Source organism: Mesorhizobium sp. WSM4840 (assembly GCF_055811755.1).
Map to the genome: position 1 here is coordinate 579464 of NZ_JBVVQD010000001.1, position 115343 is coordinate 694806.

The window sequence follows — 115343 nt, forward strand, 5'->3', positions numbered from 1 at the left end:
CGAGCCGGTAATGCGCGTTTCCCGCCTGCACTTCGAACCTCCGCTCGCTTCCTCAAGAAGCGCATCAAATCCCGATCCTCCCCGATCGGCACAAGCGAGAGAACCGACGGCCTGATCTCTCGCCCTAATCTGGCGCAGCCGCCGCCGACCGCAAGGCCATCAAGCAAAAACAGCTTGATGCGCGCTCAGGAAAACAGCAGCGACGACAATTTGCGCCGCGCCGCCAACGTTGCTTCGTCGGTCATGCCCCATGCCTCGAAGAACTGCAGCAATTGCGTCTTGGCGCCGTCGTCGTTCCACGAGCGATCGGCTTTGACGATCGCCAGCAAATTGTCGGCAGCGGCCATGCGCTCGCCGTTGGCGTTCTGGATCATGGCAAGATCGAACCGTGCTTGGTGGTCCCCGGGGTTCTCAGCCAGGCGCCGCTCGAGCTCGGCCGGATTGCCAAGTGCTTGTGCCTGCGCGGCAAGCGCCATCTTGGCGCGCAGCGCGGCGAGCGGCGGCGCATCCTTTTTTGCTTCCGGCGCCCGCGCCAGCACGGCTTCGGCGCCCTCGGCATCGCCGGCCTCGAACAGCAGATCGCCCAGCCCGGCAATGGCCTCGATTGTCTCCGGCGCCTGTTCCAGGATCGCGTCGTAGATGTCCGCCGCGGTCTGCACATCGCCGGCGGCGCGCGCCTCTGCGGCCGCGGCAAGTGCCTCGGCCACCTGCGGCGCACCGTTGTTCTTGCCGCCGACCTTCTGGATGAACGCGGCGATCTGGCTCTCGGGAATGGCGCCCATGAAGCCGTCGACCGGCTGGCCGTCCTTGAAGGCGATGACTGCCGGTATCGACTGGATGCCGAGCTGTCCGGCGATCGAAGGATGGTCGTCGATGTTCATCTTGACCAGCTTGACCTTGCCGCCGGCGGCCGTGACCGCCTTTTCCAGCAGCGGCGTCAGTTGCTTGCAGGGTCCGCACCATGGCGCCCAGAAATCGACCAGCACCGGCTGACGGCGCGATTCCTGGATGACGTCGGCGGCAAATGTGGCGGTCGTTGTATCCTTGATGACGTCGACGGCGACAGGCGGCTCGCCAAGCGCGACTTTCGCGGGGGTGGCGTCAGTGCCGCCATACTGCACCGACGTGGCATACTGTCCGCCACTGCTACCAAATGGATTGTTGTCGCTCATCTCGTCATCCTTTCGGTCGCGCCGCCGGCCACCGACCCGGCGCAACGTCCTTATCCCCAGTCGGAAGTCGGTTTATCGTCATCCATGTGGCGATCATGCTGTGACTTTCAAGGTAACAGCATCATGCCCGGTTGCCTCGACGAATTTGACGAGGTCGGCGGCGGCGATCGATGTCGTTGCCTCATTGGTCAGCGGATGGGCATTGATGACCGAATGGCTCATCAACTCCTGGTCGAGAACGACCTTGACCCGCAACTCCGTATCGTTGATCAAGCCGAACACCGTGACCGCCCCCGGAACGACGCCGAGAAGCTCCATCAGCATCTCCGGCTTGCCGAAGGACACGCGCCCGGCGGCGCCGATGACATTGTGGATCTGCTTGAGATCGACCACCGCCTCCTCGCCGACGCTGACCAGGAAGAAATTGTCTTTCTTGTCCTTGAGGAAAAGATTCTTGGTGTGCCCGCCGGCAATTTCTCCACGCAGCGCCTGCGAATCGGCGACCGTGAACAGCGGCGGATGACGCAAGGTCGAGACCTCGATCCCGAGATCGGCGAGAAAGGCGAAAAGCTCGGCTTCGGTTTTCGGCATATTGTTTCTTGTGGGACTTCTTGTTGTCGCGGTTTGGATCATGCCGTTTACGGCCAATGACGCGGCCGAGACAAGGCCGTTGCGCAGCAAGGCTGCCGATTGCGTTCCTATCCGCGCTAGGGAAGGCTCGTTTACGTCGCCGGTGCGGCCAAAAAACCTGCGATTTCCCTGTTGCAATCGCCGCGCCCTTCAGCCATATAGGCGCGGCTTGCGGCCCAAAGCCGCGCGAGCGGGTGTAGCTCAGGGGTAGAGCACAACCTTGCCAAGGTTGGGGTCGAGCGTTCGAATCGCTTCACCCGCTCCAGTTTCCCAAGGGGGAAACAAGCATCGAAACGCCGCGGTTCGCCGCGGCTTTTTCGTTTTTGGGCGGTTGAAATCGCGGCTACTCCAAGTCTCCGAAAAGGCCGTGGTCACCGCGCGGTTACCAGTTCCCGAACTCGACGCAGCGTGAAGTCGTGGTGTCGCTGAAGTGCTCGGCAGGGTAGCGGAGTCCGCAAGGGGTGGAGTAGACTCAAGACGGACTCTCTCAACTCGCTGCCTAATGTCGGTAAACGCCGTCGCTGCAGCTCATTGACCCCTTAGCTTCCCGCTGCCAACTATGAAACGTGGGTTGATGGAGGGGGCAGTGAAGATCAAAAGCGTTAGTGTCGCGAATTTCCGCGGCATCAAGAAGCTCGAAGCGGCCGTCGAGTTAGGCGACCTAAATTTTCTCATCGGGGATAACGGAACTGGCAAAACTTCGCTTCTGGAGGCGGTGAACTTCTGTCTGTCGTCCGGTTACGTGGCGTCTCGTCTAGACGTTAACGACTTCTATGAGGGTGGGGATGAGCCAATCGAGATTCTCATCGAGTTTCAAAGCCCGCTCACGGCGAAAGTTCCTGACGGCTTCACGTCACAAGATATCGCGTGCGACCAGTTGGCCTTGAAGGCCAAGAAGCGAGACAGGGCTGCTCCTGGCAAAGCATTCTCGGACTTGGTTACCACCTCTCATCACCTCGTGCCCGTTGAACCGCGAGGCGAAAAAGGCTGGTCAAAGGCTCGCAAGAACGGAACTCCTTTCAATTTCGACGAACGCCAGTTGTCACCAGGCAATGTCGAAGTTGATCTTCCGCGGGTATTCTACTTTTCAAGGACCCGAATCCGCCAACTCTCGAAGGGGTTCAATTCCTCGCTGTCGAGCATCATTGACGACCTAAACTGGCGCTTTGACAGAGCGCAGAGGAAGCGGGAAGATACTGAACACTTTAAGCACCACCGCAAGGCCCTTCACGATAAGGTTCTTGCCGAGACCGATGGCGACACGCTCAAGAAGACAGTCGAGGCCGCAAACGCGATCCTAGCTAAGCTCGGAATTCCCTTAGTTGAGGTTAGCCTCCTCAAGACCCTTAATCCATATGATAATGCCGAGGTCGTTTTCCCATACGACGGCTTTGAGCTTCCAGTTGAGCACGGCGGGTCCGGCATTGAGATGCTTGTGTCCCTTGCTTTGCTCGAGGCAATGGCGACGCTCTCAAAGGAAAAGCTGGTGATCCTTATCGATGAGCCCGAGCTCCATCTTCATCCGAAGTTGCAGGCGAAGCTGGTAGCACACCTAACTGAACTTAGCGGCGACGTCCAAATAGTCGCTTCGACGCACTCGCCACTGCTTTTCAAGAATGCGTTCAAAAATCCGGCCGCGAAGCTTCAGGTCACCAAACGGAAGCAAGGTGCGATCGCGGTGGAGGATGCCCATCGTCTCGGCTTTGGTCACCTCGGATGGAGCCCATCTTGGGGAGAGATTTGCTACCTTGCCTACGACTTGCCTACTGTTGAGTTCCATGACGACCTCTACTGCTCGCTAGAAGACAGGTTCAGGTCCAGCCCGGTCAAGAGAACGTCGCAAGCCGATTTCGACCAATGGCTGGTGGATCAGGGACACCCGAAAGAAGTCCGTTGGGTGGATACCAATGGCGCGCAGAGAGAGGAGACATTGATGACGTACATACGAAACCGCATCCATCACCCGGAAAATCTGCACCGACCAGAGCACTCAGAGGCGGAGCTGGCGGAGTCAATTAAGCGCATGTGCGAACTCGTCCGGCCTTAAGCAGCAGATTGGCAGAACCATGAGCGAGGAGAGAACGGATCGGAGCGCGCTCCGAAAAAGTGAGCTGGGCGAGATCGCCTTGTGGCAGGCAGAGGAATTAGCCTTTCCGCCAACAGAATGGGAGGCGAACACCCTTGCTAAAATTCTTGCGCTGCCGCAAGTCACTGTGACGCGGCCGCCTGAAAAGCAACTGTTGGCGGCAGGAATGGTCCGCAACCACTGCCACGTGAATTGTTCGTCACAGGCGGTAGCCTACCCCAATCTCATCAGTCATGTTTCGGGGTGGTTGATCAGCAGCCATATTATTGTTTTGCATTCGGTAGTCGAAGTACGCGGGCAATTGTGTTGCGTAACGCCGCAGGAAGTTCGGTCGCCTCAAAGGTTTACGTTCATCCCTGACCCGTTGATCGAATGGTTGGAAACAGATGACGGAAGACAGATGGTCGCGTTTCGGGGTGGGGTAAAGCTGCCTAATGCCCTTCGGAAATATCCCGAGCATCATGTTCGGATGAGGAATGAGTTCCACATGCTAATAGCGTCCGGGATGACAGCTTTTGAGGCTCAGGGAGTCGTTGATGCTACACTGGGGGCCGAACTCAGGAAGCGAGAGCCCATCTAGTTTTCGCGCCTCGCTGTTCGAATTAAACGCGGGGCCGGGATCTGCTTCTGGCGCTCAACGTATGCCGGTTTCTGCAGCTCGAATGATACGATACGGATCAGCGCCTACCGCTCTGCTGACAACTATAAATTCCGCTGCGTCCAGCCGCCGTTCACCGAGTTCAAACTTCGACACGAATGTTTGACGCTGCCCAATGCGCTTTCCTAGCTCGGCTTGGGTGATGCCCGCGTCCTTACGAGCTTGCACGAGCAGCTCGATCATTCGCTGATAGAGATCTGAACGAAGTGAGGACAATTGTAGCGCCAGTGCATAGACCAGCGCTTCAATAGAACCCTAATTTGGAGTACCCCAAATTGGGGTATTGTGACATGCTCGCCTGAGTGGGATTCGGGGGGCGTGCGTGAAGCATCAGTACGTCGGTGACGTCAGCGACTATCGGAAGTATGGACTGCTGAAGGCCTTATCGCGGAGCGGCGCGAATCGAATCGGCGTGTGCTGGATGCTGACGCCCTCAGACGGAAGCTCCGACGGCGGCAAGCTGGCGTATCTTAAGCAGCCTGATCGGTATCGGCACTTCGACCCGCAACTGTTCGACATCCTCGCACATGCCGCAGACGAGCCTGATCGCCGCCGGCTCCAAACCATCGAGGACAGCGGCGCCATCCCCGGCGCAACTTACTTCAACGAGCTGTTGCCCGATGTGTTGGCGGGCCGCGCTGCCTTCATGGAACGTTGCCTAGCCGCGCTCCAGGACGCAGATCTCGTCTTCTTTGATCCCGACAACGGTCTGGAGACATCGCTACTGAAGGGACGCAGGAATTCGTGCAAATACCTCTACCTGGACGAGGTACGTGCGTTCTACGCATCGGGAAAGTCCTTGCTGATCTACCAGCACTTTCCCAGAGTCGAGCGCCGGGCCTTTATAACTTCATCCATCGAGCGGTTGCGAAGTGTCGCTTCGAACTCCTTGGTCTGGACCTTCACCGCCGCCCATGTGGTCTTCTTTCTTGTGGTCCATCATGAGAGTCCCGCGCGACTGGCCGTTGCCGCGACAGAGGCCTGTGGACGCTGGGACGATGGCTTCATCGTGGGCCATCATCCGCGTCTCGCCGACCTCGGTTGACTATCAGATCGAGTGAGGGGCGGCGTAGCGGGGTAGCGCGTATTAGCTCCAGATCCTTTCGAGGGCCGACGGGTCCCATCGACCCGTCCAATACTGCCTTGCAAAGGGGGGAGGGTCGAGACAACCGCCCCGGAGAGAGCCGCAAATGCGAAAATGCGGCGATCGAGAGACGACCGCCACATCTGGGAGCGCAGCTGTGCGATGGTGGCGGTTTATTCCGGCTCGATGGCGATGTAGCCGACGGACTCGCACTCGCCGAACTCTTCCAGCGCCCATTCGATCTCGGCTGGATCGAGTTCCATGACTTTCGCGGCGACTTCGAGCGGCATCCATTCTTCATTGCCGGTTCGCTTATCCCTGACCAAGATGTGCATCGGTCGCCTCCTACTGTCCAACAGGACAGTAAAACACGGCGAGAACTCCGGCACAATTATCCGAGTGATATCAATGCATTAGGGACGTGCGGGCTGGTGCGCGGCTGCACCGTACGGCGCGGCTAGCGGGGCCTGGCGGGCCAGCTGGCAGGCGGCCGTACCCACAGCGCTGTGCGTATGGTCCGGGTGGCTAGGCGTAGCCCGCGCCGGCCTAGCCGCTGTAGGCCCGGTCCAGCGCGGCTATGGCGGCGCTGCCGTCTCGCACGGCCTGAGTGTAGTGGCCGAGCGTCACAGTCGGATTGGCATGGCCGGCGATCTGCGCCACCAAGCCAATCTCGATGCCCTGGGCCTGTAGCGTCGAAATGAATGAATGCCGGGCTGAATGCGGCGTAACATACGGCAAGCCCAGCGCCTTGAAGGCTGGCTCCCAGTAGCGCTTGCGGAAGTTCTGATAGAGAAGCGGGCCACCGCCACCAATGCGCGGTCTGGGCCATTCCTGCAAGCGGCCGGGACCGGGGAAGACCCGATGCAGCTCCTTGTCCTTGCGCGGGCACCGGACCCGCCACGCCAGCAGGATCTCCCGCAGCACCGCACTCATCGGGACTTCGCGGGTGCCGGCTTCTGTCTTGGTCATTTCCGTTAGCGCACCGGTCCGCTCCTGGATGCGGCGAATGTGGATTGTGTTGCGCTCGAAATCGACCTCGCTCCACAGCAGGCCGAGCTGTTCGGACGGCCGGGTGCCCGCTAGAAATGGGAAGGCATAATATGCCCCCTGTTCGAGGTCTTCCCTGGCCGCGGCGATCAGAACGCGAATGTCGTCCGATGCCAGAATCGTCTTCTTGGGCTTGTGCCGCACCTTAGCGAGGCCCGTCGGCATTGACGGGGCGCGAACACCGTAGTCCTCTTCAGCTAGTGCGAAGATCGACTTCAGGTGCGACTTTGCTCGGTTGGCGGTGTAGGTGCCGCATTGGTCCGCGACAGTCCGGTGCCAAAGGCGGAGTGACGCCGTCGTAACGTCGGTTAGCTTGATGTCGCCCAGCAGCTTGATGAACCGCGCATCCTTCGACTTTTCACCGGTCTCGGTATAGTCGGCGCGCTCTTGCCGAGTTCCAACCAGAAGCGGCCCACGGATGGCTCCGTTCACGACCACCTTGTAGCCTTTCAGCGTCGAGGGTTTGACCTTACCCTCCTTGTCGGCCAGCCAGTGGTTGATGACCTGCCCGACTGTTGGCGCAGTGCGCTCGTCGACGTAGCTACCCTCAGCGAACTTGACGAGAAGCCCGGCACGAAACGCCTCCGCATCTCTCTTGGAGTTGAAAGCGCGGCGGCGGCGCTTCTTGAGCTTCGGGTCCTTGTACTCCGCGTACCACTGCGGATAAGCGGCAATCGCACCGCTCTTCAGTTTGCGACGACGCGTGGCCTTGGTGATGCTGACGTTTTTGATTTTGTTATTCATCTCGTTTGCTCGCTGGAGTCAAAAACACGAGGAAAACACGGCGCCGGTAACCCGCACAATTAATCGCGAATTGTGCTCCACGGCCCCGAAACGGGTCCGAATTGTAACCTGACGTGTAACCTCGGTATGGTGTTGGATGCCCAAGCCGCGCGACGACGCGGCTTGTGAAATTTCGGATTCGGCCCCCATCGAGGTTGAAATCGCAGCGGACGACCTTTCGGGCAAGCGGAGCGTGGCATTCCTGCCGGCACGCCGGACGCGATCGCGCTGCCGGCTGCCCGCAGCACCTCGGAAGTGCTGTTCCACCACGCCGTGGCGCGTGTGGCATGCCACAGCCGCCGGCTGGCCGCCGCCCACACCGCACCTGGCACATGTTCCCACACCGCTGTCGCCGTCCCCAGGACGTGCCACACATGCCACGGTGCCACGGCCTAGAATTCCTGGAGATCAACGTGGCCTTCGGGTTTTGGGCGCTCGTACCCGCGGATGGTGTTGTCGCCGACTCTAAATTTGGTCGGCTCCCAACCGAGCTTTCGCATGACGATGGCTAGTCGCTTCGTGTGGGATTGATTTTGGCGTTCTGGGTCGATTTTGAGCTTACTTAGGAGTTCGTGGGTCCCGACCCTCACTAGGTGTCCGCTCGAGTGACCCCTTACAGTGGCAAGGAGTTCGAGCCAAGGGTCCTCTTCCAGCCGCGCCGCCTGCTCAACCGCGGCAGTCTCCCAAAGGTGCGGCGAAAGGCTGATGCTCTCGCCTTGTAGTTCGCGATGAGCCGCTTCCGCCCACAACTGAGCCCGGTCACGCCTCAGTCCCTCAAGGTCGATGACAGTAGTCTTTATCGGCCAGAACCGGCGATTGCCTGTCTGGTCACGGAGGTAAGTAGTTTCATTGGTGGTACCAATGAATATCGCCTGTCGCGGCCTGGATTCGACAAAACGCCCGTAAGCCATTCGGGATCGGTCCTCCTGGCGAGAGGCAAACGCCTTGATCTTGTTAACTTCGGCGCGGTTAAACCCCTCGACCTCACCCAACTCGTAGATCCAAATCCCTTCCAACAGTTCCATCTGGCTACGCGAATCCTGAGTGAGTATCTCCTGGTCAGAGTGGAAACCCTCGCCCGCTAAAATCCGAAGGGCAGTTGACTTACCTGAGCCTTGAGGGCCTTCCAGAATGGGTATCTGGTCGAATTTTATACCAGGCATCCGAACTCGCCGGGCAGCAGCGATGAGGATGATTGGGCCGATGGCCCGATTCAGATCTGTGTCTTCTGCGCCAAGATAGTCGACTAACCAAGTGTCGATGCGCGACGTTCCGTTCCATTCCAGTGAGTCGAGCATGTCGCAAACAGGGTGGAATGAATTCTCCAAGCAGTGTTGGTTGACAGCATCACGAACGTTTTCGGCTCTGGGGTCGAAACCAAACGCACCAATGATGAGGGCGCGGACCATAGCAACAGCGTCATCGCTCAGCTCTCCCTGGAATTCCTGCAGCGCGGCGCCGTTTAGCATCTTGCGATGGCGGAACCGGTCGTAACCGAAGGTAAGTTCGAGTCGTTCAAGCGCCAACAACGTGTTGCGCATAGTGGCTTTGGGTTTGCCACTCCGCTCAACTTCGACCCAGGCGGTTGAAAGTGCCTCTATTGCCCGACGAGCTTGTCGAATGGCGTAAGTTTTCGGATTTCTCTTTTCCAGGACCGAGGCGGAGATTCCGTTCCTGGGGTTTATTAGAATTCCCGCAATTTCGGCCTCATCACACCCGGCACGAGCCAGGCCGTGTACGCACGCAAAAACCGAATGGCTTCGGCTTGGATGGCGGGGATTATGTTCTCCCCGGGGGCGTTCGGCATCATCGCCAACGCTAATCAACTGTCTAACGGCTTCGGTAACGGCTGTCGGCAGATCATCTATTGACCTGGGTATGATGTTGCTCGGTAAAGAGGATGGGCCCTTTTCGGTGGCAACCAAAGCCGAACCACCCACCGGAAAGTTATCGAGACTATAGGATAATGACCAGTTCATCCTACGACCCTCGCAAGGACAGGAACGCGGCCAGCAGCTCGCTTTTTTGCGGTCGGTAGATTGATCGTCCCGGGGAGCCGGAGCAGACGGTCGATGTTGTGACAATTGTCGCCGCCAAGCTGACGAGCGAGCCATATGTTTATGCGCTCGACGCGGTCAAAATCGGTCGAGGCATTCGACAGCCGCCACAATGCCTGGTAGCCACCGCCGGAAAAGACGATGACACTCGGCGCTGGATTGAACGATTTCAGCGCTTGCAGCGTCGCCTCATCGTTTATGTCCACGTCAACATGGAGGCTTCGAACCGCGACAATGTCGGCCTTCTTCGCCTTGAGGTTGAGTACACCACCCGCGATTTCATTCACGTGATAGTAAAGGCCTTCCTTTCCTTGCCGCGCCTCTATCCAAGGCGCGGCAAGATCATGCTCATGTAGCTGGAATGTTCGAAAAGTTGGCGAACCCCCGTCAGGTGGTATAGCTGCGAGGTCCCATCGTTGGTCGGGTAAGAGGCTCGCGAGGAAATCGGTGGCGGCAGCCGTTTCGGGCATTGGGCCGACGTTAGCCATTAGTGTCCTCCGAGCTTTCGCAGTTGCGCTTACAGCTGCCCTGTTGACGCGCTGCGCTGGAGTCTAGAGAGCGAGGGCCTGCGTGGACAACGACCAGCACTACCAACGTTTGGGACGCGTTCGGCCGATTTGGAGGGCCGGCTTGGTCTGGATGCATGTGCGACATGTAAGTCGGTGGCGTCAAATACTCGACGGGATTATCGAAGTTCGGAACTCCGCGGATAGGCGAAATCATGAATTTCCTCCCTGGCGGGAGGCCTCGATAAAGGCGACCACTTCAGACAGCTTGACGAGCGGTCTGCTATTAAACGGCCTATAGCAGGGGATATCCCCTCGCCTCACAGCGCGTTGGATTTGCCAGTAAAATACGCCAAGTTCGTCGGCAGCTTGCTTGAGATTGAGGAGCTTCTCGGCGGAAGTGCCGGGTGCATGGTGGGGTCCAGGAATTTGATAGATTGCGACCATCGTTTGTCTCCAAGGGAGCCGGTGAAACGATGGTTCGATCTCGACCACGGCCCACGCGTTCGCTCCCAACATGTTGATTGGGGTTGAATGCGTGATCAGCCGTAACGAGTAGCGTTAGGGTCTTGAGTGCAGTCCTAGGAACTGCCCGGTGTGTTGAGCTAAACACCTAGGAACTAAAGTCCTGGTGCAGTGCGCCATTGGAAACTACCTAGAATGCTCCTACGCAAAGACTCCCCGTGATCATCACACCGTGAATTTAGCCGCTTTTGCGCGCGCTGGCTCATACTTTTTTGTTCACGGTTTGTGGTCCGCATAGCGGCCCCGCAGGGGTGGTGCGCCCGTGTAGCTGCGCCGCCGCGGAAAACTGAGGTATGGCGAACGGTATGCGTAGCAGGGCCGGTGTCAGCACTGCGTACTCAATAATTTCACCGAGTAACACTTCGAAAGCGGACAGAGCGGTTGCAACCATTGGGAGGCGGTTGATCACCATTTCCGAAAATATCTGCCGCGGACTCTCTGCGCTGTCAGTTCGGTCGAATGTTGTTTGTTCTCACTGCGTTCCGGACCTTAGCATTCCGCCCACCGCCTCCACTGCAGAGGAAACGATGCGCGCTATCTCGCCGAGGAATACCCTTGCTTCCTGCCCCATGACCGCATCGGGAACCGGGGCTGCGGTCGCGCAGATGTTCGCCAAGGCCGTCGCTCGACGATTAACAGATCCTTTGCCGCGGTCATTGAATGACTCTCGCCAGTTCTCGAGTTGGCCATCGACCAGCCGTCGCCGGACGAGTTGATTCAGACTTGCAGCCACGATCTGCCGTGCACGCGTTGTAGCTCGTTGTTCCTCTTCTTGGTCCAACTCGCTAACGGGCGCATCGAGGTATCTAGAAATAGCTTCCAACACGCTAGTCTGGAGATCAGCCACAGGCCGAAGCGTGTCGTACTCTACATCAAATTCGCCGGAGATTCGCTTGGTGAGCGCCTTGATTCTTGTCCAGTGCTCCTTACGAAGGTGCGCGTGAGATCCCAATCCCAGCTTCGCGCGCCAAGCTCGGTTGAAATTCAAAGCGCCGCTCTGGACTGCGAAAGAGATGCCAATGGGGTCGTAAGCCAAAGCCGCCTTCGGCTGATCCTTCGGTTCGGCTGCATGCACGCAGAAATTGATGAGCGTGCTGAGTTGAATAGACATATACGCCGCGACCTTCGGCTTGAGGGCCGAAAGCTTCTTCTGTGTGCCGCCAAGCATGAAGCATCGGTCATCTAACCCGCGCTCTAAGTTGCGGACAATGCGCGCGCCGACGTTATCTTGGAGGCTGGAGAGCGCACTTATGACGGACGCCATTACGTGGGCACGACGCTCCGCCATGCCGGGAAGATTCTGCCCCTTTATCTGATCGAAATGCGTAAAGGCGATCGCAAGCTTTTCATCATAACCACTGATAGCCAAGGCCTTGAGCACTGAGAGAGGCGCCGCCTGCATGGGCTGCTGAGCATTGTCTACAAGCAACACTACATCCACGTCCGCGAACTTTCGGCTGATGTGTGTTGTCAGGCTCGTAGCGTCGTCAGGTGTGTGCCCGATACCCTGCCCATCGATTAGGACCAATTTGGCACCAGAGGGTTTCATCTCAGGGTACAACGGCCCGCGCACCCGTATGCCGTTGACAATTGGCGTGAGCAGACGACCAAAATGAGGCCAGTAATTGCTGGAGAACCAGCGGATGCTGCGAATGAATTCCGAACGGTCGGTCGCCTCGAAAGTCCAAGATTGGGGCCAACCCGAACCTGTATATCCCAATATACCAGACTGGATGCGATCGAACCTCATGCGGATTAAGTCCAGGACGTCCTGAACTAGATTATGAAACTCTTCCTGGGTGTGAAGCTCTTTTTCGAACTCCTCGCCCAGCAGCTCCAGATAGGCGTCATGGTCTTCTTTGGAGATTTGCCTCCCGTCGACGCCAAGGCTCTCGGAGATTTCTCTCGAAATGGCGTCGGTAAGTTCCTCAATGCGGCGAATAACTGCCTCCAAGGCCTCCCGGCTCGCGCGTTGCTCCGTGTCCGGAATAATCTCTTCATCGACAATGACAGCGGCGGCGTTCTCTTCCTCGTCTGTATCTTCAAACGAGAAATCGTCTATCACTTCTCCACTCGACCAGGGCCCGAGAATGTAACTTAGCCGAAATTTTTGGTCGCGGTGATTGAGAAAGCGTTCGGCCACCTTGGCCGTCTGTAGGCCCGAATGCCGAGCGAGCGCCGCATCCAGGATGCATTCCTCAACGTAGGTCTGCACTTGAAACTCGGTGAAGAAGGTGACGATAGCCTTGTAATGTTGTCCGCCGGCAATCACCTCAATGTCCGCAATGGTTGTCTTTGCAGGTGCAGTCGATGGAAATCGATCAACATCGGGATCCGAGCCAATCAACTGCCGAAGCAGGGTGGTTTTTCCAGCACCGGTCGTCCCTACGAACAGAACTCGCGAGTATCCGTCCTGAGCCGAGGGCAGCCGCAGAAAGGCTTCCCGTAGATCCTCCGGCGCTGCACTTCCGGTTTGCAGGTCGTCGAAGAAGGCCTTGACGATCGATGGCTCGAATTTCCTCTCCGCTTCGGCACGACGGGTGGCGTTCCACCAGCTAGGGTCGTGAAGGAGGCTATTCATCTGCGCGACCAAGCGCTCGGCCTCATCGTCGTCGTTCGTCCCAAGCCCCCGACGAACCTTACGACCGAGGCGGCCTTGGCTGTCCTGGCGAAGTGGATGACGGAACGTGATGGACCAGCCCGGTCGATTGGATCGAGTTTTCGAGGCGGTCAGAATTTTTGACATGTTGTACCAAGTTGTTCCAAAAAAGCTTGACGGGGCGCTGCTGTGCGTGTCTGCTACAACATGGTACCACAATAGTGGTTCGCCAACGATTGCGCAAGGAACGGTCAGCATGTTGAAAGGCGAGAAAAAAATGATGAGCGCCCACCGGCAGCTCAAGCGCGGTTACATCCTGCTCTGGCCGGTCTTCCCCACTGCGACTGCTTCTGCGGCCGAGATCGCGGGTCAGATGGGCGATTGGGCGGACTCATTGGACCTGGGCGAGTGGGGGATAACCATCGTGCTGGGCTTGGCACAAGACTGGGCCTATTTCGACGTGACGCTAGGGAGAGACGAAAATGAGGTTTTCATCGAGCTCCTCTTCGGACCACCTGTAGTCTACTGAAGCCGGTGTGGGCATTCACGGTCGCCGGTCTTTTGCACGATGTGCCTCCGGCCTTTGAGTGCGGCAAGAGAGAAAGCGCAAGTGCGCCTCACGCCTCGGTTCGCTTCAGACAGGTTGCGCACTTTGAATTGACACGCGAGGCGTCGCCTGATGATTTGGTGCATAAATTCGCGGCTCGCTGCTGAATGGTCGGTAGCCGCAGACACCCCTCGGCGGAAGGGTGCAAATGTCCCCCTTCATCCCGAACAGGAAGCAAGTTGTTTTAGCTTTGGTGATGGCCACATCAGCAGTAGTGTCCTCACCAACTATAACGACGCAGAACTTCGCCCAACTTGCCAAAAATACATATCTATCAGCTTCATGGGAGGGTAATCGGCTCCGCGCGCCGCAATCACAGCACCCGCCTCCTCGAATTCGGCAGCATGCTCGTCGCAATAGTTCATCAAGGCCGTGTGGTTAGTTTTATTCAAATAGGAAAAGGGCAGCCGGCACACTTTTAACCCTGCTATGAAGTAGCGGTCATAGGCGGGCAAACACGCTAACATTCCTAACACCACCTTCGTTACTAACGTGTCGGTCGGCTCGGCGCCTTTGCTTACCTCTCGGTATGTTGACCGGATCTCATCGAGCATTTCGAAGATTTCGGCTTGGAATCCCAGAGCTCGTCTTGCGCCAATTCCCCGTAGTTTGGTCCGGTTTTCTCGCCCGAGTACCTCAACTGCCAGCTTATGAACCTTGAAATCGCATTGCAGTAAAAAACTAGAGCCCCGCATCATACCCCAACTTGCCAAATAAAACCCCAGGTGCAGCGCCGATAGATCATTCGCGAGGTTCGAAGGTCCCTCAAATTGCGTGTAGCAGTGCTCCCAGGATTTAAATCGATGGTGCGGATCTTGCCGGGCTTCGTCAAAGTAGGACAACACTGTCGCAACGATGGGCGGATTTGACATCAAAACTCCTACCGTAAATCGTTTTCCTGCACAAGTTAGGCCACAGGAAGAGCAATGCCCACACATAATGAATGGTCTGAAGACGAACTGACTGCAGTAGTGCGTTCTTACCTTGACATGCTCAAAGCAGAAGAGGTTGGTCGCGCGTTCAACAAGTCTGCGTATCGAAGGACCCTCCTGCAAGGCCCGCTGAAGGATAGATCTGACAGTGCAGTGGAGTTCCGGATGCAGAACATTTCGCACGTCTTGGAAAGCCTAAATGAAACCTGGGTAACGGGATATAGGCCGGCCGCGCACGTTGGAGCCAATACGCAAAGGCGAATCGTCGAAGTGCTTGCAAGGCTGCGTAGGGCGGTTCCCGTTTCGGCGACAGAGCCTGTTTCGATCCGGTTAAGTGACGTCGTGCCGGAAGTCAGTAAGATAATGGGTGTAAAGGCAGTGTTCGGGCGCATCTCCTCACACGTTCTATGTTTTGGCGGACGCGGCGATCCATCGAAGGAGGAACAGTATTTTTCTAAAGCCAGGTCTGCTGCGACCAAGGCTGTGGCCGCGCCATTTGTTTTAACGATTGGCGGCGGAGGCAATGTTCGCGAGGACCTTGAGGGGCGCGTTGCAAATCTTGCCCAAGTCTCCACGGTGTATGGGCCAACTGCGATGCTCCTCAGTGATGCAGAAGAGGTGCAGCGGCTCGCACAGTGGCCGGTTTCGGTGGCTCTTCACAATGTTTGGCACTTTAAGGAGGAACCGCATTTGGTTGCCGACCTCGGAATGCCGGATCGAACAATTCTCTCGGGTGCGCAGGACGGCATCGTCCGCCCACAATCAAAGGTTGAGCAGCTATGGCATGTGCTTAGTAGTTGCGAGCTAGAACCGGTCGTTCTGCCTGCACCACCCAATTTCTACGACAGTGAGGTGCCCCTCCTCGTAAGGACGCATTTGCCAGGGCTGCCGGACACGCCACAAGGAGCTGAGGAAGGAAAGCGGATCTGGAAAATACAGTGGAATCTCGAGAGAGATCCAAAGCTGGCACGGGAAGCGAAACGTCTAAACGCTCTGCGATATGGTGCAATCACGTGCGAGGCATGCAAATTCAGTCACAGCGATTCAGCCATGTTTGATGCCCATCATCCAACCCCACTGGCTTCTGGCCAGCGTAGAACCTTTGCACACCATCTCGAAGTCCTCTGCCCAACGTGCCATCGCCGTTCTCACCGGACAAAGGAAAGGCTTAGACCTTTTACTGTGGAGGAACTCGGTCAGTGGGTCTCATCCGGACGCCCATAGTATGACCTATTTCCCCAGGCAATCGATCTTCGCATGAGACCATCCATCCCAACTGGTATAGAAGCAGGTGTGTAACGCGCTGAACCACTCGCCATCTTGTGGATGCGGCTTTGGTGGCTTTCACTACGGCAATCGTTCATCGAACCTCGGCGCTCTTCAACCGGCAATCAGCCCAATTGTTGACTGTATCGTATGGCGAACGAACTGCCCGAAGTGTGGCGCCGACGTCTACTATTATCAGAACGAGCATGGGAGCCGTGTGTTTTTCGATCACTTAGGACATCCCTGGCCGAAACATGACTGCGTGAGCAATGAAGGGGCAGCAGCTGGTGCACCCCAAGAAGGATGGAAGTCCTGCAAGGTTTTTTCTATTCGAGGAGCCATACTGCGCGTCCAAGATCGGGCCGATGGAAGACTTATGACGTTCCAAGTTGACGTCGAAATCCCTAAGCTGGGGTTGGGATTTGTCGATATTAGGAAACGTGCATCCGGCAGTTATGAAATCTCTTCTATGACCCATTCGGCGATCGTACTGTTATCGCCACTTGCTACAGTCGGCCCTAACCGGATGGCCCACAAAGTTGCGATTAACGCCACTTGAGCAACGGCCCGAGCGAGAAATACGCGGAAGAAGACAGTGCTGGCGGATATTCCAGGAATGGTTCGCTCGGAGAAGCTTACTGATGTCACTGCCCGACAATATCTCAGATTTGATAGACTATGATCTAGTTACTCTTCGCGTAAGGAGCCGCGAAGGCCGGAGGCTCGAATTCAAAGAGCAGTTCACCGTTGCTCAGCTTGCTTCATATGAACGGACGCTAGCCGCCTTCGCTAACACTTTGGGGGGTACGATCGTCTTCGGCGTTTCCGACAGGCCTCGTCTGATTGTGGGCACCGATCCGGCGGCGATCACGGACGAAGCCGACATCACAACTAGGCTACGCGCGGACTTTTCACCTGAGATTCCCTTCGAGAGCAAGACCTACCAAGTCGGCGCACTCACGCTGTTCGCGGTCTGCGTCCGGCCGGCAGTGGATCGCCCGGTAATCTGTCAAAAGACTCGGTCAAAGCAGACGCGTGACGCAAAGGGAAATAATCCCCGAGATGAGATCGTTATTAAATGTAGGCGGAACTTGAGTTCTGCATTGTTTTGCCCGAAAACATTGAGAAATATTCCCAGGCGGAACGAACTTTCTGCATCGGTTGGAACATAAGTTTCCCGAGAGGCTTCCGGCAGCCAGCAGGAGGGGCTGTTGGGCTGGAGTATTAGTGTTGGTAGGGCTGAACGAACGGAAACAGAGCCCCGACCACTCGTCGAAGTTCATTCGCCTGACGGACGAGGCCGAATTTGATCGGGCCTTCAGGAGTGATCGCGATCGCGTCCTCAACGTCACTGAGTTCAGCACGCCATTTTGCGATCATCAAATCATACTGATTGACAGCGTCCCTTTCGCTGGATGAGAGGGCTTTAATTTTGTTTGGATCAAGCGAGCAACGAAATTTCGCCAGTGGATCGGCGGTATTCGCAGTCAACGGGATATACGAGTACGACATGGTACACCTTTAATTTAGGATTGTTAGGAAGTTCGCCGACCCCGTCGGGAGACTTGCTGGAAATTGTCTCGTACAACAGGGCAGCTGTCAAATTTTTTCCGACGGTGGCTCACGTTATTGTCGTCGTCGCTTCCGAAGATGAGATGGCGAGCTTTAGGGAGGTTAGGCAACAAGAAGGTTAAAATTTAACAGCGGGGCTGGGGGTGGAATCTTGCCGTTTGTATCGGTCGGCGGGAACGAGCACAGCGCCCAATAAGCAGGCATTCGCTCGGCCACGATGTCCGCCGTCGAAGCGCGAGCCACCCCTCGGGAGCGGGTCAGGTCATTAAGCTTGACCGTAAAAGCACTCCGTGCGGTGACTATTACAAACATGCTCGCATCCGATTGATTTCGCGCCGTACCATGTGTCTGCGGGGAGCCCTGCAGCCTGCCGAATCCGGCTTCCAAGTTCTATGCACGCTTCTTGATCCGTCTAAAAGGATCGTGCCCACTGGCGTGGTGTAGCTGACGGCGTTGGTCGCCGTGCTCTCCGGCATGGGCCGGACTGATCAGCGCGCCACTGCCGGCCCGCGTCTCCCAGTCTCTGTCGCGGTAGCCGTTGCGCTGGACAAGCCGCAGCGGGGTCTTCTCGCCATGGGGCGCGCCGGTGGCGGCGCCCACCTCCAGCTCCATCAGCCGCTCGGCGGCAAAGCCGATCATCTCGCGCAGGATATCGGCGTCGGGGGTCTTCTCTACGAGCGTGCGCAGGTTCATCATGTCGTCGGTCATCGGTGGCTCCCTTCGAATCAGGTTGTGTCAGCAACCCAACCCTACCGAAGGACCGCCGCGAAGCCGCTCGCTCGCTACAGCGCTGTTGAGGGCGCGCTCGCCAGCGGCTTCGCTACCGCCGACCTACACCACGCGGTGGGACACGACCTTTCTAAAAGTAAGCTCGCTGATTGCAAACTAAGCGAATGTATAGTAATATCTCAAATCCGGGGAATATCACCTGTCTTGGGAGGGTTGTGTGTCATCGCGCAAGTCACTCCGTTTTCTTGGCGCGGCTTTATTTTTGGCTGGGTGCCAATCTGATATATCTTTCTCTGAAGATGATTCCGGCTACTATCGCTCTTCCGACAACGAAGACGTTGAATATTATGTCAACGATGGAGGGGACGACTGGACGGAGGGTGGCGACCAGCCGAGGCAGTACCGAGATCCACAGCGGTATAATCCAAACCCACCAAGATCCCGACAATGGCCACCAAGAAACCCACAATGGAACGATGGGTACAACGACTATCCAGGCGCATCCCCACGGTTCAATGGCGGACAATACTCTGGCCTGGAAGGGGGATCGCCCTTGCCGCCCGGCCCAGGAGGTGGTTTTCAGAGACCACCAGACCCCGGCGCTGGCAAAGAAGCAATACTGGGTTCTGGCAGTGGTCGTACCTGCCATGGAGATGTGAAACCGACGAGGGATAAGCTTACGGGCGGGGCGTCAAGTAGAGGATTCTGTCACCAGTGACCAAGCTAATCTTCTTCTGGCTTGCCACGTCGCTTTGCATCTGCGCTGCCAATGCTGCGGAAGAGACGACTGCCGGACCCTACCATCCTGACTGTCCGGCGGCCTATGCCCGTCTCGTCCAAAAAGTACCTGAAATTGACGGACCCCTTGTAGCGAAAGTGAAAGATTTGATCGGCGACCACGTTGAAGCTTTTCTGGAATACGACGAAAAATGCCTTGCATACGTCGGAACTGCTAAGCCCGTTACGATCGATTTTCTAAACAAACACTTGGTTGTACTCTTCAGGATGATGGGGGACGAGTATTCGATTGCGTGTTCCGGCTTTCGCATTGCACAGGATCTGATTGTCACCGCGCAACATTGCCGGGAGACCGCTCCAAAAGAGGTTCGCGTTCGGTTGTTTTCCTCGCCAGGCAAAGACCTCCGAGTGGTTGATTATCCGGATGGGTTCCCTCCTCTTACAGACGCGAACGATTTCATGATCTATCGAATTGAGGATCCGGGAGACGATTACGGTGCGGACCCGGAAGATTTGAGCGAGAGCCACCTGCGGCAGCAGGCTATAATCGTGGTCGCCGCTAGCGCAGTCGACTTTACGTACATCCTGAAGAGCGATCCGGACCGATGGACTGAGGCAGTGCGCTTTTCGCGAGTGAACGGAGCTCGTTTGTTCGAGTCAGAAGAAGACGGTCTCATTGCTAGGCCGGACCATTGTCTGATTCATGGCTCTCCGACATATCCGGGCATGAGCGGCGCCGCAGTCATGGCCATCTGGAAGGATGAAGATGCTGAGTACGGTACGAGGCTATCAATAATAGGAATTCATATACGGAGCGGACGAGGTACGTCTAGAGCCGAAATCAATGATGTGAATTGTGGCAGCGAACCTAGCCTAAACATGGGGATATTTCTTCCAAAGAGTGTTCTTGAATTGGCAAACAATTAGGAAATGGGAAAGCGATGTCCAGGAAACGGTACAGAAGCGTAGCCCTTTTTCTTTGTAGTCTGACATGGCCGGGGCTTGCGACCTCCCATGACTTGGAGGGAATTTTTGTTGAACAGAGTTCTCTAGACGCCGAGACGATAGAGACCTTGGAAGAGATCGCCTCCTATAGAAAGGAGCTCGCCGCCCAGGCGGCAGCCGAAAAAGGCGAAGATGAACTAGAGGGCTTCGTTCAGGAAGCGTTCCTTTGGCCGAATGACACAATTTCAGTCTGTTTCTTCGATGGAGCTCCTGCGGCTCATGAGCAAGTGGTGGTCCTTGCAAACCTCTGGACGGAGGGGACTTCAGCGAGTTTCGCTTTCGGGCCTAAAGGTTCTAGGAACCGCTGTGACGGGAGCAAAAAGACTGACATTCGGGTTAGTTTTCGTGGAAAGGGCTACTGGTCATACGTTGGCGTTTCAGCAAAGTATGTTAAGCCGCAAAAACAGACCTTGAATCTCAGCGGAATGGGAGACGGACGGTCACTCACTGATGGCCAGAAAGGTACAGTGCTGCATGAGTTCGGACATGCACTGGGGTTTGAGCACGAACATCAGAGTCCAGCAGCCAAATGTGAAGAGGAATTTGACTGGAGTTACCTGTATAATTCCTTTGGCTGGAGCAAAGAGCAGGTCGACCGGAACATGCGGAGGCTGCTGGTTAATCAATCCAGGAACGGTCTCATTCTAACCGAGTTCGATCCCGAATCCATTATGCTATATAGTCTTCCGGTTGAGGCGTTTAGGCAGGGTCAGGCATCCAGTTGCTACATCTCTCGAAAAAACAATATGCTTTCCGAGGTTGACGTTTCCACTATTCAGGAAGCGTATCCAGCGGGCGCTATGCGGGCTCCGGCACAAGCACCGAATTTGGAAGCCGAGAGTGGCGTTCGGGCCGCGATGCAAAAACTTATCAACCAAGCCGGGGAAGAGTAGAAACCAGCCAGCAGCAAGGCTGTCGCGCGTCGCAACTCTCGTCTCCACAGGAACGAGGCGGCCTTGCGTCATGTCCGCGATGTCCAGCACATGTCGATGTCGTATTGGTTGTCGAGTTACCCCTTTTCGAAGTGCCCGCCATGGTTGTCCGGCTTCCGCATGGAAGTCCGCGGGCGGTCAACCAGAGAACGGCGTTTCGGTTAGCTGCCTTAAATGACGTGTTTCGGTCCGCCGCCTTCATTTACAGTTCAGGGCCAGGGTTTTCCGTATAACTTCTCTGAACGAAGGGCAGAGATGGGTCAACTTTCGACGTGCCGGCTGTCGGCATCAAAATGTCCGGGAAAGGTCCGAACTCGGTCGTTCAGAGTGATTGGCTTTGATCCTAGATTAAAGATGCGGCCATTTATTACCGTTACTCGGCCCAGACCAGCGCCATCGCATATACGGAACTGCGGGCACTGCTCGACGAGCGCGAAGAGCGCCGACTTCGTATCATTATGGAAACGCTCAAGGCGGTGGAGAGGGTCGGCTACGAGAAGGTGGGCGTAGTAGATGCGACCAGTTTCGGCGACCCCGCGAAGGCAACAAACCTCTACGTCTCCAAGGAGACCGCCAAGTCCTTGAACTTTATCGACCAGGGTCGGTTCACAGAAACCACGGACGAGGGCTCCCCAGCGTACCTAGTTGTAGGGCGAGTGTCGCTAGCCGAGGTCGTACGTGCGCCGTTGGAGGATGCCGACAAAAACCTGCCTGGGGAAGTCGCAACCAGTCTGCGCCCGCTAATCGCCGAACTCTACGGGGACGACAATTCCTTGCCAACTTCCGGCGTCAAGAGGCTACTCGAAGCATTCGATCTAATGGACATGCCCTACCACGAATGGGATACAAAAATTGGCCGGCGCTATATTACACGCGAAGGTCTTGCCGAGTTAACCACGCGCATGCGGGCTGAGCCTCTGAAGGCGCTACAGAGTTTCGCCTCGAAGAAATCAATCAAGACCTATGAAGACCGCCTGACCCAGCTGGCAGCGCCGGCACATATTGCCGTTGAAGCTCCGGCGGCCGCCATGTCCGCCGCTCCGCTAAACACGGGGGCTGCGCGGCGGACACGCCAACGTCACCGCTGAATGCCACGCCATTTTTGCAGAACTTGACGCACACAACTGTTCAAAAAAACCGGGGGTGGGTCAGGGTGACCCCCTGGACGCGCCAATCGCGACGAGATGGACGCCAGTCCGCCCACCAGATGTCGGGGGTGGAGTTACTGCCCAATGCAAGGAATGCGGCGTATCGCGCAACATCGTTCGAACTGTCAGCTGAAGGCGGGCGGTCGCCGGCATTTTCAGGCGAGGGCGAGCGCCTGGGTGATATCGGCGACAAGGTCGTCGGGGTGCTCGACGCCGATCGACAGCCTTATTGTCGACTCAAGAACGCCGATTCGTTCCCGAACGTCTTTGGGCACACCCGAATGGGTCATGGCGGCAGGATGGCTAGCCAGCGATTCCGTGCCGCCCAGGCTGACGGCAAGTTTCAATATCTGAAGGGCATTGAGAAACGCGAACGCCGCGGCCTGACCACCGCGAATGTCGAACGAAAATGTCGATCCGGCACCCGTGCATTGCGTCCTGAATACGCCTGCGGCCGGAGTGTCGTCGCCGAGGAACGGCAGATATGCCACCCTTGCGACCTTCGGGTGGTCGGCCAGGAATTCGGCGACGATGCGGGCATTGGCGTTGGCTTTCTCCATCCGAATGCTCAGCGTTTCCAGTGAGCGGCCGAGCATCCAGCACGAGTGCGGATCGAGCTGCGTGCCGATCGCCCCCCTTAGCGCCTTGATGGATTTGGTGACGGCCCTGCTGCCAAGTGCCGCGCCAGCGATCAGATCGGAATGGCCGCCGACATATTTGGTCAGGGAATAGACGGAAACGTCGACGCCGTGGTCAAGCGGACGCTGAAAAACCGGTCCGAGCAAAGTATTGTCGCACACGACGACCGGCCGCTCGCCCTGTTTGGCGGCGATCTCGTCGGCGATGCGGTCGGCCGCCACAAAATCGACCAACGAGTTGGTCGGGTTGGAGGGCGTTTCGATGAAGATGAGCGATACGCGGCCTTTCCTGCAGCCTTCATCCGCCGCTGTGCGAATGGCTGACTCATCGACGCCATCGGCGAAACCCACAGCGCCGACGCCAAAATTGGCCAAGGTCTTGGCTAACAAAGTTTCGGTGCCGCCATAAAGCGGTTGCGAATGCACGATGACGTCACCCGGACGGGCGAACGCAAGCAGAGTGGTGGCGATGGCCGACATGCCGGACGAGAACAGGATGCAGGCCTCGGCCCCTTCGTAGATTGCCAGGCGATCCTCGACGATTTCGCTGTTGGGATGATTGAAGCGGGAATAGACCAGCCCGGCTCCGGTTCCGCTCGGCGGTTCCTTGCGTCCGGAGACGAAATCGAAGAAATCGCGCCCCTCTTCGGCAGATCGGAACACGAAGGTCGAGGTGAGGAACACCGGCGGCTTCACCGCACCTTCCGACAGCTGAGGGTCAAAGCCGTAGCTCAGCATCAACGTTTCCGGATGCAGCCGATGATTTCCGATATGGGTCTTGGACGGACGTGGGGCAGTCATGGCGATTCCTCCGGTCAGGTTTCTCAGACCAAAATTAGAGGAAGAACCAACACCAGTCTCTTGCTAATCCACGCGGGTCCATGATCATCCAGACAGATCCGCAATGCGATGATTCGCTTGCGCCCGAGGATGCTGGTTTCCGACTCGAAACGGTCCGGTCGGTCCGATCTCTTTCTAATTCTAAGCGCGAACAGCAACCAATGACCGATATTGGCGCAGGAGTAGGAGAATAGGAAACATATCGGACCGACCGGACCGGAAATGGGTGAGCCAAGGGCCTGGGCGCCAAGCCGGAAGACGCAGTGCACGGTCCGCGAGGCGCGCAGTTGCCATGCGACACTGCAAGAGATCAGGAGGGATGAAGGCCAGCCTTCAGCGCGCGCTCTTGCGGCGCGCGGAGGCCGGCCCGGGGCCGCGCATATAGTGGAGCTCCGGCCGGTAGCGCGGTGCAACGAATTCGCGAAAGGCTGATGCCAACTGAGTGATCAAAGTCGAATAATCCATGACACAATCTCTCTCTGGGCGCACTCTTAGCCGATTCCTGTAACCGCGAGACTCCGCCGCAGGAGGCTGTTCGTTTCCGATTTTTGTCTGCGCTACGAAGCCTTTTCCGCCGACCGCGGATGTACCGGCGGGGGCCGCATCTTTCAGGAATGCTATGCGCGACCATATCCACAGTCTCGCGGCCACCGAGGCGCTCCTTATGACCTTGTGACACCCGGCGGACACGGTGAGAATTCCGCGACGCCGACGTCCATACGGTCTCGGGTGATGGACCGCTCGAACAAAAAGACCGAATCTGATTGGGTCGCAGTCAGAAATTCCCACGAGGTGACGGACGACCAGAGGCCTACCCCCAGGGAGACGGCCAAAAACGCTGCTGGAAGGCCGAACAGAAGCTTGCGCGACATCATTGCCCCTACCTCACACGCCGGTATCGATGTGGAACAGGGTCTTCGCGCCCGGCATGTCTGAAGCAGTGGTAGCAAGAACCGTGCCACACGAGATTGCAAGGTTCGCTGGATACCAGACCCCAGCGGCCTATGCCGGGGTCATCACCGCAACCGGCTCCGACGCTGCGCTGATCGAAGGCCACGCGCCTCCGCCGGTTCCCCCGCGCCCCATGGCGTAACAGAAACTGCCAAGGCTCTAATCGACGCTGGATGAGAGTTCGGTGGCGGGTCAGGTCGATTCCAACCTGCCTTTGGCTGACCTCTACTCGCCAAGCGCCAAGCTCGGATTGTGGTTCTAAGACAGCTCGCTTCCGAGGTGTTGGATGGTTGTCTCTAGGAGTCAGTCGCATTCAATTACACGGGCGGCTTGTGAAGCCCGCGGCCCTGCCGGCCAATGTTCCTGCCGACGACCGGGAAAGGAATGGTGTCATGGAACTCTTGGCTCCCATCACGCAACTGGCATCAGCGTTTCGTGAATTCGTCACACCGCGCTACCGGCCGGAGCTCTACTATAGGCGCGGCCCGGGGCCGGCTTGCGCACGCCGCGTGAGCAAGCTTGGCGCAACGGCTACGAAGCCCGCCGTTTGTTGAAAATATCCGTGACGCGGCACCGCGCTTGCTTTGGAACGCGCCGGTCGACCACTATCCCACCTGCCGCAACAATCCGCCCGGCCGCGATTCCTGCACCATGATCATCTGGACGGCCGGCGCGACCCACGGGCGGCGTGTCCCGGCTGTCGGGCGATGCGGCCCGCGCGCTGGCGCTGGCAGGCGGGCTGTCCAAGGTCCGTTCATGATCCCGATCCGGACCGATGGTCGTTCCAAGGAAAGGCATCATCGGGTCGCGAGTTGTCGTTCCGGCTAAGCTCGCTGTTCAATGGACGGTCGGACACGCCGCTGTTACGCACGGATTAATGTCAGCCAGATCTACTCGCCGGGTTCGTGTAGTGACATTCAGTCGACTTACAACTTCAGTAAGAAGCAGTGGAGTCACTTGCCTTGGGCGCCGGGCGAGGTGTTAGAATGATCTGGCGGGAACAGGGATTTACGCCGAGCACCGAGATATGACCCCATGAACATCCCATCAGAAATAATCTTCGGATAAATCAACACGTTCTGACTATTGCTAATCGCTATTTGTAAGGAAGCGCTGTCCTCCCGGATGACAATTCCATTTGGTTGCACAATCTGTGTGCTGAAGCAAAATTGAGCTTGAGTTTGTTTAGCGTCACTGGCCGTATCCGAAAAAGTCGCAATAGCCGCAAGTGCCTGATCCAGCTCCGCCTCAACAGTTATCGGAGAAATGCTGTAGTTACCACATTGCCTCGGTCCGGCATCATACAGCCCTATATCTGCGATATCCGCTAGAAGCCAGATACCTGTGAGCACACCCATTTCGAACTTCTCTTGCAGCGGGGAACCTTCGCCTACAGCTACATACTGGTTACCGAATCCGCTTAGTACTGCGCCATCGCTCGACCAGAATAGGTCAACTGCGACCCCCGTCGTAACTATGTCCGCGCCACATTCCATCCTGATCCAGGCGTCATCTTTGCTGGCACCAGACAAGGGGCATCCGACCTCAGAGAAGTACAATTCGCCGAGTACAGACGGCGGAGTTTTATAGCCGATCCAAGGGGGCCTGTCCGTCAAATCGTCGATCGAGTGCGGCGTGGGCTTGGTCAGGAGGATTGAGAATTGCGCAACCACGTCTTCGAAGTAAACAATCTCTGCCACGAATGCAGCGCGCGTATAGGCGCTGGTTCGGACATCCGCATCAGCAATCCCCTGTTTGACCTTCGCGATCTCCTGATCCGAAAGCTTTAATTTAACACCTTGGTCCATCGCAAAACGGAAGTTTTGAGAAAAATGCAGTGCCTTGGCCAAAGCTTTCGCCGGGGTCTCAATCAGCGGCCTGCCTAGCGCCTCTTCGACTGCGTGTCGCGGTGCCCCTAGATGTACGTTCCTGGTAAAAGTCTGCCATTGGTTGAGTTCGGGGTCTTCGCATCCTGCCTTGGCTAAGACTGAAATTCGCGGCGCGTCGATAATAGGCATGACCATGTACTGACCCGGCACCGCATTGTGCTGGTCATCATTGACCTGTCCTTTTGCAATTGCGACCACGTTCCTCTTGCTGTCGAGAACCGGGCTGCCGCTTTGGCCTTCATTGATTGCGGCATCGACGATCCAGGTTCCATGTGGCCCCTCAGTTGAGACGATGCGACCCGATGTCTGAACAAAGGAAAGCGAGCCCGGAAATCCAGCGGTGAAGATGGCATCGTTTTCCTTAGGTGAATAACCCGTGTCGACACAGGTCGCCTTTCCCTGCAACATCGGGTCGATGCTCAAAAGCAGTATGTCTCGATCAGAATTCTTCTCAACGATATCGGCATCTATTGGGGGTGCCTTTTTGCTGCCAACGTGCACGGTGATCTTGAGCGTGCCAGGGCGTGCTCCCTTGAGCCGCCCTACCAGATGGTAGCTAGTCAGGATATTGCCTGATGTGCCGACAAAGAATCCTGTTCCCTGGTTGGATGGGAGAGGCACACCGTTGGCATCCTCGGCATCCACTTCCACAAAGACCAGCATCTTGCGATCTAATTGAACGTCCTCAGCCGATGCCACAGCGATGCCGGCGATGGTCACGATCGCTGCTATTGCGCTCTTGACCTTAAGATCACTGCTGGTGCGCGCCATAAACCTTCTGCACCGCAAAAACATCAAGAGGGCTCAACTTACCTTCATTGTTGTAGTCTGGATTACAGTAATTCATCACTGAGGAGGGATCCCAAGGGGTCAAAAACGTATCGCCATTTCCGCCCTGGCGCCGATCGTAGCACCCTTGCGTAGGAGTGTCGGAACGGTTCTGCTCGTGGGCAAAGCCGATCGCATGCCCGAATTCATGCACTGCAATGCTATAGATGCACTCGACACGCATCTTCTCGCTCTGCCTGCAAGCGGGCGACCATTGGTGGAAGGTGAAATTCAGCAGCATGCCGTTTGGTATGCCATTAATTTCAGTGCCCAAGCCCATCGTGTGAGGACCACTGTCTTCGACAGCGATCCTAATACCCCTATTTTGGGAGTCACACTTCTGCCAGCCGACAAATTGTAATGCGGAATTCGCCGCCCAAGACTCCTCTATTGCCTTCTTCACCAAGGCTCGATCGGCCTCAACGCTCTGAGAGGGGTCTTCCCAACAGACCGCGATCGAGTCGGACTTCCATTTCAACTTCAGATTCGGATAGGAGTGGTCGAGAACATTCCAAGTAATAAGATCCTTTATGTCACCGATAGGGACATCGCCAGCCGGACCAACGCCCGTCACTTCGTTGTTATTCTTAAGGTCCGTTCCTAAGCCTTCAGCAAGGGCGGGCGCGGGTCGGCCGATTTGTCCAACAGAACATAGCAGGCCGAAAATCAGAAAAGCACATCCAATTTTCATGTTAGCCCCCTTCGATATGAGACAACATACACGCAGATGCCGAGGGGCGCTATCAGGATTAGGAGCACTCGCGTAGCTGAAAATCCAACTACGCTGGGGCGTGGCATAAGATGGGAGCCGTCGACCAAAAGTGAATGATTGAATATTAACGTAGCACAACGTCAGCGAGCGGAAATGCGCCAAAATCGGTTTAGAGGCGGCTTCGAGAAAGACGATGACTAGGGGAGCGATAGCTACTGCTTGCCAGGTGACTTTCTCCAGACAAAGGTCTTGGCAGTTCCGCAGCGGTTTAGGACGGTGAACGACTAAAATGAATCTGCGCAGCAAGGTGTAAGACTGTTGACACCCTCACTCCTGGACGCGCAGATTGTGATGAAGATCGCATCTCGATTTTGAAATTCTCGTATACTTCACCGTTGGCAATAGGTGACGACCCGTTAGCGGGCCGTAAGGGGGTATTGAGATGAGGAAGGTCGCTGCACTGCTTCAGTGCACCTTGCTGCTGATATCTTGCACGAGCACGTCAAAACCAGAATCTGCGGCAAATCTTAACGATACGATCAGCTCACTGGGATATGACTCGCTGGCGCTGCCCTCTACTGCCTACGGACCAGGCTCCCTGGTCACGTCGGTCAAAGGGAACGGCCTCAAGCCGCCACTGAAACTCACCTATCTGTGCAGGCCGGACTTCGCCCACACGCCGACTGCCATTGTTGATCAAGCGGCCTCGTCAGAGGCCACGGGGGCGCTCAAAGGCGCTTTCCAGCTCGATGCCACAGCACTGGCCCAGCTTGGGCTCGGGGCCAAGCTTAACTACATCCGCTCGGTTACGGTGAAATTGACCAACGTCACGGTTGAGCAATTGGCGCTTGACGACTTGGAATCCATCAGGTCGCAGCTGGGCCCGGTATGCCAGAAGATAGTTCAGGATTACTCGAAAAACTCACTGGCCTACCAGACCCAGCAGGCAATCAGGGCAGATGTGACATACTCCGTCGAACTCAACAAAGGAGCCTCGGCGGAGGTAAAGGGCTTGGTCGTTAGTTCGCTTACGGCCGCGTTCGGTGGCTCAATCCAGAGCGATTCCGGCCTGACCGCCACCGGAAAAGGACTTTTCTACGGCCTTGTGCTGACCAAGGTTTGATCGGCAGACACGAATAGGCGACGAGCGACATGGAGGTCACGATGCAATTCAGTCGGAGTTTAGTATTTGGTGGTTCCGCTATGTTGGCCACTTCGCGGGCGTTCGGGCAGTCAGATGTCCAAACCGATAAGGCATTTTTGACGAGATAAAGAAGTGGACGAACGATCCTCAGAATTCTGAATACTATACTGGCCCCTAGCAATCAGGCGCATAGCGGGGGCAAAACAACTCGCAAGCGCGCATGACCGCCTGATTCATGTGTATGAAAAGCTCGCCGCCTCCGCACAGGCCCGCGAAAACATCTCCGCAGCGGCGAGTTGGTTGGTCCATGCGCGAGCGAGTGCCGAAATTGCCGCGCAGCGGCGCATCAGCAGCTTGGAGGCCGCTCTCGAGCACAACAAAATGGCCAGAAGACATCCCAGTAGATTTCCGGCTTCTGGGCGGTCAGTGACTTCTCGTGGTATCTGACATCGATCGACCCCGACCCGCAAGCAGGTAGCGCAGTCCACCTGTTAGGTGACTACCCGGACCCGCCGATATCCCGCCACAGCCTCTATTCGTGAGAACACCGCTTACATTCGTGCGTGATTTCAACCGCGAACGGCAATAAGGCGCCTGAAGTACAGCAAGATCGTTCACAATGAAATCCACGCTGGAAAACAGGCCGCCTGAGGCCAAACTTGAAACCCTGGACTCTCCCTCAAGCTGGAGGAGAATAGGGTCTCAGGTCAGCGGCAGGCCGATCACGGTGTCAATGCGGCCCTCCTTGAGCAGCTTGGGGCGTATGCGCGCTTCCGCGCTACCGCGGAACAACACGCCATGCGGCAGGATGATGGCCATTTCCCCGTCCTGCTTTAGGTAATGGAAACCGTGCAAGAGAAATGCGAAGTCTGCTGCTGACTTTGGTGCTATCCCGTAGTTCTCAGCTTAAATCGCTACCTCAACTCGCTCGAAAAACTAGACTAGTTGTTTGACAGAAGAATGGCCACTGTTGGATCGTCTAGGATCCCTGTTACTTCAAGACCTTCTTGAAACTGGAAGGTTCTGATACCTTCCTGAAGTTCGTCAGGATTGGCCGCTTCTGCCGGGCTCAGTATCTTGAGTTGCTGCAGCTTCCCTTTTACTTTTGCGATCTCTTCGTCGGTGAATGGGTTGGCTGGTACGGGCTCCACGAGAGCGTATAGCGTAGCGATGTTGTAGTCACCAGAGGCCGCCAGACCACTTTCCATTTGCAGGTTCCGCAGACCTCCACTTACGTCATCGGAGTTTGCCTCTCCCGGACCCTGTTCGGCCAGCAAACCTTTAGACGATAGCACTTCCTCGACAGCTGCCATCTCTTCGCGTGAAGGTTCCTCGGCTGCTTCAAGCGCCTCCGCAGGGCCTGCGCCGACAACGAAGACTCTCTTTGCCCGAGCAAGCCAAACCCGCGACTCAGGGAGCCCATTTGTCCCGCCGTTGACTAGACGCCGGACGGTAACGGTGTCGTTTCTATCGGCAGGTGTGTTTATTTTGCGCGCCAGCCAATAGCCAACCGCTGTATCAAATCCCGTTTCGGGTTGGCGCACTAGATCAGGCTGCTTATCCAATGGCTTGCCGAGCAACTTGCCTCGGGCCTCGAAATTGCTTCGGCCGGTCAGTTGCATGAACCCCGATCCCCTAAAGCGCCAACCATCACCGGGCAATTTATTCCCCAGTCTGCCGCCATAGACGTGATTGGCAATTAATTCAGGACGGTGTTGCAACCGCTGTGCCTGATCCGGGGTGACTCGAGTTGGAAACACTTGCAGTAGCCGCTTGGCCGAATAATTTAAGTTCTCCTCAATCGTCACAAACCCGCCTGTCTCCGTCGCAATCTGAGCCATAAAGTGTTGGACACGTAAAGGCGAAATCAGCTCCCCTGGGGGAGGATCCTTCCACATCTTCACTATCGCCAATGCAAGGTCGCTCCGAGCGCGTGGCGAAAACTTCGCGATCCGATCGAGAGTTACCAGCGAGGATCCAGCCTCAATTGGCTGAGCGCACGAACATGCTGCCTCTGCGGCGTTCGATACTCGCGATATCATAAGCACGGCGACTACTTGAATAACTGCTACAAACACCCACACAGGAATTCTCCCGGTCACGATCTATCCTCCTCAATCGTGTTGCAGTTAGTTCATATCCTCAACTATTTTGGAGATCCTGACTGCTCGGTTCTGGTCCCAGAATGGCCCCTCGGCAACACCGAAATGATGCAGTCCTACAACCCTGCCTGCCGTGGATAGCACGGGGGAACCTGACGACCCGTGCTCAGTGTCACACACGTGGGAGAAGTCACTCTCGCTCGCTAATCCGTCGACCACCGCGTCTTTTGACGAGCAGTTGACCTTAGATATCATTTTGGGCCGCCCTCCGGGATGCTGAATGATCACGATTGGCTCGTTAGAAGCCACATCAGAGGTCGCAAGCGGTAGAATTCCCCATTGGTTTCCTGGCGAGCCCTCTAGCCTCAAAACAGAATAGTCAAACTCACTCTTCGCTTTAATGAACTCCCTGCAACGGTACTGAGTACCAGCGTCGAGGAAACCATTTTCAAGCTGGTAATGGAATATTGCGACAGTAGACCTGCACGTTTCGGTGTCATTGACACAGTGGTCATTAGTCATTAACAAATCTTCGCCAAACATGAAGCCCGTACACGTATACTGTCGTCCATCCCTAATAAACGACAGTTTCGCCACCGCACGCGACCATGAGGTGATCCCGGGGTCGATTGCATAATCACTTATATCTTGCAGCTCAGATGGTCCGATGATTGAAAGGGCGACGCCCTCCGTGGTCGAGAAGGCCACTTGATCAATAGAGGCGCTAAACCCGACGGGAGGAGTACTCGCAACAAGGGCGACCAGTGCATAGCTTCCCGGGATAACCTTACTCCACCCGCCGCTTATGCCGGAGAGAGCATCTCCGGCGTACGTGTCAACGATCCTTCCGCTGCGGTCTGATATGACAATGCGTCCATCAAAATTTTTGGGTACTTTGACAGTCGAGAAATGAAGCCTGAGAAACTTTGAATCCTTCCATTTAGCAAACTCATGCTGCCAATAAATGGTACCGGCCGCCTCAACAGGCTGAAATGTGGGCGTACGGACCTCCTCCACCTTTTCCGTTGCGCCTTCGGGCTGCGGCTTCAACTCGATAGGCTCAGCGTTCACTTCGCCCCCGCGGGCCAGGCTGGCCGCCAGCGCTATGGCGAAACAAGCGCATTTCAAAGCTGATCGACGGGCTGCCATTATTGATCCTCACAGTTTGGAAACAAAATCCAGGACCTGATCCAAGCGAACCTCAAGATCAGGCCCCCCGTTAACCGGAGCGAATTTTATTTTTCGGGACTGGGACATGAGGTGACAGTCAGCTACGCGAGCGATAGGACTTTCGTTTATGCCGGGCGAAGAGTCGCTGAACACGACATAGAGATTCCTCGCCTCGTCGAAATACAAGCGGCGCAGATCGCGCAAGTATATGTCGACTATCTGACTATCAGCGCGCCGGCATCTAACCGGACTATCGGGCCCATCCCCAATACTCTCCAATGATCCGGACGCAGTCCTTATCTCACCAGATTCTTTATAAATCATACTATCGACAACAATATCGAGCGCACGCTTGTAGTTGAGTCGCCCTCCAACCGACTTGGAAAGGAGACCTGGGAATAAATCAGACGTGTAGATCAGCCTATTTTTCACTCGGATGGGACGCAATGGGCCCCCGTCACCGAACAGCTCAGCATAAGCAGAGTAGATGTAAGCTGCGGCCGCTGCCACCTGAGGCGCCGCTTGCGACGTACCGGACATGCTGGCATATCCATTGCCCGCGCTGGTGCTAAGCACGTCTAAAGCGATGGCACCTATATGAAACCTACGACTAGTATTTGAACCTTCATCCCCCTCCACCCAAACACCTGGGCTACTCTTACGATTAAGGCCTATCACCGTAATGACATTGGGCAGCTCTGTAAGGCACGCGGGCAGTACTCCACAATTTCCATCATCAAGGGCTTGTTTATCATTGCCTGCGGCCACAACGAACAGAACCCTCTGTAGCGACTCCTTTATTGCTTCTTCAATAAAGTCGTTTGCTCCGTTCTCATTCCGATAACGCCAGCTTATGTTATAGACAAAAGATCTTGTGTCGTCAGCAAGAAAGTCCTTTATCATGGCAAGTGCCACGTCGTTACGCACCTCAGGTACAGAGAAATTTTCAAGCGGAACTTGCCTGAATACGATCTCTGCAAATGGATTCAGGCCACCGCCCGCCAGCGTGTTTATCTGCGCGGCAATCACCCCAACAACATGTGATGCGTGGTCAAGAATTGTATTGACCTGATCGGAAGAGACTCTATCACCGCAGTTTTGTACAGGAGCACGGGTTATTCCTGGCGCGGAACCAGTATGAACAACGTTGATCTTCCCGAAGTCGCAGTGATCCTTGTCAAACCAGGAATCTAGAACCTCTATCCGAACTGGGTGTCGGTAGGGCTGGCCAACCAGATCGATATCTTTAAGCCCAGCAAAGTCAAAGCCTAGCAGCGTATACAGGTCACTCTGGTCGTTAAATAGGGGCTCTTGTCCGTATGATCCCTGTAAATCTGCGCCGCCACTTGGAACAATCCTTTGCTCGAAGGATGGAAGCGAAAATCCAGAGGTTTGGCCGATTCCCTTTATACTCTCTTGAAGTGGCCCCTTCGGAAGAATCTCTATCGATGTATTTAACTTCGTTTGCACACCCTGCTGGGGAATAATTATGTCTCCTTCAGCAGTGGGTTTGAGTACCTCAGGATTGTTACCGTTTAATATCTCGATCGCCTCCTCACAACTCCTTCCAAAGGGCGAGCAGTTGACATCCTTCTCCATCAGCTGCTCAGGCGTCACTCCAGCTGGCTTTATGCGAGTGCTAAACGTCGTGAATTCATCGAAAATCAGTGTAGGTATGTTCAACTCATCGCCAGCTTCGTTTAACCAGACAGGCATATCGTCGCTTGTCCTTTTACAGACATGACGGTTGAGGCTACACATGACGGAGTTCACTCCGATTGGAAAGAAATCGCCAGCAAAGCGTTTTTGCTGCTTGAGTATCTCTCGTATAGGCAAGCCTTGAGTGTCGACGTACTTTTCTGTCCTGAGTTGACCTGCTGAATACAACCTAATATACAGATCTTCTATCTCCGCCGAGACTACAGTGCCGTTCCCTGTGGAGGACCGCCAAACGGTTTCGCAGTGCCCGGCTGTTGCATAAACCACGAATAAAGCAATAACTATACGTCGGAAGGCGTTCATAGCGACGCGACCCCCCCCTTTGCTCAGGACTTACGTTAAGCTACGCCTGTGGTTGTCCGATTGCAACACGCTTTGTTTCAGCGCTTTTTTCGGCGTGTGCCCTTGTCAGTACGTTCAACGATCATCGGACGGAACGCTGTGACCCGTAAACTTGCGCAGCCTGTTCCAGGGTTCTCAGTACGCTGTACATTCGCGCAGCAAAATGAGCACACCGTGCTACACCCCTGGTTTTCACGGTGCGCGCGGCTACGCGTGCGCGCGACCCTCCCATAGCTCGGCTGGCCCGTAAGGTAGCATCACTGCCGGCACCGCGTCACACGTGACGGCGGTGACGAGGGCGACGGCGGTCAGCTCGCTACTTGAGGTGCCTCTTGGGAGGGAGTAGTCCCTCGGATAACGATCCATGATCTTTCCGGCGCTCTCGCAACGTTTTCAAACTACTTGAAAGAGTTCGTTGATCTTCCCGCGCCAGGTTGCGCGGTGAAAGTGAGGTCCGCCGACGCGGAACGTAGCGCTTGAGAACGGAACATCCGCAGCTACCGCGATAGCATCATTTACGGCCAGCTTGATACGAACTTTGGGCGTTCAGGATGCCCGCAGCGCGGATTCCGAGCGGCGCACAGAGCCGAACTGGGCCAATCTTGCCGTCGAGCTCAAGAAGCCGGGCGTCACGCTCCTCATCTTGTGGGAGGAGTATCGAGGAAGTCATCCCGACGGATATGGCTACAGCCGGTTCTGCGAGCTCTTTCGCAGCTTCGAACAGCGGCTTTCCCCGACGATGCGCCAGGAACACGCCGCCGGCGACAAGGTCTTCGTCGACTATTCCGGCAAGAAGATCCCGATCGTTGATCGAGACACCGGCGAGATCCGTGAGGCGGAGATCTTTGTGGCGGTCTTGGGAGCGTCCAGCTTCACATATGCCGAAGCAACCTGGACCCAGACACTGCCTGATTGGATTGGTTCACACGTCAGGATGTTTCGTTTCTTTGATGGCGTTCCCCGACTGATCGTCCCCCGACAATCTGAAGTCGGGCGTCAGTCGCGCCAGCTTCTACGATCCCGAGATCGATCGCAGCTATGGCATGATGGCATCCCATTATGGCGTCGGCGTTCTTCCGGCACCGCCGCGACGGCCGAAGGACAAATCGAAAGTCGAGAACGACGTGCGTTTCGCCCAGTCGTGCATTCTGTGGCGGCTGCGCAACCAGACCTTCTTCTCGCTGGCCGAGGCCAATGCCGCCATTCGCCAGGCACTCGATCGCATCAATGATCACGTCATGCGTCGGCTGGGCGTCAGTCGCCGGCAACTGATTGAGAGCGTCGAGCGGGCTGCGCTCGCAAGCCTTGCGAGCGAAGCCTACGAATTCGCCGAGTGGCGTTTGGCCCGCGTCTCGACGGACTACCATGTTGAGTTCAAGACCTTCTTTTATTCCGTACCGCACAACTTCATTCGCCAGCAAGTCGATCGGAGAGCAACGGCACGCACATCGAGATCTTTCACCGCGGGAAGCGCATTGCCGTCCATCAGCGCCGCTATGGCGGCCCTCGTCATGGGACTGATCCGGATCATATGCCCAGCTCCCACCGGCGATATGCCGAGTGGACGCCGGATCGTTTCCGTCGCTGGGCCGCATCCGTCGGGCCCGAGACGGAAAGCTTGGTTGTCGCAATCCTCGCCAGCCGCCCACATCCTGAACAAAGCTTTCGAACATGCCTGGGTGTCCTTCGCCTGTTTCGCGATGTCACACGCGATCGCGCCGAAGCCGTGTCGGCCCGCGCTGTCGAGATCGGGGGCTGAACTGACAAGAGCATCGCCTCGCTCATCGCCAATCACAAGGCCGCAAGGCATTCCACCGAACCGACCGCCATCGTCGATCACGCCAATCTGCGTGGCCCTGATTACTTTCATTGAGGAGACACACCAATGCTTATCCATCCGACGATCGACATGCTGCGCGAACTCGGCCTTCATGGCATGGCCACCGCCTTCCAGGAGGCATAGGATGGCAAAGAACGTGACAAGACTCGTGGCACCCCCAACGGCGCGCCGTTCCGGTTCTCTAGTCTTGCAAGCAATGCCTCAAATGAAAGCTCAGAGTTGCGCCACGGCATTGGTTTTGGAGCGCGCATCGTAAGGACCAGCAGGGCGACGCTGCCTAGGCATCCGTTCGCGACCATGTCGAGAGAGATACGGCCGTCATCACCGACGAGCATCCGAGCTATGGCGATCTGGTCAGCCTCAACGAGCACAGGCACGCCAACCACTCGGACTGCCCGCTAGAGTGCATCAAGAAGGTGACCGGCGACCTCCGTGTCGTCCAGATAGCCCTCTATGCCGTGCCGGTTCAAAGTGTGATTGTTGACGTTCCCGAAGTTGGAAATAACAGGCGTCACCGGAAAGTTGTCTTCGTCCAAGGGAAACAGTGCGACCACGTCTCTGGGATCGAAAGCGTTGAACCAAGCACTTACGCTGTTCGGAAAGGCCAGCGGCATGAGCTGATTTCTGATAGCCCTGATTCCCAATGGACTGCCGATGGTCACGAACAGCGGAATTTGACGAGAAGCTGACTGATCGCGGAGAACGTTGTAGGCGACCACCGAGCCGAGCGAATGCCCTATGACGATTGTCGGATCACCGGTCAGGTCGCTTCGAACTACCTCATCCACCGCATCCCTCACAAACTGTCGTGTCGTGTAGAGGAAAACGTCTCGGGTGACGCGTTCGATCGCGGCGCTGGAGAGCCCGCTCGCATGTTTGTCGATCGCCGTGAGGATCGCATGGACCCATTCCCAATTTAGAGGACCGCGGGCTTTCGGGTTGTCCCCGTACTCTTTAATGATCTCCTCGTCGGTGACACCTGCTTGCTCGCGGATCGACTCTGCCACCTCGGCTTGAAAGGCCAGGAATTCGTCGTTCTGGCCTACGCCGCCACGAGCCACTAAGTCGGGCGTCAGCGGCAGGTCGGCTTGAGTGACAAAATTGTCGAGAATTTTGCCGTAAAAGGGAAACGATACGTCGAGGAGATCGGGAAGACTTCCACCGACCGCTTGGGCGCCCTTGGAGAGCGCGTCAAGCCAGTCTGCCTTCAGTTTCTCGGCGTCGAACCCTGCTTGCCCACGACCGTGGACGAGCAGAAGTTTCGGTCTTGTTTGCCCGAAGGACGAGCCCGCTGAACCGATGACCGCACCAGCAAGTAGCAGAGAATGAAACTGGCGACGATTCATTCCGATCAACTCCAGATATCGCTATTCAGCAGCATGTCCATACCTTCAGGATCGTACGTTGTCCAAAGGCTTTGGCGTAGATGCGACCTCGCGTCGAACACGACTCTTGGATAGTCGATATTCATCGCGCGAAGGTAATTCCATCCCTGCGTCAGCATCGGGCAGAAGGGCACTACCAAAGTTCCATCGCGGGTCGTGGAGCGGACGGAACTAATTCGAGAGTTGGTCAGCTGTTCGGTAAGGAGAGCCACGTCGAAAAGTAGTGCATGGAGGTTCGCTTCCATAATCTGTTCAACCGAGTTCAACTTGTCCGGGAGGGCAGCTTGCCAATAGGCATAAGCTGCATAAAGCCCGAGTGTTGGATCAATTCCCTTGCCGACACGGATACGATCGCCAAAACGTTCCGCTTCTTCTTGCGATTGAAGTCGCAACGCGCCGATAGAAGCAGCGGCGGCAACTGTGGCTCTTAGTTCTCGCAATTGTTGACGATCGAAGTCATCGAAGAGGGACGTATAGCTCACGTTGCTGACGCCAGACGATTCGACAAGGATTTCGCCGCTAAATTGCGGTAAAGCAGGAAGGACGGTTCCCGACCCATCAGTGAATTGAATGGCGATTGTTCCCGGTGTACCATATTGAAAATCGACCTGTACTGTCGCGCGCTGAGCGCCTTCCATCCCGCCGAGCACAGAGACTCTCAGATCACGCGTTCCGACGGCCCTCAGCACTCCCGAACCGGCGACGGCAAAGTTGGACCAACCAAAAGCTGGATGTGAAGGCGACGGTGGCTCAACTGCAAGCACCGCTCTTCGCGTCTTGTCGAAGCCCGACTTTCGGCCAAATTCCTGCAGAGATTCGGGCAGGTTGTCGAGCGGCGATGGATCCATCAAGATCGGACCACTCTGGGGATCTACCTTAAGGATCTCCTTTGAAAAGTCGCCCGGTCCAACTGCGGGAGCTTGCTGACTTGGCGCGGCTTGGGTGCGGATGACCGGAGCGATAAACGTCTTAATTCCGCATTGTAGTATGTCGTCCGGAACCTGATCCTTGAAGACCTGTGCCGCTCTGCTCGCCACGGCTCCGCGCAAATATGCGCCTAGTTGACGATTCGTGACAACTTCCTCGCGGTCGATGACTTCGACAATCTCCTGAGGCGGGTCTCGGAAGGTGTCGACGAACACCGAGGTGAACAGCCCTTCGTATTGTTCCGCTGCGGTCTTCGCCTCGAACGCCGGCTGCAAGAGCCCTGTGGCTAGGAACAGATCGACCTCGATATGCATGTTATGGGTTGAGCGGGGATTGGGGAAAATTTCGCTTCCTCGGAGGTTCGCCTCCCCGGGGTTGGACGGCATGGAACGGCACGCGTCGGAGATGAAAATGACATTCGGTATGCGGTTTCTTCTCGCCTGGTACGCGCTTTCGTCGAGATTGATGGCTTGATCCGCATCGCCCGGCGCCTCGGACAACAACCAAAGCTCAGTCCGCCCCGTTGCAAAACCATGGCCAGCAAAATAAACTACGAGCTGTTGGCAAGTACCTTTTTCGACGAATTTCTCGACGGCGTCTTTTATGAGCTGCGCCCGCACAATTTCGGTTTGATCGGTGATGGTTACAACAGAGTAGTCCTGGTCAGCGAGCCAATTCCCGACCTGCTCCGCGCCGCTAACCGCGGCCTTTAAGATAGGAAGCCCTTCTGACTTGTTGACGCCGATCACAACAGCTGCGTGCGTCGTCTTAGTTGGCTTTGCTATAGAATTCCTGCCCCCAAGGAGGAAGGCGGTTCCCACGCCAATGATGAACTCACGTCGCTTCATCGCTTTGATCCCATAGCTTACAGGATGGGCTCGAACGCGTTCAGGCGAGCTCTATCATACAATAAGCCGACTGTCTTAGGAACTAATACTACCGAGTAGAATTTGTTTGATAACTCGGTACCCAGTCCAATCTCGCTAGGTGGGATGTTCGGAAACAGTGCTTGTCATTGCCGCTTGGCAAACTGACCGTATCAAAGGCGAAGGCGGAGTTCTGTAGCGCATTGCACCGCCCGGTGGACGAATAAGGCAGTTGTCAGGGCGGAGCGTCGCCCCGCTGCTAAGGTCTGGACGGGGGTCAACTGCAGCCCACACAATTGCGCCACTGACACCTTCCGGGTCACCACGCGGTCACGTGTGACACATTTCGCAGTGGTTCGACCCAGTTCCGCGGGATACGCCAAGGTGCAAAATCACAAATAGCCGCGAAGCCGGCAGAACGCGCAATCTCGCGGATTTTGGCGTACTGTAAGTCATTCTGGCGAATTCCTTCGACGGCGTAATTTTTCGCTTGCCAAGGTTGGGGTCGAGCGTTCGAATCGCTTCACCCGCTCCAAATCTTCTTGAGATTTGAAAAGCTTAAAGGGCCCGGGTATCCGGGCCTTTTTGCTATCTGGCGCCGGGGAGCGTCAGGGGTAAATGCAGCTCGAATTCGCACCACTGGTTGCACCATCACCGCTTTTCGCTAGTCTTCCCGGAGCGGAGGGAACGGACGTTAAGAAGTCCGTGGTATGGCAACAATCAATCATGCGATCGGCAAACTTTGAGTTCTTGGAAGTTTATCACGAGCAGCTGGTACAGCTCGGGTATTTCGCCGAACGCTTTTTCGCCGAAGACCCAAACACCTCGTTGATCAAATCAAGACAGTTCGCGGAGCTGATCACTAAAGAAACTGCCGCTCGAACGGCAAACTATGCGCTCGGTGAGCGAGAAGCGTTTTCAGAACTGCTACGGCGATTGCGAACTGATCGTGTGATCCCGCAAGAGGTGCTGGATATCATCCACGCCATCAGAAAGCAGGGGAACAGCGCCGTCCATGAATTCATTGGCAGTCACAGCGATGCGCTATCAAACCTAAAGCTGGCACGTGCATTAGCCGTTTGGTTTCACCGGACATTCGGCGGCGATCCACGCTTTATGCCGGGGCCGTTCGTACCACCACAGTCACCTAAGATTGACGAAAAATCAGTGGAAGTCGAGCTGCAGCGATTGCGTGATGCAGTGATCAACGCAGAAGCAGAGTCGCGCCAGCACGCCGAAAACAGCGAAGAGCACAAGAAGGCGCTTCAGGCTGTCTCTGAGATCGCGAAGCAGGCGACGGAAGAGAGTAGGATATGGCAGGAACTGGCGACCGAACAGGAGAGGCAGCAGTCGGTTCTCAATAAACAATTGCGCAAACTGCAGGAGGAAGCGGAAGCTGCTCCAGCTCAAACAACCTTGTCCTTCGTCACCGCCGCCCACGATGCGGGTGATGCAATCGAACTCGATGAGGGCGCTACCCGAGCGCTAGTTGACGTGAAGTTGTCGGAAGCAGGCTGGGAAGTCGACAGCCGACTGGTCCGACATGCTGCGGGCTCACGACCTGCGCCAGGAAAAAATAGAGCGATTGCCGAATGGCCGACGAGCTCGGGGCCTGTCGATTATGCCCTATTCGTCGGTCTCAGATGCGTAGCTGTTGTTGAAGCAAAGCGCATCGCTTTGGATGTGCCAGCCGTTCTCGAACAGGCGAAGCGTTATGCTCAGGATGTCGTTTTAGATCGAGATTGCGTAGACTCAGAGTCGCCATGGCAGCACGGCCTGGAAAAGGCGTTTCAAGTTCCCTTTGTGTTGGCGACCAACGGCAGGCCATACATCCGGCAATTCGCGAACAAGTCCGGGATATGGTTTTGGGACGCGCGTCGGGAGACCAACCATTCGATTGCGCTTCCTCAGTGGTTTTCTCCACAGGATTTAGTCTCGAAGCTGGAGCAAAATCATCAGCCGACAGCATACGAGTTGGCCGAAGACACAATCGGCTTTGCGGCGCTGCGTCCGTATCAACAAGCCGCAATAAGCGCTGTCGAAGAAGCGATACAAAATGGCCAACAGCAGATCCTCATCGCCATGGCTACCGGGACTGGCAAGACGCGTACATGCATCGGCCTGATGTACCGTCTGCTCAAACAGAAACGGTTCCGACGCATACTGTTCTTGGTGGACCGGACGGCTCTGGGCGAACAGACAACCGATGCTTTGAACACCACTGAAATCGAAGGATTCCTCAATTTCTCGCAAATTTACAAGGTCGCCGGGTTACAAAAGCGGCTGCCCGACAAAGAGGATCAAGTGCACGTTGCAACCGTGCAGTCCTTGGTCGCGCGAATTCTGAATGAGGATGATCCAGAAAAGCGGCCAACCCCTGGCATGTATGATTGCATCATCGTTGATGAGGCGCACCGAGGCTACACGCTTGACGCCGAGTTGATCGAGACCGCAAGCAGCTTTCGAAACATTACCGACTATCTCTCGAAATACCGACAGGTTCTCGAGTTCTTCGACGCGTTTAAGATCGGGCTCACCGCCACGCCGGCAATCCATACAACGGAAATCTTTGGTCGCCCGATTTTCAGGTATTCCTATCGACGAGCGGTGATTGACGGCTGGTTAGTCGACCACCTTCCGCCCAAACGGATAACAACAGCTCTTTCTGAGGCAGGCATACGGTTCGAAGGCGGCGAAGAGGTGGAGATCATTGATCCGAAAAGCGGACAGATCGACCTGTTTGCCTTGCCAGACATGGTCGAGTTCGAGGTCGAGCAATTCAACAAACGAGTTTACTCGGAGTCATTCAACCGCGTTGTTTGCGAGGCACTAGCCTCGGAAATCGATATCGACCATCCGGGTAAGACACTGATCTTCGCGGCCCGGGATGACCATGCGGACACTGTGGTGCGACTCCTCAAGGAGGCGTTGCAAGCCGAGCACGGGGCGATACCGAATGACATGGTGATGAAAATCACCGGCTCGGTTGACAATACTCAAGACAAGATTCTCCGGTTCCGCAACGACACGCTCCCCAAATATGTGGTCACCGTTGATCTGCTGACCACTGGGGTCGACATCCCCAAAATCTGCAATCTGGTTTTTCTCAGGCGCGTGAACAGTCGCATTCTCTATGACCAGATGATCGGCCGCGCGACCCGCTTGTGCCGCGATATCGGCAAAGAGCATTTCCGGATTTTCGATGCGGTCGATCTTTACGCGCATCTCCAGGAGCTGTCGGACATGCGGCCGATCGTGACCCAGCCGAAAGTTCCCCTAAGCGAACTCGTTGAAGATTTGCGCACCGCTTCTTCACCAGACGACCGAAGATGGATTGCTGACCAGATCATCGTCATTGTTAGGGCAAAAACCCGCCATCTCGATGAAGATCAAGCCGCGCTGGTCCAATCCGTTGCCAAGATTCCAGCCACTGATCTTGCCAACAGGCTCAACCAAATGACTCCGGAGGAAATGAGGGGATGGTTTGCAGCGCATCCCAGCATCTCGCAAGTTCTGGATACGAAGCCTGCAAGCTCCGGCCGACCCCGCGGGATCATGATTTCCGAGCATGGCGATGAACTGATTAGCGTAGACGATTATTTTGGGAACAATGCCACGCCGGAAGATTACATCGACGGGTTCGAGCGGTTCATCAGGCAGAATATGAACACAGTCCCGGCAATTGTCGCCGTGACCCAGAAGCCGCGCGACCTGACGCGCAAGGAATTGCGCGAGTTAGCTTCGCTTTTGGATGACAACGGATACTCTGAAACAAGTCTCCGCACTGCCTACGGCCGTGCACGCAATTCTGACATCGCCGCGCATATCATTGGCTACGTACGACAAGCTGCGCTCGGCGACCCTCTAGTCCCCTACGAAACACGCGTGGAAAATGCCCTGCGCAGGATCGAAGGTTCGCGGCCTTGGAACGCGTCTCAGAAGCGTTGGCTGAAGCGTATTGGCCGGGCGCTGAAGGAAACGCCGGTCGCTGATATCGATACGCTTAATGAAGGAGCATTTGCTGGACAGGGCGGCTTCGTTCAGATTCAAAGAGAGTTCGGCGACGAGCTTGAATCGGCGCTCCACGAAATCAATGAGGCCATTTGGTCGACACCGGCTGCATGAAGCGGTTGTTGAGGGGACGGGGACATGAACGCTAATGACATCGTCGGCAAGCTTTGGCGCCTATGCACGATCCTGCGAAAGGATGGCATTACCTACCAGCAATACGTGACCGAGCTCACCTACCTGCTCTTTCTCAAAATGATGAAGGAGCTAGGCAAGGAAGAAGAGGTGAAGAACGACCGGAAGCTCGTCAATATCCCCAAGGGGATGCGCTGGGAAGACGTGGTGAAGGCCAGTGGCATCGCGCAGCTCCAACTTTACCGCGAAATGCTCACTGCGCTCGGCAATCCGCGCTCGCGCGTGTCGAAGGATGGGAAGCTACTATCGCCCCCAACTGCAGAGGATGATTCCTCAGAGGGCGAGAAGGCCAAGAAGGAATACGACAAGGCACAAGCGCTGCCGCGTACTGTGCAGGCGATCTTCTCAAATTCATCGACCTTCCTCCGCGAGCCGGCAAATCTGAGCGAGTTAGTCAACCAGATCGACAAGCTCAACTGGTTCTCGACTGAGCGCGACCAGTTCGGAGACCTCTACGAAGGGTTGCTGCAAAAGAACGCGGAAGAGACAAAGCGCGGTGCCGGACAGTACTTCACGCCGCGCGTCCTGATCGATGCCATCGTCGAGCTGATGAAACCGAAGCCGGGTGAGATCATTCAAGACCCGGCGGCTGGAACGGGCGGATTTCTGATCGCCGCAGATCGCTACATGAAAGCCAGCACGGACGACTATTTCGAACTGGACCAGAAGGCGCAGAATTTCCAGGCGACGAATGCTTTTCATGGGATGGAGAACGTCGCTGGCACTTATCGCCTGCTCTTGATGAATCTCTATCTGCACGGAATCGATCCCGCGCACGTCAACCTTGGCGATACCCTGTCGCCCAAGGGAGCCGATATGGAAGCTGCGACGCTGATCCTTACCAATCCACCATTCGGGCCATCAGGCGGCAAGCCGACCCGCGATGACCTCTCGGTCACCAAAACCGTGTCGTCGTATCAGCTACCCTTCGTTGAGCATTGTATTCGCAATCTGCAACCAGGAGGCCGGGCGGCCATGGTGCTGCCTGACAATGTGCTTTTCGAGGATGGCCGAGGAAAGCAACTGCGTCAGAAGATGATGCGCGAATGCAATGTGCATACAATCCTTCGCCTGCCAACCGGCATTTTTTACGCTCAGGGAGTCAAGACCAATGTCGTCTTTCTCCAGCGAAGCAAGAAGGCAGACCTTGCTCGACTTAAGGATGACGCGACTCAGACTGTATGGGTTTACGACCTACGGTCGCAAATGCCGCAGTTCGGTAAGACCAGCACATTCAACGCGACGCACCTGGCAGCATTCATCAAAGCCTATGGCGAGGATCCAAGTGGCGAAAGCGAGCGGAAGGACGAGGGCGCCGACGGTCGCTTTCGTAAATTCACACGCAGTGAGATCGCCGCGCGCAACGACAGTCTCGATATCAAATGGCTCTCTGATTCCGACAACATCGATGAGGATGCGCTGACCGACCCAGTTGACATCCTCGCTGCGATCGTCGTGCATTTGGCAAATGCCACAGCCGAAATTCAGGCTTTGCAAAACGAGCTTGCAGATGAGGGGGTTGCGTAAATGTCGGAGCCTAGGTGGCCAGTTCCGGACAGCTGGGTTTGGTGCGCGGCGAATGAGATCTCGGACATTATCGGCGGAGGAACACCACCTACGAGAATCGACAGCAATTTTTCAGATAGTCGCGGAATTCCTTGGATTACACCCGCAGATCTTACAGGATACGATAAGGCATACATTGCAGCAGGACGGAGATATCTCAGCGACGAGGGGTATGCGGCTTCTGGCGCCACGCTTTTGCCGGCAGGAACCGTCCTCCTATCTAGTCGGGCGCCGATAGGTTATTGCGCGATTGCAGCGAACCCGATCGCTACAAACCAAGGCTTCAAAAGTTTAATTCTGCATGGCGGGATTATCCCTGAGTTCGTGCGATTTTACCTTCTGGCATCCAAGCAGTTTCTGGAAGAGCAGGCTAGTGGAACTACTTTCCTGGAGTTGTCTGGTCGGAAAGTCGGCGAGGTGCCAATTCCTCTTCCACCGCTCGCAGAGCAAAGACGCATCGTCGCTAAGGTGGACAGTCTGCTTTCACGTATTGCGCGCGCCCGTGAGGAATTGTTGCGGGCAGCAGTATTGGCGAAGGACTTCGAAGAACGGTACCGAGAGGGATTATGCGGCACCAATACCGCGATCGAGCATGGTTGGGACGTTCTTTCACTTGAACGCGTACTCACTGATATTCGTTATGGTACCTCCAAGAGGTGCGAGTTTGATCCGAAGCTAACCCCCGTATTGCGCATTCCAAACGTGATTAAAGGACGGGTCACTGACGAAGAACTCAAGCATGCCGAATTTAGCGACAAAGAATTACTGTCACTTTCGTTACGATCAGGTGACATTCTGGTAATTCGATCGAACGGCAGCCTCAATCTTGTTGGTCGCTCAGCGATCGTGGACAAGATGCATGAAGGATATTTATTCGCCGGTTATCTCATTCGACTCAGGCTCAATCAAGAAAGGATCTACCCTGATTTTCTTAACTACGTCCTGCAGACGTCTTCTATAAGACGAATTGTGGAAGATCTTGCAAAGTCAACAAGCGGCGTGAATAACATCAACAGTCGCCAGCTTTCCGCACTCATGATCCCGGTTCCTCCAATGTCGGTTCAAAAAGAGACCGTCGAAAAATTGGCTAAGGCGAGCAAAAGTGTAGAGATCGCCACGGCCGAGATCGCGAATGCGACGAATATGCTTGATGCACTTGTATCGTCTATGTTTCTCAAAGCATTTTGCGGCGAGTTAGTTCCCCAGGACCCAAATGACGAGGCGGCGAGCATGTTGCTGGAACGCATTAGTGCGGGATGGGCGGAACGTGCATCAGTGCCTGTGGTGGTGGAACTGCCGGCGTTACCACCTAACGAAGGGCCTGCCCCGAGCCGCAAACGGAGGAGCAAGAAGTTGCCTAAGAGCCGTACAGATGAGGATGTTTGGCATCAGCCCTACCTAGCAGGGATGCTGAGCATAGAAAATCTTTTCGATGACATCGACCTGTCAGCGGACCTTGGCATCGAGAGCGATCCCCCACGCAATCCAGAAGAGGTCGCCCGCGCCCTGTTCAGAAAATCCGAGCTGGAGATCGCCGACTTCTACAAGCAACTCGCCTGGGAAATTCAAGCCGGTCACATTCTAGAAGTCGACGGGCGATTGAAAGCGGTCTGATGCGTCTCGACCGAGTCTACATTGACGGATTCAAGAACCTCAAGGAGTTTGAAATCAACTTCGACGACTCGCGCCTGACAGCCGTCATCATCGGCCAGAACGGTACAGGTAAATCGAATCTGATTGAGGCAATCGCCACGATCTTTCGTGACGTCGATTTGAACCGACGAACGCGATTCACCTACGATGTAGAGTACCGAATCGACGGCCGCCCAATTCGCCTGACGAATAGGCAAGGCCGAACGCATATACTCGCGGACCAGGGACCGGTAAGCCGCAAAGAGTTCGATACTAACAAAGATTCATATTTCCCGGCACTAGTGTTTGGTTACTATTCGGGTACCAGCCGACGCCTGGAGGCGATCTTCGACGACCACCAGAAGCGGTATTACAGCAGGATAATTAAGGAAGAAGGCTCCGACTCCTACCGAGCAGCAGGCAAGGACAGGCGATTGTTCTACTGCCGGTCTATTCATGGTGCGTTCGCTTTGATAGCTTTGCAAGCCTCTCTCCGAAATGCGTCGCCCAACCAAGTTGATGCAATTGGGTTCTTTGATGAAAAACTGGGAATAACGGGGTTTCACTCTGCACTGGCGTTGTTAAAGCAGCCTTCATGGTTCAGTCCGAAAAAATCCGATCGGGGACGGCAGAGCTTCTCTACCCTGGCGACGCAAGCCAACGAATTGTGGGGCGCTAAGGGGTTAGCCGGTGAGTTCCTACGGAAGCTAAAGGAGGCCGCCTTCTTGCCACTCGCATTGCAAGGCGATGTTTTGGATGACTATCGCCAAAATGCTCACAAAGAATCGCAACTTGCATGTTTTGTGCGCGATAGGGATGCACTCGCCGATCTGGCACACTCGTATACGGAGCAGGAGTTCTTCACTGCATTGGAGGCGGCCGACATTTCTGACCTAATCCGCGATTTCATTGTCTGGATTTATCGTCGTGATGATCAGACCGGAGACATTGGATTTGCCGACCTATCAGATGGCGAACGGCAGTTGTTGATGGTGCTAGGGCTAATCCGAATCTCTCGCGGCAGAAGTTCGCTGTTTCTGTTGGACGAGCCGGATACTCACCTCAATCCGGTGTGGCAACATACTTACCTGCAGCTGGTCCGGGAGTGGACCGGAATAGCGGCTGAAGCGCAAGACTGTCATATCGTTATGACGTCGCACAACCCGTTAACTATCGCTGGGCTGAAACGGGAAGAAGTCCACGTTATGTACGAAGATCGAGAGACCAACCTTATATCGGTCGATCTGCCGTCTGTTGATCCTAAAGGGCTCGGAGTGGCAGGTGTTTTGCGTCAGACTTTTGGAATGCAAACAACACTTGATCCAGAAACGCAAAAGCTGATCGACGAGCGTAATCTGTTGCTTGTCCAAGAGAATCGAGACCGCATTCAGGAACGTCAGCTTCAAGAAATGAATAGTCGGATTAGAGCATTAGGAATCTCGCTCCAGAACCAGCAAGATCTGTTTGAGCAATTTTTGCGCGGACTTGATGCAAAGTTCCGCGAAAGCAGCACGCTCACTCCGGATGAAATCGTCCAGCAAAACGACGCCGTTAAGGCAGCAATTTCAAACCTGAAATCCGACAAGACGATTCAATGAGATATGTCTATTTGGATGCTTCGAAGGTTCCCGCCGATTGGTTAACCAAGGCAAACGACCTAACAGCCAAAATCAAAGCAGAAACTGATGTTGCGAAGCGCAAAGAATTAATAGACGCCAACGCAGCGCATTGGGGAAAACTCAAACCTGAACTGCTCGCTATGTCCCATCAAAAATGTTGGTACACGGAGGCAGATGACTGCGTCTCAGATTGGCATGTCGATCACTTTCGACCGAAGAGCAACTATCAATGGCTTGCGTTTGAATGGACGAACTACCGAATAGCCGGGGCGAAGCCAAATCGAAAGAAATCAGACTATTTTCCGCTTCAGGATTCAGCGACCACAGCTTCGTTTGCCGCTCAGAGTACAGCAGCAGAAGGAATCATCTTAATTGACCCGACGGTTCCCGGTGATGCCGATCTCATAGTTTTCGACGAGCAGGGTAAAATAAAGCCAGCCAACCCGAACGATGCACAGGTTGTCAACCGGGTTGAAGCTTCCCGAAATCGCTTCGACATGGATACGGAGCGGCTAATTGCAAAGCGCCTTGGGGTTTGGAATGCGTGTCAGAAAAAGATCGACCAGATTCGGAGGTTCATTGCATCGTCGCAGAGCACCGAAAATGCTTTATCTTCCAATCATGTGAAAGAGCTTGCTAGTGAGGTGCGGGCGGCAGCGATGCCTAGTTCACCGTTTTCCGCAGTCGCAAAGTCATTTCTACGCACGACCGGCTCGGAATGGGTCTTAGATATACCGGTCGAGGCCAACGCATGAGCGACATCAAACTTTTTAATACGACCGCCACCGACGTAAGCGAACTTCGGGGCAGCGCTGTCACGCTTGAAAAGTCGCTCCAGACCCTTATCGAACGCAACATGGAAGCGTTTCTCGGCGTCCGCTTCGTGGCCTCCGAGTTTTCGACGACGAACGGCGGGCGAATGGACTCACTGGGCATCGACGAGAATGGCTCGCCGGTAATCATCGAATACAAGCGGGCTACCAATGAGAACATCATCAACCAGGGTTTGTTTTATCTCGATTGGCTGATGGACCATCGGCGCGATTTCGAATGGCTGGTAATGGAGCGCTACGGTGCGGATCTTGCGAAAATGGTCGACTGGGTCACGCCTAGGCTGATCTGCATCGCCGGAGACTTCACTAAGTACGACGCCCATGCCGTCAATCAGATGAACCGCAATATCGAACTTGTTCGCTATCGCCGCTTCGGCGAAGAGCTTTTGTTGTTCGAGCTTCTGACCTCCGCTTCGGAGCGTCCTGCCAGGGCGATTCTGAACGACGGCGAAATCGGCAGCGAGCCGGTGTTGCAGCGTCCTCGTTCCCGACAGAAGACGGTTACACAATATCTCGCGGACGCTAATCAAGACCTTCTCGACCTCTACGAGGCGATCAAAGCGTATCTGTTGGCGCTGGGCGACGACGTGCAAATCAAGACTTTAGACAATTACATTGCATTCAGAAGGCTAAAGAATTTTGCCTGCGTTGAGGTGAAGCCGCAAATTAGGCATATCAAGCTTTTCGTGAAGGTCGACCCCGACAGCATAAAGCTTGAGCCTGGGTTCACGCGCGATGTCCGCAACATCGGTCACTTCGGGACCGGCGATCTCGAAATTATTGTCACCGATACGGCGACATTCGAGAGGGCAAAACCGCTGATGGATCGCAGTTATGATGGGTCATAGCCCCAATCGACCGCTGCGTACGCAGAGCCAACAAACGCCGGCACGAGCCTGAGCGATGGAAAGTCTATCGCCGACCGATATCTCGACTTCGCTTATTTCTGATATAAAACAGAACGTGGCTGCGTTTTCGATTGGCCTCGTCCGCATCAGCACGGATCGAGCCGATGCAGAGCTTTTGGGATCGGGCACACTTGTGCAAGTTCTAGGCAAAAGAGCAATTTTGACAGCCGATCATGTCTTAGAGGTACTGCCGAAATCAGGGGAATTGGGTCTCCTCCTTTCATCAAACGCAGGCGCACCAACCGTCTCGGTGGAGGCTCTGAAGTACTTGCGAATTGATCGCGGGCTACGTGACGAGGCTGGTCCAGATTTAGGTGCCATAGTTCTCCCTCCAATCGTCCCATCCAGCCTCGAAGCAAAGAAATCATTCTTGAACCTGACGATGTGTCGAGGGCGAATGTTAAACAAGCCGCCAGCTGCAGATCACGGTTTGTGGTGCCTCTGCGGTCTTCAGAGCGCACTGACTGAGGAATCCAAACCCGCCTTTGGATTCACGCGGTTAAAGCGTTTTCGCGGGTTTTGCCCTGTCGGCAGCGTGGAAGTGGCTCCGCCAATCGGAATGTATGACTACTTCACCTTTCCGATACCGCACGGGAAAGGCTCCCCGTTGCCAGATAGAATCGGCGGTACCAGCGGCGGAGGCCTTTGGCAGTGTCTCCTCGGCCGTGCGCAGGATGGCAGTCTGGAGGTGCGTGAGTGCCTATTTTCAGGCTTAGCCTTCTACCAAGGGCCGATCGACGGCGGCTGGTCGCCGGTTAGATGTCACGGCCGCAAGAGTGTCTATCAGGCTGCTTATCATGCAATAGCCACAGGATAAGACGTGAACAGCGGATGCCCCTTTTACGCCGAGGGAAGTAGAATGGACGCTTTGTTCGCCGCTCGGAATACCCCCAATAGAGTTAGGACCTTTGCCTTTCAATTTCGGACCAAGGTCCCTTGCGGACAGGTGCATTTAAACCAAACTGGCTAAGCAGTGGACCATCATATTAGAGAGTCCTCATATTTATAGTCCGGAATCATCCTGGCGGGAGGGCGGCTCGAAGGAGGAATTATGAAAACTCGAACCAGTCTGTTCGCAACGGTCGCCGCTCTCGCCCTTGTCGCGTCTCCAGTCCTCGCCGGCCCCGGCGGCAATGGCGGCGGGAAGGGTAACGGAGCAAGCAACGGCAACGGCGGCAACTCGGCCGCGGCCGGATCGCAGGGACACGGAGCCGCAACGTCTGCGGCGGCCAGGGATAAGTCCACTCGGGGAATTGCCCATGCGATGGCTGTCGTTTCGACGACGCCGGCCTCGCCGCAGGCCACCCTGTCCTTGCAGGCAGCCTTGGACAAGTTCCTGGCAAGAACGGCCGCGGATGACCCGGTAGAGTCTTCCGACGACACCTCCGGCGAAATTCCTGACGCAGCCGAATAGAATTGCAAATCCGTCCGCTGCGCGGCGGCGCACCGCACCATCGAGATTCTTAGCCCGTTGGCGGGCTCTTTCATCTGTTCGGCCGATGCCCTGGGTCAAGGAAGAGCCGACATTTGAGCCCGATCCTCAGGGATCCCTGGACGGTCCTGCCCCTACAGACTGATCCAGAGAGCGCCACCGGCTTCGGCCGGTGGTGCGTTTTTGCGTGGGCGCTCAACTGGTCCCAACCGCGGCCGTTTTGGTGCCGGGCTCGGAAGGCGGCATCGCGAGGCGGGCAGGCTCGGCGGGGATATGCTGACCTGAGGCGCAGCGCCTGCCTCTACCGTCCTCCAAGGCGACGCACTGGAAGGACCGGCGGCGTTAGCGGGGAACTGCGAACATGTCGAAATTCTTCTTGCTGCCGAGGTCGTTTTCGTTGAGCTTCGGACCGAATAGCGTTGTCGGCCCAGCCAGGTGGACGTCGTAGCCCTTGTCGGCAAAGAACCGGTGCATCCGCAGCCGCTCGTCCACCGAAAGATTGTGATTGACCTCGGACTTGATGTAGGGCCGGCATTCGTCGATCAGCGCGCCGATCGAGATCAAAACCGACAGGTCGTGCGACTCCACGTCGGTCTTGATGTAGCGCAGGCGCTTGATGCGCTGGCCAAGCCGGGCACGGATCAACGGTTCGATCCGCCGCCCCTCGACCGGGATACTGAAAGCGCTGCCGTGCTGCCACCGCGACACCCCGGTGTGGTCGCCGCCGTTCTCGAACTCCGGGTTGCCGTAGTCGAAGACGAACGACCCATCTTCCGGCGTTGCCGCGTAGGGAATCGGAAAAATGTTCAATCGGGAAGGATTGAGCGCGGCATTGGCGCCGAGGATCGTGAAGGTATAAGGGTTCGGCTCGAAAGCGAGGACCAGGCCCTGCGGTCCGCAGGCGAGCGCTATCGGTACCGTGCTGTCGCCGACCTGGGCGCCAACATCGATCGCCACGTCGCCATCGCTCAGGAACGTCCGGAGATCATCGACCTCGCCCTGGGCGAGATCGAGATCTGCCCCGCGCGGGTTCTTCCATCGAGCGAATTCAATCTTCCCGTCTTTCGGGAGATCAATGACCTGTATCGAGTGGCCGTAAACGCGTGTTCTTGGCTTCAATCCAAGCAGGTAAAAAAATTCTTTGAGCCTCATCCGCTGCTGATAGCTCAACCCGTGACGGCATTTCAACCGGCGCAGGGCGTTGTAGCGCCGGCATCGACCGGCGTGGCTCTATTTGACTTGGACTATCTGATTCACTGGGACTATCTGGCGCCTGCACCTCTGCGAAAATCCGAAGGCGACATGCCGGCCAGTTTGCGGAACGACTTGTTGAAGGCGCTGAGCGAGCCGAAGCCGGAGTCCATGGCGACGCGCAGCACGTTGGCGTCCTGGTGCATCAGCAGCGCCTGCGCGTAGCTGAGCCGCAACAGGTTGACATATTCGTTGAGTGTCATGCCGGTCGATTTCTTAAAAATGCTCATGGCGTATTTGGGATGGATGTCGGCCGCCGCCGCGATGTCCACGCAGTCGATGTCGTATAGGAAATTCTCCGCGATGAAGTCGCACATGCGCCCGACATTGCGCAGGGATTGCTGATCGAAGGGGCTGCCTGTTTCCTGCTCGATCGGAGTTTCGGGTACCAGCCGGTAAGGTTCGAAGCGCACCCGCTCCAGCCGCAGCAGCAGTTCGTTGACGGCGTGCTCGGCTTTGCCCGGATCGCCTGACCGGACGTAGCGGTTCCAGCGCTCGAAATTGTCGCTGTCGGACCGGTCGGTGGCATTGGTCACCAATGTCGCGCCCGTCATCAGCCGGTTGCGGACGTCCGCGGGCAGGTGCAGCCGGAAGAAGTGCACCAGCGGCAGATGCGCGCCGGCATAGACGGCGTCCTCCGACGCATCGTCCATCTGGTGCGGCAGGCCGCCCCAGAACAGGCACATGTCGCCGGCCGAAAGCGAGATCTCGTGCTCATCCATGCGGTAGTGCACGGCGCCGCGGACGATGAAATTCACCTCGACCTGGGCATGCCAATGCGGCTTCAGCATCACCAGAGGCTGGGTGTGAAACATCTGCAGCAGCAGCGGCAGACCCTCCACGCTGCTAGCGCCAGGCTGATAAAACGGCCTTTCCGGCATCTTACTTTCCGCCAATTTTTTATTCCTTTTGTCGCGGACAAGCCTTCCCCAGTGCCTAGTCTAGGCACGCTCGCGATGAGAGAGCAAATGAAATGGGAGGATTTCAATGCGCACCATACTGACCTGCGCCGCGCTCGCGCTTGCCCTGGGCTCTGCCCCGGCCTTTGCGCAATCCGGCGAAATCACGATCTGGAGCTGGAACGTCGCCGCTTCGTCGCTGAAGGCCACCATAGAAGGTTTCAACAAGCAGTTCCCCGATATCAAGGTCACGGTCCAGGATCTCGGCAACAACCCGACGTACGACAAGTCGATTGCAGGCTGCGCCGCCGGCGGCGAGGGGCTGCCTGACATCGTGACGATCGAGAACGGCGAGGCCGAGAACTACTGGAGCCAGTTCCCGGACTGCTTCGTCGACCTCCATACGCTCGGCTATACGGCCGAAGACCAGGCGAAATTCCCCGACTTCAAGCGCACCGAACTCGAAGTGGAAGACAAGGCCTATGCGATGCCATGGGATTCCGGCCCGGTGGCGATGTTCTACCGCCGCGATTTCTACGAGAAGGCCGGCGTCGATCCAACCTCGATCAAGACCTGGGACGATTTCATTGCCGCCGGCAAGAAGATCCAGGAGGCCAATCCTGGTGTGAAGATGACCAATGCCGATTTCAACGGCGACTCCGAATTCTTCCGCATGATCGCCAACGAGCAGGGCTGCGCCTATTTCGCCGCCGATGGGCAGTCGATCACCGTCAATCAGCCGGCCTGTGTGGCGTCGATGACCAAGATCAAGGAGATGAATGACGCCGGCATCATCACCTCGGCCGACTGGAGCACCAAGATCACCAACAACACCGCCGGTACTGTCGCCAGCCAGATGTATGGCGGCTGGTATGAGGGCACCATACGCACCGAGTCGCCCGACGGGAGCGGCAAGTGGGGCGTCTATCTGATGCCGAGCCTCACCGCCGATGGCCCGCGCGCCGCCAATCTCGGCGGCTCCTCGCTCGCCATCACCTCGGTGTCCAACAACAAGGAGGCCGCCTACGCCTACCTGAAATACTCGCTTGCGACCAATGAGGGCCAGATAGCGATGCTGAAGGGTTTTGGCCTCGTGCCGTCGCTGATCTCGGCCCTCGATGACCCCTATGTCTCCGAAGGCCAGCCCTATTGGGGCGGCCAGGCGGTGTGGAAGGATATTCTCGGCACCTTGCCCAAGGTCGTCCCCAGCCGCGGCACGCCGTTCCAGAGCGACGCGGAAATCATCGTCCGCGCGGTGCAGACCAAATATCTGGGCGGCGGCTATCCCGATGCCAAGGCGGCGCTCGACGATGCCGCAAGCCAGATCGCCTCGGCGACCGGCCTGCCGGTCGAAGAGTGAGCTGAGCGCCGCTCTCCCTTCTCCCCTTGTGGGAGAAGGTGTCGCCGAAGGCGACGGATGAGGGGTGTTCCAGCTTGGCAGGACGGCATTCCGTCCAGCACCCCTCAACCGTCTTGGCGCTGCGCGCCAATCCACCTTCTCCCACAAGGGGAGAAGGCAAGACAAGGCCGACCTCGACAGTGGGCCGGTAAACTTAGAAACGGGAAACGAAGGAGGCAATGATGCGCTATCAGAACGCCACGGCCTATCGCTTCCTCGCGCCCTATTTGCTGATCTTCTCGATTTTCTGGCTATGGCCGATCATCAGCTCCTTCCTGATCTCCTTCCAGGCGACGCGCACCGTGCCGTGGCGGTTCGCGCCGACCTTCAACTGGGGCCGGCTGATCGGCGACCCGGCTTTCTTCAACGCGTTGAAAAACACTTTGCTCATCCTCGTCATCCAAGTGCCGGTGATGATCACTTTGGCGATCGTGATGGCCGTGCTGCTCAATTCGCCGCTGCTCAAGGCCCGAGGCCTGTTCCGCTTCGCCTTCTTCGCTCCTGTCGTGGTCGGCGAAGTCGCCTATTCGGCGGTGTTCCGGCTGATGTTCAACCTCGATTACGGCATCATCAACAAGCTGCTGAACAGCGTCGGCCTGCCCCGTATCGACTGGTTTTCCAACGTCACGCCGGCGATGGCGGTCATCATGATCGCGGTGACCTGGCGCTGGGCCGGCTACAACGCCATCATCCTGCTCGCCGGCCTGCAGTCCATCCCCCAGGATGTCTACGAGGCCGCGACGCTGGACCGCGTCAGCAAGCTCAAGCAGTTCTTCTACATCACCCTGCCGCTGCTCAAGCCGATCATCGTGTTCTGCGCCGTGCTGTCGATCATCGGCACCATGCAGCTGTTCACCGAACCGTTCCTGATCACCGAACGCGGCGGACCGGGCGGCGGCACCGAAACGCTCGGGCTGCTGCTTTACCGCCAGGGTTTCAGGTCGCTCAATTTCGGTTACGCCTCGGCCATCGCCTACACCATGGCCGGGCTGGCGATCGCCATCTCGCTGGTGCAACTGTGGCTGACGAGGGACCCGAAATGAGCTCGCGTTCCTCTTCGCGCCGTTCCTCCGCCAGATTGGGACGCAGCATCGCGCTGCATCTGTTCCTGACGCCGCTGGCGCTGATCTGGCTGTTTCCGCTGTGGATGATGGTAATCTTCTCGACCATGCCCGACAGAGGCATCTTCAGTCCCAGCATCGAGCTTTTGCCGCACGGCAGTTTCCTCGACAATGTCAACAATTTGCAGCGCGACACGAATTTCATCGGCGCCATCGGCATCTCCGTGTCGGTGGCGGTCACCTACACGTTCCTGTCGGTGCTGCTCACCTCGATGGCCGGCTGGGCGCTGGCGCGCTACCAGTTCTTCGGCAAGGGCGTGGTCGTCGCGATCATCCTCGGCACCATCACGCTTCCCTATGCGGTCGTGCTGATCCCGCAATTCATCATGGTGGCGCGCGACTTCAAGCTCGCCAATACGTGGGTGGCGCTGATCGTGCCGCCGCTCTTCAATTCGCTCGGCGTGCTGTTCATGCGGCAGAGCTTCTCGATGATGCCGGGCGATCTGTTCGACGCCGCTCGGGTCGAGGGGGTCAAGGAGTGGCGGATCTTCCTGTTCGTAGCACTACCGCTGGCGCGGCCGATGCTGGCGGCGCTCGCCATCATCCTGTTCCTTGCCTCCTGGAACAACTACCTCTGGCCGCTGCTGATCAATTCCAAGCCCGGTGCGATGACGGCGCCGGTAGCGCTCGGCACGCTGATCGGCCTCACCAAAGTGTCGTGGGGCGGCATCATGGCGGGCGCCGTGATGCTCACCGTGCCGATGCTCGTCGTGTTCGTGCTCTTGCAGCGCCATTTCGTCGCCGGCATTGCCGCCGGCGCCATCAAATAGGATCAGCATGGCAGCGGTTACACTCAAGAATGTCGTCAAGCGCTTCGGCGTCTTCGAGATCGTTCACGGCGCGAACATCGACGTCAATGACGGCGAATTCGTCGTCTTCGTCGGCCCTTCCGGCTGCGGAAAATCCACGCTGCTGAGGATGATCGCCGGGCTCGAGGACATCAGCGGCGGCGAGATCGCCATCGGCGGCAAACTGGTGAACGATGTCGAGCCGGCCGACCGCGGCATCGCCATGGTGTTCCAGTCCTACGCGCTCTATCCGCATATGAGCGTCGAGCAGAATCTGAGCTTCGGGCTGAGGATGAACGGCAACCCGAAAGCCGACACCGAGCGGCGGGTGAAGCGGGCCTCCGAAATCCTGCGCATCGCCGAGCTGATGAAGCGGCGCCCGCGGCAATTGTCGGGCGGCCAGCGCCAGCGCGTCGCTATCGGCCGCGCCATCGTGCGCGAGCCGCAAGTGTTCCTGTTCGACGAGCCGCTGAGCAATCTCGACGCCGAGCTCAGGGTGCAGATGCGGGTCGAGATCTCGCGCCTGCACAAGGAGCTCGGCGTCACCATGATCTATGTGACGCACGACCAGACCGAAGCGATGACGCTGGCCGACAGGATCGTGGTGCTCAACGCCGGCAATATCGAGCAGATCGGCGCGCCGCTCGATCTCTATGACGACCCCGCCAACCGCTTCGTCGCCGGTTTCGTCGGCTCGCCGAAGATGAATTTTATGGCGGCGAACGTGGTCGGAAACGACGACGGCGCAATAACCGTCGAACTCGCCAACCATTGTGGCGCCAAACTGCGGAAGCCGCTTTCGGGTGCCCCGCCTGCGGTCGGTGCCGAGGTCGTGCTCGGCGTCCGGCCGGAGCATTTCTTCGAGGCCGGCGAAGGCGATTGCGACATTGCTGTCAAGGCCGACGTCGCCGAGCACCTCGGATCGGTGAGCTACATCTATGCCAATGCCGGGCCAGAGGAACTGATTATCGAGCGCGAGGCATCGCGGCAGCGGGCGAATGGCGACCACATGGCGGTGTCGATCAAGGCCGGCCGGTCGCTTCTCTTCGACAAATCAGGTGCACGCATTCGCTAATGCATGTCGCCCAAAAGCATGCCCTCGGGCGTGAACCGAGGATGCGCAGCGGTTTGGGACAACGACATGCACAAAACTAAGACACGCAATTTTTCTTTTACCAACTCGCGACGCCGAGGCGTCCCCAAGGAGATTTGAAATGACGTCCGAACCACGAAAGATCCACTGGGGCATTCTCGGGCCCGGCACCATCGCCAAAGCCTTTGCCGGCGGTGTGGCCCATTCGCATACCGGCACACTGGTTGCGCTCGGCGCACGCAATCCCGGCAAATCAGGCCTTGCCGATAACTTCCCCGGTGCCCGCATCCTCGACGGCTACGAGGCTCTGCTCGCGGATCCGGACGTCGATGCGGTCTATATTTCGACACCTCACCCGAGCCACGCCGAATGGGCGATCAGGGCGGCCGAGGCCGGAAAGCATGTGCTTTGCGAAAAGCCGATGGGGCTGACCGCCTTCGAGGCGGACGCGATGATCCATGCAGCGCGCAAGGCCGGCACCTTTCTCGGCGAAGCCTTCATGTACCGGCTGCATCCGCAGACGGCAAAGCTGGTCGAACTGATCAGGTCCGGCGCGATCGGCGAGGTGCGCATGGTGAAGTCGAGCTTCGGCTTCGCCATGCCTGATTTCATGCCGGAACACCGGCTCTACGCGAACGATCTCGCCGGCGGCGGCATTCTGGATGTCGGCGGCTATCCCGTTTCGATGGCGCGGCTGATTGCCGGGGCAGCATTGGGAAAACCCTTCGCCGAGCCGGACAAGGTGGCGGGTGCTGCACATCTTGGTCAGTCCAGCGTCGACGAATGGGCTTCGGCGCTGCTGCATTTTCCCAGCGGCATCGTCGCCGAAGTCTCCTGCGGCATTTCGCTGGCGCAGGACAATGTCCTGCGCATCCTTGGCACCAAGGGCCGCATCGAGGTCGCGGATTTCTGGTATGCGAGCGGCAGGGAAGGCGGCACCGGCGAGATTCGCATCATCCGTCCGGGCGGTGAGGAGGTGGTCGAGGTCAGGGAAGACCGCTGGCTCTACGCTTTCGAGGCCGACGCCGCCGGTGAGGCGATCGTGGCCGGAAAGCAGGAGTTTGCCTGGCCGGGCATGGGCTGGGCCGACAGCCTCGGCAATCTGCGCGTGCTCGACAAATGGCGTGCCGCCATCGGGCTCGAATACGAGATCGAGAAGCCCGAAAAACGCGTCAACACCATCTCCGGCCGGCGGCTGCGCTCCGGCGGTACCACCATCCCGAAGCGCGAAATTCCAGGCCTGCCGCCGCCGGCCTCGTGCCTGGCGCTCGGCTTCGAGGATTTTCGCACGTTCTCCTCGGGGATGATCCTGCTCGATGCCTATTTCGAAGCCGGCGGCAACGTCTTCGACACGGCCTTCATCTATGGCAGCGGCTACACCGAAACGCTGCTCGGCCAGTGGTTGAAGAACCGCGGCGTGCGTGAGCAATCTGTGGTCATCGGCAAGGGCGCGCACACCCCGCTCTGCTATCCCGATGTGATCGGCAAGCAGCTCACCCAGTCGCTCGACCGGCTGCAGACCGATCATGTCGACGTCTATTTCATGCACCGCGACGATCCGGACGTGCCGGTCGACGAATTCGTCGACGCAATGGACAGGGAGTTCAGGGCTGGCCGCATCCGCGGTCCGTTCGGCGGCTCGAACTGGACGAGGGAACGCATGGACGAGGCCATTGCCTATGCCGAGCGGACCGGCAAGCAAAAGCCTGGCGCGCTTTCGAACAATTTTTCGCTGGCCGAAATGCTGGTGCCGATCTGGCCGGGTTGCGTCACATCGTCGAGCGATGAATGGAAGGCCTGGCTGACCGCCCGGCAGATGCCCAATTTCGCCTGGTCGAGCCAGGGCCGGGGTTTCTTCACCGGTCGCGCCGGGCGCGACCAGCGCGACAATGAAGAGCTGGTCCGGGTCTGGTACTCGGAAAAAAATTTCGGCCGCCGCGACCGGGCGATCGAGCTCGCCAACAGGTTGGGCAAGAGCCCGATCCATGTCGCGCTCGCCTATGTCCTGGCCCAGCCGTTCCCGTCCGTCCCGCTGATCGGACCACGCACGCTTGACGAACTGGAGGACAGCCTGCAGGCGCTCGACATTGCGCTTTCGCCTGACGACATCGCGTGGCTGGATGGCGGTTCGGACCAGCATCCCGCGCGCCGCACGGGCTGAGCTTCCTTCCACCTTCTCCCCTTGTGGGAGAAGGTGGATCGGCGCGCGCCCGAGACGGAAGAGGGGTGCTGGACGGAGTGCCGTCGGTGCCAAGCTGGAGCACCCCTCATCCGTCGCCTTCGGCGACACGTTCTCCCACAAGGGGAGAAGGGAAGACGGGGCGGCGCAACGCTGCGGCTCTGCCCTACCTACCAGCTCACCTTCGGTCTGCGGTTCCAGTCGGTCATCCCGCAGAAATCAGCCTGTAACTCTCCTACTTTACTGCCAAGCGGCGACCACGGCTCTCGCTGGCAAGATCGCTACTCTCAGCAGCATGTGTTTGTTTTAACTGAGCTTTCTATTTCTTGAAAAGCTTGTTGCTTTCCTACATACTTCGGAAACCGGCCGCGTGAGGCGAGCAGGCAAGCGATGCGCGAACATGGTAGAGGTCGAGTTCTACGAACTGCAGGGGAAAGATTCATGACCGAAGCTGAAGGCCATGTACGATTGACCTCGGGCGACGAACCCGATGGGCGCGATCATGTCAGGCGCATCCCCGACATCATCTCGCTGGTCAAGGACTCTTACGGTGAATTGCGCCCGGCGGAGCGGCGCGTCGCCGATGTCGTGCTCGACGATGTCAGATTCGCGGTCGACGCTTCCAACGCAGCACTTGCCCAGCGCGCCCAGGTCAGCGAACCCACCGTGACCCGGTTCTGCCGGGCCATTGGCTGCGAGGGCGTGCGCGATTTCAAGCTGAAGCTGGCGCAGAGCCTCGTCGTCGGCGCGCTCTATCTGAGCAAGCCGCCGCCCACCAGCGGCGACAACGGCATGCCGTTCTGGAATGCCGTGTTCGGCGAAGCACGCCGGGCGCTGCAGGAGGCCGAACGGCAGCTTGATCCGGCACAGCTGGTGAAGGCGGCCGAGCTCATCGCCAAGGCGCGCCAGGTTACGGTGTTCGGCCTCGGCGGCAGCTCCTCGGCGCTGGCGCAGGAAACCCAGTACCGGCTGTTCCGCTACGGCATCACCGTCAGCGCCCAGTGCGACCCGTATCTGATGCGGATGACCGCCTCGACCTTGAAGCCCAGCGATCTGGTGATCGCCATTTCGGCGACTGGACGCACCCGCGAAGTGATCGAGGCCGTCGAACTGGCCAAGCACTACCGCGCCAACGCGATCGGCGTGACCGCGCCCGACACCGACCTTGCCCGCGCCTGCGACGTCAGGCTGACGGTGGCGGTGCCCGAATATCCCGACACGCTGAAGCCGACCGCCTCGCGGTTTGCCTTTCTGGCCGCGATCGACCTGATGGCGGTGGCGGCCGCCTACAAACTTGACGGCTCGGCTCGCGAAACGGTCCGCCGCATCAAATACAACGCCCAGATCCACAGGACGGGCAAAGAGATGGAGCCGCTGGGGGACTGAGAGGCGCGGCTCTCGTTCTCCCCTTGTGAAGGGCGGGCGAGGCCCGTGACTCGCCCCGGGCGGTGGATTGGCGCGTAGCGCCAAGCTGGAATACCCCTCATCCGTCGCCTTCGGCGACACCTTCTCCCACAAGGGGAGAAGGAAGACCGGGCGGCGGCGACTTGAAGGAGAAAAAACAGATGCTCGACATGGAACCATCGAAACAGGCGGCCACCTGGTTTTCCTCCCTCTCCCGCGCGCTCGAGACGGGCGACGCAGCGGCCGCGACCAACCTGTTCGTCGAGGATTGCTACTGGCGCGACCTGCTGACCTTCACCTGGAACATCAGGACGATGGAAGGCCGCGCGGCGATCCGCGACATGCTGGAAGCCACACTGGCTACGACCAAGCCGACTGCCTGGCAGCTCAGTGGCGAGGCAAGCTCGGACGAAGGCATCGTCGAGGCCTGGTTCACCTTCGAGACGTCATCGGCGTGGGGCCGGGGCATCATGCGCCTGCAGGACGGCCGATGCCGGACGCTGTTCACGGCGATGAGCGATCTTAAGGGTTTTGAGGAGCGCAAGGGGCCGGCGCGGCCGCTGGGTGTCCGCCACAAGGCCGATCCGGACCGCGAGACTTGGGCAGAGGCGAGGGCGCGCGAGATGCGTGATCTCGGCGCCGGCCAGCAGCCCTACTGCCTGGTCATCGGCGGCGGCCAGGGCGGCATCATGCTAGGTGCGCGGCTGCGGCAGCTCGGCGTGCCGGCCATCGTCATCGAGAAGAACGCTCAAGCCGGCGATTCCTGGCGCAACCGCTATCGCTCGCTCGTGCTGCACGACCCGGTCTGGTACGACCATCTGCCCTACATCCCGTTTCCGGAAAACTGGCCGGTGTTCACGCCCAAGGACAAGATGGGCGACTGGTTGGAAATGTACACGCGCGTCATGGAGCTCAATTACTGGACCTCCACGACATGCGTCCGCGCGTCCTACGACGAAGCCGAAAAAATCTGGACGGTCGAGGTCGATCGCGCCGGCGAGCGCATCACGCTCAAACCCAGGCACATCGTCTTCGCAACCGGCGCCTATGGCCCGCCGAGGCAGATCGACCTACCGGGCGCCACGGCGTTCCAGGGCGAGATCCTGCATTCCAGCCAGTATTCCAGCGGCGAAAAATTCCGTGGCAAGGCGGTCGCCGTCATCGGCGCGGCAAGCTCGGGCCACGATGTCGCCGTCGATCTCTGGGAGAACGGCGCTGAGGTGACCGTGATCCAGCGCTCGCCGACCACGGTGGTCAAGTCGGACACGCTGATGGAGGTCGGCTTCGAGATTTTTTCCGAGAAGGCGCTGGCCCGCGGCGTCACCACCGAAAAGGCCGACATGATCGTCGCCTCGACGCCGTTCGCGCTGCTGCCGCAAAGCCAGCGGACGCTCTATGACGTCATCAAGGCACGCGACGCGGCCTTCTACGACCGCTTGCGCGGCGCCGGCTTCGCCATCGATTTCGGCGACGACGAGACCGGGCTGCTGATGAAGGCCTACCGCACCGGCTCGGGCTATTACATCGACGTCGGCGCCTCGGATCTGATCATCAACGGCGAGATCGGCATCCGCAGCGGCGTCGAGATCAAGTCGCTGACGCCGACCGGAATCCTGTTCGACGACGGCACCGAACTGGCGGCCGACGCGATCATCTCCTGCACCGGCTATCAGTCGATGAACGAGACCGTGGCGGCGATCGTCTCGCGCGAGGTCGCCGACAAGGTCGGCCCGTGCTGGGGGCTCGGCTCGGGCACCAGAGGCGACCCAAGCCCATGGCAAGGTGAATTGCGCAACATGTGGAAGCCGACGGCGCAGGAAACACTATGGTTCCACGGCGGCAATCTCGCACTGTCGCGTTTTTACTCGAAATTCGTCGCGCTGCAGATCAAGGCGCGCATGGAAGGCGTTGCGACGCCGGTTTATGGGGCGCCGGGGTGAAGCTGTGATCTCCCCCCTTGAGGGGGAGATGCCAAGTTCTGGCAAAGAGGGCAGGCCAAAGGGGGTCGCCGCATGTCGAGCGCCAACCTCCATCCGTTGCAAGGCGAGCCCGGTCGAACCGACCCCCTCTGTCGCCTTCGGCGAACATCTCCCCCTCAAGGGCCCTCAAGGGGGGAGATCACCCACGCCCGAAATGCCGGACAGCAACATCGACATGCGTCTCGTGCGCATGCGCTTCGAAGCGTTCGGTATCGCCAAAATCGTTAGCCGCCTCGTTCGGCCACCAGATGCCGCCAATCACAATGCCGTCCGAGACCAGCCTCTGCTCGGCGACCAGCGAGGCGCCGACCGCATCGACGAAGGTGAAACTGCCCGGGCGCAGCCGCAGCACCGCGATGTCGCCGACGGCACCGACTGCCAGCGCGCCAAGCTCGGGCCTTGCGATCGCCTCGGCCGGCCGCTGTGTTGCCGCGCGCAAAATCTCGACCAGCGGCATGCCGAGCGCCAGCAGTTTCGACATGCACACCAGAATGTCGAAGGCCGGTCCGTCGACGCAGTAGAGATGCACGTCGCTGCTGATCACATCAGGCGCCAGCCCCTCCTTGAGCATCGCTTTGGCGACCTCGAAATCGAACGAGCCCATGCCGTGGCCGATATCGAAGATGACGCCGCGCTCGCGCGCCAGCCGCATGTCGGGCCGCACCGCGCCGGATGCGAAGATCGGCGCGTTGGGAAACGGCCGGAAGCAATGGGTGAGAATATCGCCCTTGCGCAGGCGCGGCAGCACTTCCGAGCGGCCCGGCGGCGGCTCGTCGATATGCGCCATCAGCGGCAGGCCGGCCTGGTCGGCGGCCTCGAGCGCCAGATCGACCGGCGCGATGCCGCTGCTGCCGCCGGCATGGCGACCCGAGCGGACTTTTACGCCGACAATCATGTCTGCGTGCTCGCGCACCGCCGCCACCGTCTCGCGCGGTTCGCAGAGCCGGAGATCACTGCACTCGCCAACCGAAACGGTCTGCGAGAAGCCGAAAATCCCGGCAAAGGAAATGTTGACATAGGCCAGGATGCGGACTTTCGAGCGCTCGATGACATGGCGGCGAAAGCCGAGGAGGTTGCCGGCCCCAGCACTTCCCGCGTCGATGAACGTGGTGGTGCCGCTTTTTGCGGCGAGGCGGTCGGCATCGACGCCGAGCGAGGTGCCGCCCCAATAGACGTGGCTGTGCAGATCGATGAGGCCGGGCGCGACGATGGAGCCGGTGGCATCGATGACGCGCGCGGCGCGATCGAAGGGAATGTCGGCATCGATCGCGGCGATGCGGCCACCGGCGATGGCCAGATCGCGTTGCGCATCGAGGCCGGACGCCGGATCGATGAGGCGGCCGCCCTTCAGGAGGAGATCAAATTGCATCGGCGTCCGGCTCCGTTGTGTCTTCTCGTCAAACCGGTCTGTAGGCGACAGCCTCGACCTCGATCTTGATGTCGATCATCAGCCGCGACTCGACGGTTGTCCGCGCCGGCGGATCCTTTGCAAAATGCCTGGCATAAACGGCATTGAAGGCGCCGAAGTCGCGCGCGTCCTCGAGCCAGACTGTCGTCTTGACCACGTCGTCCATGGTGCAGCCGGCCAGCGCCAGGGCTACCTGCACATTCGAAAGTACCTGCTCGGTCTGTTCTACGATACCGCCCATGACCACCACGCCGTCGCTGCCAACCGGCACCTGGCCCGAGATATAGACCATATCGCCGGCCCGGACTGCCGGCGACAGCGGCACATGCGATGTTCCAAAACACTGCTTGGGCAAGGTCTGTTCTCCTTCAAAAAGCATTGGTGCGTTGCCGTGCTGTCCGGCAATCGCCGCGAAGCTCCGCGCGGGCTCTTCGCTGCGCCGGTTTGCCCGTTCCCGGCGGAAGGCTATGCCTCCCGGCGATTCTCATACAGGCCGTGTTGGAAAGCAACATTTTTTAGAATTCATGTTGCTTTATTACAGGAGCATCGGAGGTGTGAGCGGAGTGCCGAAACTGCCGATCTCCCCCCAAGTGGGAGATGTCCGGCAGGACAGACGGGGCGCTGTCCCGCCGACGCCCCGAAAGGTTCCGCTCGACAGCAGCATTTGGAAGGGACCCTAAGAGTTTTTGCTTCGCCCTGGGAGGGAAGCGGCCCAATGCTCCCGCCAAGCCAGTCACCGATCAATCCGCGTCGACAGGATGATCGAAGACGATGTCCGCTCGACCCCGTCCATCGCGCCGATCTGGTCGAGAAGCGTGTCGAGATCCCTGATCGACGGCGCGTCGACGATGACGATCATGTCGAAATTGCCGCTCACCGAATGCAGCGTCCGCACCGGCGGCAGCGCCTGCAGGCTGCGCACCACCTTGTCGGCGAGCTTGGGCGTGACGGTGAGCAGGACATGCGCCCGCACCAGTCCCTGTTCGTAATCCGGCGAAAGCCTGACGCCATAGCCGGTGATGATGCCGCGCTGCTCCAGCCGCTCGATCCGGCTCTGCACCGTTGTCCGCGACACGCCCAGCCGCCGCGCCAGCTCGGCTGTCGAGGCGCGCGCATTCACGCGCAGCAGGGAGAGCAGGGCCTGTTCGGCGTTGCTAAGCACTTTCGACGAACCTCATCGGCATACTGAGCAATCTGACACTTCGTTTCGAACAATTCCACGCTTCCTTTCGACAGGCAAGCTGCGATTCTATCGTCTTGAGCAAATGTAAGGCGAGGGAACCGGTCATGAAGAAAATCATAGTTGTCGGCGCCGGCAAGATCGGCTCGACCATCGCCGAGATGCTGGCGTCCACGGGCGACTATCAGGTCACCCTCGTCGACCGCTCGGCCGCACAGCTCAGCGCAGCCGAATTGCCTGCCACGGTCGAGACGCTGGAACTCGACATCGAAGCCGCCGGAACGCTCGAAGCGGCCCTGGCCGGCAAGTTCGCGGTGCTCAGCGCAGCGCCCTTCCATCTGACCACGCGCATCGCCGAAGCGGCGGCCAGCGCCGGCGTGCATTATCTCGACCTGACCGAGGACGTCGTCGCGACCCGACGCGTCAAGCAACTGGCGCGCTCCGCCAACAGCGCCTTCATCCCGCAATGCGGGCTGGCGCCGGGTTTCATCTCGATCGTCGCCAACGATCTCGCCAGCCGCTTCGACACGCTGGAGAGCGTGCGCATGCGGGTTGGGGCGCTGCCGCAGTACCCCTCGAATGCGCTGAACTACAATCTGACCTGGAGCACGGACGGCGTCATCAACGAATATTGCGAGCCTTGCGAGGCGATCGTCGAAGGCGAACTGATCGAAGTGCCGCCGTTGGAGGAGCGCGAGGAATTCTCGCTCGACGGCGTCACCTACGAGGCGTTCAACACGTCCGGAGGGCTCGGCACTCTGGCCGAAACGCTGAAGGGCAAGGTGCGCACGCTGAACTATCGCACCATCCGCTACCCTGGCCACGCCGCGATCATGAAGGCGCTGCTCAACGATCTCGGCCTGCGCCACCGCCGCGACGTGCTGAAGGACATTTTTGAGAGCGCCCTGCCGGCAACGCTGCAGGACGTGGTCATCGTCTTCGTCACCGTCAGCGGCCGCAAGAACGGCCGCCTGCTGCAGGAGACCTACGCCAACAAGATCTATGCCAGGCGTGTCGGCGATACGGTGCGTAGCGCCATCCAGATCACCACGGGCTCAGCCATCTGCGCGGTGCTCGACATGCTGGCCGACGGCACCTTGCCGGCGAAGGGTTTCATCAAGCAGGAGGACATCGCGCTCGATGCCTTCCTTGCCAACCGCTTCGGCCACGCCTATGCGCAGCACGAGATGGTTAGCCGGCTGGCGGGGTGAGCTGTGTAATCTCCCCCCTCGAGGGGGAGATGTCGCCGAAGGCGACAGAGGGGGTCGCCTCGCGTAGAGCGCTAACCTCCATCTGTCGCAAGGGAGGTCGCATCCAGTCGAACCGACCCCCTCTGGCCTGCCGGCCATCTCCCCCTCAAGGGGGGAGATCACCTGCCCTCAAACATGCAGCGCGTGCCCAAGCGCCTTCAGCGCGGCTTCCTGAAAACCCTCGCCTTGTGTCGGATGTGCATGGATGGTGCCGGCGATGTCCTCCAGCCGCGCGCCCATCTCCAGCGCCAGGCCGAACGCCGCCGACAGTTCCGACACGCCCTGGCCGACCGCCTGGATGCCGAGCACCAGATGGTTGTCCGCGCGGGCAACAACCCGGACAAATCCATCTTCACCCATTTTGGTCATTGCCCGGCCATTGGCGGCAAAAGGAAACAGCCCGACCTTGATCTCACCGCCGAGCCCCTTTGCCTCCTCCGGCGACAGGCCTGCGGTGACCAGTTCCGGATCGGTGAAGCAGATGGCGGGAATGCAGCGTTTGTCCCAGCTGCGCTTGTGGCCGGCGACGATCTCGGCGACCATTTCGCCTTGCGCCATCGCCCGGTGCGCCAGCATCGGCTCGCCGGTGACGTCGCCAATGGCAAAGATGCCGCGCATCGAGGTGCGGCACTGGTCGTCGATGCGGATGAATTTCCCCGCCATGTCGAGGTCGATCTGCTCCAGCCCCCAGTCTTCGATCACCGGCTTGCGCCCGACGGTGACCAGAATCCTGTCGGCAGCGATCTTGCCATTCTTGCCGGTGGCCGTCTCGATCAGCAGCGCATCGCGCTTGGTCGACAACCCCTTGGCCTTGGCGTTCACGAGCACCTCGATGCCGAGCTCAGTGAGCCGTTTCACCACCGGCCGGGTCAGTTCGGCATCATACTGCGCCAGTACGCGCGGCAAAGCCTCGACCACGGTCACCCTGGCGCCCATCTTGGCGAAGGCGATGCCGAGCTCGAGCCCGATATAGCCGCCACCAACGACGGCAAGCCTTTCCGGCACTTCGCTCAGCCCCAGCGCTTCGGTGGACGAGATCACCGGCCCACCGAACGGCAGTGACGGCAGCTCGACCGACGCCGAGCCGGTGGCGATCACCACCGTCTCGGCGCGGACGACCTGTGTACCGGTCTCTGTCTCGACCTCGACAGTCTTGCCGTCACGGAATTTCGCCCAGCCATGCACGGTCTTGACCCCGGCCCTCTTGAGCAGGCCGGCGACGCCGCTGTTCAGCCGGCTAACAATGCCGTCCTTCCAGGCGACGGTCGTTTCGAGATCAATGGATGGTGTTGCGACTGAAATGCCAAGCGGGCTCTTGCCGCCGGCCATGTGCGACGCCTTTTCGAACTCTTCGGCCGCATGGATCAGCGCCTTGGACGGAATGCAGCCGACATTGAGGCAGGTTCCGCCCGGCTTGCCGAACTCGACGATAACCGTATCGATGCCGAGCTGGCCGGCGCGGATGGCACAGACATAGCCGCCGGGCCCGGCGCCGATGACGAGCAGCTTGCAGGATATTTCCTTCATGTCGATATGCTCTTTTTGGCGAAGAAAGGCCCCGTCATCCGGCCGCTTCGCGGCCACCTTCTCCCCACCGGGGAGAAGAGGCTGGCGCCGGCGCTAGAGACCTCCTCTCCCCTCGGGGAGAGGGTGGCCGTAGCGAAGCGGAGGCCGGGTGAGGGGGCCTTTGCGACCGTTCTCATCTCATCAATCCACAAAAATCAGCGCCGGGGTTTCCAGCAGCGTCTTGATCCGTTGAATAAACACTGCGGCATCCCAGCCGTCGATCACCCGGTGGTCGAAGCTGGAGGACAGGTTCATCATCTTGCGCGGAATAAATCGGGTGCCGTCCCATACCGGCCGCACCATCATCTTGTTGACGCCGAGGATCGCCACTTCCGGATGATTGATCACCGGCGTCGTCGCCACGCCGCCCATGGCGCCGAGCGAGGTGATGGTGATGGTCGATCCCGAGAGCTCGTCGCGCGTCGCAGTGCCGGATCTGGCCGCCTCAGCGAGCCGGTTGAGCTCGGCGGCGCAGTCCCAGATGTCGCGCGCCTCGGCGTGCTTGACCACCGGCACCACCAGCCCAGAAGGCGTCTGCGCGGCGATGCCGACATGGACGCCGCCATGCTGGTGGACGATGCCGCCCTCGTCATCGAACAGCGCGTTGATATTGGGCTGGTCGGCGATCGCCTTGACCATCGCCCGCATCAGGAACGGCAGCAGCGTCAGCTTCGGCCTTTCCGCGCCGCTGCGCTTCTCCTTGTTGAGCGCCGCGCGCAAATCCTCGAGCGCAGTAACGTCGATCTCCTCGACATAGGTGATGTGCGGGATGCGAGACTTGGCCAGCGTCATCTTCTCGGCGATCTTTCGCCTGAGCCCGAGGATCTTGATGTCTTCGACGGCCTCGTTGCGGGCGAGGCCGGAGACCTTCGCAAGTTGCGGTCCGCGTGCCAGGAAGGCGTCGATGTCCTCATGCTGGACACGTCCGGCCGGGCCGCTGCCCGCTACCTGCCGAAGGTCGACGCCAGCCTCTTTTGCCCTGAGGCGGATGGCCGGCGACGCCAGCGGCTTTTCGCCTTCGGGACGCGGCGCGGCGACGGGCGCAGTACTACCACCGACCGCAGTACCCCCACCCCTAGCCCCTCCCCACAAGGGGGAGGGGGATTCCGTCGCCATGGCAGATTCATCCTCACGCGCGGAGACTTTTGCGGACGGGCGCGCGACAGATTTGGCATCAGCCTTGGGAGCCGAAGCGCGTCCCCCTCCCCCTTGTGGGGAGGGGCTAGGGGTGGGGGTAGCGCCGGTAGCTTTCGCCTCACCCTCTAACGATGTCGTACCCTCCCCCACATTGCCCTCGCCGGCCACTTTCAACCTGACGATGGGCGAACCGATCGCCACCGTGTCGCCGATCTCGGCGCCCAGCCAGAGGATCTCGCCATCGACCGGCGAGGGAATCTCGACCGTCGCCTTGTCGGTCATCACGGCGGCCAGCACCGCGTCCTCGCGCACGAGATCGCCGACCTTGACCTGCCATTCGACGAGCTCGGCCTCGGCGACGCCTTCGCCGACATCGGGCAGCTTGATCACATATTCGCCCATCGTCGTCAGGCCTCCATCGTTTCAACGAGCGCTCGGCCGAGCCTGGCCGGACCAGGAAAATAGTCCCACTCCTGCGCATGCGGATAGGGCGTGTCCCAGCCGGCGACCCGCGCCACCGGCGCTTCCAGATGATAGAAGCAGTTCTCCTGTACCAGCGCCGAAAGTTCGGCACCGAACCCGGATGTCAGCGTCGCCTCGTGCACGACCACGCAGCGGCCCGTCTTTTTCACCGAGCCGACGATCGTCTCGAGATCGAGCGGCAGCAGCGTCCTCAGATCGACGATCTCGGCGTCGATGCCGGTCTCCTCGGCCGCCGCCTGCGCGACATAGACCATCGTGCCATAGGCAAGCACGGTGACATCGGCACCCGGCCGGCGGATCACCGCCTTGCCGAGCGGGACCGTGTAATGCCCGTCCGCGACCTCGCCGAGCTCATGCTTCGACCACGGCGTCACCGGGCGCTCGTGATGGCCGTCGAACGGACCGTTGTAGAGCCGCTTCGGCTCCAGGAAGATCACCGGGTCGGGATCCTCTATCGCCGCGATCAAAAGGCCCTTGGCGTCGTTCGGGTTGGACGGCACGACGACCTTCAGGCCGGAGACATGCGTGAATAGAGCCTCCGGGCTCTGGCTGTGGGTCTGGCCGCCAAAAATGCCGCCGCCGGTCGGCATCCTGACCACGATCGGGCAGGTGAAATCGCCGTTCGAGCGGTAGCGCAGCCGCGCCGCCTCCGAGACGATCTGGTCATAGGCCGGATAAACATAGTCGGCAAACTGCACCTCGACGCAAGGTTTCAGGCCGTAGGCGGCCATGCCGATGGCCGAGCCGACAATGCCGGATTCGCTGATCGGCGCATCGAAGCAGCGGCTCTTGCCGTATTTCGCCTGCAGGCCCTGTGTGCAGCGGAAGACGCCGCCGAAGAAGCCGACATCCTCGCCGAACACGATGACGCGTTCGTCGCGCGCCATCGACACGTCCATGGCGTCGCGGATCGCTTCGATCATGGTCCGCCTTGGCATGGTCAGACCCCTGCCTGCTGGCGTTGGCGCCTGAGATGCGGCGGCATCTCGGCATAGACTCCCTCGAACATGTCGCGCGCCGAGGGCTTGCCGCCGGCATGCAGCGTGCCGTGGCGCTCGGCCTCCCTTTGCGCTGCGATCACCGTTTCGAGGATTTCCGCCTCGGCCTGAGTGTGGCGTTCGTCCGACCAGACGCCGCGCTGGATGAGGTGGTTTTTCAGCCTGACGATCGGGTCGCCGAGCGGCCATGCGTCGGACTCGGCCTTCGGCCGGTAGGCCGACGGATCGTCCGAGCTCGAATGCGCGCCGACGCGGTAGGTGACATATTCGATCAGCGTCGGCCCGAGATTTTTCCGCGCGCGCTCGGCCGCCCATTTAGCCACGGCATGGACGGCCAGATAATCGTTGCCGTCGACCCGCAGCGAGGGAATGCCGAAACCAAGACCGCGGGCGGCGAAAGTGCCGGAGCCGCCCCGGGCGATGCCCTGAAAAGTCGAGATCGCCCACTGGTTGTTGACGACATTGAGCACGACCGGCGCCTTGTAGGTCGAGGCGAACACCAGCGCCGAATGGAAATCGGACTCGGCCGTCGAACCATCGCCGATCCAGGCGGCGGCGATCTTCGAATCATTGCTGATCGCCGAAGCCATCGCCCAGCCGACCGCTTGGATATATTGCGTTGCCAGATTTCCGGAGATCGAGAAGAAGCCGTGCTCCTTCGACGAATACATGATCGGCAGCTGCCGCCCCTTCAGCGGATCGGCCTCGTTCGAATAGATCTGGTTCATCATTGTGACCATCGGATAGCCGTCGGCGATGAGCAGCCCGGCCTGCCGATAGGTCGGAAAGTTCATGTCGCCCGACGCCAGCGCCTTGCGGAAGGCGCAACTCACCGCCTCTTCGCCGAGATGCTGCATGTAGAAAGAGGTCTTGCCCTGGCGCTGCGCCATCTGCATGCGCGCGTCGAAGCTGCGCAGCTTCATCATATGGCGCAGCCCTTCCAGCAACTCGTCGTCGGAAAGCAGGCCGGCCCACGGACCGACGGCTTCGCCGGCGCGGTTCAGCACGCGGATGATCGAGAACGCCATGTCGCGGATGGTGCGCGGATCGACGTCGATCTCCGGGCGCGGCACCGAGCCGGCCTTGGGGATGGTCACATCAGAGAAATCCGGCGTCCCGCCCGGCCGCACCTCGGGTTCCGGCACATGGAAGCGCAACATTCCTGTTTCGGCCATGACCTTCGTCCTCCCATGTTGCCCGGCGCGATATTTGCACACCGCCAGACCAGTGCCAATTCGTCGGGCAGGGCTTCAGGCCAGCGACGCGCCAGCCAGCACTTGCCAAGATGAAGATATGTCGGCGAAATTTCTTGTCGATCTTCCGCCGCCATGCGCAATTTGGCGCATGATTGCGCCGGGTTTCCCGCCAGATAAGACAATGCGTCGGATTGAGGCCTCGCGCGGCGCCCCTTTCCTTCTCCCCTTGTGGGAGAAGGTGGTCGCCGAAGGCGACGGATGAGGGTGTTCCAGCTTGGCAAGGACGGCACTCCGTCCAGCACCCCTCAACCGTCTTGGCGCTACGCGCCAATCCACCTTCTCCCACAAGGGGGAGAAGGAAAGGAGGGGTGCGCCGTTCACCCCGCACCCGCATCATGCTAACCAGAACCCATGGCACAGAAGAAAGGTTACGAAGTCGATTCGTGGTTGGCGCGGCCGGACCCGCGCATCTCGATCGTCCTGCTTTACGGGCCCGATCGCGGGCTCGTCGCCGAGCGGGCGAAGGCCTTTGCCGGCAAAACCGGACTGCCGCTCGACGATCCGTTCTCGGTGGTCAGGCTGGACGGTTCGGAAGTCGACCACGACGAGGGCCGCCTGCTCGACGAGGCGCGCACCGTGCCGATGTTTTCGGACCGGCGCCTGCTCTGGGTGCGCAATGCCTCGGGCCAGAAGGCGCTTGCCGATGACGTCAAGGCGCTGACATCAGAGCCGCCGCGTGACGCCATCATCCTGATCGAGGCCGGCGACCTGAAGAAAGGCGTCGGGTTGCGTTCCATCGTCGAGGCGGCAGACATTGCCATGGCCTTGCCGTGCTACGCCGACGAGGCCCGGGACATCGATGCGGTCATCGACGACGAATTGCGCAAGGCCGGCATGTCGATGACGCTGGAGGCCCGTCAGGCGCTGCGCCGTAACCTCGGTGGTGACCGGCTGGCCTCCCGCGGCGAGATCGAAAAGCTGGTGCTTTATGCCCACGGTCAGGCCGAAATCGGCCTCGACGACGTCAAGGCGACATCGGGCGACGTCTCCGGTCTGTCCTTCGACGACGCCGTCGATGCCGTGCTCGAAGGCAAGGTCGGCGATTTCGACATGGCCTTCACCCGCCACTGCCAGTCCGGCGGCCAGGCTTTTCTGGTGCTTTCCTCGGCGATGCGGCAGCTGCAGGCGATCCAGGCGATGCGCGGCTTGATGGACACCGGCGGCCGCAACGCCGCGGCGGTCGTTGCCGCGGCGCGCCCGCCGGTTTTTTTCTCGCGGCGCAAGTTGGTGGAGAAAGCCCTCGAACGCTGGAACAGCGAGGCGCTTGGCCGCGCTTTGACCAGGCTGCAGACGGCGGTCCTGCAGACGCGGCGCCGGCCGGACCTCTCGGTCGCGCTGGCACGGCAGGCGCTGCTCGGCATTGCTGTGGAAAGCGCCCGGCTGCTCCGAGGTAACGGCTTGTAGGGGCCTCGTGGAAACGAAGAAACCAAAGCTCAATCTGTCAGAGCGAATCAAGTTCGCATTTCGTTATGGCGATCTTAATCCGACTACTGATTCCGAAGAACTCAAACGAAGGGATGAGTTTCTCGTCAGTATCTCAGGCTACTTCGTTATTATATTCAAACTGATACTCGTGGGCTTCGCCATCTTCGCGATTGCCGCCACAATAGTCATTAATCTTCAGTGAGAGCGTCCAGCCCAGACAAAACTCCAATTTGGAGGCTAGCAGTTGTCGATGCTTGCGCCGCCCCTCATTGCCCTGCCGGGCATTTCTCCCCGTAAACGGGGAGAAAGAGGCTGACCGCAGCCTCGGCACCTTTTCTGCAACGTTGGTGATTGGCGAAACCCTCGATGACAGCCCCCTCTCCCGTCGCTATACGGGGAGAGGATGCCGGCAGGCAGGTGAGGGGCGGCGGAAACGCTGGAGCAGGTAGGCTATGAGGTCGCCTATCCTCGCCTAAAACAAGCAGACCCCGAGGCCATTGCCGGCTAATCACCGCTCCTGCTTCAACCGCCGGCAAAGCTCATCGAGCTGCTCCAGCGTCCGGTAAGCGACGCTGATCACGCCGCCGCGCTCCTTGTGCTCGATCGTGACGATCATGCCGATCGTGCCGGTCATCAGCTTTTCCAGCGCCAACGTATCGGCATCCTTCTGTGCCGGTGCTGCAGGCTGTCGCTTTACCGTTGGAGCGCCGGTCGGCATCTGCGCCAGCGCTTCGGCCTGGCGCACCGAAAGCCCGTCCTCGACGATCCGCTTGGCCAGGCCCGCCGGATCCTGCGCCGTCACCAATGTGCGGGCGTGGCCGGCCGACAGCGCGCCATCGACCAGCATGTCGCGAATCACGTCCGGCAGCTTCAGCAGCCTGAGCGTGTTGGCGACGTGGCTGCGGCTCTTGCCGATCACCTGGCCGAGATCGGCCTGGGTGTAGCCGTGATCGTCGATCAGCTGCTGGTAGCCCATCGCCTCCTCGACCGGGTTGAGGTCGGTGCGCTGGACGTTTTCGATGATCGCCAGTTCGAGCGCGGTGCGATCGTTGACATCGCGCACGATGATCGGGATCTCGGTCAGCCCGGCGCGCTGCGCCGCGCGCCAGCGCCGCTCGCCGGCGATGATCTCGTAGCGGCCAGCTTGCGTCGGCGATGGCCGTGCCACCACCGGCTGCACCACGCCATGTTCACGGATCGACTGGGCAAGATCGGTCAGGTCGGCGTCGCCAAAATGCCGGCGCGGATTCTTTGGGTTCGGGCTCAGGAACTCGATCGGCACCTTGCCGTCGGCATTCATGCCCTGCTTTTCCGGCGCTGCCGGCCGATCGATTTCGCCGATCAGCGCCGCCAGTCCCCGCCCCAGTCTTTTTCTCGAAAGGTCTTCACTCATCATCTGTCCAGATCGTTTCGGTATCGAATCGGCTTCTAGGCGGCGCGCAGTTTGCGCTCGCGGCGGATCACCTCGGAGGCAAGCTGCAGATAGGCCTGGCTGCCGGAGCATTTGAGGTCGTAGAGGATCGCCGGCTTGCCGTAGGACGGCGCCTCGGAGACACGCACATTGCGCGGGATCACGGTTTCATAGACCTTGTCGCCCATATGCGCCCGCACGTCCTGCACCACCTGGTTGGCGAGATTGTTGCGCCCGTCGAACATGGTTAGCACGATGCCCTGGATCGTCAGCTCGGGATTGATCGAGCGGCGAACCTGCTCGACCGTCTCCAGCAGCTGGCTCAAGCCTTCGAGCGCGAAGAACTCGCATTGCAGCGGCACCAGCACCGAATCGGCCGCCGCCATCGAGTTCAGCGTCAGAAGATTGAGCGACGGCGGACAATCGATCAGCACATAGCCAAAATTGGCCGATCGATCAGCCGAGGCGCGTAAGGCGTTGCGCAGCCGCAGCACCCGGTCCGGCGCCGACGCGATCTCCATTTCGATGCCGAGCAGGTCGAGCGTCGACGGCACGATCGACAGGCCCGGCACCGCCGTCGGGATCGCCGCCGCCTCCAGATCGAGCTCGCCAGTCAGCACGTCATAGGAGGAAACGGTGCGGTCGCGCCGGTCGATGCCGAGGCCGGTGCTGGCATTGCCTTGCGGATCAAGATCGACGATCAGCACCCGCTCGCCGATCGCGGCCAGCGCCGTGGCCAGATTGATGGCCGTCGTCGTCTTGCCGACGCCGCCCTTCTGGTTGGCTACGGTGATGATTCGGGGGCCATTCTTCATCATGGGTCTATGCCAGAAATTCATTCCGAGGTCGCCGATCTAAGTCAGTTGGCGCAAATCAGACAGTTCGAGGATGACGCCATGAGCGTCGGTCGCGCTGGCATGTTCTACCAGATCGAACGACCATCGTTGAGCGCTTTCTGCCAGTTCGGCACGGTAATCCCGGCCTTTGTGGAACAGGCCGCGCGCGCCGGCCGTCAGCCACGGCGCCGACAGTTCGAGCAAGACCGGTAGCGACGCCAGCGCTCTGGCAGTGACGATTTGAGGTGTTGAAACAAACGGATAGGCGTCGTCGATGCGACGCGCGACGACCCTGGCGGGCAGGTTGAATTGGCCGACGACCGCTTGCAGGAACGATGCTTTTTTCCGATTGCTTTCAACCAGATCGATGCTGGCGCCGTCGCGCTCGGCGAGCAGGAACGCAAGCACAAGGCCGGGAAAACCGCCGCCAGAGCCGAGATCGATCCAGCGCTTCGCCTCTGGTTTGATTCGCGCCAGCTGCGCGCTGTCGAGGATGTGGCGGCGCCAGACATCGTCCTGCGTCGACTGCGCCGCCAGGTTTATCCGGCGGTTCCATTTCTGAAAGACCGTCTCGAACTCTACCAGGCGTTCGAATGTTTCACGTGAAACTGGACCGGCAGCCTCTTGCAGGCTCGCCCATGAGGCAGCGCTCACGCAACATTCCTTCGTGCAGCAGCCTCGGCGTTGCGGACATGCGCGACAATGATGGCCAGTGCAGCCGGCGTCATGCCTTCCATACGCTGCGCATCGGCGATCGAGCGCGGCTGACGCGCCAGCATCTTCTGCTTCAGCTCATTGGAAAGGCCTGGAACAGAGGCGAAATCGAGTGAATTCGGGATCAGCCGGCTCTCCTCATGCCTGATCTGCGTGACGTCAGCTTGCTGGCGATCGAGATAGACCGAATATCTCGCTTCCGTTTCGAGGCGCTCGGCCGTCTTGGCGTCGATTGCTGCAAACTGCGGAGCGATTCGGGCCAGCCAACCGACATCGACGCCGGGATAGGCCAGCAACTCATAGGCGGAGCGGCGCACACCGTCCCTGTTGATCTCGAGCCCATGGCGCGCCGCTTCGTTGGGGGTCATGGTCGTGCCAAGCGCAAGGTCCCTCGCCTTTTCAAGGTCCTGCACGACGTCGCTAAACCGTTGCATCCGCTCCTGCGAGGCAATCCCGAACTTCATCGCCAGCGGCGTGAGCCGCTCATCGGCGTTGTCGGCCCGCAGCGACAGCCGGAACTCGGCCCGCGAGGTGAACATCCGGTAAGGTTCGGCGATGCCGCGGCTAGTCAGGTCGTCGACCATGACGCCGATATAGGCCTCGGTGCGACTGAGCACGATCTGGTCGCTCGCCGGAGCCTGCCGCGCGGCGTTGAGGCCGGCCAGCAGCCCTTGCGCGCCGGCCTCCTCGTAACCAGTGGTGCCGTTGATCTGCCCTGCCAGAAAAAGACCGGAGATTCGCTTGGTTTCCAGCGTCGGCTTGAGCTCGCGCGGATCGACATGGTCATATTCGATGGCGTAACCCGGCTGCAGCATGGTGACACGCTCAAGGCCAGGAATGGTTTTTAGAATGTCGAGCTGTACGTCCTCCGGCAGCGAAGTCGAAATGCCGTTCGGGTAGACGGTGTCGTCGTCCAGCCCTTCCGGCTCAAGGAAAATCTGGTGGCCCTCGCGGTCGCCGAACTTGACGATCTTGTCCTCGATCGACGGGCAGTAACGCGGCCCAACGCCTTCGATAGAGCCGGAATACATTGCGGAACGGCTCAGATTGGCGCGGATCAGCTCATGCGTCGCCGCGGTCGTTCGCGTGATGCCGCAATGGATCTGCTGGTTGTCGATGCGGTCGGTCATCAGCGAAAACGGCACGGGATTGTCATCGGCCGCCTGACTCTCCAGCGACGCCCAATCGATCGTCCGCCCGTCCAACCGTGGCGGCGTGCCGGTCTTCAGCCGCCCGAGCTTGAAGCCGGCGCGGCTCATCGTGGCCGACAGGCCGAGGCTGGCCTGCTCGTTCATGCGGCCGGCAACGATCTTCTTCTCGCCGATATGGATCAGCCCGCGCAGAAATGTGCCGGTCGTCAGCACCACGGCGCAGCAAGCAAGTCTGCGACCATCCGCCAGCAGCACGGCCGCTATGCGTCCATTGTCGATTTCGAAATCCAGAACCTCGCCCTCGACCACGTCGAGACCGGCCTGCTCGCGAATCGCCGCCTGCATGGCGAGCCGATAGAGTTTTCTGTCCGCTTGCGTCCGCGGCCCGCGAACTGCCGGGCCCTTGCGGCGGTTGAGCAAACGGAACTGGATGCCGGCCGCATCGGCGACGCGCCCCATCAGCCCGTCCATGGCGTCGATCTCGCGAACCAGATGCCCCTTGCCGAGCCCGCCGATCGCCGGATTGCACGACATGACGCCGATCGTCTCGAAGCGCAGCGTCACCAGCGCCGTCCTCGCGCCAGCGCGCGCGGCCGCGCTGGCCGCCTCGCAACCAGCATGGCCGCCACCCACCACAACCACATCATAATGACCGGTCATTTTAGAATCCCGAATTCAAGTGGACCGACACATGTGCCCGGAGGCACGCGCTGTCAAGAACACCGTCGATTGGCGGGTAATCTCTTCGGATATGTAGCTGGGACAAACCCATGCTGAGACGGCCAAAGTCGGCGCCGCCCCCTCTTGCCTTCTCCCCTTGTGGGAGAAGGTGGATTGGCGCGCAGCGCCAAGACGGTTGAGGGGTGCTGGCCGGAGTGCCGACTTTGCCAAGCTGGAACACCCCTTGCATGTTCGGATTGCGGCTATTTGTGCAAGATAGCTGTACTCCCCGACGGATGGCCGTCCGCCGGGGAGTGGACGGATGGGACCGTACGCCCCTTGGTGTGAGCCGCGGATGAGCAAGGTCCATTCGTTCTCACATTTGGTCCTGAACAGATGATGGGGAGCAAGTCCCGCATGCAAGGCAAGGTATTGTCCGAACCGAATGCGATGCCGCCAGTCTATGCCGGCATCGACGTGTGTAAAGAGTGGCTCGATGTCTACGTCCATCCGGCCGGCAAGAGCTTCCGCGTCGCCAATGACAGTGGCGGACTGCGGCGGCTGAAGCGCCTGCTCGGCGAGCTTGCGGTGAGGCGGGTGGTCATGGAGGCGACGTCCAAATATCATCGGGCGGCGCAACGCTCGCTGCACGAGGCGCGATTGGCCGTGGCCGTCGTCAACCCGCTGCGCGCTCGGCTCTTGCCGAAGCCTGCGGCCAGCTCGCCAAGACCGATAGGATCGACGCCAGGCTGCTGGCCTTGATGGGGGTCGCACTCGAACCGGCCGAGACGGTACCGGCTTCGCTTGCGATGGAAGCATTGCAGGAAATCGTCGGCGTGCGCGGTGCCGCCAGTGCCGAACGCACCGCGCTCATCAACCGCCTGGCGACACTCCAAAGCCCCTTTCTGCGCGCCGAACTCAAGCGCAGACTGCTGGCGATCGAACGCCACCTCGTCCGTCTCGAAACCCAAACCGCTCGCCTGATCTCGGCCGACTCCGCCCTTGCCCGCCGCCACGCCATCTTGGTGTCGATCCCGGGCATTGGCCCGATCACGGCCACCGCGCTGTTGGTCGGTCTCGCCGAGATGGGCACGCTCAACGCCAAACAGGCGGCCATGCTGACCGGCCTCGCCCCCGTCGCCCACGACAGCGGGCCGCGCCAGGGCCGCCGTGCAATCAAAGGCGGACGCAAGGCTGTCAGAAACGTCCTCTACATGGCGGCGCTGTCGGCAAGCCGCTACAACAAGGATCTTGCCGCCTTCGCCGCACGCCTGCGCAACGCCGGAAAGGCCGCAAAGGTCATCCTCGTCGCCGTCATGCGAAAGCTCGTCGTCATGGCCAACGCACTCATCGCCCAAGACCGCTTCTGGAGCCCAATCGCCCCTTGACAACAAACACAGATGCTCATCCGTCGCCTTCGGCGACACCTTCTCCCACAAGGGGAGAAGGAAGAGCCGCACATCGCCCGGAAGAATGAAGCGATTGCCCAGCGAATCGTTTCACGTGAAACAATGCCTTCGAGCTAATCGCGTGGTGTTTCACGTGAATCATCCGAGGCCGCCCAACCTCCCCAAGTGTTTCACGTGAGTCACTTGCCAATGCAGAACTGCGAGAAAATAACGTCCAGCATGTCCTCGACATCGACCGCTCCAATGATGCGGCCAAGCCTATCCGCTGCCAGCCGCAATTCCTCGGCCCGCAACTCCTGCCCGCGCTCATCCCCTGCCACTGCCGCAAGCAGGAAGCGCTTCGTCTCATTGAGGAGTTCGACGTGCCGCAGCCGCGACGGCAGGACGTCGCCGGCCTCGCCGATCTGCGCGGCGGCGCGATGGCCGATCTCCGCCAGCAATTCCGCCTGCCCTGTCCCGTCCCTGGTCGAGATTGCCACGTCGTAGCGCGCCACAAGCGATTCATCCCGCAGCAAATCGACCTTCGTCCCGATCCTCAATGACGGGACATCGGCTGGAACTGCGCCGATGGGGACCGGCTCCACCATATCCTCCAACACCAGCAACAAATCGGCAGTGCCGGCTTTGCTCCTCGCCCTTTCGATACCGATCGCCTCGATCCTGCCGGGTGTCTCACGCAAGCCGGCGGTGTCGGTTACTCTTACCCGCATCCCCTCCAGATCCAGCACCACTTCGAGCAGATCGCGTGTGGTGCCGGGCTCTTCGGTGACGATCGCCGCCTCGCGCCGGGCCAGAGCGTTGAACAGGCTGGATTTGCCGGCATTCGGTGCGCCGAGGATGACGACCTCGAACCCGTCGCGGATGATCTCGGCGGCCCGGAACCCTTGGACATGACGTTCGATCTCGTCGATCATCGCGCGGACGTCCGACCAGACCGTCTCCGCAACGGAACCCGGCACATCGTCTTCGTCGGCAAAATCGATCTCGGCCTCGATCATCGCCCGTGCATGAATAAGCCGACGGCGCCAGTTGACATAGAGCTCGCTCTGCGCGCCTTCGGCATTCTGCACGGCAAAGCGCCGCTGCGCCTCCGTCTCGGCATTGACGAGATCGGCCAGCGCCTCGGTCTCGACCAGATCGACCTTGCCGTTGAGAAACGCACGGCGGGTGAACTCGCCCGGTTCGGCATGCCTGACGCCGTCAAAGCCGGCGATCGTTTCCAGCATCTTCGCCACCACGGCACGCCCGCCATGGACATGGAATTCGGCGATGTCCTCGCCGGTAAAGCTGTTGGGCCCGGCAAAAAAGACGACCAGGCCGCTGTCGAGCACCGATCCGTCGGGCGCCCTGAACTTGCGATATGCGGCAACACGGTTCTGAACAATCGAACCGGCAATCGTTTCGACGACGAATCGACTCTTCGAGCCGGAAATGCGGATCACGGCAACACCGGCGGGCAGGCGGCCGCTCGACAGGGCAACTATGGAATCACCGGAAATCATTTGCCGACCCAGCACAACCGCCCTAGCTTCGCTTGTTCATTGACAATTGCCGAGTTATCAACCGTGACATTGCCCGCGCAAAATCTACTTGCCGAAGAGGCCAGCCCCTACCTGCAGCAGCATAGCGGCAACCCGGTGCATTGGCGGGCATGGTCGCCGGCGTCGCTTGCCGAGGCAAGAGCGCTCGAGCGGCCAATCCTGCTCTCGGTCGGCTACGCGGCCTGTCACTGGTGCCATGTCATGGCCCACGAAAGCTTCGAGAACGACGACGTCGCCGCCGTCATGAACCGTCTCTTCGTCAATATCAAGGTCGATCGCGAGGAGCGGCCGGACATCGACCAGATCTATATGGCCGCACTGTCCTCGATGGGCGAGCAGGGCGGATGGCCGCTGACCATGTTCCTGACACCGGACGGAAAACCTTTCTGGGGCGGCACCTATTTTCCGCGCGAGGCACGTTACGGTCGCCCTGGCTTCGTCCAGGTGCTGGAGGCGGTCGACAAGGCGTGGCGCGAGAAGAAAGAAAGCGTTAACCAAAGCGCCGACGGCCTGACCACGCATGTCAAGGCGCGGCTGGCGGGCACGCATGCCAAGGCCGTGCTCGATCGCGACACGCTCGCCACGCTCGCCAACGGTATCGACGGCATGATCGACCGGGATCTGGGCGGCCTGCGCGGCGCGCCCAAATTCCCCAATGCGCCGTTCATGCAGACGCTCTGGCTGTCCTGGCTGCGCGACGGCGCCACAGCCCATCGCGACGCCGTCCTGCTCAGCCTCGAAAAGATGCTGGCTGGCGGCATCTACGACCATATCGGCGGCGGGCTGAGCCGCTACTCCACCGATGCCGAATGGCTGGTGCCGCATTTCGAAAAGATGCTCTACGACAACGCCCAGCTCGTCCGGCTGTGCAACTGGGCTTATGCGGCGACCGGCAATGAATTGTTCCGGGGGCGAATCGAAGAGACGATCGACTGGCTCTTGCGCGAGATGCGCGTCGATGGCGGTGCCTTCGCTGCCAGCCTCGACGCCGACAGCGAGGGCGAAGAGGGGTTGTTCTACACCTGGAGCAGGGATGAGATCGAAACCGCTCTCGGCGACGAATCAGCCTTATTTGTCAAATACTTCACGCTTTCCGGCCCGCATGGCTGGGAGGGCAAGCCGATCATCCACCAAACTGAGGCCCAGCAAAAGCAAAGCGTCGCCGATCGCGACCGGCTCATTCCGCTGAAAGAAAAATTGCTGGCAGCCCGGGAGCAGCGCGTCAGACCCGGGCGTGACGGCAAAATCCTGACCGATTGGAACGGCCTGGTGATCGCGGCTCTCGCCGAAGCCGGGCGCGCTCTGAAACGGATCGACTGGATCGAGGCGGCGGAACAGGCCTTTGCTGCCATTGCCAGCGCTGGTCGAGACGGCCGGCTGCCGCATTCGATGCTTGGCGCAAAGAAGCTTTTTCCGGCGCTGTCGAGCGATTACGCCGCCATGACCAACGCCGCGATCTCATTGTTCGAGGCTACCGGCACATCGAGTTATGCCGAGCTGGCCGGCCAATTCATCGCGCAGCTCGATCAATGGCATAGCGATGAGAACAACATCGGCTACTATCTCACCGCGTCGGACAGCAGCGACGTGCCGATCCGCATCAGGGGCGATGTCGACGAGGCCATTCCGTCAGCGGCCGGCCAGATCATCGAGGCTCTGGTTCGATTGTCTTCGCTTTCGGGCGATCTCGAATTGCAGGAAAAGACCTTGAGGATAGCCGAACACGCGGCCGGCCGTGCGGCGCACCAGGCCTATGGCCAAGCGGGTGTCGTCAACGCCTGTGCCTTGGCGATCGAGCCGTTGAAGCTGGTGCTGGTGGAGAACCCGGAGAATCCGGGGCTTGTTCCGGTCGCGAATCGAAATCCGGACCCGCGCCGGATCGACACTATCGTGCCGGTCGGTTCGGCGACAAACCTGCCGATGCTCCCAGGCGGCGTTCTGCCGCCAACGACCGAGCCCGGCGCCTGGCTGTGCACCGGGCAGGTCTGCCTGCCGGTGATAACGGACACTGAGGAGCTCGAGCGGCGGTTGCGGCGCGGATAGGTGAGGGGGTGCGCGGTTCTCCTTCTCCCCTTGTGGGAGAAGGCAGGAAGGGGCAGCGCTGTCCAACCCCTTACGTATTCATCGAATCGAAGAAATCCGCGTTGGTCTTGGTCTGCTTGAGCTTGTCGATCAGGAACTCGATGGCGTCGGTGGTGCCCATCGGCGCCAGGATGCGGCGCAGCACGAAGATCTTCTGCAGATCCTGGCGGGCGACCAGCAGGTCTTCCTTGCGGGTGCCGGACTTGAGGATGTCCATGGCCGGATAAATGCGCTTGTCCGCGACCTTGCGGTCGAGCACGATCTCCGAGTTGCCGGTACCCTTGAACTCTTCGAAGATGACCTCGTCCATACGGCTGCCGGTGTCGATTAGCGCGGTGGCGATGATGGTCAGCGAGCCGCCTTCCTCGATGTTGCGGGCGGCACCGAAGAAGCGCTTCGGCCGCTGCAGCGCATTGGCGTCGACACCGCCGGTCAGCACCTTGCCGGATGACGGCACCACGGTGTTGTAGGCACGGCCGAGGCGGGTGATCGAATCCAGCAGAATGACGACGTCGCGCCCGTGCTCGACAAGGCGCTTGGCCTTCTCGATCACCATTTCGGCGACCTGGACGTGGCGCACCGCCGGTTCGTCGAAGGTCGAGGAGACGACCTCGCCCTTCACCGAACGCTGCATGTCGGTGACTTCTTCCGGCCGCTCGTCGATCAAGAGCACGATCAGATAGCATTCCGGATGATTGGTGGTGATCGAGTGGGCGATGTTCTGTAAGAGCACCGTCTTGCCGGTGCGCGGCTGCGCCACGATCAGGGCGCGCTGGCCTTTACCGAGCGGCGCCACCAGGTCGATGACGCGGGCCGAAATGTCCTTCGAGGTCGGAACATCCATTTCCATCTTCAGCCGCGAGGTCGGATAAAGCGGCGTCAGATTGTCGAAATGGATCTTGTGGCGGATCTTTTCCGGGTCGTCGAAATTGATCGTGTTGACCTTGAGCAGCGCGAAATAGCGCTCGCCCTCTTTCGGGCTGCGGATCGGGCCTTCGACCGTGTCGCCGGTCTTCAGCGAGAACCGGCGGATCTGCGACGGCGAGATGTAGATATCGTCCGGACCCGGCAGATAATTGGCATTGGCCGAGCGCAGGAAGCCAAAACCGTCCTGCAGCACTTCGACAACGCCGTCACCGATGATCTCGATATCCTGGGTCGCCAGCCGCTTCAGGATCGCGAACATCAGCTCCTGCTTGCGCATCACACTGGCGTTCTCGACCTCGAGCGATTCGGCATAGGCGATCAGCTCTGGCGGTTTCTTGTTCTTGAACTCGGTGAGTTTCATTTCTTGCATCATTAGACGGACTCTGAGTGAGTAAGCATGGGGAAAATATCGGCGGGATGCGACAAATGCCGGGCGCGGCCGAAGCGATGAATGGGCGGCGCATGACGGGAAGGAAGACCCGTCTTTTATCGTCGGTCGACTAAAAGAGCAAGCCGCCTTTTGTGGCCGCTGCGCGTCTCTCTTGACGCGCAAAGGGACGCTGTAAGACTTTTCGAGTCCCGCATCGTACTTTCCGAAAATCGATTCCGATTTCTGGCCGATGCGGCGGCGTCAGAACGGCTTCACGATGACCAGCACGACGACGACGATCATCAGCAATGTGGGGATCTCGTTGACGATCCGCCAGTGCTTCGCGGGCTTTTCGTTGCGGTCCTCGGCGAATTTGCGGACCGCGCCTGCCAGATAGCCATGAACGGCGGAGAGCCCGAGCACCGCGGCGATCTTGGCATGCAGCCATCCGCCCTGAAAAGCAAAGCCTTTCCAGGCCAGCCAGAGGCCGAATACCCAGGTGATGATCATGGCCGGATTGATGATGCCGCGTAGCAGCCGGCGCTCCATCACCTTGAAGGTTTCCGACTGGGCGGAGCCTTTCTCGGCGTCGGCATGATAGACCAGCAGCCGCGGCAGATAGAGCATGCCCGCCATCCAGGAGATGACGGCGATGACATGGATCGCCTTTGCCCAGGGATAGAAATCATCCGGCCCGAACAGGAACAGAAGCCCAGCCAGGACGAGGAAGATGACGATGGCGATCGCTGCTCGACGCATCGCTCCCGCCCCGCTGCTGTCCGCACCACTGTTGGCGTTATTCGTGTCGGTCATCGACGTGCCCGCACCATCTTCACCATCGCCTCGACATGCGCGATCGGCGTCTCCGGCGTGATGCCATGGCCGAGATTGAAGATCAGCGGCCCATCGCCCAATGCCTTCAGGATTGCGTCGACGCCGTCGGCTAGCGCCTTGCCGCCGGCCACCAGCCGCAACGGATCGAGATTGCCCTGTACGGCGCCACCGCGCTGCAGTTCCTTCGCCGTCGTCAACGGCACGGTCCAGTCGAGCCCCAGCCCCGTCACGCCGGTTTTTTTGCGATAGCTGCGATAGTGGGCGCCGGCGCCCTTGGGAAAGCCGATAATCGGAACATTGGGATGGACGGCCCGAACCTGCCTGACGATCTCCGCCACCGGCCCGACGCAAAAGACCTCGAATGAAACTTCATCGAGCACGCCGGACCACGAGTCAAAGATCTGCACCACATCGGCGCCGGCTTCGATCTGGCGGATCAGATAGGCGGCCGAATGATCGGCAAGGACGTTCAGCAGCTGCAGGAAAGCCGCCGGCTCGCGATAGGCAAACAGCCGCGCCGGCGCCTGGTCTGAGGTGCCGTGGCCGGCGATCATATAGGTCGCCACCGTCCACGGCGCGCCGCAGAAGCCGATCAGCGTCGTTTCATCTGGCAGCTTTGCCCGCAAACGTCTGACCGTCTCATAGACCGGTTCGAGATTCACGTGAAACGTTTCGCCGTCGAGAGCCGCAATCTCCGTTGCCGAGATCGGCGTCAACAGCGGCCCGCGTCCCTCTTCGAAGCGCACGTCGCGGCCCAGCGCATGCGGCACGACAAGGATATCGGAAAACAGGATCGATGCGTCGAAGCCGAAGCGTTCGATCGGCTGCAGTGTCACTTCCACGGCAAGATCGGGATCGTAGCAAAGATCGAGGAATGACCCGGCCCGCCTGCGTGTCTCCCGATATTCCGGCAGATAGCGGCCAGCCTGGCGCATCATCCAGATCGGCGGCGGAAACGCAGCCTTGCCCTTCAACACGTCCAGCATGATCCGGTTTTCAGGCATTCAGCACTCGCCTCTCCAGGCTTCTCTATAATTAAATATTCTATTTCTAGGAATCTTATGATTCTAAGAGTCTGTTGGTATCGGTGGTTGTTTCCTGTCCCGCTTTGCCCCGGAAAAGGCCAGCCAGCATATTGTCGCGTGCTTCTTCTGCCGGATAGGAGGACTTTGGGGACAGTTGGAAATTTCCAACTGGGAACAATGCGTTGCCGCCCGCGCAAAGAAAACGGACCTGTGGATAACGCCTAGTCAAAAAAGCACGTCCCCGAACTTGTCCCCAGCCGCCCGACGAAGCCGACAGCGCATCGAATTGTGGACAAACTGGCATCTGATACAGTCGCCCCGAACTGGCCGATCTTTCCGACCGACCTTATCCACATCGGCCCACAGCTTGGAACGAACCCCTGTGAACAAACCCCAGAGCTTCTTTCACCTTCACCTGATTTCCGATGCCACCGGTGAAACGCTGCTGGCGGCCGGGCGCGCGGCTTCCGCGCAATATAAGGATGCGCGCGCCATCGAGCATATCTACCCGCTCATCCGCACCGAAAAGCAGGTGACGAAAGTGTTCGAGGACATAGAGGAGGAGCCGGGCATCATCCTTTATACGGTCGTCGACCAGAACCTCGCCCGCGGCATCGACGAACGCTGCGCGGCAATGGGCCTGCCTTGCGTCTCCGTGCTGGAACCGGTGCTGACCGTGTTCCAGTCCTATCTCGGCACGCCGGCCGGCCGCCGCGTCGGCGCCCAACATGTCCTCGACGCCGAATATTTTCGCCGCATCGACGCGCTCAACTTCACCATGGAGCATGATGACGGACAGCTGCCGGCCAATATGGACGATGCCGACATTGTGCTCGTCGGCATTTCGCGCACCTCGAAGACGCCGACCAGCATCTATCTCGCCAATCGCGGCATCAAGACCGCCAATATCCCGATCGTGCTCGGCGTGCCGGTGCCGGAAAGCCTGGTCAACGCCGCGAAGCCGCTGATCGTCGGGCTCATCGCCACCGCCGAGCGCATCTCGCAGGTTCGCCAGAACCGCATCCTCGGCAACACCAGCGCCTATGAGCCTACCGACTATGTCGACCGCGCCGCGATCAGCGAAGAGCTTGCCTATGCCCGCAAGATCTGCACCCGGCATGGCTGGCCGATGATCGACGTCAGCCGCCGCTCGATCGAGGAGACGGCGGCGGCTATCGTTGCCCTGCGCGGCAAGACGCGCTAGGGCGTGTGATATTCAGGTGATGCCGGCCTGCAAACGGCGGCTTCCTGCGCTTCCGGTGCTCACGTACGAAAAGTACGCTCCGCTCCGGTTCTCGGAAGCCACCATTTTCGGCTCGGCCTGACCTGAATCTCGACACACCCTAGTGAGCGTCAGGAATCGGGCGATAAAAAATGGCCGAAAAAATCATCCTTGCCTCGAGCAGCTCGTTTCGCAAGGCGCTGCTTGTCCATGCCGGCGTGGCGGTCGAGGCGGTTCCGGCGGAAGTCGACGAGCGCGCGCTCGAAGCGCCCTTGCAGGGCAGCGGTATCTCGCCCGAGGACGTCGCACTGGTGCTTGCCGAGGCCAAGGCCACCGAGGTCAGTGAGCGAAAGCTCGGCGCCCTTGTGCTCGGCTGCGACCAGACGCTGTCGCTCGCCGACGAAGTGTTCCACAAGCCAGCCGACATGGAAGCCGCGCGCCGCCATCTCTTGGCGCTATCGGGAAAGACCCATCAACTCAACAGCGCCGTCGTGCTGGCCCGCGACGGCGCGGCCCTGTGGCGGCATGTCGGCATCGCCAGCCTGACCATGCGAAAGCTCGAGCCCGCCTTCATCGGCCGCCATCTGGCGCGGGTCGGCGCCAAGGCGCTGTCCAGCGTCGGCGCCTACCAGATCGAAGGCGAGGGCATCCAGCTGTTCGAAAGAATAGAAGGCGACTATTTCACCATTGTCGGCCTGCCGCTTCTGCCCGTCCTGGCCAAGCTGCGTGACCTCGGCGCCATCGATGGCTGAGGCCGCGAAAAAGGCCTTCGTCACCGGCCATCCGGTCGCGCATTCCCGGTCGCCGAAGATCCATGGCTATTGGCTGGCGAAGTACGGTGTCGACGGCAGCTACCGGGCGATCGACGTCGCGCCGGAGGCTTTTGCCGAATTTGTCCAAACGCTCGCGGCGAATGGCTACCGTGGCGGCAACGTCACCATCCCGCACAAGGAGGCCGCCTTCGCGCTGGCGGCGCGCCGCGACGATGCGGCCGAACAGATCGGCGCGGTCAATACGCTCTGGTTCGAGGGCGGAAAACTGTGGGGCGGCAACACCGACGCCCATGGCTTTGCCGCCAATCTCGACGAGCATGCGCCGGGCTGGGCAGACAATGGCCCGGCCGTGGTGCTCGGCGCCGGCGGCGCCTCGCGCGCGGTCATCCATGCGCTGAAGCAGCGCGGGGTTGACGATATCCGCATCGTCAACCGGACGCTCGCCCGAGCCGAGGAGCTGCGCCACCGCTTCGGCGGGGTCTCGGCCCACAGCACGACCGCGACCGGCGAGCTGCTTGCCGATGCCGGCCTGCTGGTCAACACGTCAGCGCTCGGCATGCACGGCAATGAGGGCCTGTCCGCCGATCCGGCCAGGCTGCCGCACCATGCCATCGTCACCGACATTGTCTATGTGCCGTTGGAAACGGCATTACTGGCCGCAGCCAGAGCACGGGGCCTGAAGACCGTCGACGGGCTCGGCATGCTTTTGCACCAGGCGGTGCCCGGCTTCGAGCGCTGGTTCGGCATCAGGCCGCAGGTCACTGCCGAATTGCGGCAGATGATTGTCGCCGATCTTGGCGCCCAAGCAATGACCAGGGAATGAAAAGCATGATCGTGCTCGGCCTCACCGGATCGATCGGCATGGGCAAGTCGACGACGGCAAAGATGTTTGCCGAAGCCGGCGTGCCCGTCCACGATTCGGATGAGGTGGTACATCGCCTCTACGTCGGCAAGGCCGCTCCGCTGGTCGAGGCGGCTTTTCCCGGAACGACAAAATCCGGGTCGGTCGACCGCACCAAGCTGGCCGAGCGGGTGCTCGGCGATGCAGCCGCGCTGAAACGACTGGAAGCGATCATCCACCCGCTGGTCCGCGCCGACGCCGACGCCTTCCTGGCCAGGAACCGCGCTGCCGGCGTACCGCTTGTCGTTCTCGACATCCCGCTGCTGTTCGAAACCGGCGGCCGCGACCGCGTCGACAAGGTCGTGGTCGTCACCGCCTCGCCCGACGTCCAGCGCGCCCGGGTGCTGGCGCGGCCGGGCATGAGCGAGGAGAAACTGGCGTCGATCCTGGCCAGGCAGGTTCCCGACGCCGAAAAGCGTAAGGCCGCCGATTTCGTCATCGACACCGGACAAGGTTTTGATGCGGCGCGCGCGGCGGTTAATGCGATTGTCGCCGAACTGGTCGGGGATAAAGCCGGCAAGCCTGCTTAACGGCGCTTGCGTCCGGCGTAATATGTTGCCAATTTGTTCCAATCATGATTCGGCTGAAATAACGCCGGAACCAACGGACTGATTCGATGCGCGAGATCATCTTCGATACGGAAACCACCGGTCTCGATTTCCGTGATGACCGCGTCATCGAGCTTGGCTGCATCGAGTTGGTCAATCGGTTCCCGACCGGCCGCACCTTCCACCATTACATCAATCCGCAAGGACGACCGATTCATGCGGAGGCGCAGGCCGTTCATGGTATCAGCGCCGCCGACCTCATGGGCAAGCCGACCTTCAGCGACATCGCCGAGGAGTTTCTTGCCTTCATCGACGGCGCCAAGCTGGTCGCCCACAATGCCACTTTCGATATCGCTTTCCTCAATGTCGAGTTCGGTCGGCTTGGCCACCCGGTCGTTGATCCCGGACTTGTCGTCGACACGCTGGCGCTGGCGCGCCGCAAGCATCCGATGGGCCCCAATTCGCTGGACGCGCTGTGCCGGCGCTATGGCATCGACAATGCTCGCCGAACCAAGCACGGCGCGTTGCTCGATTCGGAATTGCTGGCCGAGGTCTATATCGAGCTCATCGGCGGCAAGCAGGCGGCGCTCATCCTCGACAGTGCCACGGCGTCGGCCGGCGGCAGAAGAAATGTCGACGATATTGACATCAGCATCGGCGTGAGGCCGATTGCGCTGCCGTCTCGCCTGACCGACGCAGAGCGCAGCGCGCACACGAGCATGGTCGGCACATTAGGCGAAAAGGCGCTCTGGCTGCGCGTCGCCCCCGAAGCGAGTTCCGCGGCATAGTGATTTTGACGGGTGCCGATCGGCAGTGGCGTCGATATGCAAATCTTCGAGATTGGCCGAAAACGCCCCTCCACTTCGTCATCCTAGGGCGGAGCAAGGAGCGACGCGGCGCAGACCCCTGGATCCATGCCGTTACCTCAGCCGAAGAATGCAGCGTTCAGGATCAGCCGACCCGTAGCGATCCTTCGCGCCCCCCTCTGTCCTGCCGGACATCTCCCCCACGAGGGGGGAGATTGGCAGTTTCGGCGCTCCGCTCACTCCGGCAAGGTTGGCGATTGGCGAAAGCCGGTGTGAAGTCCGATCTCCCCCCTTGTGGGGGAGATGTCCGGCAGGACAGAGGGGGCGCTGTCCGGGCGCTGTCCCTCCGGCGTCCCAAAGAAAAAACCCGGCGCGAGGCCGGGTTTTTCAAACGTCACCGAGCAATCGCCTCAGCTCGCCTTGGCCTTGCCGGCGGCCTGGTCCTCGGCCAGCTTCTGCTGGAACATCTGCGCGAAATCGATTGGGTCGAGCATCAGCGGCGGGAAGCCGCCATTGCGGGTGGCCTCGGCGATGATCTGCCTGGCGAACGGGAACAGCAGCCGCGGGCATTCGATGAACAGCAGCGGCAGCATGTGCTCCTGCGGGAAGCCGCTGATGGCGAACACGCCGCCATAGACCAGCTCGACGTTGAACAGCACTTCCTTATCGAAGGACGCCTTGGCGTTCAGCGTCAGATTGACGTCGAACTGCTTGTCCGAAAGCGGGTTGGCGTTGACATTGACGTTGATGGCGATGCCGGGGGCCTTGTCGCGGCCGCGCAGCGAGTTCGGCGCGCCGGGGCTTTCGAACGAAAGGTCTTTCACATATTGGGCAAGCACGTTGAGCGAAGGCTGCGTCGCGTCGCCGTTGCCACTGGCCGCGCCGGTCGGCGCGTCGTCTTTGCTGGCCATAAGCCTTTGTCCTTTTGCCTCGGCAGCGTTGCTGACCGGATTGAAATCGGGCGTTCGCTACCATGGTCGGCATGACAAGACAAGGTTTGGCGACCTGCTCGTCCTTAAAGGCGACCTACTCATCCTTGAGGCGGCGCCAGGGGGAATTGTGATCCGGGCCGCGCTCGTCGCCGCGCGAATAGTCGCTGTCGTCGAGGTCGATGGTCTTGTCGCGTTGCCGGGCCCCGAATCCGCCGGTGCCGAAACTGGTGGCCAGCACGATGCGGCCTTTCAGCCGGCGCCAGGCGAGGTCGCGGACCGGCGGCAGCAGCAGCAGAATGCCTAAAATGTCGGTGATGAAGCCGGGAATGATGAGCAGGATCGCCGCCAGCACGATCATGGCGCCATGCGCGAGCTGACGGCTTGGATCACGTCCGGCGTCCATTTCGGCACGGACCCGGGTCATGACGCCGAACCCCTGGTATCGCAACAACAGCGCGCCGGCGATGCTCGAAGCCAGCACCAGGCCGACCGTCGCCAGGGCGCCGACCTGGCGGCCGACAACGACGAAACCGGCGATCTCCAGCAGCGGAAGCGCGAGGATGAACAGGGGAAGCAGCGAAATGCGCAAATCTTGACCGATCGTTTCGATGTTTTGCCGGCCGGCGGGCAATCGCCGCTGGCACTGAACCTTTTAGATAGGTATGGCTGCCTTTAATTTGAATGATTGCAGCTTGCGTTCTATATGCTTTGGATGTTGAACGCTATGCGACCGCAGCCATTGCCTGGCCGGGCGGTCCGGCCGGAGTAGGGATTGATTGGCGGAAGATATGGGATTCTTCGACTTCGGCACGATTTTCTTTCTGGTTGCGGCGGTTGTGATCTTTTTCCAGCTGCGCAATGTGCTCGGCCGCCGCACCGGCAGCGAGCGCCCGCCCTTCGATCCCTATACGGCGGGGCGGACGCGCGAGGACGCCCAGAAGCCGGAGAATGTGGTCTCGCTGCCGCGCAAGCGAGCGCCGGGAGAGCCGGCAATCGACGCCTATGCGGCGATCGACGCCTTCGCCAACCCTGACACCGATCTCAACAAGGGCCTGCGCACGATCAAGGACAATGATCCGGCATTCGACCCGAAGACCTTCGTCGACGGCGCCAAGATGGCCTATGAGATGATCGTCATGGCCTATGCCGATGGCGATCGCAAGACGCTGAAGAACCTGTTGTCGCGCGAGGTCTATGACGGCTTTGTCGCGGCCATCGGCGACCGCGAGGCGAAATCGGAAAAGATCCAGTCCTCCTTCGTCGGCATCGACAAGGCCGACATCGTTTCCGCCGAGATGAAGGGCAGCGAGGCGCATATCACGCTGCGCATCGTCAGCGAACTGATTTCGGCGACGCGCGACAAGGCCGGCGCCGTCATCGACGGCGATCCCGAAACCGTCGCCGAGGTCAAGGATGTCTGGACCTTTGCCCGCGATACGCGCTCGCGCGACCCGAACTGGAAGCTCGTCGCCACCGAAGAAGAAGACTGAGCCCGGACCACGGCGGGGTCTGTCGTGTCGCTTTCTCAGGCGTTCAGCGAAAAATCCTTTGACGATCTGCCCGGTTGGGACGAGGACGACCATCTGGCTGCGTTCGCCGCTTTCCGGCGCTCGGCTTTTCATGTCATGACGAAACCCTATCGCTCCGGCGGGCTCGGCGTCGACTTCAATGCCTTCACCGAAGTCTACGCTGCAGCCCGCACCGTGTCGCCAACCGACCGGCGCGAAGCCCGCGCCTTCTTCGAGCGGCATTTCATCCCGGCGCACATAGGAGCCGAAAGCGGCGGCGCCGGCCTCGTCACCGGCTTCTATGAACCCGTGGTCGACGCCTCGCCGGTGCGAACCGAACGATTTGCGGTGCCGCTGCTGTCGCGTCCGGCCGATCTCGTCGACATCGACGACGCCAACCGGCCGCACGGCATGGATCCCTATCTCGCCTTCGGCCGCGCCACGCCGAACGGACCGGTCGAGTATTTCGACCGCGGCGAGATCGAGCGCGGCGCGCTTGCTGGCAAGGGTTTGGCTGGCAAGGGTTTGGAAATCGCCTGGCTCGGCGACAAGGTCGACGCCTTCTTCATCCACGTACAAGGTTCTGCGCGGCTCACCATGACCGACGGCCGGCTTTGCCGCGTCACCTATGCCGCCAAATCCGGCCAGCGCTTTACCGGACCGGGCAAGATACTGAGCGAGACAGGCGAAATCCCGCTCGAAGCGGTGACCATGCAGTCGGTCCGCGCCTGGTTCCAGGCGCATCCGGATCGCATCGACGAGATCCTGTGGCGCAACCGCTCCTATATTTTTTTCCGCGAGACTTCGGTCAGCGAGGCGGCTGTCGACGACCCGGAACTCGGGCCGATCGCTGCCGCCAAAGTGCCGCTGACACCGGGCCGTTCCGTCGCTGTCGACCGTCTGCTGCATACATTCGGGACGCCGTTCTACATCGATGGGCCGTCGCTGACCGCTTTCGGCAACAAGCCGTTCCGGCGGCTGATGATCGCGCAGGACACCGGCTCTGCCATTATCGGGCCAGCCCGTGGCGACCTGTTCGCCGGAACAGGACATGCGGCCGGCGAGATCGCCGGCGTTATCCGCAATCCTGCCGATTTCTACGCGCTGATACCGCGTCCGCTTGTACCGGGAGCGGGGCGATGACCCGGCGCATCGACAGGCTGAGCGAGGACGACCGGGTCCTGTGGAACCTGGTGGCGCGCACCGCCAAGCCGCTGAAGGGCAAGTCCGCCATCGACAGTCCGGACATCGGCCCGGGCATCGCTGATGACACGAAGCCACCGCCGCGTGTCCAGGCGATGGCTCCGGCTGCGGCGGCGAAAGCCAAGACGCAGCATGTTTCGCATGCACTCGACGAACCGACGCTGGAAAAGCTGTCGAAGGGCCGGCTGCCGATCGAAGGCCGCGTCGACCTGCATGGCCTGAGCCAGGACGAAGCCTATTCGCTGCTGTTTTCCTTCCTGCACCGGGCGCACGCCGGCGGCATTCGCTACGTGCTGGTCATCACCGGCAAAGGCTCCTCGTCGGGCGGCGACGGCATCCTGCGGCGCGCCGTGCCGGCCTGGCTGTCGACACCCGCATTCAGGCCGCTCGTCTCCAGCCACGACCATGCTGCCCGCAACCATGGCGGCTCGGGCGCGCTCTACGTCCGCCTGCGGCGCGCACGCACATGAGAATGCACCCCATGAGGATGCACTTGTGACTCCGTTCGGCGAAAAGCTTCGCGCCCTGCGAAGCGAACGCGGCGTCAGTCAGAAGGCCATGGCCGAGGCGATCGGCGTCAGCGCCGCCTATCTGTCGGCGCTGGAGCATGGTCGCCGCGGCGCGCCGACCTGGACGCTGATCCAGAAGATCATCGGCTATTTCAACGTCATATGGGACGATGCCGAGGAACTCGCACGGCTGGCCGAGACCTCGCACCCACGGGTGAAGCTCGACACGTCGGGCCTCAGCCCCGCCGCCACCGAGCTTGCCAATGTTTTGGCCGAAAACATCGAAAAACTCGACGAAGCGGCGCTTCGCCGCATCACCGCATCGATCCGCGCCGCGCTGAAGCAGCCAAAGTGACGGCCTGCTACTGGACCGCGCCGACCAGAACCGGCTGGCCATCACGGATCGAGACCCAGCGGCCGGTATTGTCGATCGCTTGTCGCTTGAGGAAGCGGTAGCCGGTCCGGTCCCATGAGCGGACCTTTCCGTCCAGATTGTCGAGGATGTAGTCGCCCTTGCTTGTGCGCACCGTCAGCACGGCATGGCCCTCGCCGTCCGGCTTGCGCACGACGGTCATCAGAAGATTGGCGTAGGACAGGCCCAAGCGATTCAATTCGCGGCGCTTTTCCAGGACATAGTCCTCACAGTCGCCAACGCCCTTGACGGGATAGGCCCAGACCTCGTCCCTGCCATAGATGTCGATGTCGCTTATTGGCTTGACGGCGGTGTTGACCCTGGCATTGACGCTGAGGATCTTGCGCCAGAGCGCACCGGTCATGGTGGCGGGGGCGAGATGGCCCGGGTGGATCGAGCATTCGGCCGGACTGGTTTTGCAGAAATCATAGTGGCCGATCGGCTGCGATGTCGGCCCGCCGGTTGCCATTGGTCCGGCCGCCGATGCCGTCGTCGACCAGCCTGCCGCAAGTGCCAGCCCAAACAGTGCGCACACGCGTAGCGTTCTCGCCAGTGGTGAGGAAATCATTGTCCCCCTCGTCCCTTGTTGTTAACGAAAGGTTAAGGGCGATTGACAGTCCCTGTCAATTATACCAACGGCCAGTTTTGCGACATGGTTACCCGCGCGGCCGAAACAGCGGCTATTGTGCAACAGATCGACTGAGCGGACACGAGACCGCCGTTCCACCGGCCGCTCCCTTACTTGCTGGCGATGCGGACCAGCTTCGGCTTCACCGCAACGCGGGTCTGGCGGCCATAACTGGTGATGAAGTCGATGATGCGCGGCACGATTTCGGAGCGGAAGCGCGAGCCGTTGAAGACGCCGTAATGGCCGACCGCCGGCTGCATATAGTGAGCGTGCCTGTCCGCCGGGATGTTGACGCAGAGGTCGTGCGCGGCCTGGGTCTGGCCGAGGCCGGAAATGTCGTCGTTCTCGCCCTCGACCGTGAACAGGGCGACATTACGGATATCGGAGGGATCGATGGCCACGCCGCGATGCGTCATTTCGCCCTTGGGCAAGGCGTGGCGGACAAACACGGTGTCGACCGTCTGCAGGTAGAACTCCGCCGTCAGATCCATCACCGCCATATATTCGTCGTAGAAGTCGCGGTGCTTCTCGGCATTGTCGCCATCATTCTTCACCAGATGCATGAAGAAGTCCTTGTGGGCGATGATGTGGCGGTCGAGATTCATGCTCATGAAGCCCGAAAGCTGCAGGAAGCCGGGATAGACCTCGCGGCCGAAGGCCGGTACCGGCCACGGCGCCTGCATGATGACGTTGTCGCGGAACCAGTCGACGCCCTTCTCCTCGGCCAGAAGGTTGACCGCGGTCGGATTGCGGCGGGTGTCGATCGGCCCGCCCATCAGCGTCATTGTCGAGGGAACGAACGGGTCGCCGCGCGTTTCCATCAGTGCCACCGCCGCCAGCACCGGCACCGAAGGCTGGCACACCGCCATGACGTGGGTGTCGGGCCCCAGCGCATGCAGCATGTCGACAATGTAGTCGATGTAGTCGTCGAGGTCGAAGCTGCCCTCGCTGAGCGGTACCATGCGGGCGTCGACCCAGTCGGTGATGTGGACGTCGGCATGGGGCAGCATCGCCTCGACCGTGCCGCGCAGGAGCGTTGCATAGTGGCCCGACATCGGCGCCACGATCAGCAGCTTCGGATCAGGCCGGCGGCCGGCGGAAACCGCCCGCTCGAATCGGAGGAGATTGCAGAACGGCCGCGACCACACGGTCTTTTCGGTGACATCGACGCTTTTCCAGTCGACCACGGTCTTGGTCAGGCCGAATCGCGGCTTGCTGTAGCGGCGCGTCGTGCGCTCGAACAATTCGGCGGTTGCCGCGACCGAGCGGCCCCACGACGTGTGCGTGAATGGATTGAGCGGATTGGTGTAGAACATCCGCACCGCATCGGCATAGAGCCGGGCCGGCTGCACGGCGGCGTGGTTAAATTCGTAGAACTGGTAGAACATCGAGAACCCCCGCTGCTGCGACCGAAGGGACGACAGCAGCGTCGAGCCTTGAATCTCTCGCGCGGAGGTTAACAACAAACTGCTGCGATGCAATACGTCAAGTGAAGTGATTTATGCTCATACTTTCGTTTAAGCTGTTGAAAACCGGCTTTGAACGGCGGGAGCCGGCTTATTGTGCGAATGCGAAGGCCGGCAACGGGCAATCGCTACAGCATAATCTCAGACGCGTGGCATCACACGCGGTCGGTGCACACAGCGGTATGGCCCGAACTGATGAAGCCGAGCCGTCTGGCGGCGCCCTTCGACAGGTCGATCACGCGTCCCTTGATGAACGGGCCGCGGTCATTGATGCGCACGACGACGCTGCGGCCATTGTTGCGGTTGGTGACCTTCAGCTTTGTGCCAAAAGGCAAGGTGCGGTGCGCGGCGGTCAGTGCCGACGGGTTCATGCGCTCGCCGGAAGCGGTCTTCGAGTGCAGTGCGTACCAGGAGGCGCGGCCGCATTGAGCGGCGGCAGGGGAGGTGGATGCGCCGACCATCAGGCCAGCCGCGATCGTCACCGCGACAAGCGCGGTCTGGTTTGGTTTCTTCATCTGCGGCAAATGGCTCCGTTTGACAACCCGGCCGTTACGGATCGAATGTGGCATGAAATGCGGCAGTCATCTGGCGGTTCCATGACTACAGTACACGTTTGGAGTCGGTGGGAAACACTTTGTCAGAGGGTTATTCGGCGTTGCCGCGTATCCCGATGGTCTTCGTCCCGATATCCGACGTCGATATACAAGCAGAAGCGAATACGATCGGGTCGCTTCCTTTCGCTTTGCCGCGGCGGTCATGGCTGAATTGAGGATCGACTTGGGAAGGAAATTCCGACGATGAGATTGATCAAAAATCTGCTGGCGTTGATCGTGCTCGCCATCGGCGCGCTCTGGTCGCTGCAGGGCGTCGGCCTGGTCGGAGGCAGCTTCATGACCGGCCAGTCGCAATGGCTCTATATCGGCATCGTCACCGCGCTGGTCGGGCTGGGCGGATTGGTGTGGGCGAACCGTTCGCGCCCCTGACATTGATACTGGCCTGACATTCACATTGAAATGGATCGCTGATCAGGCCGGGTACCCTTCACCGCGTTTCGGGCAACCGGCTGCAAACAAGCATTTCTCGCTTTGCATCCTCCTCAGGCAAATCCATGCTGCGGATGGCCGAGGATTTGAAAACTGATCCCTGTATTCGCGGTTAAGTATAGTAGTCTTATCGACATTGCAGAAATTGGAGAGGACGATGAGCGACGGCAGCCTCCATATCGATCGCCGGCGGTGCATCGGCCTTCAACGCCGACGCGCTGACTGCCCAGCTGCCTCTATGCCCTCAATGGCGCAAAACGTCCGTCAAAATGGCGGCAGCGGGCTTAAAAACGAAACAAAATCAACGGTGCTCGGCTTGTATATCATGTCACTAGAATTTATGTGTCATGTAAGCTTGGACGCGGTGGAGACGCACGCCAGGCGTTTCACAACCGGTGGCCCTGCGCCATCGCACAACAGAGAAACGTTCGGTCTATGCTCACGAAAAAGGGCAAGTACGGCCTCAAGGCGCTCGTCCATCTCGCGCGGCTGCCGGTTGGACAGCTCGCCTTCGTTGGCGATATCGCCACCGGAAACAACATTCCGAAGAAATTTCTCGATGCCATCCTGGTCGAGCTGCGCAACGCCGGCTTCGTCCAGAGCCGCAAGGGCAAGGAGGGCGGCTATCGCCTGGCGCGGCCGGCGGATGAAATCAAGATCGGCCATGTGGTGCGCGTGCTCGACGGGCCACTGGCCCCCATCCCCTGCGCCAGCCGCACCCGATATCAGCGCTGTGAAGACTGCAACGAGGCGACATGCCAAGTCCGACATCTGATGCTGGAGGTCCGGCAAGCGATCGCCGAGGTGCTGGATCAGCGCAGCCTCGCCGAGATGCGCGATATCGCCGGCGACGACGACCTTTCGGCTGCGTTGAAAATCCAGGCCTGAGCCGGAACCGACGGCTCCTAAGGCAATTGGTGCGCGCATGACCGGCCGCGCAAATTCGATCGTCCCGAATTCGATCATTATTGTCGGCGGCGGCGCCAGCGGCGTCGTCCTTGCCGCGCATCTCCTGAAGTCGCCCAATCCCGATCTCCGCGTCACGCTTATCGAAAAGCGTCCGCATTTCGGACAGGGCATCGCCTATTCCACGCTGCTGTCGGCGCATGTGCTGAATGTCAGCGCGGCCGGCATGAGCGCCTATGCCGACGACCCCGGCAATTTCTGGCGCTGGCTGCTTGAACGCGGCCTGGCAACTCCAGAGCAGGCGCCGGTCTATGCGCCGCGCAGCGTCTATGCCCGCTATCTGAAGGAGCTGCTGGACGAGCTCGAGGCTCGCGAGACCGGGCGTCTTCGGCTGATCCGTGAGGAGAGCCTGTCGATCTCGCCGACTGCGTCCGGGGTCGAGGTGACGCTGGCCAACGGCACCAGCGTCGTCGCCCATCTTGCCGTGCTGGCGACCGGGCATGACGAGGAGCCGGGCGCCGGCCAGGGCCACGCGATCAGGATGGGATCAGAGGCCGACACCGCGCTGGACCCCGAAGCCCGAGTCCTGGTGCTGGGCACCGGCTTGAGCATGGTCGATACCTTCCTGTCGCTCGAACAGCGCGGCCATCGCGGTGAGATCGTGGCGGTGTCGCGGCGCGGCCTGCTGCCTTCGCCGCATCGCAAGGGCAATCCGATCAAGCTCGACGTCGCCGACATTCCGCTCGGCACCCAGCTTTCCTACTTTGTCGGCTGGTTCCGCGATCTGATCCGGGAAAACCAGAAGGCCGGCATCGACTGGCGCGACGTCGTCGACGGTCTCAGGCCGTTCAACCAGAAGATCTGGCAGAACTGGCCGTCTTCGGCCAAGCGCCGCTTCGTCGAGCACACCAAGGCGTGGTGGGATATCCACCGCCATCGCATGGCGCCGGAAGTCTATGGCCGCGTCACCGAGGCGGTTCAATCGGGCTGCATCCGGCTGGTCGCCGGGCGCGTCGTCGGAATCACCGCGGGTGACGATTTCAGCGTGCAGGTCCAGTCGCGCCACACGCAAAACATCGAGACGTTCGAAGTCGCCCGCATCTACGACTGCACCGGCATCGCCAGGGATATCTCTACCACCACGAACAGCGTGGTGCGATCGCTGGTCGATCGCGGGCTGGCGCGGCCGGACCCGCTGCGCCTTGGCCTCGACGTATCAGACAATTGCGAGGTCATCGCCAGCGACGGCACCGTATCGGCCAAGATTCTCGCGGTCGGGCCACTGACGCGCGGCACCTTCTTCGAGATCGACGCCATTCCGGATATTCGCGTCCAGTGCGCGCGGCTGGGCAAGCGGTTGCTGGGGTGAGGCAGAACCTGTTGATGCCGGAGGGGGGTGGGAAGGATCGTTGCAGGCAGAAGGCATTTGGGTTGGGACCACCGGCAGCGAAAGCCGGAATCCCATTCCCCGTCTGGCCAATGGATTGGCACGATCTATCTTCTTTCAGACTGCAAACGGCTGGAAAAGAAGATAGGCTGACAGCCTGCCCAAGGCGGTCGCTTGACCATGGAGCATCTGATATGAGCAAGCATAAGATCGCCGCACCCGACAGTTCCCCCTCGGGCAGTGCCCATTCGGACGAGGCCCCATCCTCAGACAGGGCAATGTCCCGCCTGCGTCCGCCCTATGCATCAGTTCTTGACCTGATCGGGCAGACGCCGGTCGTCGAGCTGACCAAATTCGACATCGGCAAGTGCCGGCTGTTCATCAAGCTTGAAAGCCAGAACCCCGGCGGCTCGATCAAGGACCGCATCGCGCTGTCGATGATTGCCGCCGCCGAAAAGCAGGGCAAGCTGAAGCGCGGCGGCACCATCGTCGAGGCGACCGCCGGCAACACCGGTCTTGGCCTCGCCCAGGTCGGCATCCCCAAGGGCTACCGCATCATTCTCGTCGTGCCCGACAAGATGTCGCGCGAAAAGATCCAGCATCTGCGCGCCCTCGGCGCCGAAGTCCGCATGACCCGTTCCGACGTCGGCAAGGGCCATGCGGAATATTACCAGGACATGGCCGAAAAGATCGCCGCCGAGCTGCCCGGCGCCTTCTATGCCAACCAGTTCGCCAACCCGGCCAATCCGCTCGCCCATGAAACCACGACCGGTCCGGAAATCTTTCAACAGCTCGATGGCGACGTCGATGCCGTGGTCGTCGGCGTCGGCTCCGGCGGCACGCTGACCGGGCTTGGCCGCTATTTCGCAAAGGTCTCGCCGAAGACCGAGATGATTCTCGCCGATCCGGTCGGCTCGGTGCTGGCGCCCTTGATCAAGACCGGCAAGATGATAGAGGCCGGAAGCTGGACCGTGGAAGGTATCGGCGAGGATTTCGTCCCGCCCAATGCCGATCTGTCTCTGGTCAAGAAGGCCTACTCCATCACCGACAAGCAGAGCATGCTGGCCGTGCGCGACCTGCTTTCGCGGGAAGGCATCCTCGCCGGCTCGTCGTCCGGTACGCTGCTTTCGACCGCGCTTCGCTATTGCCGCGAGCAGACCGTGCCGAAACGGGTCGTCACCTTCGTCTGCGACAGCGGCAACAAGTACCTGTCGAAAGTATTCGACGACTTCTGGCTGGCCGAGCAAGGGTTGGCCGAGCAGGAGCAGCATGGCGATCTGCGCGATCTGGTGATGCGCACGCTACGCACCGGCGACATCGTGTCTGTCGGCCCGGACGAAAGCCTGCTCAACGCCTATGGCCGCATGCGCCGTTCGGATGTCTCGCAACTGCCGGTGCTGGACGACGGCAAGCTGGTCGGCATCGTCGACGAAAGCGATATCCTCGCCCACGTCGAAGGCCCCTATGACAGCCGCTGGGACCGTTTTAAGGCCCCGGTCCGCACCGCGATGACCTCCAATTTGCACACGCTGCAGGCCAGCCAGACGCTGGACGCGCTGCTGCCGGTGTTCGACCGCAACGAAGTCGCCATCGTCTTCGACGGCGACGAGTTCATCGGCTTGATAACCCGCATCGACCTGATCAACCATCTGAGGCGCGCCCGATGACCGTAAGAGAAACCCTATCGGGCAGGAACCGTCTGGCCTTCTCGACGCGCACGATCCATGGCGGCCAGAGCCACGACCCGACGACGGGCGCGGTGATGGTGCCGATCTATGCGACCTCGACCTATGGCCAGCAGAGCCCGGGCGTGCACAAGGGTTTTGAATACGCCCGCAGCCAGAATCCGACCCGCTTCGCCTTCGAGCGCGCGGTGGCCGATCTCGAAAGCGGCGCAGCCGCCTTCGCCTTCGCTTCGGGGCTGGCGGCGATCGCCACCATTTTCGAACTGCTCGATTCCGGCGCCCATGTCGTTGCCACCGACGACATCTATGGCGGCACCTTCCGGCTGCTGGAGCGGGTGCGCAAGCGCTCGGCCAATTTGCAGGTCGACTTCATCGACTTCACCGATCTGGCCGCGGTCGAGGCGGCGATCCGCCCGGAAACCAAAATGCTCTGGGTCGAGACGCCGACCAACCCGCTGCTGCGCGTCGTCGATCTCGAAGCGGTCGCCGCGCTGGCCCGGCGCGAAGGCGTGCTCTCGGTTGCCGACAACACCTTTTGCAGCCCCTATCTGCAGCGGCCGCTGGAGGTCGGCATCGACATATCAGTCCATTCGACGACGAAATACCTCAACGGCCATTCCGACATGGTCGGCGGCGTCGCCGTGGTCGGCGACAACAAGGATCTGGCCGACCGGCTGAAATTCCTGCAGAACGCGATTGGCGCCATTTCCGGGCCGTTCGACAGCTTTCTCGCGCTGCGCGGCCTCAAGACGCTGGCGCTCAGGATGGAGCGCCATTCGTCGAACGGCCAGAAGATCGCGCACTGGCTGGAAAGCCGTCCCGACATCCGCCGCGTCATCTATCCCGGTCTCCCCAGCCACCCGCAGCACGCCATCGCCAGGCGGCAGATGCACGCCTTCGGCGGCATGATCACGGTCGAGCTCGACCGCGACCTCGCCGGCACAAAACGCTTCCTCGAACACACGCAACTGTTCACGCTGGCCGAAAGCCTCGGCGGCGTCGAAAGCCTGATCGAGCACCCGGCGCTGATGACACACGGCTCGATCCCGGCCGGGAAGCGGGCCGAGATTGGGATTTCCGATTCGCTGGTGCGGTTGTCGGCCGGGATCGAGGATGGTGACGATCTGATTGCGGATCTGGATCAGGCGCTGGCGAGCTGAGGGGCGTTCATGCGGTTAGTCCGTTGACCTGCGCCGCATTTCAAGCAACTGAACTTCGCCGGCGCCTGTCATTGATCGGGTTTATCACTGTCGGCGCCATTCGCTTTGCCTTGCCTGATTGTGCTGCCGGTCCGCGGCAAGCCGGCGCACTCGATTATCTTTTCCGACAACCAATCCAGGCCAATATCTGATGCCGATCTTACATGCCGCACGAGGGTGAACGTGAAGGGATCGACGGCGAGCGGCGGTTCAAGCACCGCAAGCCCGAATTGATTGGCGTATTTGGCGGCGAGTCTGGCCGGAACCGTTGACGAGAGATCGCTATTCGCGACAACGCCCATGGCGGTCATGAACATTGGAACGCTCGCGACGACCCGCCGCCGGAGCCGGCGCTTTTTCAAAGCCTGATCGACCATGCCATGAAAGCCGCCTCTGAATGAGACAAGCACGTGATCGAGTGCCAGGTAGTGGTCGAGCGATATCGGACCGTGCGCAACGGGATGGTCTTTCCTGACCACGACGACAAAGTCCTCCTCGAAGACCGGCATCGCCTGGAATTCATCCGGCAAATCCCAGAAGCGCCCAATCGCCATCTCCATTTCGTTCGTGCGCAGGGCGTTCAGGCTTTCGGCTCCGACAGCGAATTGAAACGCGACCCGGCATCCAGGTGCTTCGGCGCGCAGCATCCCTATCAGCGGAGGGGCAATCACGGCGCCGACCAGGTCGTTGCCCGCGAGCCTGAAGGTGCGCGATGATGTTTCAGGTTCGAAATGCGTGGGAACGTCGAGCGCCGCGTGGGCAAGCCGAAGAATGATTTCAATCTGCGGAAGAAGCTGTGAGGCGCGAGGCGTCGGCTCCAGCCCGTTCGGACGCCTGATGAATAGGGGATCGTCGAACAGCTCCCGCAGCCGCGCGAGCGCATGGCTGACGGCGGACTGACTTACGCCCAGCGCTGCCGCGACAAGCGTGGTTTTCTGCAGCCGTACGAGATCGCGGAAGATTGCTAGCATGGTGAAGTCCAGCCGGCGCAGCTTCAGCTGATCGGTATTGGCTTTGCGCATCAACTGCATCTCCTCTTCGCCACGCGATCACCTGTTTCAGCGATATCAACTTCATTCATATCGCATATCTAGAGATTTCAGTTGATCAAATAATGGCAAATCCTATGATCGATGGCTAGACGCCGGTACTGCCATGGCCTGTGGAGCTTGGAAGGGAATTGCTGAACATGATGCGCACCCCAGTTGCGACAAAGCCCGGATCACTGGATCGAAGGCAGTTCCTGGGCATGGCCGGCGCGCTAGTCTTATCGGCGAACTTGACCGTGAAAGCGCAGGCCGCATCCCCGGACAAATTCGTGAATGCCTGGCTGCGCATCGATCCGGACGATCAAGTGACGATAGTGCTGTCCCAGTCGGAAATGGGACAGGGCATCCAAACCACCCTTCCCCTGGCGCTCGCGGACGAGCTCGGCGCCGACTGGTCGCGGGTCAGGCTGGAATGGTCCGATTTCGATCCCGCATACCGGCATCCGCAATATCAGTGGATGTTCACCGGCAACAGTGAATCGATCTCGACCTTCTTCCCGATCATGCGGACCGTCGGCGCTGCCGCGCGCGAGATGCTCGTCGAGGCAGCCGCGGGGCGTCTGGATGTTGCGGCCGCCAGTCTTCGCGTCGACAAGGGCCGCATCCACCATGATCCGACAGGCCGGATGCTGACCTTTGGCTCGGTTGCTGCGGACGCGGCGAGGCTTGAGGTCCCGAAAGATCCCCAGATCAAGCCGGCAAGCAGCTCGGACCTGATCGGCAAGCCGCAGCCGCGCGTCGACATACCCCCGAAGGTCGATGGATCAGCCATCTTCGGCATCGATGTGAAAGTGCCTGGCATGGTGGTGGCCGCCATCCGCCGGGCCCCTTCGCAAGGAGGATCGCTCGCGGCATTCGATGCAGCGGCGATCAAGGCCGAACGTGGCGTGCTTGCCGTCGTCGAAATTCCATCCGGCCTCGCCGTCGTTGCCAATGACTACTGGACGGCGAAGCAGGCTCTCGATCGGGCCAATCTTTCATTCACGCCTGGTCCGCTCGCCGGATATTCAACCGATGGCCAGAAGGCCGAATATGTCGCGCTGCTGAAATCCGCCCCGTTCGACACAATGGTCAAAGCGGGTGATACCTCTGCCGCTCTTGCGGCTGCGAACGACGTGCTGGAGGTCACATTCGAAATTCCCGCCCAGGCGCATGCGACAATGGAGCCGATGAACTGCACGGCCCATGTGACGCAGGACCGGTGCGAGTTATGGATTCCGACACAGGGCGTCGAGATCACCCATGCCGTCGCCAGGCAGGTGACGGGCCTCGCGGACGACCAGATCATTATCCATAGGACGTTGCTCGGTGGCGGCTTCGGCCGGCGGCTGCTCGCGGATTTCGCCAAGATCGCTATCATCGTTGCAAAGGCCGCTGGCCGCCCTGTCAAGGTCATCTGGAGCCGGGAAGAAGATTTTCGCTACGACGCCTACCGCCCGCCAATGCTTCATGCGGTGAAGGCGTCTCTCGGCAATGACGGCCTGCCGGTGGCCATGACGCATCGTGTCGTCTCGCCTTCCCACATGCTCTACATTTTCCCGCGCGGCGCCATCAAGGCAGAGGGCGACTGGGCGCGGCCGATCATGCCGCCGGCAGCCTATGACAGCATGGCGGTCGAAGGTCTGACAAAGACGCCTTATGCCATTCAAAACTACGCCGTCGAGCAGCATCGCGTCGACACGCCGATTGCCGTTTCCGTTTGGCGCACAACCGGCCACGGGCCGAACAACTTTGTCCTGGAAAGTGTTGTCGACGAATTGGCGCACCGCGCCAAGGACGACCCGCTTTCCTATCGGCTGAAGCTTGCCGCTTCCGACCCTCGTGCGGTCGCGGTGCTGAAAGCTGTCGGCACATTGTGCGGCTGGTCGAATGCTCTGCCGGCCGGACGGTTCCGCGGCCTGGCGCTCGCCAATGCGTTCGGCGGCTATATCGCGCAAGTCGTCGAAATCTCCGTCAAGGACAGGGACATCAAGTGTCACCATGTCTGGAGCGCCGTCGATGTCGGCCAGACGCTCGACCCGGGCATTGCCACGTCCAACATCGAAGGCGGCGTGGTCTGGGGCCTTTCCGGACTGCGCACGGAAGTCACCTTCGCGGACGGTGAGATCGAGCAGACGAACTTCGACCAATTCGATCCGCTGCACCTGTCGGAAACCCCTGTCATCACGACACAATTCGTCGAGAGCGGCGGCAAGCCGACCGGCGTCGGCGAGATTGGTCCGGTGCCGACGCAGGCCGCTTTCGGCAATGCCGTGTTCGCCGCGACTGGCGAGCGCATCCGGACCCTGCCGATTTCGCGCAGCGGCTATCAGTTGGTCTGACGGGAGCCATACAATGACGAGATTTTCAGTCAATGGGAGTGCGGTCACGGTCGACGCCGATCCGGACATGCCGCTGCTATGGGCCTTGCGCGACCACCTCGGGCTGACCGGCACCAAATTCGGCTGCGGCATCGCTGCCTGCGGCGCCTGTACAGTGCACGTCGATGGCCAGCCAGTACGCTCCTGTTCCTTTTCGCTCGCTGACGCGGAAGACAAGCAGGTTACAACGATTGAGGGGCTATCGGACGATCGCGCGCATCCCTTGCAGCAGGCCTGGATTGCGGAACAGGTTCCACAATGCGGCTATTGTCAATCCGGCATGATCATGGCCGCCGCCGCGCTGCTTAAAGATAGGCCGCATCCAACCGATGACGACATCGATGCGGCAATCACCAATCTGTGCCGCTGCGGCACCTATGCCCGCATCCGCGCCGCGGTGCATCGCGCCGTGCGCGGTGCGTGATGATTGGCCGTCCGCTTCAGTCGCGAGCACTCGCCGGCGTGACGCTCGGCGTGATGGCAGCCTTGGCCTTCGTGCCGCCGCTGTGGTCGCAAACGAAGGGCGACAGCACGTCGTCGGCCGACGCCTTCGACACGATTGCCCGCGTCATGGCCAGCCCTCGCTGTCAGAATTGCCACACCCTGACGGACTTTCCGCGCCAGGGCGACGACCGGCATCGACACATGTTCCATGTAAAGCGTGGACCCGCGGATGACGGTGCGGCCGGCCTGCCCTGTTCCACCTGTCACGGACGATCGAACAACGCAGCCAGCGGCGTTCCCGGCGCCAACGACGAGTGGCGGCTCGCGCCCCTCACCATGGGTTGGGACGGCCTTTCCCAACATGAGCTTTGCGAACACCTGAAGGATCCACAACACAACGGAAACCGCAATGGCGGCCAGGTCATCGATCATCTCAGATCGGCCCTCGTCAGATGGGCCTGGTCGCCAGGCGTCGACCGGACCGGGAAGGCACGAACGACCCCGCCCGTCCCCTATGAGGAATTCACGAAGGATGCCGAAAGCTGGATGACGAGCGGAGCCGCATGTCCGAAATAGCCGAAGCTGAGGACTTGCCGGGTCGCGGCGCACCGAGCAAAGGCGGCACCGATCGAGGCCGCCGCCACTTCCTGCAATGTGTGGCCGCAGCCACGGTCGCGCAGGCCGGGTTTTGCGGATGTGGACTTCATCCGGCGCTCGCGGCCGGCGGCACCATCGCGGCGTCCGGCACGGGCCCTCTGGTCGATCCTGGCAAGGGCTACCTCGTCCAGCAGATTGGCGACGGGCTCTATTGGGTTACGGACGGTGCGTACAGCACAATGTTCATGGTCTCGTCGGCCGGGGTGGTTGCCTGCGATGCGCCACCCACGCTTGGGGAGAATTACTTCAAGGCCATTGCTGAAGTCACAGACAAGCCGGTGACGCATCTGGTCTACAGTCACGAACATGTCGACCATATTGCCGGTGCGCATCTGTTCGCAAAGGACGTCACGATCGTCGCCAACGCCCGGACGGCCGAACTGCTCGCTTCGCGGAAAGACCCGCGACGTCCGGCCCCAACCGTAACCTTCGACACGGCCTACACGCTCGAACAGGGAAACCAGCGCCTCGAACTGGCGTATGGGGGCATCAACCATTCGATCGACAACATCTTTATCTTCGCGCCTCGCCAAAAGACCCTCATGTTCATCGACGTCGTCTATCCCGGCTGGATGCCCTATAAGAATCTCGGCATTGCCATCGACATTCCGGGCTTTGTCGAGGCGCATCGCAAAGTTCTTGCCTACGATTTCGAAACGCTTGTCGCCGGCCACATCGACCGTCCCGGCAACCGCCAGGATGTCGAGACGCAGGCCGAACTGGTAAAGGACCTCGTCAACGCGGCGGAACTGGCCTATGCGAGCCTATCTTTCCCCGCCTTCCTAACGCAGCATCCGCCGAGGCTCGCCGGAAGAACGGCCTGGGACCTCCATCAGGATTATGAGCAGATCCTGGTCTCCCAGATGCATGATGGGCTTCTGCCGAAATGGCGCGACAGGCTCGCCGGGACCGAAACCTACCTGCGCGACAATTGCTGGGCGATGCTCGAAGCTTTCGTCGTCCAGGGAAAGCCTGATATCTCGGGGCTGTAGCGCATTACCGCTCGTGGGCTCGATATCCGCGCATCGACGCCTTGCTTTTGCAACGAGCCTTGCGGATCAGCACCGACTACCAGTTGACCTGACGCGCGTCCGGCAGAATTGTGCTTCGTGCAATTGTCGACGAGCACCGCTGCCCCATGAACCCGCGCGACCCACCAAAGCCTACAGACGCCCCGCTGACCTTCGCGGTGCTGGTCTTCCCCGGTTTTCCGATGATGGCGTTCAGTTCGGTCATCGAGCCGCTGCGTGCGGCCAACGTCCTGGCCAAGCGGGACTGCTATCGCTGGATCATCGTCGGCGCCGCCGAGGGGCCGGTCGAGGCCTCGAACATACGCAACTGTTCACCCTGGCCGAAAGCCTCGGCGGCGTCGAAAGCCTGATCGAGCACCCGGCGCTGATGACACACGGCTCGATCCCGGCGAAAAAGCGGGCTGAGATTGGGATTTCCGATTCGCTGGTGCGGTTGTCGGCCGGAATCGAGGATGGCGACGATCTGATTGCGGATTTGGATCAGGCGCTGGCGGGTTGAGGGGGTCCGTGCCCTGTTGGATAGGGGCGTCAGTTTGAAATTTCCCGGCTGACCGGCGCATCCAACTGTGAATTGACAAAGGCGACGTACCCTCGCTTTGCTATCGGGCAACCTGGGAGGGAAAGTCATGGCTTACTCGTATCGTTGCAGGAACTATCCGGGAAACGAGGCCTGTCCAGCGACGTTCACGGCAGAGACCGAGGCGGAAGTGATGAAGCATGTCGAACTTCACGGCGCGATCGCTCATGGGGAAGACCCGAAGCAATGGTCGCCGGAAGACCGTGAACAGGTCAAGAAGCTAATTGTAGCTACCTAAACCTGCTGTTTGTATGGGACGCGCAGAGCGCCCGCCACTATCTCCAATGCTTCGGCAAGCATTTAGGAGTTCGGCCCGATAGGCGACAACGCCTAGGCGCGGTGACAATTTCAAACTGACCCACCACCGCCCGTTGACCTGAGTGGCATCCGGCGGAATTGTGGTCTTTCCTGCAATTGCCGACAGGCACGATTGAAGCATGACCATTCGCGAGCGCCACCAACCACCGGCAACCGAAGGCCCCCTCACCTTCGCGGTGCTGGTCTTCTCCGGCTTTCCGATGATGGCGTTCAGTTCGGTCATTGAGCCGCTGCGCGCGGCCAACGTGCTGGCGAAGCGGGACTGCTACCGCTGGATCATCGTCGGCGCCGCCAAGGGACCGGTCGAGGCCTCGAACGGCGTCGTTATCCAGCCCGGCTTTTTTGCCGGCGATGCGCCGAAGGTCGACTGCATCGTCGTCTGTTCGGGCGGTGATGCCGATCATCTTGTCGCCGACGATGCCGTGAGCTGGATACGCAGGAGCCTGCGCGGCGGCGCCCATATCGGCGCGGTGGCGGACGCCGCCTTCTTCCTGGCGCGGGCCGGCCTGCTCGACGGCCATGCCTGCACCTTGCACTGGACCAGCCAAGCCGCCTTCACCGAAGCATTTCCCGATATCGAGCTGAGGCGCGATCTCTACGTCATCGACCGCAAGCGCTTCACTTCGGCCGGCGGCGTCGGCAGCCTCGACATGATGCTGGAGATCATCACCAACGATTTTGGCGCCGAACTCGCGGCCGGCGTCGCCGAGTGGTTCGTGCACAGCCCGCTGCGCTCCAGTGTCGACCGCAAGCTGATGCCGCTGCGGTTACGCACCGGCGTCCAGAACGAGCTGGTGCTGTCGGCCATCGCCATCATGGAGGATGCGGTCGAGGAGCGGCTCGGCATGGCGGATCTGGCGGAAAAGCTCGGCGTCTCCTCCGACAAGCTCGAACGAAACTTCCGCTCCGAGCTCAGCATCTCGCCCAACGGCTATTACCGCCGCCTGCGGCTGAAGCGCGCCGCCGATCTCCTGGCGCATTCGACGCTGATGGTGCGCGACGTGGCGCTCGCCTGCGGTTTTGCTTCGATGTCGAGCTTTGCGCGGGCGTTCAGGGAGGAGCATGGCCACGCGCCGAAGGTGGCGCGCAGGCATTAGTTGCGGCCAGCGCCCGACACGGGAGGACGTTGACCTTCCGCCCGTGCCACGCCATGCCTGCGACCTCCCGCGACGCTAATGCGTGTCCGCAAAAGTGCGCCGCGGTTTTGCGATAGAGACATGCATAAAAACAAGAACTTAAAGCGCGTCGCATCAAATCCGTTCAAACGCGACGCGCTTCAGGTGTCAGCTCGGCCTGATGTTCTGGTTGACCCGGAAGAAATTGGTCGGGTCGTATTTGCCTTTCAGGGAAACGAGGCGGTCGTAATTATCGCCATAGGTGGCCTTAAGCCGGCTTTTGTCCTCGTCATCCATCATGAAGTTCACATATCCGCCCCTGTCCGAATAGGGGTGGATGGCTTCCCAATAGCCCTTGGTCCAGCGCGTGATCTCACCTGCCTTTTGCGGGTTGGCATCGATGCCGGCAATGACCATCGACCATGTCGCGTCACGGGTGTTCCAGGCTGTGTCGTTCCTGCCCGCACGCCGCACCGCACCGTCGATCGGATAGAGGTGCATGAGCGAGAGCGCGCTCGGCAGCTTCCTCGCCTGCGCGATATGGACGTCGATCGCCTCGTCCGTCAGTTCCTTGACGAAGTCACCGCGCCAATACCATTGCAGGCCCTTTGGGAAAAATGGGTCGAACATCGACTGCAATGCCGGGAATGGCATGGCGCCCATCCAGTTGAAGAGCGGCGCCGGCAGCCGGCCAAGCAACTCGCCCATGAGCGCCTCGCCCTTTTCCGCGGGTCCATTGTAGCAGGAGATGATGGCGCAGGCGCGTTTGCCCTGGTGTTCCGCTGGGAAAGGGTCCACCGGCGGAACGGTTTTCAGTCCGACGAAACTCCCGAGTTCCTCCGGCGCATCGGGCAGGAAATCCCGGTAGGCGCGCATGACGGGCGCGGCATCTTCGAGATCCCAGAAGATCGGACCGGCATAAACCATGCTCACGGGATGAGCCTGGAACAGGAAGCTCGTCACAATGCCGAAATTGCCGCCGCCGCCGCGCAGGGCCCAGTAAAGGTCAGCGTTCTCGGTCGCATTGGCGGTGATGATGCTGCCGTCGGCGAGCACGACATCGGCTTCGAGCAAATTGTCGATGGTCAGGCCATGTTTGCGGGTCAGGTAGCCCGTGCCGCCGCCCAATGTAAGGCCGGCTATCCCGGTGGTGGAAACGATGCCGGCGGGCACCGCCAGCCCGTAGACATGTGTCGCGTGGTCGACATCGCCCTGGGTGCAACCCGGGCCAACGCGAACGGTGCGCTCAGCCGGATCGACACGCACGCCCTTCATCATCGACATGTCGATCATCAGGCCGTCGTCGACGCTGCCGAGACCGGGTCCGTTGTGACCCCCGCCGCGGATGGCGACACGGAGATCGTTCTCGCGCGCGAATTTTACCGCCGTGGCAACGTCGGCGGCGTCCACGCACCGCGCGATCAACTGTGGATATTTGTCGATCATGCCGTTGTAGAGGCTCCGCACCTCATTATAGTCGGGGTCTTTTCGGCCTATGACTGGACCGCGCATGGTCCCGGCAAAGGCTTCGGTGGCTGTATCCTGCATGATTTCCTCCCTGAAGTGACAGTTTTCTGTTCAAATCATTGATTATCCCCACCCACTATTTGCAGCGGCGAACATGCTGCTGTTCCCGATCCATCGAATTGCACCAAGCAACCGGAATTCACGCCGAGGCTGCCTGTACAATTCAGGTGCCGCGCCCGACGCGATGTTTGAAGTCAGTCAGTTTTCGTTCGGAGGTTTTTGCGGCATGGCGCCGGCAAACAAAGAATACTCCTCCCCCGACTTCCGAGCAATCTGTTCCTGCGCTCGCCATGATGCTGCCTGCTTGCCGCCAGGTTAGATGAGATCCCAAGCAGCTGCGGTATTCTGCACGACATTTGCGGCATCCCGCACAAGCCTTTCCCGACGCGCGGCTATGTTCAGGGCTTGTTTATGCATGTCGTGATCCCAAACCGCTGCGCATCCGCGGGTCGAGCCCAGGGCAGGCTTTTGGGCGACATGCTTCCAGGAGGCGCCCATGAGCATCGTCGTTTTTGACCCCGACAGCACCGAGGACGTGGATTTCAAAGACCGCATGCGCCACCCGGCGGCGTCCGATCCGGCAGGCGGCATGTGGCTGTCAGACACCGAGCCGTCCTTCATCGATGCGGACGCGCTGCGCAAGGGGCGGCTAGCCAAGCTGCGCGCCTGGATGCGCGAGGCCGGTTATGGCGCCGTCGTGCTATTCGATCCCTACAACCAGCGCTATGCCACCGGCTCGCGCAACATGTTCGGCTATTTTCTGCGCAACTCGACACGCTATTTCTTCATCCCCACCGAAGGGCCGATCGTGCTGTTCGAGTATCCGCAGAGCTACCATGTCTCGATGGTGCTCGACACGATCGACGAGGCGCGTCCGTCCAAGCTGGTCTGGTCTTCCGTTTCGGGCCGCGACGACGAAACCGCGGGTCCCTTCGCCGACGAGATCGCCGAACTGCTCAAGGCGCATGGCGGCGGCTCGATGAAGCTCGGCCTCGACCGCTGCGGCCATCTGCAGGCGCTGGCGCTGGAAAAGCGCGGCTGCGAGGTCCGGGATTGCCAAGGTGAAATCTTGGCCGTGCGGGCAGTGAAGACGCCGGAGGAAATAAAATGCCTGCAGGTGTCGATGGCCGGCGCCGAGGCCGCCGTCTATGCGGTGCGCGAGTCAATCAAGCCCGGCGTTTCCGAAAACGATCTGTTCGCCATCATGTATCACGAGGTGATCCGGCAAGGCGGCGAGTTCATCGAAACCCGCCTGCTGACCTCGGGCCAGCGCACCAACCCATGGTTCAAAGAGGCCAGCGGCCGCAAGATCAGGCCGGGCGAACTTTTGGCGCTGGATACCGATACGATCGGCTGCTACGGCTATTATTCGGACTTCTCGCGCACGTTCCGCTGCGGGCCGGGCAAGCCGACGGATTATCAGAAGTCGCTCTACCGCATGGCCCACGATCAGGTTCAGCACAACATCTCGATCGTCAGGCCGGGCATGGCGTTTCGCGAGATTGCCGAAAAGGCCTGGAATATCCCGGATCGCTTCGTCGACCAGCGCTATACGTCTGTCATGCACGGCGTCGGCATGCATGGCGAGACGCCGTTCATCGCGCACGCCATGGACTACGAGACCTATGGCCGCGACGGTTTTGTCGTACCCGGCATGGTGGTGAGCGTCGAAAGCTATATTGGCGAGAAAGGCGGACGCGAGGGTGTCAAGCTCGAGGACGAGATCCTGGTCACCGAGA

Annotated in this window: 96 protein-coding genes, 1 tRNA gene and 4 pseudogenes (2 of these 101 running past the window's edge); 55 read left to right on the top strand and 46 right to left on the bottom strand. The window is 59.8% G+C overall.

The genetic code is table 11. The annotated features are described in order from the left end of the window. The 3 genes from AC0L3I_RS02980 to AC0L3I_RS02990 all read right to left on the bottom strand — a co-directional run. Positions 1 to 31, bottom strand: the start of a protein-coding gene (locus tag AC0L3I_RS02980; protein WP_095495673.1) for an LON peptidase substrate-binding domain-containing protein. 641 nt of this gene lie to the left of the window's left edge; 31 of the gene's 672 nt are visible here — the first part of the coding sequence; the start codon lies at positions 29 to 31; its stop codon lies off the left edge, out of view. 154 nt (positions 32 to 185) lie between these two features. Then, positions 186 to 1172: a thioredoxin gene (gene trxA, locus AC0L3I_RS02985; protein WP_473525917.1), complete on the bottom strand. Its 987-nt coding sequence runs from the start codon at positions 1170 to 1172 to the stop codon at positions 186 to 188. Between the two features lie 93 nt (positions 1173 to 1265). Continuing rightward, a complete protein-coding gene (locus tag AC0L3I_RS02990) occupies positions 1266 to 1763 on the bottom strand; it encodes a prolyl-tRNA synthetase associated domain-containing protein (RefSeq protein ID WP_473525918.1) in 498 nt (165 codons plus the stop codon). Positions 1764 to 1992: 229 nt separating this feature from the next. Between AC0L3I_RS02990 and AC0L3I_RS02995 the strand changes: the two genes are divergently transcribed. From AC0L3I_RS02995 to AC0L3I_RS03005, 3 genes are all read left to right on the top strand, one after another. Next, a tRNA-Gly gene (locus tag AC0L3I_RS02995) sits at positions 1993 to 2067 on the top strand. A gap of 321 nt (positions 2068 to 2388) precedes the next feature. Further along, the gene (locus tag AC0L3I_RS03000) at positions 2389 to 3849 is read left to right on the top strand and encodes an ATP-dependent nuclease (protein WP_473525919.1); all 1461 of its coding nucleotides are present in this window, start codon (positions 2389 to 2391) and stop codon (positions 3847 to 3849) included. A gap of 19 nt (positions 3850 to 3868) precedes the next feature. After that, positions 3869 to 4468: a hypothetical protein gene (locus AC0L3I_RS03005; protein ID WP_473525920.1), complete on the top strand. Its 600-nt coding sequence runs from the start codon at positions 3869 to 3871 to the stop codon at positions 4466 to 4468. A gap of 54 nt (positions 4469 to 4522) precedes the next feature. Here AC0L3I_RS03005 and AC0L3I_RS03010 read toward each other — a convergent pair whose 3' ends face one another. Beyond that, a complete protein-coding gene (locus AC0L3I_RS03010; RefSeq protein WP_473525921.1) occupies positions 4523 to 4729 on the bottom strand; it encodes a helix-turn-helix domain-containing protein in 207 nt (68 codons plus the stop codon). 139 nt (positions 4730 to 4868) lie between these two features. Between AC0L3I_RS03010 and AC0L3I_RS03015 the strand changes: the two genes are divergently transcribed. Next, entirely contained in the window at positions 4869 to 5591 is a 723-nt protein-coding gene (locus AC0L3I_RS03015; protein WP_473525922.1) for a hypothetical protein, read from the top strand. A 212-nt stretch (positions 5592 to 5803) separates the two neighbouring features. On the opposite strand, the gene AC0L3I_RS03020 is transcribed toward AC0L3I_RS03015, so the two are convergent. The 6 genes from AC0L3I_RS03020 to AC0L3I_RS03045 form a co-directional block, all read right to left on the bottom strand. Next, a complete protein-coding gene (locus AC0L3I_RS03020; RefSeq protein ID WP_473525923.1) occupies positions 5804 to 5965 on the bottom strand; it encodes a hypothetical protein in 162 nt (53 codons plus the stop codon). 211 nt (positions 5966 to 6176) lie between these two features. Then, positions 6177 to 7421 (bottom strand): tyrosine-type recombinase/integrase, encoded by a 1245-nt coding sequence (locus tag AC0L3I_RS03025; RefSeq protein WP_473525924.1) that lies wholly within the window; start codon positions 7419 to 7421, stop codon positions 6177 to 6179. 431 nt (positions 7422 to 7852) lie between these two features. Further along, positions 7853 to 9439: a virulence-associated E family protein gene (locus tag AC0L3I_RS03030; protein ID WP_473525925.1), complete on the bottom strand. Its 1587-nt coding sequence runs from the start codon at positions 9437 to 9439 to the stop codon at positions 7853 to 7855. Further along, positions 9436 to 9987: a DNA-primase RepB domain-containing protein gene (locus AC0L3I_RS03035; protein WP_473525926.1), complete on the bottom strand. Its 552-nt coding sequence runs from the start codon at positions 9985 to 9987 to the stop codon at positions 9436 to 9438. Before AC0L3I_RS03035 ends, AC0L3I_RS03030 begins: the two co-directional genes overlap by 4 nt. Before the next feature lie 249 nt (positions 9988 to 10236). Further along, complete coding sequence (locus AC0L3I_RS03040; RefSeq protein ID WP_473525927.1) at positions 10237 to 10470, bottom strand: helix-turn-helix domain-containing protein; 234 nt, start codon at positions 10468 to 10470, stop codon at positions 10237 to 10239. Positions 10471 to 11020: 550 nt separating this feature from the next. Next, on the bottom strand, positions 11021 to 13294 hold the full coding sequence (locus tag AC0L3I_RS03045) for an ATP-binding protein (protein WP_473525928.1): 2274 nt from the start codon (positions 13292 to 13294) through the stop codon (positions 11021 to 11023). On the opposite strand from AC0L3I_RS03045, the gene AC0L3I_RS03050 reads away from it, so the two are divergent. Then, entirely contained in the window at positions 13293 to 13676 is a 384-nt protein-coding gene (locus AC0L3I_RS03050) for a hypothetical protein (protein WP_473525929.1), read from the top strand. The two genes, AC0L3I_RS03045 and AC0L3I_RS03050, sit on opposite strands and share 2 nt — an antisense overlap. 305 nt (positions 13677 to 13981) lie before the next feature. On the opposite strand, the gene AC0L3I_RS03055 is transcribed toward AC0L3I_RS03050, so the two are convergent. Beyond that, complete coding sequence (locus tag AC0L3I_RS03055; RefSeq protein ID WP_473525930.1) at positions 13982 to 14626, bottom strand: hypothetical protein; 645 nt, start codon at positions 14624 to 14626, stop codon at positions 13982 to 13984. 54 nt (positions 14627 to 14680) lie between these two features. Here AC0L3I_RS03055 and AC0L3I_RS03060 point away from each other — a divergent pair, with 54 nt between their 5' ends. Both AC0L3I_RS03060 and AC0L3I_RS03065 read left to right on the top strand, forming a co-directional pair. Beyond that, a complete protein-coding gene (locus AC0L3I_RS03060; RefSeq protein WP_473525931.1) occupies positions 14681 to 15910 on the top strand; it encodes a hypothetical protein in 1230 nt (409 codons plus the stop codon). Positions 15911 to 16593: 683 nt separating this feature from the next. Next, positions 16594 to 17124, top strand: a complete 531-nt coding sequence (locus tag AC0L3I_RS03065; protein WP_473525932.1) for an AlbA family DNA-binding domain-containing protein — start codon at positions 16594 to 16596, stop codon at positions 17122 to 17124. A gap of 52 nt (positions 17125 to 17176) precedes the next feature. Here the strand turns inward: AC0L3I_RS03065 and AC0L3I_RS03070 are convergent, their stop codons facing one another. Continuing rightward, positions 17177 to 17443, bottom strand: a complete 267-nt coding sequence (locus AC0L3I_RS03070) for a hypothetical protein (RefSeq protein ID WP_473525933.1) — start codon at positions 17441 to 17443, stop codon at positions 17177 to 17179. A gap of 561 nt (positions 17444 to 18004) precedes the next feature. Next, a pseudogene (locus AC0L3I_RS03075) lies at positions 18005 to 18232 on the bottom strand (transposase); the annotation flags it as partial. Between the two features lie 735 nt (positions 18233 to 18967). Here AC0L3I_RS03075 and AC0L3I_RS03080 point away from each other — a divergent pair. The 3 genes from AC0L3I_RS03080 (at position 18968) to AC0L3I_RS03090 (ending at position 22016) form a co-directional block, all read left to right on the top strand. Next, positions 18968 to 19918, top strand: coding sequence for a trypsin-like peptidase domain-containing protein (locus AC0L3I_RS03080; RefSeq protein ID WP_473525934.1), 951 nt, complete (start codon positions 18968 to 18970; stop codon positions 19916 to 19918). Positions 19919 to 19932: 14 nt separating this feature from the next. Beyond that, entirely contained in the window at positions 19933 to 20889 is a 957-nt protein-coding gene (locus AC0L3I_RS03085) for a M12 family metallopeptidase (RefSeq protein WP_473525935.1), read from the top strand. Between the two features lie 497 nt (positions 20890 to 21386). Next, positions 21387 to 22016: a hypothetical protein gene (locus AC0L3I_RS03090; RefSeq protein WP_473525936.1), complete on the top strand. Its 630-nt coding sequence runs from the start codon at positions 21387 to 21389 to the stop codon at positions 22014 to 22016. A 215-nt stretch (positions 22017 to 22231) separates the two neighbouring features. Here the strand turns inward: AC0L3I_RS03090 and AC0L3I_RS03095 are convergent, their stop codons facing one another. From AC0L3I_RS03095 to AC0L3I_RS03105, 3 genes are all read right to left on the bottom strand, one after another. After that, positions 22232 to 23515: a cystathionine gamma-synthase family protein gene (locus AC0L3I_RS03095; RefSeq protein ID WP_473525937.1), complete on the bottom strand. Its 1284-nt coding sequence runs from the start codon at positions 23513 to 23515 to the stop codon at positions 22232 to 22234. Between the two features lie 1943 nt (positions 23516 to 25458). Then, positions 25459 to 27165 carry a S1 family peptidase gene (locus AC0L3I_RS03100; protein WP_473525938.1) on the bottom strand — a complete coding sequence of 569 codons (1707 nt, stop codon included), beginning with the start codon at positions 27163 to 27165 and terminating at the stop codon, positions 25459 to 25461. Then, the gene (locus tag AC0L3I_RS03105; RefSeq protein WP_473525939.1) at positions 27146 to 27913 is read right to left on the bottom strand and encodes a M12 family metallopeptidase; all 768 of its coding nucleotides are present in this window, start codon (positions 27911 to 27913) and stop codon (positions 27146 to 27148) included. The genes AC0L3I_RS03100 and AC0L3I_RS03105 overlap by 20 nt, the downstream gene beginning before the upstream one ends. A gap of 463 nt (positions 27914 to 28376) precedes the next feature. On the opposite strand from AC0L3I_RS03105, the gene AC0L3I_RS03110 reads away from it, so the two are divergent. After that, positions 28377 to 29057, top strand: coding sequence for a hypothetical protein (locus tag AC0L3I_RS03110; RefSeq protein ID WP_287114053.1), 681 nt, complete (start codon positions 28377 to 28379; stop codon positions 29055 to 29057). 723 nt (positions 29058 to 29780) lie between these two features. Here AC0L3I_RS03110 and AC0L3I_RS03115 read toward each other — a convergent pair. The 4 genes from AC0L3I_RS03115 to AC0L3I_RS03130 all read right to left on the bottom strand — a co-directional run bounded on the left by AC0L3I_RS03115 (position 29781) and on the right by AC0L3I_RS03130 (position 34372). Next, the gene (locus tag AC0L3I_RS03115) at positions 29781 to 29969 is read right to left on the bottom strand and encodes an N-6 DNA methylase (protein ID WP_473525997.1); all 189 of its coding nucleotides are present in this window, start codon (positions 29967 to 29969) and stop codon (positions 29781 to 29783) included. 50 nt (positions 29970 to 30019) lie between these two features. After that, a complete protein-coding gene (locus tag AC0L3I_RS03120) occupies positions 30020 to 30982 on the bottom strand; it encodes a peptidoglycan-binding protein (RefSeq protein WP_473525998.1) in 963 nt (320 codons plus the stop codon). Positions 30983 to 31207: 225 nt separating this feature from the next. After that, positions 31208 to 32329, bottom strand: a complete 1122-nt coding sequence (locus AC0L3I_RS03125; protein ID WP_473525940.1) for a trypsin-like serine peptidase — start codon at positions 32327 to 32329, stop codon at positions 31208 to 31210. Positions 32330 to 32338: 9 nt separating this feature from the next. Further along, positions 32339 to 34372, bottom strand: coding sequence for a S8 family serine peptidase (locus AC0L3I_RS03130; RefSeq protein WP_473525941.1), 2034 nt, complete (start codon positions 34370 to 34372; stop codon positions 32339 to 32341). A 577-nt stretch (positions 34373 to 34949) separates the two neighbouring features. On the opposite strand from AC0L3I_RS03130, the gene AC0L3I_RS03135 reads away from it, so the two are divergent. Both AC0L3I_RS03135 and AC0L3I_RS03140 read left to right on the top strand, forming a co-directional pair. Next, complete coding sequence (locus tag AC0L3I_RS03135; protein ID WP_473525942.1) at positions 34950 to 35642, top strand: IS21 family transposase; 693 nt, start codon at positions 34950 to 34952, stop codon at positions 35640 to 35642. Between the two features lie 7 nt (positions 35643 to 35649). Further along, complete coding sequence (locus tag AC0L3I_RS03140; RefSeq protein WP_473525999.1) at positions 35650 to 36507, top strand: Mu transposase domain-containing protein; 858 nt, start codon at positions 35650 to 35652, stop codon at positions 36505 to 36507. A 142-nt stretch (positions 36508 to 36649) separates the two neighbouring features. Here the strand turns inward: AC0L3I_RS03140 and AC0L3I_RS03145 are convergent, their stop codons facing one another. Both AC0L3I_RS03145 and AC0L3I_RS03150 read right to left on the bottom strand, forming a co-directional pair. Further along, on the bottom strand, positions 36650 to 37597 hold the full coding sequence (locus tag AC0L3I_RS03145; RefSeq protein WP_473525943.1) for a lipase family protein: 948 nt from the start codon (positions 37595 to 37597) through the stop codon (positions 36650 to 36652). Positions 37598 to 37602: 5 nt separating this feature from the next. After that, positions 37603 to 39411, bottom strand: coding sequence for a caspase family protein (locus tag AC0L3I_RS03150; RefSeq protein WP_473525944.1), 1809 nt, complete (start codon positions 39409 to 39411; stop codon positions 37603 to 37605). A 636-nt stretch (positions 39412 to 40047) separates the two neighbouring features. Between AC0L3I_RS03150 and hsdR the strand changes: the two genes are divergently transcribed. The 8 genes from hsdR to AC0L3I_RS03190 all read left to right on the top strand — a co-directional run bounded on the left by hsdR (position 40048) and on the right by AC0L3I_RS03190 (position 51604). Further along, positions 40048 to 43554, top strand: coding sequence for a type I restriction-modification system endonuclease (hsdR, locus tag AC0L3I_RS03155; protein WP_473525945.1), 3507 nt, complete (start codon positions 40048 to 40050; stop codon positions 43552 to 43554). Positions 43555 to 43578: 24 nt separating this feature from the next. Further along, positions 43579 to 45159: a class I SAM-dependent DNA methyltransferase gene (locus AC0L3I_RS03160; RefSeq protein WP_473525946.1), complete on the top strand. Its 1581-nt coding sequence runs from the start codon at positions 43579 to 43581 to the stop codon at positions 45157 to 45159. Next, on the top strand, positions 45160 to 46812 hold the full coding sequence (locus AC0L3I_RS03165) for a restriction endonuclease subunit S (RefSeq protein WP_473525947.1): 1653 nt from the start codon (positions 45160 to 45162) through the stop codon (positions 46810 to 46812). Further along, positions 46812 to 48428 carry an AAA family ATPase gene (locus tag AC0L3I_RS03170; protein WP_473525948.1) on the top strand — a complete coding sequence of 539 codons (1617 nt, stop codon included), beginning with the start codon at positions 46812 to 46814 and terminating at the stop codon, positions 48426 to 48428. Before AC0L3I_RS03165 ends, AC0L3I_RS03170 begins: the two co-directional genes overlap by 1 nt. After that, positions 48425 to 49204, top strand: a complete 780-nt coding sequence (locus AC0L3I_RS03175) for an HNH endonuclease family protein (protein WP_473525949.1) — start codon at positions 48425 to 48427, stop codon at positions 49202 to 49204. The genes AC0L3I_RS03170 and AC0L3I_RS03175 overlap by 4 nt, the downstream gene beginning before the upstream one ends. Further along, positions 49201 to 50130 (top strand): DUF5655 domain-containing protein, encoded by a 930-nt coding sequence (locus tag AC0L3I_RS03180; RefSeq protein ID WP_473525950.1) that lies wholly within the window; start codon positions 49201 to 49203, stop codon positions 50128 to 50130. The genes AC0L3I_RS03175 and AC0L3I_RS03180 overlap by 4 nt, the downstream gene beginning before the upstream one ends. A 55-nt stretch (positions 50131 to 50185) precedes the next feature. After that, positions 50186 to 51007: a hypothetical protein gene (locus AC0L3I_RS03185; RefSeq protein WP_473525951.1), complete on the top strand. Its 822-nt coding sequence runs from the start codon at positions 50186 to 50188 to the stop codon at positions 51005 to 51007. 234 nt (positions 51008 to 51241) lie between these two features. Then, positions 51242 to 51604 (top strand): hypothetical protein, encoded by a 363-nt coding sequence (locus AC0L3I_RS03190; protein WP_473525952.1) that lies wholly within the window; start codon positions 51242 to 51244, stop codon positions 51602 to 51604. A 360-nt stretch (positions 51605 to 51964) separates the two neighbouring features. Here AC0L3I_RS03190 and AC0L3I_RS03195 read toward each other — a convergent pair whose 3' ends face one another. Together AC0L3I_RS03195 and AC0L3I_RS03200 are read right to left on the bottom strand one after the other, a co-directional pair. Then, positions 51965 to 52774 (bottom strand): FkbM family methyltransferase, encoded by an 810-nt coding sequence (locus AC0L3I_RS03195; protein WP_473525953.1) that lies wholly within the window; start codon positions 52772 to 52774, stop codon positions 51965 to 51967. A gap of 110 nt (positions 52775 to 52884) precedes the next feature. Continuing rightward, positions 52885 to 53754 (bottom strand): helix-turn-helix domain-containing protein, encoded by an 870-nt coding sequence (locus AC0L3I_RS03200; RefSeq protein ID WP_473485997.1) that lies wholly within the window; start codon positions 53752 to 53754, stop codon positions 52885 to 52887. A 106-nt stretch (positions 53755 to 53860) separates the two neighbouring features. Here AC0L3I_RS03200 and AC0L3I_RS03205 point away from each other — a divergent pair, with 106 nt between their 5' ends. From AC0L3I_RS03205 to AC0L3I_RS03235, 7 genes are all read left to right on the top strand, one after another. After that, positions 53861 to 55132, top strand: coding sequence for an ABC transporter substrate-binding protein (locus tag AC0L3I_RS03205; protein WP_473485998.1), 1272 nt, complete (start codon positions 53861 to 53863; stop codon positions 55130 to 55132). Between the two features lie 221 nt (positions 55133 to 55353). Beyond that, the gene (locus AC0L3I_RS03210) at positions 55354 to 56214 is read left to right on the top strand and encodes a carbohydrate ABC transporter permease (protein WP_095495801.1); all 861 of its coding nucleotides are present in this window, start codon (positions 55354 to 55356) and stop codon (positions 56212 to 56214) included. Further along, positions 56211 to 57062: a carbohydrate ABC transporter permease gene (locus tag AC0L3I_RS03215; protein WP_473485999.1), complete on the top strand. Its 852-nt coding sequence runs from the start codon at positions 56211 to 56213 to the stop codon at positions 57060 to 57062. Before AC0L3I_RS03210 ends, AC0L3I_RS03215 begins: the two co-directional genes overlap by 4 nt. Positions 57063 to 57069: 7 nt before the next feature. Continuing rightward, positions 57070 to 58155, top strand: a complete 1086-nt coding sequence (locus AC0L3I_RS03220; protein WP_473486000.1) for an ABC transporter ATP-binding protein — start codon at positions 57070 to 57072, stop codon at positions 58153 to 58155. Positions 58156 to 58294: 139 nt separating this feature from the next. After that, the gene (locus tag AC0L3I_RS03225; protein WP_473525954.1) at positions 58295 to 60334 is read left to right on the top strand and encodes an aldo/keto reductase; all 2040 of its coding nucleotides are present in this window, start codon (positions 58295 to 58297) and stop codon (positions 60332 to 60334) included. A gap of 459 nt (positions 60335 to 60793) precedes the next feature. Further along, entirely contained in the window at positions 60794 to 61738 is a 945-nt protein-coding gene (locus AC0L3I_RS03230; RefSeq protein WP_473486002.1) for a MurR/RpiR family transcriptional regulator, read from the top strand. Between the two features lie 179 nt (positions 61739 to 61917). Further along, positions 61918 to 63696, top strand: coding sequence for an NAD(P)-binding domain-containing protein (locus AC0L3I_RS03235; RefSeq protein ID WP_473525955.1), 1779 nt, complete (start codon positions 61918 to 61920; stop codon positions 63694 to 63696). A 178-nt stretch (positions 63697 to 63874) separates the two neighbouring features. On the opposite strand, the gene AC0L3I_RS03240 is transcribed toward AC0L3I_RS03235, so the two are convergent. The 3 genes from AC0L3I_RS03240 to AC0L3I_RS03250 all read right to left on the bottom strand — a co-directional run bounded on the left by AC0L3I_RS03240 (position 63875) and on the right by AC0L3I_RS03250 (position 66305). Beyond that, on the bottom strand, positions 63875 to 65104 hold the full coding sequence (locus tag AC0L3I_RS03240) for an amidohydrolase/deacetylase family metallohydrolase (protein ID WP_473525956.1): 1230 nt from the start codon (positions 65102 to 65104) through the stop codon (positions 63875 to 63877). Between the two features lie 28 nt (positions 65105 to 65132). Then, positions 65133 to 65522 (bottom strand): RidA family protein, encoded by a 390-nt coding sequence (locus AC0L3I_RS03245; protein ID WP_473525957.1) that lies wholly within the window; start codon positions 65520 to 65522, stop codon positions 65133 to 65135. 354 nt (positions 65523 to 65876) lie between these two features. Next, the gene (locus AC0L3I_RS03250) at positions 65877 to 66305 is read right to left on the bottom strand and encodes an Lrp/AsnC family transcriptional regulator (RefSeq protein ID WP_455839200.1); all 429 of its coding nucleotides are present in this window, start codon (positions 66303 to 66305) and stop codon (positions 65877 to 65879) included. Positions 66306 to 66430: 125 nt separating this feature from the next. Between AC0L3I_RS03250 and AC0L3I_RS03255 the strand changes: the two genes are divergently transcribed. Further along, a complete protein-coding gene (locus tag AC0L3I_RS03255; RefSeq protein ID WP_473485811.1) occupies positions 66431 to 67534 on the top strand; it encodes a saccharopine dehydrogenase family protein in 1104 nt (367 codons plus the stop codon). A gap of 168 nt (positions 67535 to 67702) precedes the next feature. Here AC0L3I_RS03255 and lpdA read toward each other — a convergent pair whose 3' ends face one another. The 4 genes from lpdA to AC0L3I_RS03275 form a co-directional block, all read right to left on the bottom strand. Further along, positions 67703 to 69100 carry a dihydrolipoyl dehydrogenase gene (lpdA, locus tag AC0L3I_RS03260; protein WP_123148726.1) on the bottom strand — a complete coding sequence of 466 codons (1398 nt, stop codon included), beginning with the start codon at positions 69098 to 69100 and terminating at the stop codon, positions 67703 to 67705. A 180-nt stretch (positions 69101 to 69280) separates the two neighbouring features. Further along, the gene (locus AC0L3I_RS03265; RefSeq protein ID WP_473525958.1) at positions 69281 to 70678 is read right to left on the bottom strand and encodes a dihydrolipoamide acetyltransferase family protein; all 1398 of its coding nucleotides are present in this window, start codon (positions 70676 to 70678) and stop codon (positions 69281 to 69283) included. Between the two features lie 5 nt (positions 70679 to 70683). Continuing rightward, positions 70684 to 71697: an alpha-ketoacid dehydrogenase subunit beta gene (locus tag AC0L3I_RS03270; protein ID WP_473485809.1), complete on the bottom strand. Its 1014-nt coding sequence runs from the start codon at positions 71695 to 71697 to the stop codon at positions 70684 to 70686. A gap of 2 nt (positions 71698 to 71699) precedes the next feature. After that, positions 71700 to 72932: a thiamine pyrophosphate-dependent enzyme gene (locus tag AC0L3I_RS03275; RefSeq protein ID WP_473485808.1), complete on the bottom strand. Its 1233-nt coding sequence runs from the start codon at positions 72930 to 72932 to the stop codon at positions 71700 to 71702. 432 nt (positions 72933 to 73364) lie between these two features. On the opposite strand from AC0L3I_RS03275, the gene holA reads away from it, so the two are divergent. After that, entirely contained in the window at positions 73365 to 74417 is a 1053-nt protein-coding gene (gene holA, locus AC0L3I_RS03280) for a DNA polymerase III subunit delta (protein ID WP_473525959.1), read from the top strand. Between the two features lie 529 nt (positions 74418 to 74946). On the opposite strand, the gene AC0L3I_RS03285 is transcribed toward holA, so the two are convergent. Genes AC0L3I_RS03285 through mnmG form a run of 4 tightly spaced genes read right to left on the bottom strand, consistent with a single transcriptional unit; the run spans position 74947 to position 79210 of the window. Further along, positions 74947 to 75831 (bottom strand): ParB/RepB/Spo0J family partition protein, encoded by an 885-nt coding sequence (locus AC0L3I_RS03285; RefSeq protein WP_473485828.1) that lies wholly within the window; start codon positions 75829 to 75831, stop codon positions 74947 to 74949. Between the two features lie 35 nt (positions 75832 to 75866). Then, the gene (locus AC0L3I_RS03290) at positions 75867 to 76667 is read right to left on the bottom strand and encodes a ParA family protein (protein WP_123148722.1); all 801 of its coding nucleotides are present in this window, start codon (positions 76665 to 76667) and stop codon (positions 75867 to 75869) included. Positions 76668 to 76703: 36 nt separating this feature from the next. Next, on the bottom strand, positions 76704 to 77339 hold the full coding sequence (gene rsmG / locus AC0L3I_RS03295) for a 16S rRNA (guanine(527)-N(7))-methyltransferase RsmG (protein WP_473525960.1): 636 nt from the start codon (positions 77337 to 77339) through the stop codon (positions 76704 to 76706). Further along, positions 77336 to 79210: a tRNA uridine-5-carboxymethylaminomethyl(34) synthesis enzyme MnmG gene (gene mnmG, locus AC0L3I_RS03300; protein ID WP_473525961.1), complete on the bottom strand. Its 1875-nt coding sequence runs from the start codon at positions 79208 to 79210 to the stop codon at positions 77336 to 77338. The genes rsmG and mnmG overlap by 4 nt, the downstream gene beginning before the upstream one ends. Before the next feature lie 417 nt (positions 79211 to 79627). Between mnmG and AC0L3I_RS03305 the strand changes: the two are divergent. After that, positions 79628 to 80598 (top strand): annotated as a pseudogene (locus AC0L3I_RS03305) (IS110 family RNA-guided transposase). 200 nt (positions 80599 to 80798) lie between these two features. On the opposite strand, the gene mnmE reads toward AC0L3I_RS03305, so the two are convergent. Further along, a complete protein-coding gene (mnmE, locus tag AC0L3I_RS03310; protein ID WP_473525962.1) occupies positions 80799 to 82121 on the bottom strand; it encodes a tRNA uridine-5-carboxymethylaminomethyl(34) synthesis GTPase MnmE in 1323 nt (440 codons plus the stop codon). 63 nt (positions 82122 to 82184) lie between these two features. On the opposite strand from mnmE, the gene AC0L3I_RS03315 reads away from it, so the two are divergent. After that, positions 82185 to 84203, top strand: a complete 2019-nt coding sequence (locus AC0L3I_RS03315; RefSeq protein ID WP_473525963.1) for a thioredoxin domain-containing protein — start codon at positions 82185 to 82187, stop codon at positions 84201 to 84203. 70 nt (positions 84204 to 84273) lie between these two features. Here AC0L3I_RS03315 and rho read toward each other — a convergent pair whose 3' ends face one another. The 3 genes from rho to hemE all read right to left on the bottom strand — a co-directional run bounded on the left by rho (position 84274) and on the right by hemE (position 87377). Further along, positions 84274 to 85539, bottom strand: a complete 1266-nt coding sequence (gene rho, locus AC0L3I_RS03320; protein ID WP_027153631.1) for a transcription termination factor Rho — start codon at positions 85537 to 85539, stop codon at positions 84274 to 84276. 261 nt (positions 85540 to 85800) lie between these two features. After that, positions 85801 to 86352 carry a protoporphyrinogen oxidase HemJ gene (gene hemJ / locus AC0L3I_RS03325; RefSeq protein ID WP_473485802.1) on the bottom strand — a complete coding sequence of 184 codons (552 nt, stop codon included), beginning with the start codon at positions 86350 to 86352 and terminating at the stop codon, positions 85801 to 85803. Beyond that, positions 86349 to 87377, bottom strand: a complete 1029-nt coding sequence (gene hemE / locus AC0L3I_RS03330; RefSeq protein WP_473485801.1) for a uroporphyrinogen decarboxylase — start codon at positions 87375 to 87377, stop codon at positions 86349 to 86351. Before hemE ends, hemJ begins: the two co-directional genes overlap by 4 nt. Before the next feature lie 403 nt (positions 87378 to 87780). On the opposite strand from hemE, the gene AC0L3I_RS03335 reads away from it, so the two are divergent. From AC0L3I_RS03335 to dnaQ, 5 genes are all read left to right on the top strand, one after another. After that, the gene (locus AC0L3I_RS03335; protein WP_473485800.1) at positions 87781 to 88602 is read left to right on the top strand and encodes a pyruvate, water dikinase regulatory protein; all 822 of its coding nucleotides are present in this window, start codon (positions 87781 to 87783) and stop codon (positions 88600 to 88602) included. A gap of 170 nt (positions 88603 to 88772) precedes the next feature. Further along, a complete protein-coding gene (locus AC0L3I_RS03340; protein ID WP_473485799.1) occupies positions 88773 to 89372 on the top strand; it encodes a Maf-like protein in 600 nt (199 codons plus the stop codon). Further along, positions 89365 to 90216 (top strand): shikimate dehydrogenase, encoded by an 852-nt coding sequence (locus AC0L3I_RS03345; protein ID WP_473525964.1) that lies wholly within the window; start codon positions 89365 to 89367, stop codon positions 90214 to 90216. Before AC0L3I_RS03340 ends, AC0L3I_RS03345 begins: the two co-directional genes overlap by 8 nt. A gap of 5 nt (positions 90217 to 90221) precedes the next feature. Then, positions 90222 to 90824: a dephospho-CoA kinase gene (gene coaE, locus AC0L3I_RS03350; protein WP_473526000.1), complete on the top strand. Its 603-nt coding sequence runs from the start codon at positions 90222 to 90224 to the stop codon at positions 90822 to 90824. Between the two features lie 86 nt (positions 90825 to 90910). Then, on the top strand, positions 90911 to 91630 hold the full coding sequence (dnaQ, locus tag AC0L3I_RS03355) for a DNA polymerase III subunit epsilon (protein ID WP_473525965.1): 720 nt from the start codon (positions 90911 to 90913) through the stop codon (positions 91628 to 91630). Between the two features lie 428 nt (positions 91631 to 92058). Here dnaQ and secB read toward each other — a convergent pair whose 3' ends face one another. Together secB and AC0L3I_RS03365 are read right to left on the bottom strand one after the other, a co-directional pair. Then, complete coding sequence (gene secB / locus AC0L3I_RS03360) at positions 92059 to 92559, bottom strand: protein-export chaperone SecB (RefSeq protein ID WP_123148712.1); 501 nt, start codon at positions 92557 to 92559, stop codon at positions 92059 to 92061. Between the two features lie 115 nt (positions 92560 to 92674). Continuing rightward, the gene (locus AC0L3I_RS03365) at positions 92675 to 93169 is read right to left on the bottom strand and encodes an FxsA family protein (RefSeq protein ID WP_473525966.1); all 495 of its coding nucleotides are present in this window, start codon (positions 93167 to 93169) and stop codon (positions 92675 to 92677) included. 199 nt (positions 93170 to 93368) lie between these two features. Between AC0L3I_RS03365 and AC0L3I_RS03370 the strand changes: the two genes are divergently transcribed. Genes AC0L3I_RS03370 through AC0L3I_RS03385 form a run of 4 tightly spaced genes read left to right on the top strand, consistent with a single transcriptional unit; the run spans position 93369 to position 96155 of the window. Beyond that, positions 93369 to 94070: a Tim44/TimA family putative adaptor protein gene (locus AC0L3I_RS03370; protein ID WP_473525967.1), complete on the top strand. Its 702-nt coding sequence runs from the start codon at positions 93369 to 93371 to the stop codon at positions 94068 to 94070. Between the two features lie 24 nt (positions 94071 to 94094). After that, entirely contained in the window at positions 94095 to 95231 is a 1137-nt protein-coding gene (gene mltA / locus AC0L3I_RS03375) for a murein transglycosylase A (RefSeq protein WP_473485795.1), read from the top strand. Further along, a complete protein-coding gene (locus AC0L3I_RS03380) occupies positions 95228 to 95761 on the top strand; it encodes a Smr/MutS family protein (RefSeq protein ID WP_123148709.1) in 534 nt (177 codons plus the stop codon). Before mltA ends, AC0L3I_RS03380 begins: the two co-directional genes overlap by 4 nt. Before the next feature lie 25 nt (positions 95762 to 95786). Beyond that, positions 95787 to 96155 carry a helix-turn-helix domain-containing protein gene (locus tag AC0L3I_RS03385; protein WP_123148708.1) on the top strand — a complete coding sequence of 123 codons (369 nt, stop codon included), beginning with the start codon at positions 95787 to 95789 and terminating at the stop codon, positions 96153 to 96155. A gap of 7 nt (positions 96156 to 96162) precedes the next feature. On the opposite strand, the gene AC0L3I_RS03390 is transcribed toward AC0L3I_RS03385, so the two are convergent. The 3 genes from AC0L3I_RS03390 to AC0L3I_RS03400 all read right to left on the bottom strand — a co-directional run bounded on the left by AC0L3I_RS03390 (position 96163) and on the right by AC0L3I_RS03400 (position 98821). Beyond that, positions 96163 to 96780, bottom strand: a complete 618-nt coding sequence (locus AC0L3I_RS03390; protein ID WP_473485794.1) for a transglutaminase-like cysteine peptidase — start codon at positions 96778 to 96780, stop codon at positions 96163 to 96165. 170 nt (positions 96781 to 96950) lie between these two features. Continuing rightward, positions 96951 to 98228, bottom strand: coding sequence for a polyhydroxyalkanoate depolymerase (locus AC0L3I_RS03395; RefSeq protein ID WP_473485793.1), 1278 nt, complete (start codon positions 98226 to 98228; stop codon positions 96951 to 96953). A gap of 233 nt (positions 98229 to 98461) precedes the next feature. Beyond that, entirely contained in the window at positions 98462 to 98821 is a 360-nt protein-coding gene (locus AC0L3I_RS03400) for a septal ring lytic transglycosylase RlpA family protein (RefSeq protein ID WP_292188038.1), read from the bottom strand. 282 nt (positions 98822 to 99103) lie between these two features. Between AC0L3I_RS03400 and AC0L3I_RS03405 the strand changes: the two genes are divergently transcribed. From AC0L3I_RS03405 to AC0L3I_RS03425, 5 genes are all read left to right on the top strand, one after another. Further along, complete coding sequence (locus AC0L3I_RS03405) at positions 99104 to 99289, top strand: hypothetical protein (RefSeq protein WP_473485791.1); 186 nt, start codon at positions 99104 to 99106, stop codon at positions 99287 to 99289. 495 nt (positions 99290 to 99784) lie between these two features. Then, positions 99785 to 100237: an RrF2 family transcriptional regulator gene (locus AC0L3I_RS03410; RefSeq protein WP_258121253.1), complete on the top strand. Its 453-nt coding sequence runs from the start codon at positions 99785 to 99787 to the stop codon at positions 100235 to 100237. A 37-nt stretch (positions 100238 to 100274) separates the two neighbouring features. After that, positions 100275 to 101624, top strand: coding sequence for an FAD/NAD(P)-binding protein (locus AC0L3I_RS03415; protein WP_473525968.1), 1350 nt, complete (start codon positions 100275 to 100277; stop codon positions 101622 to 101624). Between the two features lie 212 nt (positions 101625 to 101836). Further along, positions 101837 to 103309, top strand: a complete 1473-nt coding sequence (locus AC0L3I_RS03420) for a pyridoxal-phosphate dependent enzyme (protein WP_473525969.1) — start codon at positions 101837 to 101839, stop codon at positions 103307 to 103309. Next, entirely contained in the window at positions 103306 to 104487 is a 1182-nt protein-coding gene (locus AC0L3I_RS03425; protein WP_473525970.1) for a cystathionine gamma-synthase, read from the top strand. Before AC0L3I_RS03420 ends, AC0L3I_RS03425 begins: the two co-directional genes overlap by 4 nt. 68 nt (positions 104488 to 104555) lie before the next feature. On the opposite strand, the gene AC0L3I_RS03430 is transcribed toward AC0L3I_RS03425, so the two are convergent. Beyond that, the gene (locus AC0L3I_RS03430; RefSeq protein ID WP_473525971.1) at positions 104556 to 105548 is read right to left on the bottom strand and encodes a LysR family transcriptional regulator; all 993 of its coding nucleotides are present in this window, start codon (positions 105546 to 105548) and stop codon (positions 104556 to 104558) included. 227 nt (positions 105549 to 105775) lie between these two features. On the opposite strand from AC0L3I_RS03430, the gene AC0L3I_RS03435 reads away from it, so the two are divergent. From AC0L3I_RS03435 to AC0L3I_RS03470, 8 genes and pseudogenes are all read left to right on the top strand, one after another. Continuing rightward, the gene (locus AC0L3I_RS03435) at positions 105776 to 107896 is read left to right on the top strand and encodes a xanthine dehydrogenase family protein molybdopterin-binding subunit (RefSeq protein ID WP_473526001.1); all 2121 of its coding nucleotides are present in this window, start codon (positions 105776 to 105778) and stop codon (positions 107894 to 107896) included. A 13-nt stretch (positions 107897 to 107909) separates the two neighbouring features. Beyond that, on the top strand, positions 107910 to 108359 hold the full coding sequence (locus AC0L3I_RS03440) for a (2Fe-2S)-binding protein (RefSeq protein ID WP_473485786.1): 450 nt from the start codon (positions 107910 to 107912) through the stop codon (positions 108357 to 108359). Then, the gene (locus AC0L3I_RS03445; RefSeq protein WP_473525972.1) at positions 108359 to 108955 is read left to right on the top strand and encodes a hypothetical protein; all 597 of its coding nucleotides are present in this window, start codon (positions 108359 to 108361) and stop codon (positions 108953 to 108955) included. Before AC0L3I_RS03440 ends, AC0L3I_RS03445 begins: the two co-directional genes overlap by 1 nt. Beyond that, positions 108943 to 110028, top strand: coding sequence for an MBL fold metallo-hydrolase (locus AC0L3I_RS03450; RefSeq protein WP_473485784.1), 1086 nt, complete (start codon positions 108943 to 108945; stop codon positions 110026 to 110028). The genes AC0L3I_RS03445 and AC0L3I_RS03450 overlap by 13 nt, the downstream gene beginning before the upstream one ends. A 146-nt stretch (positions 110029 to 110174) precedes the next feature. Beyond that, positions 110175 to 110366: pseudogene (locus AC0L3I_RS03455) on the top strand (GlxA family transcriptional regulator); the annotation flags it as partial. Further along, a pseudogene (locus AC0L3I_RS03460) lies at positions 110351 to 110566 on the top strand (PLP-dependent transferase); the annotation flags it as partial. The pseudogenes AC0L3I_RS03455 and AC0L3I_RS03460, both read left to right, overlap by 16 nt. Before the next feature lie 127 nt (positions 110567 to 110693). Next, positions 110694 to 110882, top strand: a complete 189-nt coding sequence (locus AC0L3I_RS03465) for a DUF1059 domain-containing protein (RefSeq protein ID WP_127211681.1) — start codon at positions 110694 to 110696, stop codon at positions 110880 to 110882. A 199-nt stretch (positions 110883 to 111081) separates the two neighbouring features. Further along, positions 111082 to 112059, top strand: a complete 978-nt coding sequence (locus AC0L3I_RS03470) for a GlxA family transcriptional regulator (RefSeq protein ID WP_473485783.1) — start codon at positions 111082 to 111084, stop codon at positions 112057 to 112059. Between the two features lie 186 nt (positions 112060 to 112245). On the opposite strand, the gene AC0L3I_RS03475 is transcribed toward AC0L3I_RS03470, so the two are convergent. Further along, positions 112246 to 113625 carry an FAD-binding oxidoreductase gene (locus AC0L3I_RS03475; protein WP_473485782.1) on the bottom strand — a complete coding sequence of 460 codons (1380 nt, stop codon included), beginning with the start codon at positions 113623 to 113625 and terminating at the stop codon, positions 112246 to 112248. Positions 113626 to 114100: 475 nt separating this feature from the next. Here AC0L3I_RS03475 and AC0L3I_RS03480 point away from each other — a divergent pair, with 475 nt between their 5' ends. Beyond that, positions 114101 to 115343 carry the 5' portion of a M24 family metallopeptidase gene (locus AC0L3I_RS03480; protein ID WP_473525973.1) on the top strand. Its footprint extends 62 nt past the window's final position, so 1243 of the gene's 1305 nt are visible here — the first part of the coding sequence; its start codon is at positions 114101 to 114103; its stop codon lies off the right edge, out of view.

What these genes read in the sequence shown, in the direction of transcription:
- AC0L3I_RS03010 (WP_473525921.1), bottom strand. Translation starts at nt 4,729, where the DNA reads ATGATCGAGCTGCTCGTGCAAGCTCGTAAGGACGCGGGCATCACCCAA.
- AC0L3I_RS03345 (WP_473525964.1), top strand. Translation starts at nt 89,365, where the DNA reads ATGGCTGAGGCCGCGAAAAAGGCCTTCGTCACCGGCCATCCGGTCGCG.
- AC0L3I_RS03435 (WP_473526001.1), top strand. Translation starts at nt 105,776, where the DNA reads ATGGCCGGCGCGCTAGTCTTATCGGCGAACTTGACCGTGAAAGCGCAG.
- AC0L3I_RS03270 (WP_473485809.1), bottom strand. Translation starts at nt 71,697, where the DNA reads ATGCCAAGGCGGACCATGATCGAAGCGATCCGCGACGCCATGGACGTG.
- AC0L3I_RS03175 (WP_473525949.1), top strand. Translation starts at nt 48,425, where the DNA reads ATGAGATATGTCTATTTGGATGCTTCGAAGGTTCCCGCCGATTGGTTA.
- coaE (WP_473526000.1), top strand. Translation starts at nt 90,222, where the DNA reads ATGATCGTGCTCGGCCTCACCGGATCGATCGGCATGGGCAAGTCGACG.
- AC0L3I_RS03415 (WP_473525968.1), top strand. Translation starts at nt 100,275, where the DNA reads ATGACCGGCCGCGCAAATTCGATCGTCCCGAATTCGATCATTATTGTC.
- AC0L3I_RS03410 (WP_258121253.1), top strand. Translation starts at nt 99,785, where the DNA reads ATGCTCACGAAAAAGGGCAAGTACGGCCTCAAGGCGCTCGTCCATCTC.
- AC0L3I_RS03140 (WP_473525999.1), top strand. Translation starts at nt 35,650, where the DNA reads ATGCGTCGGCTGGGCGTCAGTCGCCGGCAACTGATTGAGAGCGTCGAG.
- trxA (WP_473525917.1), bottom strand. Translation starts at nt 1,172, where the DNA reads ATGAGCGACAACAATCCATTTGGTAGCAGTGGCGGACAGTATGCCACG.
- AC0L3I_RS03465 (WP_127211681.1), top strand. Translation starts at nt 110,694, where the DNA reads ATGGCTTACTCGTATCGTTGCAGGAACTATCCGGGAAACGAGGCCTGT.
- AC0L3I_RS03060 (WP_473525931.1), top strand. Translation starts at nt 14,681, where the DNA reads ATGCCCACACATAATGAATGGTCTGAAGACGAACTGACTGCAGTAGTG.
- AC0L3I_RS03235 (WP_473525955.1), top strand. Translation starts at nt 61,918, where the DNA reads ATGCTCGACATGGAACCATCGAAACAGGCGGCCACCTGGTTTTCCTCC.
- AC0L3I_RS03395 (WP_473485793.1), bottom strand. Translation starts at nt 98,228, where the DNA reads ATGTTCTACCAGTTCTACGAATTTAACCACGCCGCCGTGCAGCCGGCC.
- AC0L3I_RS03090 (WP_473525936.1), top strand. Translation starts at nt 21,387, where the DNA reads ATGGAAACGCTCAAGGCGGTGGAGAGGGTCGGCTACGAGAAGGTGGGC.
- AC0L3I_RS03275 (WP_473485808.1), bottom strand. Translation starts at nt 72,932, where the DNA reads ATGGCCGAAACAGGAATGTTGCGCTTCCATGTGCCGGAACCCGAGGTG.
- AC0L3I_RS03390 (WP_473485794.1), bottom strand. Translation starts at nt 96,780, where the DNA reads ATGATTTCCTCACCACTGGCGAGAACGCTACGCGTGTGCGCACTGTTT.
- AC0L3I_RS03025 (WP_473525924.1), bottom strand. Translation starts at nt 7,421, where the DNA reads ATGAATAACAAAATCAAAAACGTCAGCATCACCAAGGCCACGCGTCGT.
- AC0L3I_RS03265 (WP_473525958.1), bottom strand. Translation starts at nt 70,678, where the DNA reads ATGGGCGAATATGTGATCAAGCTGCCCGATGTCGGCGAAGGCGTCGCC.
- hemE (WP_473485801.1), bottom strand. Translation starts at nt 87,377, where the DNA reads ATGCCTGAAAACCGGATCATGCTGGACGTGTTGAAGGGCAAGGCTGCG.
- AC0L3I_RS03035 (WP_473525926.1), bottom strand. Translation starts at nt 9,987, where the DNA reads ATGCCCGAAACGGCTGCCGCCACCGATTTCCTCGCGAGCCTCTTACCC.
- lpdA (WP_123148726.1), bottom strand. Translation starts at nt 69,100, where the DNA reads ATGAAGGAAATATCCTGCAAGCTGCTCGTCATCGGCGCCGGGCCCGGC.
- AC0L3I_RS03195 (WP_473525953.1), bottom strand. Translation starts at nt 52,774, where the DNA reads ATGAGGCTCAAAGAATTTTTTTACCTGCTTGGATTGAAGCCAAGAACA.
- dnaQ (WP_473525965.1), top strand. Translation starts at nt 90,911, where the DNA reads ATGCGCGAGATCATCTTCGATACGGAAACCACCGGTCTCGATTTCCGT.
- AC0L3I_RS03145 (WP_473525943.1), bottom strand. Translation starts at nt 37,597, where the DNA reads ATGAATCGTCGCCAGTTTCATTCTCTGCTACTTGCTGGTGCGGTCATC.
- secB (WP_123148712.1), bottom strand. Translation starts at nt 92,559, where the DNA reads ATGGCCAGCAAAGACGACGCGCCGACCGGCGCGGCCAGTGGCAACGGC.
- AC0L3I_RS03005 (WP_473525920.1), top strand. Translation starts at nt 3,869, where the DNA reads ATGAGCGAGGAGAGAACGGATCGGAGCGCGCTCCGAAAAAGTGAGCTG.
- AC0L3I_RS03230 (WP_473486002.1), top strand. Translation starts at nt 60,794, where the DNA reads ATGACCGAAGCTGAAGGCCATGTACGATTGACCTCGGGCGACGAACCC.
- AC0L3I_RS03405 (WP_473485791.1), top strand. Translation starts at nt 99,104, where the DNA reads ATGAGATTGATCAAAAATCTGCTGGCGTTGATCGTGCTCGCCATCGGC.
- hsdR (WP_473525945.1), top strand. Translation starts at nt 40,048, where the DNA reads ATGCAGCTCGAATTCGCACCACTGGTTGCACCATCACCGCTTTTCGCT.
- AC0L3I_RS03100 (WP_473525938.1), bottom strand. Translation starts at nt 27,165, where the DNA reads ATGGCGCGCACCAGCAGTGATCTTAAGGTCAAGAGCGCAATAGCAGCG.
- AC0L3I_RS03160 (WP_473525946.1), top strand. Translation starts at nt 43,579, where the DNA reads ATGAACGCTAATGACATCGTCGGCAAGCTTTGGCGCCTATGCACGATC.
- AC0L3I_RS03065 (WP_473525932.1), top strand. Translation starts at nt 16,594, where the DNA reads ATGTCACTGCCCGACAATATCTCAGATTTGATAGACTATGATCTAGTT.
- AC0L3I_RS03030 (WP_473525925.1), bottom strand. Translation starts at nt 9,439, where the DNA reads ATGAACTGGTCATTATCCTATAGTCTCGATAACTTTCCGGTGGGTGGT.
- AC0L3I_RS03215 (WP_473485999.1), top strand. Translation starts at nt 56,211, where the DNA reads ATGAGCTCGCGTTCCTCTTCGCGCCGTTCCTCCGCCAGATTGGGACGC.
- AC0L3I_RS03290 (WP_123148722.1), bottom strand. Translation starts at nt 76,667, where the DNA reads ATGATGAAGAATGGCCCCCGAATCATCACCGTAGCCAACCAGAAGGGC.
- AC0L3I_RS03130 (WP_473525941.1), bottom strand. Translation starts at nt 34,372, where the DNA reads ATGAACGCCTTCCGACGTATAGTTATTGCTTTATTCGTGGTTTATGCA.
- AC0L3I_RS03450 (WP_473485784.1), top strand. Translation starts at nt 108,943, where the DNA reads ATGTCCGAAATAGCCGAAGCTGAGGACTTGCCGGGTCGCGGCGCACCG.
- AC0L3I_RS03050 (WP_473525929.1), top strand. Translation starts at nt 13,293, where the DNA reads ATGTTGTACCAAGTTGTTCCAAAAAAGCTTGACGGGGCGCTGCTGTGC.
- AC0L3I_RS03205 (WP_473485998.1), top strand. Translation starts at nt 53,861, where the DNA reads ATGCGCACCATACTGACCTGCGCCGCGCTCGCGCTTGCCCTGGGCTCT.
- AC0L3I_RS03170 (WP_473525948.1), top strand. Translation starts at nt 46,812, where the DNA reads ATGCGTCTCGACCGAGTCTACATTGACGGATTCAAGAACCTCAAGGAG.
- AC0L3I_RS03055 (WP_473525930.1), bottom strand. Translation starts at nt 14,626, where the DNA reads ATGTCAAATCCGCCCATCGTTGCGACAGTGTTGTCCTACTTTGACGAA.
- AC0L3I_RS03240 (WP_473525956.1), bottom strand. Translation starts at nt 65,104, where the DNA reads ATGCAATTTGATCTCCTCCTGAAGGGCGGCCGCCTCATCGATCCGGCG.
- AC0L3I_RS03340 (WP_473485799.1), top strand. Translation starts at nt 88,773, where the DNA reads ATGGCCGAAAAAATCATCCTTGCCTCGAGCAGCTCGTTTCGCAAGGCG.
- AC0L3I_RS03125 (WP_473525940.1), bottom strand. Translation starts at nt 32,329, where the DNA reads ATGGCAGCCCGTCGATCAGCTTTGAAATGCGCTTGTTTCGCCATAGCG.
- AC0L3I_RS03370 (WP_473525967.1), top strand. Translation starts at nt 93,369, where the DNA reads ATGGGATTCTTCGACTTCGGCACGATTTTCTTTCTGGTTGCGGCGGTT.
- mnmG (WP_473525961.1), bottom strand. Translation starts at nt 79,210, where the DNA reads ATGACCGGTCATTATGATGTGGTTGTGGTGGGTGGCGGCCATGCTGGT.
- AC0L3I_RS03165 (WP_473525947.1), top strand. Translation starts at nt 45,160, where the DNA reads ATGTCGGAGCCTAGGTGGCCAGTTCCGGACAGCTGGGTTTGGTGCGCG.
- AC0L3I_RS03045 (WP_473525928.1), bottom strand. Translation starts at nt 13,294, where the DNA reads ATGTCAAAAATTCTGACCGCCTCGAAAACTCGATCCAATCGACCGGGC.
- AC0L3I_RS03420 (WP_473525969.1), top strand. Translation starts at nt 101,837, where the DNA reads ATGAGCAAGCATAAGATCGCCGCACCCGACAGTTCCCCCTCGGGCAGT.
- AC0L3I_RS03040 (WP_473525927.1), bottom strand. Translation starts at nt 10,470, where the DNA reads ATGGTCGCAATCTATCAAATTCCTGGACCCCACCATGCACCCGGCACT.
- AC0L3I_RS03440 (WP_473485786.1), top strand. Translation starts at nt 107,910, where the DNA reads ATGACGAGATTTTCAGTCAATGGGAGTGCGGTCACGGTCGACGCCGAT.
- AC0L3I_RS03210 (WP_095495801.1), top strand. Translation starts at nt 55,354, where the DNA reads ATGCGCTATCAGAACGCCACGGCCTATCGCTTCCTCGCGCCCTATTTG.
- AC0L3I_RS03475 (WP_473485782.1), bottom strand. Translation starts at nt 113,625, where the DNA reads ATGCAGGATACAGCCACCGAAGCCTTTGCCGGGACCATGCGCGGTCCA.
- AC0L3I_RS03020 (WP_473525923.1), bottom strand. Translation starts at nt 5,965, where the DNA reads ATGCACATCTTGGTCAGGGATAAGCGAACCGGCAATGAAGAATGGATG.
- AC0L3I_RS03255 (WP_473485811.1), top strand. Translation starts at nt 66,431, where the DNA reads ATGAAGAAAATCATAGTTGTCGGCGCCGGCAAGATCGGCTCGACCATC.
- AC0L3I_RS03245 (WP_473525957.1), bottom strand. Translation starts at nt 65,522, where the DNA reads ATGCTTTTTGAAGGAGAACAGACCTTGCCCAAGCAGTGTTTTGGAACA.
- AC0L3I_RS03110 (WP_287114053.1), top strand. Translation starts at nt 28,377, where the DNA reads ATGAGGAAGGTCGCTGCACTGCTTCAGTGCACCTTGCTGCTGATATCT.
- AC0L3I_RS03200 (WP_473485997.1), bottom strand. Translation starts at nt 53,754, where the DNA reads ATGCCGGAAAGGCCGTTTTATCAGCCTGGCGCTAGCAGCGTGGAGGGT.
- AC0L3I_RS03445 (WP_473525972.1), top strand. Translation starts at nt 108,359, where the DNA reads ATGATTGGCCGTCCGCTTCAGTCGCGAGCACTCGCCGGCGTGACGCTC.
- AC0L3I_RS03085 (WP_473525935.1), top strand. Translation starts at nt 19,933, where the DNA reads ATGTCCAGGAAACGGTACAGAAGCGTAGCCCTTTTTCTTTGTAGTCTG.
- AC0L3I_RS03225 (WP_473525954.1), top strand. Translation starts at nt 58,295, where the DNA reads ATGACGTCCGAACCACGAAAGATCCACTGGGGCATTCTCGGGCCCGGC.
- hemJ (WP_473485802.1), bottom strand. Translation starts at nt 86,352, where the DNA reads ATGACCGACACGAATAACGCCAACAGTGGTGCGGACAGCAGCGGGGCG.
- mnmE (WP_473525962.1), bottom strand. Translation starts at nt 82,121, where the DNA reads ATGATTTCCGGTGATTCCATAGTTGCCCTGTCGAGCGGCCGCCTGCCC.
- rho (WP_027153631.1), bottom strand. Translation starts at nt 85,539, where the DNA reads ATGCAAGAAATGAAACTCACCGAGTTCAAGAACAAGAAACCGCCAGAG.
- AC0L3I_RS03190 (WP_473525952.1), top strand. Translation starts at nt 51,242, where the DNA reads ATGAAAACTCGAACCAGTCTGTTCGCAACGGTCGCCGCTCTCGCCCTT.
- AC0L3I_RS03105 (WP_473525939.1), bottom strand. Translation starts at nt 27,913, where the DNA reads ATGAAAATTGGATGTGCTTTTCTGATTTTCGGCCTGCTATGTTCTGTT.
- AC0L3I_RS03425 (WP_473525970.1), top strand. Translation starts at nt 103,306, where the DNA reads ATGACCGTAAGAGAAACCCTATCGGGCAGGAACCGTCTGGCCTTCTCG.
- AC0L3I_RS03150 (WP_473525944.1), bottom strand. Translation starts at nt 39,411, where the DNA reads ATGAAGCGACGTGAGTTCATCATTGGCGTGGGAACCGCCTTCCTCCTT.
- AC0L3I_RS03285 (WP_473485828.1), bottom strand. Translation starts at nt 75,831, where the DNA reads ATGAGTGAAGACCTTTCGAGAAAAAGACTGGGGCGGGGACTGGCGGCG.
- AC0L3I_RS03220 (WP_473486000.1), top strand. Translation starts at nt 57,070, where the DNA reads ATGGCAGCGGTTACACTCAAGAATGTCGTCAAGCGCTTCGGCGTCTTC.
- AC0L3I_RS02990 (WP_473525918.1), bottom strand. Translation starts at nt 1,763, where the DNA reads ATGCCGAAAACCGAAGCCGAGCTTTTCGCCTTTCTCGCCGATCTCGGG.
- AC0L3I_RS03430 (WP_473525971.1), bottom strand. Translation starts at nt 105,548, where the DNA reads ATGCGCAAAGCCAATACCGATCAGCTGAAGCTGCGCCGGCTGGACTTC.
- AC0L3I_RS03380 (WP_123148709.1), top strand. Translation starts at nt 95,228, where the DNA reads ATGACCCGGCGCATCGACAGGCTGAGCGAGGACGACCGGGTCCTGTGG.
- AC0L3I_RS03400 (WP_292188038.1), bottom strand. Translation starts at nt 98,821, where the DNA reads ATGAAGAAACCAAACCAGACCGCGCTTGTCGCGGTGACGATCGCGGCT.
- AC0L3I_RS03185 (WP_473525951.1), top strand. Translation starts at nt 50,186, where the DNA reads ATGGAAAGTCTATCGCCGACCGATATCTCGACTTCGCTTATTTCTGAT.
- AC0L3I_RS03470 (WP_473485783.1), top strand. Translation starts at nt 111,082, where the DNA reads ATGACCATTCGCGAGCGCCACCAACCACCGGCAACCGAAGGCCCCCTC.
- holA (WP_473525959.1), top strand. Translation starts at nt 73,365, where the DNA reads ATGGCACAGAAGAAAGGTTACGAAGTCGATTCGTGGTTGGCGCGGCCG.
- AC0L3I_RS03095 (WP_473525937.1), bottom strand. Translation starts at nt 23,515, where the DNA reads ATGACTGCCCCACGTCCGTCCAAGACCCATATCGGAAATCATCGGCTG.
- AC0L3I_RS03180 (WP_473525950.1), top strand. Translation starts at nt 49,201, where the DNA reads ATGAGCGACATCAAACTTTTTAATACGACCGCCACCGACGTAAGCGAA.